The 111,270-nt window shown below is 66.3% G+C and carries 101 protein-coding genes; 50 read left to right on the plus strand and 51 right to left on the minus strand.

The window, feature by feature from the left end:
• Positions 1-123 precede the first annotated feature (123 nt).
• From speB to ACOHX0_RS08775, 4 genes are read right to left on the minus strand one after another with little or no spacing between them, the layout of a single operon-like run.
• A complete protein-coding gene (gene speB, locus ACOHX0_RS08760; protein WP_420676296.1) occupies positions 124-1,089 on the minus strand; it encodes an agmatinase in 966 nt (321 codons plus the stop codon).
• 18 nt (positions 1,090-1,107) lie between these two features.
• Complete coding sequence (locus ACOHX0_RS08765; RefSeq protein WP_420676297.1) at positions 1,108-2,388, minus strand: TRAP transporter large permease; 1,281 nt, start codon at positions 2,386-2,388, stop codon at positions 1,108-1,110.
• On the minus strand, positions 2,385-2,993 hold the full coding sequence (locus ACOHX0_RS08770; RefSeq protein WP_420676298.1) for a TRAP transporter small permease: 609 nt from the start codon (positions 2,991-2,993) through the stop codon (positions 2,385-2,387). Before ACOHX0_RS08770 ends, ACOHX0_RS08765 begins: the two co-directional genes overlap by 4 nt.
• Positions 2,994-3,046: 53 nt before the next feature.
• Positions 3,047-4,063 (minus strand): TRAP transporter substrate-binding protein, encoded by a 1,017-nt coding sequence (locus ACOHX0_RS08775; protein WP_420676299.1) that lies wholly within the window; start codon positions 4,061-4,063, stop codon positions 3,047-3,049.
• Between the two features lie 147 nt (positions 4,064-4,210).
• On the opposite strand from ACOHX0_RS08775, the gene ACOHX0_RS08780 reads away from it, so the two are divergent.
• The 4 genes from ACOHX0_RS08780 (at position 4,211) to ACOHX0_RS08795 (ending at position 10,137) form a co-directional block, all read left to right on the plus strand.
• Entirely contained in the window at positions 4,211-5,116 is a 906-nt protein-coding gene (locus tag ACOHX0_RS08780) for a LysR family transcriptional regulator (protein ID WP_420676300.1), read from the plus strand.
• Between the two features lie 1,725 nt (positions 5,117-6,841).
• Complete coding sequence (rimK, locus tag ACOHX0_RS08785; protein ID WP_420676301.1) at positions 6,842-7,747, plus strand: 30S ribosomal protein S6--L-glutamate ligase; 906 nt, start codon at positions 6,842-6,844, stop codon at positions 7,745-7,747.
• Positions 7,747-8,790 (plus strand): succinylglutamate desuccinylase/aspartoacylase family protein, encoded by a 1,044-nt coding sequence (locus ACOHX0_RS08790; protein WP_420676302.1) that lies wholly within the window; start codon positions 7,747-7,749, stop codon positions 8,788-8,790. The genes rimK and ACOHX0_RS08790 overlap by 1 nt, the downstream gene beginning before the upstream one ends.
• Before the next feature lie 522 nt (positions 8,791-9,312).
• On the plus strand, positions 9,313-10,137 hold the full coding sequence (locus ACOHX0_RS08795; RefSeq protein ID WP_420676303.1) for a DUF481 domain-containing protein: 825 nt from the start codon (positions 9,313-9,315) through the stop codon (positions 10,135-10,137).
• Positions 10,138-10,221: 84 nt separating this feature from the next.
• On the opposite strand, the gene ACOHX0_RS08800 is transcribed toward ACOHX0_RS08795, so the two are convergent.
• From ACOHX0_RS08800 to ACOHX0_RS08835, 8 genes are all read right to left on the minus strand, one after another.
• Positions 10,222-10,815, minus strand: coding sequence for a TetR/AcrR family transcriptional regulator (locus ACOHX0_RS08800; RefSeq protein ID WP_420676304.1), 594 nt, complete (start codon positions 10,813-10,815; stop codon positions 10,222-10,224).
• Between the two features lie 68 nt (positions 10,816-10,883).
• Positions 10,884-11,447 (minus strand): carboxymuconolactone decarboxylase family protein, encoded by a 564-nt coding sequence (locus tag ACOHX0_RS08805; protein WP_420676305.1) that lies wholly within the window; start codon positions 11,445-11,447, stop codon positions 10,884-10,886.
• A 224-nt stretch (positions 11,448-11,671) separates the two neighbouring features.
• Positions 11,672-12,871: an aromatic ring-hydroxylating oxygenase subunit alpha gene (locus ACOHX0_RS08810; RefSeq protein ID WP_420676306.1), complete on the minus strand. Its 1,200-nt coding sequence runs from the start codon at positions 12,869-12,871 to the stop codon at positions 11,672-11,674.
• Between the two features lie 8 nt (positions 12,872-12,879).
• Positions 12,880-14,946 (minus strand): oxidoreductase, encoded by a 2,067-nt coding sequence (locus tag ACOHX0_RS08815; RefSeq protein WP_420676307.1) that lies wholly within the window; start codon positions 14,944-14,946, stop codon positions 12,880-12,882.
• A 78-nt stretch (positions 14,947-15,024) separates the two neighbouring features.
• Positions 15,025-16,083 (minus strand): extracellular solute-binding protein, encoded by a 1,059-nt coding sequence (locus ACOHX0_RS08820; RefSeq protein ID WP_420676308.1) that lies wholly within the window; start codon positions 16,081-16,083, stop codon positions 15,025-15,027.
• A gap of 47 nt (positions 16,084-16,130) precedes the next feature.
• Positions 16,131-17,258 carry an ABC transporter ATP-binding protein gene (locus ACOHX0_RS08825; protein WP_420676309.1) on the minus strand — a complete coding sequence of 376 codons (1,128 nt, stop codon included), beginning with the start codon at positions 17,256-17,258 and terminating at the stop codon, positions 16,131-16,133.
• An 11-nt stretch (positions 17,259-17,269) separates the two neighbouring features.
• Positions 17,270-18,055 (minus strand): ABC transporter permease, encoded by a 786-nt coding sequence (locus ACOHX0_RS08830; protein WP_420676462.1) that lies wholly within the window; start codon positions 18,053-18,055, stop codon positions 17,270-17,272.
• A gap of 2 nt (positions 18,056-18,057) precedes the next feature.
• The gene (locus ACOHX0_RS08835; RefSeq protein ID WP_420676310.1) at positions 18,058-18,921 is read right to left on the minus strand and encodes an ABC transporter permease; all 864 of its coding nucleotides are present in this window, start codon (positions 18,919-18,921) and stop codon (positions 18,058-18,060) included.
• A gap of 272 nt (positions 18,922-19,193) precedes the next feature.
• On the opposite strand from ACOHX0_RS08835, the gene ACOHX0_RS08840 reads away from it, so the two are divergent.
• Complete coding sequence (locus ACOHX0_RS08840; RefSeq protein WP_420676311.1) at positions 19,194-19,829, plus strand: TetR family transcriptional regulator C-terminal domain-containing protein; 636 nt, start codon at positions 19,194-19,196, stop codon at positions 19,827-19,829.
• Between the two features lie 10 nt (positions 19,830-19,839).
• On the opposite strand, the gene otsB is transcribed toward ACOHX0_RS08840, so the two are convergent.
• Together otsB and ACOHX0_RS08850 are read right to left on the minus strand one after the other, a co-directional pair.
• On the minus strand, positions 19,840-20,574 hold the full coding sequence (gene otsB, locus ACOHX0_RS08845; RefSeq protein WP_420676312.1) for a trehalose-phosphatase: 735 nt from the start codon (positions 20,572-20,574) through the stop codon (positions 19,840-19,842).
• The gene (locus tag ACOHX0_RS08850; RefSeq protein ID WP_420676313.1) at positions 20,571-21,995 is read right to left on the minus strand and encodes an alpha,alpha-trehalose-phosphate synthase (UDP-forming); all 1,425 of its coding nucleotides are present in this window, start codon (positions 21,993-21,995) and stop codon (positions 20,571-20,573) included. Before ACOHX0_RS08850 ends, otsB begins: the two co-directional genes overlap by 4 nt.
• Before the next feature lie 197 nt (positions 21,996-22,192).
• On the opposite strand from ACOHX0_RS08850, the gene ACOHX0_RS08855 reads away from it, so the two are divergent.
• Complete coding sequence (locus ACOHX0_RS08855) at positions 22,193-23,971, plus strand: glycoside hydrolase family 15 protein (RefSeq protein WP_420676314.1); 1,779 nt, start codon at positions 22,193-22,195, stop codon at positions 23,969-23,971.
• A 75-nt stretch (positions 23,972-24,046) separates the two neighbouring features.
• On the opposite strand, the gene ACOHX0_RS08860 is transcribed toward ACOHX0_RS08855, so the two are convergent.
• A complete protein-coding gene (locus ACOHX0_RS08860; RefSeq protein WP_420676315.1) occupies positions 24,047-24,523 on the minus strand; it encodes a MarR family winged helix-turn-helix transcriptional regulator in 477 nt (158 codons plus the stop codon).
• A gap of 244 nt (positions 24,524-24,767) precedes the next feature.
• Here ACOHX0_RS08860 and ectA point away from each other — a divergent pair, with 244 nt between their 5' ends.
• From ectA to ACOHX0_RS08885, 5 genes are all read left to right on the plus strand, one after another.
• The gene (gene ectA / locus ACOHX0_RS08865) at positions 24,768-25,298 is read left to right on the plus strand and encodes a diaminobutyrate acetyltransferase (RefSeq protein ID WP_420676316.1); all 531 of its coding nucleotides are present in this window, start codon (positions 24,768-24,770) and stop codon (positions 25,296-25,298) included.
• Positions 25,299-25,387: 89 nt separating this feature from the next.
• Positions 25,388-26,683: a diaminobutyrate--2-oxoglutarate transaminase gene (gene ectB, locus ACOHX0_RS08870; RefSeq protein ID WP_420676317.1), complete on the plus strand. Its 1,296-nt coding sequence runs from the start codon at positions 25,388-25,390 to the stop codon at positions 26,681-26,683.
• Between the two features lie 5 nt (positions 26,684-26,688).
• Complete coding sequence (locus ACOHX0_RS08875) at positions 26,689-27,081, plus strand: ectoine synthase (RefSeq protein WP_420676318.1); 393 nt, start codon at positions 26,689-26,691, stop codon at positions 27,079-27,081.
• Between the two features lie 36 nt (positions 27,082-27,117).
• On the plus strand, positions 27,118-28,563 hold the full coding sequence (locus tag ACOHX0_RS08880; protein WP_420676319.1) for an aspartate kinase: 1,446 nt from the start codon (positions 27,118-27,120) through the stop codon (positions 28,561-28,563).
• A gap of 180 nt (positions 28,564-28,743) precedes the next feature.
• Positions 28,744-30,381 (plus strand): FAD/NAD(P)-binding protein, encoded by a 1,638-nt coding sequence (locus ACOHX0_RS08885; protein ID WP_420676320.1) that lies wholly within the window; start codon positions 28,744-28,746, stop codon positions 30,379-30,381.
• Positions 30,382-30,385: 4 nt separating this feature from the next.
• Here the strand turns inward: ACOHX0_RS08885 and ACOHX0_RS08890 are convergent, their stop codons facing one another.
• From ACOHX0_RS08890 to ACOHX0_RS08915, 6 genes are all read right to left on the minus strand, one after another.
• Positions 30,386-31,528, minus strand: a complete 1,143-nt coding sequence (locus ACOHX0_RS08890) for an AI-2E family transporter (RefSeq protein ID WP_420676321.1) — start codon at positions 31,526-31,528, stop codon at positions 30,386-30,388.
• A gap of 112 nt (positions 31,529-31,640) precedes the next feature.
• A complete protein-coding gene (locus tag ACOHX0_RS08895; RefSeq protein ID WP_420676322.1) occupies positions 31,641-32,588 on the minus strand; it encodes a YihY/virulence factor BrkB family protein in 948 nt (315 codons plus the stop codon).
• A 67-nt stretch (positions 32,589-32,655) separates the two neighbouring features.
• On the minus strand, positions 32,656-33,852 hold the full coding sequence (locus ACOHX0_RS08900; protein WP_420676323.1) for a DUF3618 domain-containing protein: 1,197 nt from the start codon (positions 33,850-33,852) through the stop codon (positions 32,656-32,658).
• Entirely contained in the window at positions 33,842-34,249 is a 408-nt protein-coding gene (locus ACOHX0_RS08905; RefSeq protein WP_420676324.1) for a phage holin family protein, read from the minus strand. Before ACOHX0_RS08905 ends, ACOHX0_RS08900 begins: the two co-directional genes overlap by 11 nt.
• Positions 34,249-34,785 carry a hypothetical protein gene (locus ACOHX0_RS08910; RefSeq protein WP_420676325.1) on the minus strand — a complete coding sequence of 179 codons (537 nt, stop codon included), beginning with the start codon at positions 34,783-34,785 and terminating at the stop codon, positions 34,249-34,251. The genes ACOHX0_RS08905 and ACOHX0_RS08910 overlap by 1 nt, the downstream gene beginning before the upstream one ends.
• A 336-nt stretch (positions 34,786-35,121) precedes the next feature.
• A complete protein-coding gene (locus tag ACOHX0_RS08915) occupies positions 35,122-36,108 on the minus strand; it encodes a sensor histidine kinase (protein WP_420676326.1) in 987 nt (328 codons plus the stop codon).
• Between the two features lie 301 nt (positions 36,109-36,409).
• Here ACOHX0_RS08915 and ACOHX0_RS08920 point away from each other — a divergent pair, with 301 nt between their 5' ends.
• From ACOHX0_RS08920 to ACOHX0_RS08945, 6 genes are all read left to right on the plus strand, one after another.
• Entirely contained in the window at positions 36,410-37,141 is a 732-nt protein-coding gene (locus ACOHX0_RS08920; protein ID WP_420676327.1) for a response regulator, read from the plus strand.
• A gap of 105 nt (positions 37,142-37,246) precedes the next feature.
• Positions 37,247-38,338, plus strand: coding sequence for a sensor histidine kinase (locus ACOHX0_RS08925; protein ID WP_420676328.1), 1,092 nt, complete (start codon positions 37,247-37,249; stop codon positions 38,336-38,338).
• Between the two features lie 227 nt (positions 38,339-38,565).
• A complete protein-coding gene (locus ACOHX0_RS08930) occupies positions 38,566-39,795 on the plus strand; it encodes a YcaO-like family protein (protein WP_420676329.1) in 1,230 nt (409 codons plus the stop codon).
• Complete coding sequence (locus ACOHX0_RS08935; RefSeq protein ID WP_420676330.1) at positions 39,792-41,126, plus strand: TfuA-like protein; 1,335 nt, start codon at positions 39,792-39,794, stop codon at positions 41,124-41,126. Before ACOHX0_RS08930 ends, ACOHX0_RS08935 begins: the two co-directional genes overlap by 4 nt.
• Positions 41,127-41,152: 26 nt before the next feature.
• Positions 41,153-42,442 (plus strand): gluzincin family metallopeptidase, encoded by a 1,290-nt coding sequence (locus tag ACOHX0_RS08940; protein WP_420676331.1) that lies wholly within the window; start codon positions 41,153-41,155, stop codon positions 42,440-42,442.
• 198 nt (positions 42,443-42,640) lie between these two features.
• Positions 42,641-43,420 (plus strand): hypothetical protein, encoded by a 780-nt coding sequence (locus ACOHX0_RS08945; protein ID WP_420676332.1) that lies wholly within the window; start codon positions 42,641-42,643, stop codon positions 43,418-43,420.
• An 89-nt stretch (positions 43,421-43,509) separates the two neighbouring features.
• Here the strand turns inward: ACOHX0_RS08945 and ACOHX0_RS08950 are convergent, their stop codons facing one another.
• From ACOHX0_RS08950 to ACOHX0_RS08985, 8 genes are all read right to left on the minus strand, one after another.
• The gene (locus ACOHX0_RS08950) at positions 43,510-45,273 is read right to left on the minus strand and encodes a tetratricopeptide repeat protein (RefSeq protein ID WP_420676333.1); all 1,764 of its coding nucleotides are present in this window, start codon (positions 45,271-45,273) and stop codon (positions 43,510-43,512) included.
• A 120-nt stretch (positions 45,274-45,393) separates the two neighbouring features.
• Positions 45,394-46,044, minus strand: a complete 651-nt coding sequence (locus ACOHX0_RS08955) for a GNAT family N-acetyltransferase (RefSeq protein WP_420676334.1) — start codon at positions 46,042-46,044, stop codon at positions 45,394-45,396.
• 165 nt (positions 46,045-46,209) lie between these two features.
• Complete coding sequence (locus ACOHX0_RS08960) at positions 46,210-47,475, minus strand: ABC transporter permease (RefSeq protein ID WP_420676335.1); 1,266 nt, start codon at positions 47,473-47,475, stop codon at positions 46,210-46,212.
• A complete protein-coding gene (locus ACOHX0_RS08965; RefSeq protein ID WP_420676336.1) occupies positions 47,472-48,278 on the minus strand; it encodes a taurine ABC transporter ATP-binding protein in 807 nt (268 codons plus the stop codon). The genes ACOHX0_RS08960 and ACOHX0_RS08965 overlap by 4 nt, the downstream gene beginning before the upstream one ends.
• A gap of 75 nt (positions 48,279-48,353) precedes the next feature.
• On the minus strand, positions 48,354-49,352 hold the full coding sequence (locus ACOHX0_RS08970; RefSeq protein WP_420676337.1) for a taurine ABC transporter substrate-binding protein: 999 nt from the start codon (positions 49,350-49,352) through the stop codon (positions 48,354-48,356).
• A gap of 494 nt (positions 49,353-49,846) precedes the next feature.
• Positions 49,847-51,130 (minus strand): histidinol dehydrogenase, encoded by a 1,284-nt coding sequence (gene hisD / locus ACOHX0_RS08975; RefSeq protein WP_420676338.1) that lies wholly within the window; start codon positions 51,128-51,130, stop codon positions 49,847-49,849.
• Positions 51,131-51,160: 30 nt separating this feature from the next.
• Positions 51,161-53,596 carry a GcvT family protein gene (locus tag ACOHX0_RS08980; RefSeq protein ID WP_420676463.1) on the minus strand — a complete coding sequence of 812 codons (2,436 nt, stop codon included), beginning with the start codon at positions 53,594-53,596 and terminating at the stop codon, positions 51,161-51,163.
• Between the two features lie 144 nt (positions 53,597-53,740).
• A complete protein-coding gene (locus ACOHX0_RS08985) occupies positions 53,741-54,703 on the minus strand; it encodes a LysR family transcriptional regulator (RefSeq protein ID WP_420676339.1) in 963 nt (320 codons plus the stop codon).
• A gap of 360 nt (positions 54,704-55,063) precedes the next feature.
• Between ACOHX0_RS08985 and ACOHX0_RS08990 the strand changes: the two genes are divergently transcribed.
• The 6 genes from ACOHX0_RS08990 (at position 55,064) to ACOHX0_RS09015 (ending at position 60,516) form a co-directional block, all read left to right on the plus strand.
• Positions 55,064-55,897, plus strand: a complete 834-nt coding sequence (locus ACOHX0_RS08990; protein WP_420676340.1) for a cytochrome c oxidase subunit II — start codon at positions 55,064-55,066, stop codon at positions 55,895-55,897.
• Positions 55,898-56,032: 135 nt separating this feature from the next.
• A complete protein-coding gene (locus ACOHX0_RS08995; RefSeq protein WP_420676341.1) occupies positions 56,033-57,808 on the plus strand; it encodes a cbb3-type cytochrome c oxidase subunit I in 1,776 nt (591 codons plus the stop codon).
• Positions 57,805-58,497, plus strand: a complete 693-nt coding sequence (locus tag ACOHX0_RS09000; RefSeq protein ID WP_420676342.1) for a cytochrome c oxidase subunit 3 — start codon at positions 57,805-57,807, stop codon at positions 58,495-58,497. Before ACOHX0_RS08995 ends, ACOHX0_RS09000 begins: the two co-directional genes overlap by 4 nt.
• 26 nt (positions 58,498-58,523) lie before the next feature.
• Positions 58,524-59,240, plus strand: a complete 717-nt coding sequence (locus tag ACOHX0_RS09005) for a heme-copper oxidase subunit III family protein (protein WP_420676343.1) — start codon at positions 58,524-58,526, stop codon at positions 59,238-59,240.
• A gap of 9 nt (positions 59,241-59,249) precedes the next feature.
• Positions 59,250-59,627, plus strand: a complete 378-nt coding sequence (locus ACOHX0_RS09010; protein WP_420676344.1) for a cytochrome C oxidase subunit IV family protein — start codon at positions 59,250-59,252, stop codon at positions 59,625-59,627.
• Between the two features lie 133 nt (positions 59,628-59,760).
• Positions 59,761-60,516: a sulfite exporter TauE/SafE family protein gene (locus ACOHX0_RS09015; protein WP_420676345.1), complete on the plus strand. Its 756-nt coding sequence runs from the start codon at positions 59,761-59,763 to the stop codon at positions 60,514-60,516.
• Between the two features lie 83 nt (positions 60,517-60,599).
• Here ACOHX0_RS09015 and katG read toward each other — a convergent pair whose 3' ends face one another.
• Positions 60,600-62,813, minus strand: a complete 2,214-nt coding sequence (gene katG / locus ACOHX0_RS09020; protein ID WP_420676346.1) for a catalase/peroxidase HPI — start codon at positions 62,811-62,813, stop codon at positions 60,600-60,602.
• Positions 62,814-62,998: 185 nt separating this feature from the next.
• Here katG and ACOHX0_RS09025 point away from each other — a divergent pair, with 185 nt between their 5' ends.
• The 3 genes from ACOHX0_RS09025 (at position 62,999) to ACOHX0_RS09035 (ending at position 65,604) form a co-directional block, all read left to right on the plus strand.
• Positions 62,999-63,916 carry a LysR substrate-binding domain-containing protein gene (locus ACOHX0_RS09025; RefSeq protein ID WP_420676347.1) on the plus strand — a complete coding sequence of 306 codons (918 nt, stop codon included), beginning with the start codon at positions 62,999-63,001 and terminating at the stop codon, positions 63,914-63,916.
• Between the two features lie 294 nt (positions 63,917-64,210).
• A complete protein-coding gene (gene rpsD / locus ACOHX0_RS09030; RefSeq protein ID WP_420676348.1) occupies positions 64,211-64,831 on the plus strand; it encodes a 30S ribosomal protein S4 in 621 nt (206 codons plus the stop codon).
• A 191-nt stretch (positions 64,832-65,022) separates the two neighbouring features.
• The gene (locus ACOHX0_RS09035; RefSeq protein WP_420676349.1) at positions 65,023-65,604 is read left to right on the plus strand and encodes a PA14 domain-containing protein; all 582 of its coding nucleotides are present in this window, start codon (positions 65,023-65,025) and stop codon (positions 65,602-65,604) included.
• Between the two features lie 108 nt (positions 65,605-65,712).
• Here the strand turns inward: ACOHX0_RS09035 and ACOHX0_RS09040 are convergent, their stop codons facing one another.
• Complete coding sequence (locus tag ACOHX0_RS09040) at positions 65,713-66,174, minus strand: Lrp/AsnC family transcriptional regulator (RefSeq protein ID WP_420676350.1); 462 nt, start codon at positions 66,172-66,174, stop codon at positions 65,713-65,715.
• Positions 66,175-66,299: 125 nt separating this feature from the next.
• On the opposite strand from ACOHX0_RS09040, the gene ACOHX0_RS09045 reads away from it, so the two are divergent.
• The 4 genes from ACOHX0_RS09045 to ACOHX0_RS09060 all read left to right on the plus strand — a co-directional run bounded on the left by ACOHX0_RS09045 (position 66,300) and on the right by ACOHX0_RS09060 (position 70,602).
• On the plus strand, positions 66,300-67,724 hold the full coding sequence (locus ACOHX0_RS09045; protein WP_420676351.1) for an aminotransferase class V-fold PLP-dependent enzyme: 1,425 nt from the start codon (positions 66,300-66,302) through the stop codon (positions 67,722-67,724).
• 99 nt (positions 67,725-67,823) lie between these two features.
• Positions 67,824-68,930, plus strand: coding sequence for a histidinol-phosphate transaminase (hisC, locus tag ACOHX0_RS09050; RefSeq protein WP_420676352.1), 1,107 nt, complete (start codon positions 67,824-67,826; stop codon positions 68,928-68,930).
• Positions 68,927-69,847, plus strand: coding sequence for a prephenate/arogenate dehydrogenase family protein (locus ACOHX0_RS09055; protein WP_420676353.1), 921 nt, complete (start codon positions 68,927-68,929; stop codon positions 69,845-69,847). The genes hisC and ACOHX0_RS09055 overlap by 4 nt, the downstream gene beginning before the upstream one ends.
• Before the next feature lie 2 nt (positions 69,848-69,849).
• Positions 69,850-70,602, plus strand: a complete 753-nt coding sequence (locus tag ACOHX0_RS09060) for an extensin-like domain-containing protein (protein WP_420676464.1) — start codon at positions 69,850-69,852, stop codon at positions 70,600-70,602.
• Between the two features lie 118 nt (positions 70,603-70,720).
• Here ACOHX0_RS09060 and ACOHX0_RS09065 read toward each other — a convergent pair whose 3' ends face one another.
• Positions 70,721-71,719: a DUF2125 domain-containing protein gene (locus ACOHX0_RS09065; protein ID WP_420676354.1), complete on the minus strand. Its 999-nt coding sequence runs from the start codon at positions 71,717-71,719 to the stop codon at positions 70,721-70,723.
• 70 nt (positions 71,720-71,789) lie between these two features.
• On the opposite strand from ACOHX0_RS09065, the gene ACOHX0_RS09070 reads away from it, so the two are divergent.
• The 3 genes from ACOHX0_RS09070 to ACOHX0_RS09080 all read left to right on the plus strand — a co-directional run bounded on the left by ACOHX0_RS09070 (position 71,790) and on the right by ACOHX0_RS09080 (position 75,461).
• Complete coding sequence (locus tag ACOHX0_RS09070) at positions 71,790-72,320, plus strand: gamma-glutamylcyclotransferase (protein WP_420676355.1); 531 nt, start codon at positions 71,790-71,792, stop codon at positions 72,318-72,320.
• Between the two features lie 75 nt (positions 72,321-72,395).
• The gene (locus ACOHX0_RS09075) at positions 72,396-73,604 is read left to right on the plus strand and encodes a biopolymer transporter ExbB (RefSeq protein WP_420676356.1); all 1,209 of its coding nucleotides are present in this window, start codon (positions 72,396-72,398) and stop codon (positions 73,602-73,604) included.
• 3 nt (positions 73,605-73,607) lie between these two features.
• Positions 73,608-75,461 (plus strand): peptidoglycan -binding protein, encoded by a 1,854-nt coding sequence (locus tag ACOHX0_RS09080; RefSeq protein WP_420676357.1) that lies wholly within the window; start codon positions 73,608-73,610, stop codon positions 75,459-75,461.
• Positions 75,462-75,658: 197 nt separating this feature from the next.
• Here the strand turns inward: ACOHX0_RS09080 and ACOHX0_RS09085 are convergent, their stop codons facing one another.
• From ACOHX0_RS09085 to gloB, 3 genes are all read right to left on the minus strand, one after another.
• The gene (locus tag ACOHX0_RS09085; protein ID WP_420676465.1) at positions 75,659-76,636 is read right to left on the minus strand and encodes a M23 family metallopeptidase; all 978 of its coding nucleotides are present in this window, start codon (positions 76,634-76,636) and stop codon (positions 75,659-75,661) included.
• The gene (gene clpA, locus ACOHX0_RS09090; protein ID WP_420676358.1) at positions 76,636-78,963 is read right to left on the minus strand and encodes an ATP-dependent Clp protease ATP-binding subunit ClpA; all 2,328 of its coding nucleotides are present in this window, start codon (positions 78,961-78,963) and stop codon (positions 76,636-76,638) included. Before clpA ends, ACOHX0_RS09085 begins: the two co-directional genes overlap by 1 nt.
• Positions 78,964-79,151: 188 nt before the next feature.
• Positions 79,152-79,925 carry a hydroxyacylglutathione hydrolase gene (gene gloB, locus ACOHX0_RS09095; protein WP_420676359.1) on the minus strand — a complete coding sequence of 258 codons (774 nt, stop codon included), beginning with the start codon at positions 79,923-79,925 and terminating at the stop codon, positions 79,152-79,154.
• Between the two features lie 55 nt (positions 79,926-79,980).
• On the opposite strand from gloB, the gene ACOHX0_RS09100 reads away from it, so the two are divergent.
• Complete coding sequence (locus ACOHX0_RS09100; protein WP_420676360.1) at positions 79,981-80,727, plus strand: class I SAM-dependent methyltransferase; 747 nt, start codon at positions 79,981-79,983, stop codon at positions 80,725-80,727.
• Between the two features lie 373 nt (positions 80,728-81,100).
• Here ACOHX0_RS09100 and ACOHX0_RS09105 read toward each other — a convergent pair whose 3' ends face one another.
• Complete coding sequence (locus ACOHX0_RS09105; protein ID WP_420676361.1) at positions 81,101-81,481, minus strand: hypothetical protein; 381 nt, start codon at positions 81,479-81,481, stop codon at positions 81,101-81,103.
• Between the two features lie 504 nt (positions 81,482-81,985).
• Between ACOHX0_RS09105 and ACOHX0_RS09110 the strand changes: the two genes are divergently transcribed.
• The 6 genes from ACOHX0_RS09110 to ACOHX0_RS09135 all read left to right on the plus strand — a co-directional run bounded on the left by ACOHX0_RS09110 (position 81,986) and on the right by ACOHX0_RS09135 (position 87,414).
• Entirely contained in the window at positions 81,986-82,546 is a 561-nt protein-coding gene (locus tag ACOHX0_RS09110; RefSeq protein WP_420676362.1) for a F0F1 ATP synthase subunit delta, read from the plus strand.
• Positions 82,547-84,085: a F0F1 ATP synthase subunit alpha gene (gene atpA, locus ACOHX0_RS09115; RefSeq protein ID WP_420676363.1), complete on the plus strand. Its 1,539-nt coding sequence runs from the start codon at positions 82,547-82,549 to the stop codon at positions 84,083-84,085.
• A 15-nt stretch (positions 84,086-84,100) separates the two neighbouring features.
• Positions 84,101-84,976 (plus strand): F0F1 ATP synthase subunit gamma, encoded by an 876-nt coding sequence (locus ACOHX0_RS09120; protein WP_420676364.1) that lies wholly within the window; start codon positions 84,101-84,103, stop codon positions 84,974-84,976.
• A 21-nt stretch (positions 84,977-84,997) separates the two neighbouring features.
• The gene (atpD, locus tag ACOHX0_RS09125; RefSeq protein WP_420676365.1) at positions 84,998-86,422 is read left to right on the plus strand and encodes a F0F1 ATP synthase subunit beta; all 1,425 of its coding nucleotides are present in this window, start codon (positions 84,998-85,000) and stop codon (positions 86,420-86,422) included.
• 57 nt (positions 86,423-86,479) lie between these two features.
• Positions 86,480-86,893, plus strand: coding sequence for a F0F1 ATP synthase subunit epsilon (locus ACOHX0_RS09130; RefSeq protein WP_420676366.1), 414 nt, complete (start codon positions 86,480-86,482; stop codon positions 86,891-86,893).
• Between the two features lie 170 nt (positions 86,894-87,063).
• Positions 87,064-87,414, plus strand: a complete 351-nt coding sequence (locus ACOHX0_RS09135; protein ID WP_420676367.1) for an H-type lectin domain-containing protein — start codon at positions 87,064-87,066, stop codon at positions 87,412-87,414.
• Between the two features lie 8 nt (positions 87,415-87,422).
• Here ACOHX0_RS09135 and ACOHX0_RS09140 read toward each other — a convergent pair whose 3' ends face one another.
• Entirely contained in the window at positions 87,423-88,517 is a 1,095-nt protein-coding gene (locus ACOHX0_RS09140) for a sensor histidine kinase (protein WP_420676368.1), read from the minus strand.
• A gap of 232 nt (positions 88,518-88,749) precedes the next feature.
• Positions 88,750-89,772, minus strand: coding sequence for a ribose-phosphate pyrophosphokinase (locus ACOHX0_RS09145; RefSeq protein WP_420666040.1), 1,023 nt, complete (start codon positions 89,770-89,772; stop codon positions 88,750-88,752).
• Positions 89,773-89,879: 107 nt separating this feature from the next.
• On the opposite strand from ACOHX0_RS09145, the gene ACOHX0_RS09150 reads away from it, so the two are divergent.
• From ACOHX0_RS09150 to ACOHX0_RS09160, 3 genes are all read left to right on the plus strand, one after another.
• Positions 89,880-90,482 carry a 2-hydroxychromene-2-carboxylate isomerase gene (locus ACOHX0_RS09150; RefSeq protein ID WP_420676369.1) on the plus strand — a complete coding sequence of 201 codons (603 nt, stop codon included), beginning with the start codon at positions 89,880-89,882 and terminating at the stop codon, positions 90,480-90,482.
• Entirely contained in the window at positions 90,479-91,273 is a 795-nt protein-coding gene (locus ACOHX0_RS09155; protein ID WP_420676370.1) for an alpha/beta fold hydrolase, read from the plus strand. The genes ACOHX0_RS09150 and ACOHX0_RS09155 overlap by 4 nt, the downstream gene beginning before the upstream one ends.
• Before the next feature lie 633 nt (positions 91,274-91,906).
• Positions 91,907-92,257, plus strand: a complete 351-nt coding sequence (locus ACOHX0_RS09160) for a hypothetical protein (RefSeq protein ID WP_420676371.1) — start codon at positions 91,907-91,909, stop codon at positions 92,255-92,257.
• A 135-nt stretch (positions 92,258-92,392) separates the two neighbouring features.
• Here the strand turns inward: ACOHX0_RS09160 and ACOHX0_RS09165 are convergent, their stop codons facing one another.
• The 5 genes from ACOHX0_RS09165 to ACOHX0_RS09185 all read right to left on the minus strand — a co-directional run bounded on the left by ACOHX0_RS09165 (position 92,393) and on the right by ACOHX0_RS09185 (position 96,521).
• On the minus strand, positions 92,393-93,427 hold the full coding sequence (locus tag ACOHX0_RS09165; RefSeq protein WP_420676372.1) for a threonine aldolase family protein: 1,035 nt from the start codon (positions 93,425-93,427) through the stop codon (positions 92,393-92,395).
• Positions 93,427-93,942 carry a YcgN family cysteine cluster protein gene (locus ACOHX0_RS09170; protein ID WP_420676373.1) on the minus strand — a complete coding sequence of 172 codons (516 nt, stop codon included), beginning with the start codon at positions 93,940-93,942 and terminating at the stop codon, positions 93,427-93,429. Before ACOHX0_RS09170 ends, ACOHX0_RS09165 begins: the two co-directional genes overlap by 1 nt.
• Positions 93,939-94,871 (minus strand): bifunctional riboflavin kinase/FAD synthetase, encoded by a 933-nt coding sequence (locus tag ACOHX0_RS09175; protein ID WP_420676374.1) that lies wholly within the window; start codon positions 94,869-94,871, stop codon positions 93,939-93,941. Before ACOHX0_RS09175 ends, ACOHX0_RS09170 begins: the two co-directional genes overlap by 4 nt.
• A 153-nt stretch (positions 94,872-95,024) precedes the next feature.
• Positions 95,025-95,468: a MaoC family dehydratase gene (locus ACOHX0_RS09180; RefSeq protein ID WP_420676375.1), complete on the minus strand. Its 444-nt coding sequence runs from the start codon at positions 95,466-95,468 to the stop codon at positions 95,025-95,027.
• 177 nt (positions 95,469-95,645) lie between these two features.
• A complete protein-coding gene (locus ACOHX0_RS09185) occupies positions 95,646-96,521 on the minus strand; it encodes a TIGR01459 family HAD-type hydrolase (protein WP_420676376.1) in 876 nt (291 codons plus the stop codon).
• Between the two features lie 252 nt (positions 96,522-96,773).
• On the opposite strand from ACOHX0_RS09185, the gene ACOHX0_RS09190 reads away from it, so the two are divergent.
• Entirely contained in the window at positions 96,774-98,585 is a 1,812-nt protein-coding gene (locus ACOHX0_RS09190; protein ID WP_420676377.1) for a methyl-accepting chemotaxis protein, read from the plus strand.
• 297 nt (positions 98,586-98,882) lie between these two features.
• Here ACOHX0_RS09190 and ACOHX0_RS09195 read toward each other — a convergent pair whose 3' ends face one another.
• The 3 genes from ACOHX0_RS09195 to ACOHX0_RS09205 all read right to left on the minus strand — a co-directional run bounded on the left by ACOHX0_RS09195 (position 98,883) and on the right by ACOHX0_RS09205 (position 101,924).
• Positions 98,883-99,803 carry a manganese-dependent inorganic pyrophosphatase gene (locus ACOHX0_RS09195; RefSeq protein ID WP_420676378.1) on the minus strand — a complete coding sequence of 307 codons (921 nt, stop codon included), beginning with the start codon at positions 99,801-99,803 and terminating at the stop codon, positions 98,883-98,885.
• A 117-nt stretch (positions 99,804-99,920) separates the two neighbouring features.
• On the minus strand, positions 99,921-100,904 hold the full coding sequence (locus ACOHX0_RS09200) for a TraB/GumN family protein (RefSeq protein WP_420676379.1): 984 nt from the start codon (positions 100,902-100,904) through the stop codon (positions 99,921-99,923).
• Between the two features lie 24 nt (positions 100,905-100,928).
• Positions 100,929-101,924 (minus strand): TraB/GumN family protein, encoded by a 996-nt coding sequence (locus ACOHX0_RS09205; RefSeq protein WP_420676380.1) that lies wholly within the window; start codon positions 101,922-101,924, stop codon positions 100,929-100,931.
• A 146-nt stretch (positions 101,925-102,070) separates the two neighbouring features.
• Between ACOHX0_RS09205 and ACOHX0_RS09210 the strand changes: the two genes are divergently transcribed.
• From ACOHX0_RS09210 to ACOHX0_RS09235, 6 genes are all read left to right on the plus strand, one after another.
• On the plus strand, positions 102,071-102,742 hold the full coding sequence (locus tag ACOHX0_RS09210) for a DUF2161 domain-containing phosphodiesterase (protein WP_420676381.1): 672 nt from the start codon (positions 102,071-102,073) through the stop codon (positions 102,740-102,742).
• Positions 102,743-102,954: 212 nt separating this feature from the next.
• Positions 102,955-103,242: a co-chaperone GroES gene (locus ACOHX0_RS09215; RefSeq protein ID WP_420676382.1), complete on the plus strand. Its 288-nt coding sequence runs from the start codon at positions 102,955-102,957 to the stop codon at positions 103,240-103,242.
• A gap of 60 nt (positions 103,243-103,302) precedes the next feature.
• Positions 103,303-104,955: a chaperonin GroEL gene (gene groL, locus ACOHX0_RS09220; protein WP_420676383.1), complete on the plus strand. Its 1,653-nt coding sequence runs from the start codon at positions 103,303-103,305 to the stop codon at positions 104,953-104,955.
• 214 nt (positions 104,956-105,169) lie between these two features.
• Entirely contained in the window at positions 105,170-106,042 is an 873-nt protein-coding gene (locus tag ACOHX0_RS09225) for a DMT family transporter (protein WP_420676384.1), read from the plus strand.
• A gap of 41 nt (positions 106,043-106,083) precedes the next feature.
• A complete protein-coding gene (locus tag ACOHX0_RS09230) occupies positions 106,084-106,872 on the plus strand; it encodes an esterase/lipase family protein (RefSeq protein WP_420676385.1) in 789 nt (262 codons plus the stop codon).
• Positions 106,869-108,017, plus strand: coding sequence for an alpha-D-ribose 1-methylphosphonate 5-triphosphate diphosphatase (locus ACOHX0_RS09235; protein ID WP_420676386.1), 1,149 nt, complete (start codon positions 106,869-106,871; stop codon positions 108,015-108,017). The genes ACOHX0_RS09230 and ACOHX0_RS09235 overlap by 4 nt, the downstream gene beginning before the upstream one ends.
• Positions 108,018-108,191: 174 nt before the next feature.
• Here the strand turns inward: ACOHX0_RS09235 and ACOHX0_RS09240 are convergent, their stop codons facing one another.
• From ACOHX0_RS09240 to ACOHX0_RS09260, 5 genes are all read right to left on the minus strand, one after another.
• On the minus strand, positions 108,192-109,268 hold the full coding sequence (locus ACOHX0_RS09240) for a 5-(carboxyamino)imidazole ribonucleotide synthase (RefSeq protein ID WP_420676387.1): 1,077 nt from the start codon (positions 109,266-109,268) through the stop codon (positions 108,192-108,194).
• Entirely contained in the window at positions 109,261-109,749 is a 489-nt protein-coding gene (gene purE / locus ACOHX0_RS09245) for a 5-(carboxyamino)imidazole ribonucleotide mutase (RefSeq protein WP_420676388.1), read from the minus strand. The genes ACOHX0_RS09240 and purE overlap by 8 nt, the downstream gene beginning before the upstream one ends.
• Before the next feature lie 297 nt (positions 109,750-110,046).
• A complete protein-coding gene (locus ACOHX0_RS09250; RefSeq protein ID WP_420676389.1) occupies positions 110,047-110,226 on the minus strand; it encodes a hypothetical protein in 180 nt (59 codons plus the stop codon).
• Positions 110,223-110,372, minus strand: coding sequence for a hypothetical protein (locus ACOHX0_RS09255; RefSeq protein WP_420676390.1), 150 nt, complete (start codon positions 110,370-110,372; stop codon positions 110,223-110,225). Before ACOHX0_RS09255 ends, ACOHX0_RS09250 begins: the two co-directional genes overlap by 4 nt.
• A gap of 451 nt (positions 110,373-110,823) precedes the next feature.
• The gene (locus ACOHX0_RS09260) at positions 110,824-111,048 is read right to left on the minus strand and encodes a YdcH family protein (protein WP_420676391.1); all 225 of its coding nucleotides are present in this window, start codon (positions 111,046-111,048) and stop codon (positions 110,824-110,826) included.
• Positions 111,049-111,270: the final 222 nt, after the last annotated feature.

Here is a 111,270-nt window from a genome sequence, read left to right on the forward strand (position 1 = left end):
TGGGGAGGAAAGGCTCAAGGCGCGCCATCTGCGCGTCAGTTAGCCAGAAAAGATCAGACATGGTCACCGCTCGTTTTCGAGCCGTGAATCATACCGATAGCCGAAAATCAATGGGTCCTGACCCTAGGACTTGTTGTGGAAAATGAAGCCGATGAAGTTCAGCAACAGCTGCGCGGCCAGGATCTGGGTGCTTTCGGAGGGATCGTAGGCCGGGGCGACCTCCACCAGGTCGATCCCCACAACATCGCCGCGCTTGGCGAGGCCCTGCAGGATCTCCAGCACGTCGTAATACTGGAAGCCGCCATGGCTGGGGGTGCCGGTGCCGGGGGCAATCGAGGGGCAGAAGGCGTCGATGTCGATGGTCACGTAATACCGCGCGCCCTCGGGGATGCGCTCCAGCACCGCGTCCGTGCCCAGCTTGCGCACCTGGCGCACCGACAGGATGTCGGAGCCGCGCGCGCGCGCGTCGGTATAGCCTTCGCGGGCGGTGGAGGAGACGTTGCGGATGCCCAGCTGGGTCATGCCGGCGACATAGTCCTTTTCGATCGCGCGGCGCATCGGGTTGCCGTGGCCGTCGGTGACGCCGTGGCGTTCATCGACAAAGTCCAGATGAGCGTCGATCTGCACCACATGGATCGGGCCTTTCTTCGCGCAATCCTCGGCATAGGCGTTGATGCAGGGGATATTAATGGAGTGGTCGCCGCCGATGGTCACTGGAATGGCGCCCGCATCGAGGATCTTCTTCACGCCGTATTCGATGTTAGCGTGGCTTTCCTCGGTCTTGGTGTGGATGATGTCGGCGTCGCCCAGATCGACAATCCGAACGTCCGCGCCCAGATAGGTGGCGTCATCCTCGTGGTCATAGGCGCCGGCATGGCCGAAGCTGAACAGTGTCGAGGCCTCGCGCACCGCCCGCGGGCCAAATCGCGCGCCGGAGCGGAACTGGCAGCCGAAATCAAACGGCGCGCCCAGGATCGCAACGTCGGCGTCGATGGTGTCCCAATCCTCGACATAGGGTTTCTTGCCGAAGGTGGCGATGCCGACAAAAGGCAGGTTCAGGCGGCCGGATTCGTAACCGTGTGCAGACATATGGATTCTCCGTTTTTCTTAACGATAGGCCAGTTCCGGCAGGAACAGGGCGATTTGCGGGAAGGCGACCAAGAGACCGGTCACGATCAGCAGGATGATGAGGAAGGGCGGCACGCCCCGGACGACCTCCACGAACGGGCGGCGGAACACCGCGATGGCGGTGAACAGGTTGCAGCCGAACGGCGGGGTTGCGGCACCGATGGCGACCTGCAGGGTGATCAGCACGCCGACCAGCACGGGGTCCAGACCTGCGGCTTTGATCATCGGGGCAAAGATCGGCACCAGGATCAGGATCACCACAATCGAGTCGACAAACATGCAGCCGGCAAAGAAGGCGAGGTTCACCGCCAGCAGCACCATCAGCGGCCCGGCCTCTTCCAGCCCCAATGACGCGATGATCTGCTGCGGCACCTGTGCAAAGCTCAGCGTCCAGCTGAAGGCGGCACCCGCCGCGATCAGGATGAACACCACCGAGGTGATCGCTCCGGTCGACAGCGCAATGTCCCAGAGGTCGCGCAAGCGGACCGAGCGGAAGATCAGCACCTCCAGCACCGCCGCATAAAGCACGCAGATTGCCGCGGCCTCGGTGGGCGAAAACACCCCGCCGTAAATGCCGCCGACGATGATCGCCGGGAAGCCCATCGGCCACAGCGCCCGGCGCAGGGCGGTGAACCGCTGGCCCCACCCCTCGCGCGGCAGTACCGGGATGTAGTGGCGGTAGGCGTAGACCATGCAATAGGCCGAGAACAGCACCACGATCAGCAGCCCCGGCACGATGCCCGCAATGAACAGCTGCGAGATCGAGGTGCCCGAGACGACGCCATAGATGATCATGCCGATCGACGGCGGGATCAGATAGGCCAGGTCAGCGGCATTCACGATCAGCCCGATGGCAAAGCTGTCCTTGTAGCCGGATTTCAGCATCCGCGGCCGCATTGCGCCGCCAACCGCCACCACGGTCGCTTGGGTCGAGCCGCAGACCGCGCCGAACAGCGCGCAGGCAGAGGTCACGGAGATCGCCAGCCCGCCCTTGATATGGCCCATGAAGCTCATGACGACATCAATCAGCCGGTTGGCGGAATGGCCGCGGGTGATGATATCGGCGGCCAGGATGAACATCGGCACCGCAATCAGCGCCGCGGGCTTCACGCCGCCGATCATCTGCTGGATCAGGATCTGCAGGCTCATGTCCGGGAAGTAGACGAGGAAGCCCAGAACCGCGGCCGAGATCAGCGGCATCTTCATCGGGAAGCCTGCCAGCAGCAGCAGGATCATCACGGCAAGCATCAGTTCGGTCATGATTTCTCCTCCCCGCCAGCCTCTGCATGGCGCTGGATGGCCGCAGCGGTTTCCGGGTCTTCATAGCTGTCCGTCTCCAGGTAGGAGACATAGATTTCCGCTTCGGCTAAGTTCAGGTTGCGCAGCGCGGTCAGCAGATACTGCAGCGCGGTCAGCGCCAGCCCGAGCACCACCCAGACGTAGGTGAGGTACAGCGGCAGCTGCAGCGCCGGGGTGATGCGGCCGCGGCTGGCGACCTTCTGAACATATTCCAGCGCGTACCAGGCCAGCAGTCCCATCATCACCGCGGTGGTGGCAGCAATCACCACCATCAGGCCCTTGCGCATCTTCACCGGCAGCGCGTCATAGACCGCGGACATGCGGATATGGATGCCTTTGCGGGTGGCATAGCCCAGCCCCATGAAGGTGACGATGACAATCAGGAACTCGTTCAGCTCCTCGGAGAAATAGATCGACTGGCTGAACACGTAGCGGCCAAAGACATTGGCGATGGTGTTGCCGGCCATCAGGATGATCCCCCAGCCCAGGATCCAGACTTCGGCACGCCCGACGGCGCCATCAATCTTGCCCAGAAGGCCGAAGGGAGCGGGTTTGGCATGTAGCATGATATCCTCCCTTGGATTGGCCCCGCGCAAAGCGCGCAGGGCCGGAAGCGGGCTCAGCTGCCCGCCAGCTCCGCCTGCAGCGCATCCAGCAGCTCCTGGCCGCGGGCGCCGGCGGTCTCCACATAGGCCGCCGCGGTATCGTCCGAGCGGGCGCGGAAGGCGTCGCGCTCTTCCTCGGTCAGCACCACCAGCCCGATGTCCGGCTTGGCGTCCTTGATCACGTCCAGCCGCTGCTGGTTGAAGCCGGAGACCACGCCGCCGATGAAGCCGGCCATATCCGCCATGGTGCCGCGCAACAGCTGCTGGCGGTCGGGTGACAGGGTGGCAAACCAGTCAGAACCGGCGACAACGGTGGTCACCAGTTCCTGCTCGCCGGCCCAGATCAGGTGGCTGGTGACCTCGTAGAACTTCATTTCCTCGATGGTCGGGATCGGGTTCACCTGGCCGTCGACCGCGCCCAGCTGCAGCGCGCCGAACACCTCGCCAAACGGCAGCGGGGTCGGGCTGGCGCCCATGTTCTTGTAGGTCTCCAGCAGGATCGGTGACACCATCACCCGCATCTTGAAGTTCTCGAAGTCTTCCGGCGTGCGGATCTCGCGGTTGGTGGTCCAGACCTGCGGGCCTTCGGAATACATCGACATCACTTCCAGGCCGCGTTTCTGGAAATCCGCGTTCAGCGCGCCATAGATGGTGTCCGAGCTGCTGAGGATTTTTGAGACCGCCGCCGGATCGGAGGGCAGCAGATAAGGCAGCAGGAACACCTGGCTTTCCGGCACGATGGTGCCGAGGTTGCCGATCGACACGTTAGTCAGCTGGATGACGCCATCGGCGGCCTGCTCAACCGTTTCGGTCGGGGTGCCGAGCGTGCCCATCGGATAGATGGTCACGGTCACATCGCCCTCGGTCGCCGTCTCGATGCGCTTTTTGAACTCCTGCGCATAGGCGTCCATGATCGAGCCCGGAATTTCCTCAATCGCGAACTTCCAGTCCTCGGCAAAGACGGCGGCCGGCGCCAGGCTCAGCAGCGCAGCGGCGGCGGTGGTTTTCAGGCTTTTCAGGGTTAAAGCCATGCGAATCTCCTCCCAGTTGGCATGGTTGATCGGGGTCGGAGGGCAGTTGAACATGGGGCGTTGCATGAAGAAATATGGCACTGGACATGTTCACATTAAGAATTTTCATGTAATAACCGGCACAGGACATGGACCGGGAGAAACCACTTGAAACTGCTGCGCAACACCCTGCTGGAGACCTTTGTGACAGTTGTGGAGTGCGGCGGGTTTTCCGATGCGCAATACGCTTTGGGGATCACCCAGTCTGCCATCAGTGTCCGCATCCGCGACCTGGAGACCTCGCTAGGCTACCGGGTCTGCGAGCGCGGCCGCGGCGGTTTCTGGCTGACCGAGCGCGGCGAGATTGCCTATCGGAAGGCCCGGGAAATTCTGCGCAGCGCCCGCGACTTCGACGCCGAGTTGCTGGAGTTGCGGGATATGATCGTTGGGGACCTCCGCATCGGGGTCGTGGATGCGATCAACAGCCTGGCGGAACTTGGGCTGGTGCAAGCGCTGCAGCGCTTCCTGGCACGCCCGAACGAGGTCCGGCTGGAAATTGTTGTCGCCTCACCCACGGAACTGACGCAGCAGCTGATGAGGGGTGATCTGAACGCCGCAATTGCGCCATTCCGCAACCACGTGCCGGAACTGGACTATGTGGAACTGTGCAGTGAGGAGCACAGACTCTACTGCGCTCAGGGGCATCCACTGTTTGACGTTCCGGAAAGTGAAATCAGCCTTGAAGCCATTGAGCAGTATCAGCTGTGCCAGCGGTCCTACGACATGCTGGTCTTGCCCGACCTCGGACCACCTGAACCCAAGGCCGTCGTGGCCAACATGGAAGCCATGGCGATGCTCATCGAAACGGGCCATTTTCTGGGGCCATTGCCAGCACATTTTGCCCGCAGACGGTTAGCAGAAGGCAAGCTCCGGGAAATCAGGATCAGCCAAACACGATGGAACTCGACCTTCTATCTCGCAACCCGCCGTGCTCCTATACCCAGACACGCCGTGGAGCTTTTTGCCCAAGATCTGCAACACGCCTGCCGCAACGCAAGTCAGCCAATAGTATGAAGCGCGCGTCCGGACAGGCAGGCTGGATTTCTAAGTGGCGGCTCCGCAGCGCCCTCCTGAAGCTGGACAGCGACTTCGAGGAAGCACTTGTGGCGAAGGTCAGCTTCCGGGCGGGGCATCGTAACGGGAAATCTGGCTTCTTCGGCTCCGGTGCGGGCCGGGCGGATGACTGTGCAGCGGCAGCTTCCTGCAGCGGTGCCGGCGTCGGTGCAGCCTCAGTAGATACGTGGCTGCCTTGTTGAGCGTTCGCTTTCGGAAAGTCAGCCGTGGATTTCGCGCCTGCTTCACCTCGGCTGGTTCCGCCCGGTCCGCTGCAAATCAGTTTCGGCACAGGAGGCCCGCGCCGTTTTTGGTGCCCGGAAAGCTGTTCAACAGGGCATAGTCGCATTGGAAATGTCGCAGCGGGGACTGCAGCGGGCCTTTGTCTTCAAGGCCGGATTGACGCCTTCACGCATCCAATCCGGCGGCATAACCAAGGCAGGTGAGGCCAACCCTGGGCGGGCGCTGCGGCAGGCCTTTGAGGCCCCGCAGGACGCGGTTCCAAGTATGCCTCTCTCATGGTTTGCTTCATAAACCACGGCCGGGCAGCGGTTGTCTGGACTGTCGCTGACGTCCGTCAAGCACGCCAATGAGAGGGGCGCACCGGAAGCGCATCGAACCAGCATCATGCTGGCAGCCAGCGCGCTGACAACGGACCGAAGCATATACCCGAAGGACCTCAGCCGAAAACCGCGGCAGCAAGCAGAGCGGGTCAAAATCGGACCGGCGGAACCGTCTTGGCGGACCAATTAGTCCGCGCAAAACCGCTTGGCCGAGGCGGCCCCGCTTCCGAATCCCTTGGCTCAAGCGCGAGTTCGGAGTGAAAATGAGCGTTGAGCCCGGATCAGCCTTTGCCGCTTCGCAGGGATGTGCGGGCGCAGTCGGCAGCGCACAGCCCGGCGCGGCCGCAGGCGGGGGCAATCCCCACCGAAAGCAAGGGGGGATGCGGGAGTGGATTTTCGCGGCAGGCTGCCAGTGAACCTCTCGATGAAAGCATTTTGCCGCGCTTCTCCCGGATCGATGCCGTGCCAGGCATCCGGGAGAAGCGGGTCCGGCTGGATTAGGGCCTGCCTGCGGTCGTGGTCGGCCCGGTTTTGGCTGTGCCCGTGCATTGCCCAGTGCGCGTCTTTGCCCGATCCATGAGTGTGGCCGTGCCCGGCGGCCATTTGCAGTGGTCCTGCAACGCGCTGGACTGCTGGGGCACGTGCGATGCGGCCGGCACCAGGGTCCAGACGATCGGAGCCGGGCCGCAGAGGGCGGCCATCAGCCGCCGGACCGGCGCGCTACCGATTACCCCCCCACGCCTTACCCCCCGTTCTTTCCCTGCGCAAATCCCTGTCTCACTCCATCTGCCACTGTGCAACCGGGCTGCCTGCGCCGTTCTCCGGGCGCTTTTCCCCTATTCCCCGAGGAGGATACGTCATCGTTACGTAAGCACCGTTCCGCATCAAAGACCCCGCGCGCCGCCGGCCTGCCGAACCCCGCGATGGGACTGCGGGCGGCAGTCAACTGCCAGTCCTGCAAGGAAAATGACGAAAAGACATCTTCCAGTTGCCGCGGACACGGTGCACGATAGACAGGCCTGCGGGACCAGCCGCGGAATCCCAACAGGCGCATGCCGGCCGGACCCTTCGGGCGTGTCCGGCCGGCATGCGTTCAACCCCGCCCGGACAGGAGAACGGCATCATGAAAATCGCAATGCTTGCCCGCAATGCCCAGCTCTATTCGCACAGGCGGCTGAAGGAGGCTGCTGAGGCACGGGGCCACGAGCTCGACATGATCGACACGCTGCGCTGCTACATGAACATCGCGACCCGGCGGCCGGAGGTCTACTACAACGGCCAGAAGCTGACGGGTTATGACGCGGTGATCCCGCGCATCGGCGCCTCGGTCACCTTCTATGGCATGGCGGTGCTGCGCCAGTTCGAGATGATGGGAGTGTTCCCTCTGAACGAGAGCGTCGCCATCGGCCGCTCGCGCGACAAGCTGCGCTCGATGCAGCTGATGGCGCGGGACGGGATCGGGCTGCCGGTCACCACCTTCGCGCACGACCCCAAGCAAACCGGGGAGGTGCTGAAACTGGCAGGCGGCGCGCCCATTGTGATCAAGCTTCTGGAGGGCACTCAGGGTATTGGGGTGGTTTTGGCCGATACCGACCGCTCGGCGAAATCCGTGGTCGAGGCCTTCCGTGGCGCCGGCGTCAACATCCTGATGCAGGAGTTCATAAAGGAGGCCGGCGGCACCGACATCCGCGCCATCGTTGTGGGCGGCAAGGTGGTCGCGGCAATGAAGCGCACCGGCGCGGAGGGCGAGTTCCGATCCAACCTGCACCGCGGCGGCTCGGCCGAGTTGGTGCGGCTTACGCCCGAAGAGCGCTCCATTGCGGTGCGCGCGGCCAAGACCATGGGGCTCAACGTCTGCGGCGTCGACATGCTGCGTGCCAACCACGGGCCGGTGATCATGGAGGTGAACTCGTCGCCCGGGCTGGAGGGCGTGGAGGTGGCAACCGGCAAGGACATCGCTGGCATGGTTATCGAATACCTCGAAAAACACGCCAAGGAGGGCAAGACAAAGACGAAGGGCAAGGGCTGATGGCGCCGCGCGAGGACTTTGCTATTGGCGGCGTGCGGATCGCGCCCGGCGGGCGGCAGACCGTGGACTTGCCGATCAGCGTGCTTTCGGATCACACGCCGGTCACCATGTCGGTGCATGTGCGCCACGGCCGCCGGTCCGGCCCGGTGGTGTTCCTGAGTGCGGGCATCCACGGCGACGAGGTGATCGGTGTGGAGATCATAAGGCGGGTGCTGAGCACGCCGGGGCTGGCCTCGCTCAAGGGCACGCTGCTGGCTGTGCCGATCGTCAACACTTTTGGCTTTCTCAACCATTCCCGCTACTTGCCGGACCGGCGTGACCTGAACCGGGTGTTCCCGGGCAGCGCCGGCGGGTCGCTGGCTTCGCGGCTGGCCAATCAGTTCCTGACCCGGATCGTCGCCCGCTCCGACCTCGGCATCGACCTGCATTCGGCGGCGATCCACCGCACCAATTATCCGCAAGTGCGGATCTCTCCCGGCGATGCGCGGATGGAGGAGCTGGCCAAAGTCTTCGGCGCGCCTATCGTGATGCGCTCGGCGCTGCGTGAGGGCTCGCTGCGGCAGGCGGCCAAGGACATGGGCAAGGACGTGCTGCTGTTTGAGGCGGGCGAGGGGCTGCGCTTTGACGAGCTGTCCGTCAGGGCAGGGGTTGCGGGCATTCTGCGGGTGCTGCGGCATCTCGGCATGCTGCCGGCCAAGGGTATCTCCAAGCCCAAGGCGGCGCCGCAGTTCTGCCCCTCCAGCAAATGGCTGCGCGCGCCGATGGGCGGGTTGTTGCGCATCTACAAGGCGGACGGTGAACTGGTGCGGCGCGGTGAGGTCCTCGCCACGGTGTCGGACCCGTTCGGGGAACAGGAACAGCATATCGAGGCGCCTTTCGGCGGCATCATTGTCGGCCGTTCAGTGATGCCCGTGGTGAACGAAGGCGATGCGGTCTTCCACCTTGGCCGCGTTGGGTCGGTCGCCCATGCGGAGGATGCGGTGGAGGACCTGAACGCGCAGCTGACGGATGATCCGATGTTCTACGAGGATGAGATCATCTAGCCTTCGACCCTTGCTCCCCTTGGCAGCGGCATCCCTGGTTCCCTCTGCCTGTCCTCCTCTGTAAGCACTTCGGACATGTATTGCCGGCATGCGGATTTTGCGGCCTGTAGGTCCCGCCTCCCGCGCGCCGCCGCGCAGCCCTGCGTGTGAAACAGGCAGTGTCGGTGCAGCCTCCCGCCGCCGGTCGCCCGCGGTTCCGGCCGCAGAGGCCAACGGTGCCGAAGGTCTGGGAGGGGTTCGCGGTGTCCTCACCGTGTCCGATCTGGGCCGCCACCGCCGCAACTGTAGCAATAATACAACAATTGGGCGGGGCTTTCGGCGCCGCCGTTTCGGCAGAGGCGCCATGGCGGCCAGCTGAGCCGGGAAGTTCCTGAAAAGGCTAGCCTCAGTTTCAGGTGAGAAATTCTCGCTTTATCTATGAATAATTTAATTTGTACGCATTCATCCCGTTCTCCTATCCATTTTTCTGGCAGCATGCTCCCTCCGGGAAAGAGGGACCCTCTGGTGGGAAAGGACTTCCCCGTGCACAAACTCAACATTTTGGCCGCTTCGTTTGCAGCGCTTATGTTGGCCCACCCCGTTTTTGCGCAGGGCACGATTCTCGGGATCGAGGATCTCGATGAACGTATCGAAGACATTCAGGAAGATGTCGCGGAAGAACTGGAAGAGGGCGAGGACCGGGAGCGGTACGGCACCAACCAGTACGCGCAAGGGTGGACCGGCGGTCTCTCGTTCGGCTTCTCCGGCACCACTGGCAACACCGACACGGCTGACTTGGATCTCGCAGGGCGGCTGCGCTACGGCAACGGGCTCTGGAACCATACCTTTGGTTTCGCAGGAGAGTTCTCCGAAGACAACGACGTGCGCAACAAGGAAGAGGTCTACGCCACCTATGACGTCAACCGCTACATCACAGAGCATTTCTACCTGTTCGGACTGGGCTCGGTGCGCTACGACGACTTCGACTCCAACCGTCTGGACGCCTTCGTGGGTGTTGGACCCGGCTACCGCATAATTAACCGGCAGAACCAGACCTGGCGGGTGCAGGCAGGCCCCGGCGTGCGCTACATCGAGGACCAGCTGCGCGTGGACAATACCGAAGCCGCAGGTATCGCCGGTTCACGCTACTACTTCGCTTTCAGCGAAGGCGTGAACCTGACAATGGACACCGATGTGCCGTTCTCTGACGAGGACACAGTGGTCACCAATGACCTCGGCGTGAACTTCAAGGTGACCGGCCGGTGGGCGACCCGCGTTTCCTGCCGCACGGACTGGGACAGCGATCCGCTGCCGGGTCTGAAAAGCACCGATAACAAGTTGGGTGTGTCCCTGATCTACGGGTTCTGATCCTGCAAATTCCTCGGAAAAATTGGGGCGGAGCGATCCGCCCCCTTTTTGTGCCGGCGGGCGGCGCGGACCGGTGCAGGGGTCTCAATGCCGCAAGGCTTGGGTCTCCCGGGCCATGTCCTCGGCCAGGTCGCGCAGGACACCGGGGTCCGCGCCCCCACGCAGCTCCAGCCGCAGCGCGGTGAGATTGGCCTGGTAGCGGCGCGCAAGGCGGGCGGGATCGGCCGCCGCGGGCAGCTCGCCCTGGTCTTGGGCGGCGGTGAAGGCGGCGGTGATCTCGTCCAGCATCGCGTCGAGGCAGGCCTGCGCGCGGGCCGCGATGGCGGGCACCGTGCCGCGGGTATCAAGCGCGGTGCAGACCAGCATGCAGGCCTGGCGCAAGCGGTCCTCCGCGGGCAGTTCCGCAAAGCCCCGCAGGTTGTCCGCCAGCCCTTGCAGCGGCGAAGGTGCGGCAGCGATGCGGGCGCGGAACTGGCTGCGGGCGGTCTCGAAATAGCGCTCAAGCGCCAGCAGGCAGATGTTTTCCTTGCTCTGGAAGGCGGCGTAGATGCTGCCCGGTTTCAGGCGCAGTGCCGCTTCGAGGTCCTTCAGCGAGGTCGCGTGAAACCCCTTGCGCCAGAACAGCAGCATGGCGGCCTCCAGCGCCGTATCGCGGTCATAGGGGGCGGCGCGGGGCATCGGGCGTCTCCTTGGTTCGCGGCGTGCGGCCCCGTGCGGGGCAGCAGCCATTGTCTCAGCGTCTGCTGTCAGGCCGCCTTGTCTTCCTTCGACCAGGCGAACTTCTCGAATACCTTGTCGACCGGGGTGTCGGCCAGGTGGTTAGTATAATTCGACATGATCTTCTGGCTGTAACCCAGGATCACTTCAAGGATGTTGCGCTTGCTGAAGCCTGCGTCCAGGAAGGCCTGCACGTCGTCTTCGGAGAGGTTGCCGCGGTTGCGGATCACCTTCAGGGTGAAGCCGCGCAGCGCTTCCAGCTTGGGATCGGCGAGCGGCTTGCCCTCGCGCAGCGCGTCGATGATCGCGTCATCCACGCCCATGCTCTTGGCGATGCCGGTATGGGCAGGCACGCAGTAGTGGCATTCGTTTTCGACGTTGATGGTCTGCCAGACCACGGTCAGCTCGTCCTTGTCGAGGCTGGAGTTCTGAAACAGCTCGTGCACGCGCTGGTAAGCTTCCAGCAGCTCCGGCGACTCCGCCATCACGGCATGCAGTCCGGGCACAAAGCCGACGGCGGCCTTGCTCTTGGCCAGCAGCGGCTTGGCATCGTCGGGTGCGGTGTCTTCGGTGTGCAGGGTGAAGTCCGTCATGTCTCTCTCCTTCGGTGCAAGGTTGCACCCGGCCAGGCAGGAGCCTTGGGCCGGGTGGTGGAATTCTCGCGTGCAGGCCGGGCGGGTTGGCTGCACTCACCGGGAGATAGGCAGACACCGGCGCCGCACAAGGGATGAATTTGAGCGATCACTCAAACGTGAGGCGGCGGCGCGGGAGCGACCCGGCGCAGTGGAAAGGCGCGCGCCGGGCCGCAGGGGAGGGGTCAGATCATCTGGAAGTAATTGCGGTAGAAACCGGCGATGCCCCATTCCATGCTGGCCAGAGGCCCGGGCACAAAGCGGTGCGAATTTACCCCTTCCTGGTTGTGGCGGATAATCTTTTCGTCGTCTTTCGAGGTGACATGCCACAGCCAGGTGAGCGCTTCCTTGTCATAGTCGCGGCCTTCTTCGGCGTCGCCGCGCACATACCAGGCGATCTGAATGTCGGTCTCCTGCAGGGAGCGGGGCACGAAGCGGTAGCCGACCAGGTGGTCGGCGTAGATCAGGAAATAGTTCAGCAGACCCACGGTGAGGTCGGTGGCACCGCCGTCATGGCCCGAGAGCCTGCCCAGGGGCGGGGCCAGCGGGGCGCCGTCGCGGCTGCCGGTATTGTAGCCGGGGAACAGCGGGTAGCGGCGCCAGTAGACATCGGCGCCGGGGGCAGGGGCTTCCGCGCCGGTCAGGTCCACTTCACCTGAGGGCAGGCCGATGTTTTCGGAGCGCGTCTGCAGCGCGGCGGCGTATTTCTCCACATCGGCCGGGTCCTTCAGCGAATGGCTGCGCGAATACTCCTGATGCGAGGGCGCGCAGTGGTAGCACTCCAGGTAGTTCTCCACCGCCAGCTTCCAGTTCGCAGGCACCGGGTAGGTGGCTTCATGCGCGAGCCTGAGGTTCTCTAGCTGCATCGGCGCGGCCAGCGGCGCGATACGGGCAAGACCTGCGTCCAGATCGGGGGCGGTTTCATCGGCGCAAATGAAGATCAGCCCTTCGAAAATCTTCACCTGAGCCGGGAACAGCCCGTATTCGCCCGGGTCGAATTCCGGCCCCATGGCCCGGCCGCCGCGCAGCTGCCCGTCCAGCCCGAAGGTCCAGGCGTGGTAGGGGCAGGAGAACACCCGCGCCGTGCCCTGCTTTTCCAAGCACACGCGGGAGCCGCGGTGGCGGCAGACGTTCATATGCGCCCGCACCTCGCCTGCGCGGTCGCGCACCACGATGATGGATTCCGGCCCGTAGTCGAACAAGAAATAATCGCCCGGCTCCGGGATCTGGCTGACATGGCCGGCCCAGATCCAGTTTCGGTTCCAGAACGCTTTGATATCGTTGTCATAAACCGCCTGCGAGCTGTAGAAATGCCGCTCCAGGGCAAAGCCCTCGCGGTGGCTTTCGATCAGCTCGCGCATCACTTGCAGGTCATCTTTGGGCATCTCGCACCTCACGTGTCAGTCAGAGAGATCATTTCGCGGCGGAACCATTCGGCCTCTGCCGCCGCGGGGTCGCGTTGGAAGTTGCGGGCGGCCATGTGACCCGCATAGACGGCATCGGCTATCAGCCCCGGTGCGGCGGCGTCGCCGATCAGCTCGAGCGTGGTGAAGCGGCGGGGGTATTCGGCCCGCAAGGCGTCGAACAGCGCGGTGTCGCGGCCGCGCGCGGTTACCGTCAGAAGGCTGGCGCAGCCCATCTGCCGCGTCCGTCCGGTATAGGCGCAGGCCAGAGTGACGCCGGAGGCATCGGCCGAGTGCAGCAGATGCAGGGGGATGATCTCGACCCCCGCCTCGATCAGGCCGCGCTGCACCCTTGACTGCTCCAGCGTGTAATCGGTGAAGGCCGAGACCACGGCGCCCGGCGTTGCCAGCATTACCTGGTGCCCCGCAGCGGAAAGATGATCGGCCAGCACGCCGCCCATGTAACCCTGATCGTCGTCATAGATTAGCACCGGGCCATCCTTGGGCGGCAGGGTGCCCGCCATGATGTCATCCGGGCTCAGCACCGGCAGGCCGTCGAGCGGCAAGGGAGCCTTGGAGGAGCGGCCGCGGCCGTCGCGCCGCCAGTGGCTGCCGGTGCCAATGAAGACATTCGAAACCGCCAGATCCGCGACCTCGGCGGCCGTCAGGGGGCTTGCCGTGAACATCTGCACATTGGCGCGCTGCTGCAGGTCCCACAGCCGGTTGTCCGCGACGCGCTGCCAGGCGGCCAGGCCCTTGAGGCGGCTCTCCTTTCGCACCCGGCCGCCGAATTCGTCTGCCGCCTCGGCCAGGGTCACCTCGTAGCCGCGCTTCGCCAGCTGCATCGCGCATTCCAGCCCCGCCGGGCCGGACCCCACCACCAGCGCCTGCGCGTCCTGCCGCTTGGGGGCGATCACCTCGGGGTGCCAGCCGCGGCGCCATTCCTCGCCCATTGTGGGGTTCTGGGTGCAGCGGATCGGCACCCCGAGCGTATCGGCGGAAACGCAGATGTTGCAGCCGATGCACTCGCGGATTTCCTCGATCCGGCCGTCCTCGATCTTCTTCGGCAGAAACGGATCGGCAATCGAAGGCCGCGCCGCGCCGATCAGGTCCAGCACGCCCTTGCCGACCAGCGAGGCCATGAGGTCGGGCGAAGTGAAGCGGCCCACGCCCACCACCGGCTTGCTGGTCACCTGCTTCACGAACTCCATGTAAGGCACCTGGAAGCCATCCTGCGGCTGGAAGCGGGTGGTTTGGCTGTCGTTGCTCCAGTCGGAGACATTCACGTCCCACAGGTCCGGCAGCTCCGCCAGCAGTTCCACCACCGCGCGGCCTTCCTCCGCCGCCTGCATGCCGTCTGCGCCCATCATCTGGTCGACGGCAAAGCGGAAGGCGACGGCGCAGCGGCCGTCCAGCTCCTCGCGGGTTTCCTCCAGCAGCTCGCGGGTCAGCCGCAGCCGGTTCTCCAGCGAGCCGCCGTATTCATCGTTGCGGGAATTGTACTGCGGCAGCAGGAAGTGCTGCGGCAGGGTCATCTGGTGGCCCGCGTAGACGTAGACGATGTCGAACCCCGCTTCGCGCGCGCGGCGGGCGGCGGCGCGGTGCCAGCGGCGCAGGTTGCGGATGTCCTCCTTGTCCATGGCGCGGGCCTGTTTCGGGTAGACCTGGTCGATCGGCATGTCCGACGGCGCCAGCGCCGGGGCGCGGGTCAGGTGGTTCATCGCGTGATGGCCGTTGTGCGCCAGCTGGATCGCCGCCAGCGCGCCGTGCCGGTGCACCTGTTCCGTCATCAGCCGCAGCGCCGGGATGTCGCGCGCGTCCCAAAGCCGGTTTTCCGCATAAGGCCCAAGGTCCGAGGTCGGGTGGATCTCCGTCTCCTGGGTGGAGACCACGGCCCAGCCGCCTTCGGCCTTCATCGCCCGCATCGCCGCCTCGGCCTGCGGGCGCACATGGCCGAGACCGTTGCAATGCGGCACCTGGTAAAAGCGGTTCCGCGCGGTGACGGGACCGATTTGCACCGGCTCGAAGAGAAGCGAATAGCCGTGAGCGCCTGACATGTCCGCGCATCCTTTGCGTGAGTTGGGGGGCTGGGGAGGGCAGGGCGCGGCGGGAAGGAGCCCCCGCCGCAGCCCGGGTCAGAAACCGGCCTTGATGCGTTCGAATTCCTTCAGCATCCGCCCCTCAAGCTCGGGGTTCACGGCGTCGAAGAACAGGCTGCCCTCGAAGAAGCTGTCGACGTCGGCAAAGCCGTAGGTTTCGATCAGCGCCTGATCGGCGGCCTCGAAGGCCTCGGCGTTGGAGTGGCCGTAGCCCCAGTTTTCGAGGATGTATTTGCCGCTGGCCTCGGCCGTTAGCGCGTTCAGCATGTCATAAACCTGTTCGTCGCTCTGCGTCGCGGATTTCAGATGCACATAGCCGCAGACCCAGGTGGCGATGCCTCTGTCCACGTCGCGCATCATCTTTGCTGGCGTCTCGTTCCAGATCAGGTTCAGCTCGGACTGGTTCCAGCCCCAGCCCATGAGCACCTCGCCCGACGCAAGCGCCTGGTCCAGCTGGCCGGCATCGGACCAGTAAAAGCGCACGTTGGGGTGCACCTGGCGCAGGAAGTCCGAGGCCTTCTGGAATTCCGCGCCGGACATGTCCGTGTAGCTGGAGGCGCCGGTGGCCAGCGCTGCCATCGCATAGGCTGAAGAGGCCGCATCCGGAATGGCAATCTTGCCCTGATACTGCGGATCCGCCAGCATCTGCAGCGAGATATCCCCGCCCGCGATCTCGTCGGTGCGGTAGATCAGCCCGGTGTTGCCCCACTCGAACGGCACCATGTAGGTCTCGCCATCGATGGTGATGCCGTCGACCTGCCGGATCTGCGGCAAGAGCTTGTCCCAGTGGTCCAGCCGCGCGGTGTCGATCGGTTTCAGCAGATCCGCCGCTACCCATTTACGCACCGCATCCGAGCAGGGGTGGGCGAGGTCGGCCTCGAATCCCGATTGCAGCTTGGTGAACGCCTCGTCCTGGCTGCCGAAATAGGTGTAGCTGGGCGCACCGCCGTATTTTTCCGCATAGGCGCCGAAGAAGCCCTGATCCTCGTAGCCCGACCAGTCGAAGACCGACAGGCTGGCGGCATCGGCGCGCAGCTCGCCTGTGCCGGCAGCAAGCGCGGCGGCGGCTGCGAGGCTCGCGGCAAAATGTTTCATGTGTGTTCCTCCCTGTTATCCTTGGCACCGGCCCTGCCGGAGTCCGCTCACTCGGCGTCCGCCGGCGCGCCCAGATCAATGAGGGAAGCGTTCTGCACCCCTAGCCAGACCCGGTCGCCCTGCTTGTGATCCACCGTGTGGAAGTAGTTCGGCACCGCCACCGCAATCGGCCCCTCCAGCCCGTGCGCGCGGACGTGGTAGTGCACGCTCTCGCCGTAGAAGGCGGCGTTGGTCACGGTGCCTTCCAGATAGCCGTCGTAGCCGTCCGGTTTGGCCGCGGCGATTTCCAGCTGCTCGGGGCGGATGCCCACCAGCAGATCCCGGCCCAAGGCCGCGCGGCGCACATTGGGATTGCGGGTGACGCCGAGCGGGCCGAACCCCTGCACCCGGGCGCGGATCAGGCCGCCGGACTCGCCGGTGATCTCGGCGCCAAGAAAGTTCATGCCGCCGATGAAAGCCGCCACCTCGCGGCTGGCCGGGCGGGCATAGAGCACTTCGGGGCGGTCTACCTGCTTCAGCTTGCCCTGGAACATCACGCCGATGCGGTCGGACATGGTCATCGCCTCATACTGGTCATGGGTGACCATCACGAAGGTGATGCCCAGCTTCTGCTGCAACTGGCGCATCTCGAACTGCATGGTCTCGCGCAGGTTCTTGTCAAGCGCCGACAGCGGCTCGTCCAGCAGCAGCACCTTGGGCCGCATCACCAGGGCGCGGGCCAGCGCGACCCGCTGGCGCTGGCCGCCCGACAGCTCATCCGCCTTGCGCGTCTGCATGCCGCCGAGTTCGACCATCTCCAGAGCTTCGGCCACGCGCGCGTTAATCTCCGCCTTCCTGAGGTTCAGCTTGCGCAGGCCAAAGGCCACGTTGTCGCCCACGTTCAGATGCGGGAAGATCGCGTAGGACTGGAACACCATGTTGGTGGGACGTTTGTTGGCCGGAATGCCCGCCACATCCTGGCCCGCAATGCGGATGCTGCCTGCGTCATGGTCCTGAAAGCCCGCAATCATCCGGAGCGCCGTGGTCTTGCCGCAGCCCGAAGGCCCAAGCAGCGAGAAGAACTCGCCTTCGCGCAGGGAGAGGGTCAGGTCGCGCACTGCCACGAAGGTGCCAAAGCGCTTCTCCACCCCGGAGAGGTCTATGATGGTCCCGCTGGTTGTTCCTTGGTCTCTCATCTGGTTCCTCGTCAGGCGGATTTGGTGGAGCGGCGGCGGAAGTATTCGGCGGTGAGCAGCAACAGCACCGAGGCGAGCAAGAGCAAGGAGCCAAGTGCCAGCGTGTTCGGAAGTTTTGCCGGAAAGCGGATCTGGCTCCAGATGTAGACCGGCAGCGTCGGCTGGTTGCCCGAAAGGAAGAAGGCCAGCACGAACTCGTCAAAGGAGACGGTGAAAGTGACCAGCAGGCTCGCCACGATCCCCGGCGCCACAATCGGCAGGGTCACCCGCCGGAAAGTGCCGATGACGCTTTCGCCAAGATCGAAGGCCGCTTCCTCCAGCGACTGGTCGAAGTCGTCGAAGGCCGATTTCAGGATCGAGACCGCGAACGGCAGCGCCACAAAGACATGGCCGAGGATCACGGTGGTGAGCGATGGTTTCAGGCCCAGCGAGATGAACAGCACCAGCATCGAGGAGGCGACAATGATGCCCGGAATGACCAAAGGCAGCATCACCAGCCCCTCGGAGACCTCGCGCCCCGTGAAGCGGTAGCGCACATAGGCACGGGCCGCGAACAGCCCCAGCGAAGTGGCGACCAGGGCGGTGACGGCGCCGACGATCAGCGAATTCACCATCGCCTGCAGCAGCGTCTCCTGCCCGCCAAGCTGGGCATACCATTTCAGGGTGAATCCCTTCATCGGGAAGGCAACGATGGTGCCGTCGTTGAAGGAGAACAGCGGCAGCAGAAGCACCGGCAGGTAGAGGAACGCGAGGTAGGCCACCGCATAGATCAGGAGCCAGGGCGCGCGGGTGAGCAGCTTCAACGGATTCTCCTCCCCAAAGCGGTGGCCGAGATCACGAAAAGGATCGCGGCGGCACCGACAGAGGCCATGGCCACCAGTGACAGCGTTGCGCCCAGGGGCCAGTTGTTGGCGGGGCCGAACTGCACCTGGATCAGGTTTGCCACCATCTTCCCCTGCGAGCCGCCGACCAGCGAGGGCGTCACGTAATCCCCCACGGTGGGGATGAAGATGATCAGGCTCGCGGCGATGATGCCGGGCACGGTCAGCGGCAGCGTCACCCGCAGGAAACGTTCCAGCCGGGAGCAGCCGAGATCGGTCGCCGCCTCCAGCAGCGAGCGGTCGATCTTCTGCAGCGAGACATAGATCGGCAGGATCGCAAACGGCGCCCAGGCATGGGCCAGCGTCAGCACCACGGCAAACTCATTGTAGAGCAGGAAGGTCAGCGGCTCGCTGATCGCGCCGAGCGACAGAAGCGCCGAGTTCATCACCCCGTTGAAGCCAAGGATCAGCTTCCAGCTGAAGACGCGCAGCAGGTAGCTCGACCAGAACGGGATGGTGATCAGCAGAAGCCACAGCGTCTTCTTGCGGGTGCGGAAGGCGATGAAATAGGCAATCGGGTAGGCCAGTGCCACCGTCGCCAGGGTGACCGCGCCGGCGATCGCCAGCGACCGCAGCATCAGGTGGCGCACCAGCGGATCGGTCGCGGCCTCCAGATAGTTGGCCCAGGTCAGGGTCTTGTCGATGCTGACATAGGTCTGGGTCCAGAAACTGTAGGCCACCAGGATGCCCAGGGGCGCTGCCACCAGCAGCCCGACATAGAGCGACGCGGGCGCGCTGAGCGCCAGGCCCTTGCCTTCCTCGGTTCTCAGAAATCCGGCCATCGGTCTCCGTCGCGGACTAAGTTTCAGCGGGCTGGGCGTTTGCCATCTGGTAAAATGGACAATCGTCCATTGAAATCTGGATCCCGTCCGGGCTTTCTGTCAACTGCTTTTCTCGGCTCAATGGACAATCGTCCATTTTTGCTGGATATTCTTTTTGCGCTATGCCAGCTTTTCCCCACTGGCGGGCCCTTCGCGGCTGGTGCCGGCGCCTTGGCGCGGCACCGACTCGCACGAGATCCGCCGGTCTGGCTTCATTTGCGTGACGGGACAGAATGCAGGGAAAACGCGAACAGAACCGCGAGCAGAACCGCCTCGCTCTGATCGAAGCGGTGCTGGATTCCGTCGCCGCCAAGGGCATCTCGGAGACCTCGGTCAGCGAGATCACCCGCCGCGCGGGCCTGTCGCGCGGCATGATCCACCTGCATTTCGGCGGCAAGGACAACCTGGTTCACGCCGCGGCGCGGCACTCCTCGGAGGAGTATTACGACGGGCTGGAGGCGCTGCTGCGGCAAGCGGGCGCCAGTCCGCAGGCGCGGATCGAGACCATCGTGCGCGGCGATCTCAGCACGCCGGTGCTGAACCGGCGCAATGTCAGCATCTGGTATGCCTTCCGCGGCGAGGCGCGCAACCGCACCGCCATTGCCGAATATTCGGATACCCGCGACGGGCGGCTGCGGGGCATGATCCACGGTGCCTTCACCCGGATCGTGCGGGAGGCCGGGACGCCGGACCCCTCCGGGGCCGCCCGCGATGCCACCCACGGCACGCTGGCCCTCCTGGAGGGCATGTGGACCGACTTCCTGCTGCATCCGGACCGGTTCGACAGGGAGGAGGCCGCGCGCATCATCTTCCGCTTTCTTGCAGCGCTGTTCCCCGCGCATTTCTCGCTCGACGGGGCAAGGGCTTAGGCGGGCAGGGTCAACTCAGGCGTTCTGCCTGCGCCCGGAGCCAGGCGCGCAGGGCGGTCGGATCGGGCGCGCGCAGCGTGGCCGCGGTCGGGCCGGGGCCGATCTTGACGGCAATGCCGCCAAGCGCCTGCGCGGCGGCAAAAGCGTCCTCATCGGTGCGGTCGTCGCCGATCATCACCACCCGCCGCCCGGCAAAGGGCGCCTCAGACGCCATCCGGCGCAGGGCAACCCCCTTGTTGGCGCCCTCGGGCTTTACCTCGACGATCATCTTGCCTGGCTGCACCACATAGCCCGGCACCGCCGCGGCGGCCTCCTCGGCGGCGGCGAGGCCCCTCGCTTCGGCCTCTGGCGCACTGCGGTAGTGGAAGGCGGCGGCGGGGCCCTTGACCTCAAGCCAGGTGCCCTCGAATGCCTGTTCCACGGGGCGGAACGGCGCCAGCAGCGCCGCGGGCGCGTCAGGCAGCGGCGGCGGCAGCGGCGCGCCGGGGGCGGCCTGCTCCAGCCCGTGGGTGCCCGCGCGCCACAGCCTGTCCGGAGTGCGCTTGGCCAGATCGCGCAGGCTGCGCCCGGTGATCACCGCCACCGCGCCGCCGAGCCGGTCCAAGAGTGCCAGAAGCGCAGCCTCTGCCTCTGGCGGAAGGCACACGCTGCCGGGATCCGGGCGGATCTCGGCCAGCGTGCCGTCGAAGTCGACGAACAGGGCATCCGCGCGCGTCAGCGCAAACCCCTCCAGCGCATCGCTCATTCCGCCGTCTCCCCGCTGCCGTCCGAAGTGGCGATGGTCCGATGCTTCACGGCGCTTGCCTCTTCCAATGCGGTCAGGAAGCTGCGCCGCCACCAGATCACATCCTGCGCGGTGACGCCGCTGGCCAGTGCCGACCAGCGCTGCTTGCGTTCCTCCAGCGGCATGGACAGCGCGCGGCTGATGGTTTCGGCCAGGCCTTCGACATCATGCGGGTTGACCAGCAGCGCTTCCGGCATCGCCTCGGCGGCGCCTGCAAATTCCGACAGGATCAGCACCCCCGGATCCTCCGGATCCTGGGCCGCGACAAATTCCTTGGCGACCAGGTTCATGCCGTCATGCAGCGGCGTCACCAGTGCGACGCGCGCCAGCCGGTAGAGCCCTGCCAGAACCTCGCGCGGGTAGTTGCGCGCGATATAGCGGATCGGGGTCCAGTCGAGATCGGCGTAGTCGCTGTTGATCCGCCCGGCGATGCGGTCGAGTTCCTCGCGCAGGTCCTGATAGGCATCGACATCCTCCCGCGAGGGCGGCGCGATCTGCAAGAGCGCGACATTGCCGCGCAGCTCGGCATATTCATCGAGCAGCCGCCCAAAGGCCTGCAGCCGCTGCGGCAGCCCCTTGGAATAGTCGATCCGGTCGGCGCCAATCACCAGCGCGCGGCTGTCCATGACCCGGCCCAGCCGCTCGGCGCTGGAACGCGCCTCCTCCGTTTCCAGAAAGCGTTCGATCTCCTGCGGGTCGATGCCGATCGGGAAGGCGGCGGCGCGGATGGTGCGGCCGAAGACCCGCATCCAGCCGTCGCCCAACAGCTCGGCGTCGTGGAATTCTGCCATGTAGCGGGCGAAATTTTCGGTATCGCGGGCCGTCTGGAAGCCGATCATGTCGTATTCGGCCAGGCCATGCGCCAGCTGCGCGTGATGCGGCAGCGCGGTAAAGACCTCGGGGGCGGGGAAGGGGATGTGCAAGAAGAAGCCGATCGGCCCGCGCACGTCATTGTAACGCAGCTCCCGCGCCAGCAGCAGAAACTGGTAGTCATGCACCCATATGGTGTCTTCCGGCCGCGCGGTCTGGGCCAGCAGCCGGCCGAAGCGGCTGTTCACGGCCTGATAGGCGTGAAAGGTTTCCTCCTCGAACTCCGCCAGATCGACCCGGTAGTGAAACACCGGCCACAGCGTGCGGTTGGCATAGCCGAGGTAGTAATTCTCGTATTCCTCATGCGTCAGGTCGGTCAGGGCGAAGTCGACGTTTTCCTCGGCAAACAGCCGGATTCCGCGGGTTTCACGTTCGGTGGTGTCGCCGGACCAGCCGAACCACACCCCGCCGCCCCTTTCGCTCAGCGCGTCCCACAGTGCCACAACGAGCCCCCCCGCGCGCGGCGCTCCCGGGGTTGCGGTGCGGTTGGAAGCGATGATCAGCCGTCCCATTGCCCAAGCCTCATCTTCAAAAGCCCTCCAAACCAATTACCTGTGCTTAAATAGGGGCGGGAAGCGCTTGCGTCACCCCCCTGTGTTGCGCATGGCAGCGCTTAGGAACACCGGCGCCGGTACGCCATGCTCGCCAGCGGGGTCCGGATTGGGCTAACATCCTGCCAGACGTGCGGCAGACAATCTGATGGTGAGACATGAAGAACCTTGGACTGATCGGCAATTGCAGCATCGCGGGACTGGTGGACGACAGGGGGGAGCTGGTTTGGCTCTGCCTGCCGCGGTTCGACGGGGTGCCCGTGTTCCATTCGCTTCTGGGCCAGGGCACTGGGGAGCCAGGCGGCGGCGGCTTTGCGATTGAGCTGGAGGGGTTCAAGTCCTCCCGCCAGAGCTATGACCGCAACACCGCGGTGCTGCGCACGGTGCTGAGCGGCGAGTCGGGCGAGGTGGAGATCGTCGATTTCACCCCGCGTTTTGACAATTGCGGACGCATGTTCCGGCCACAGACCGTGGTGCGGCGGATCCGGGCGCTATCGGGTTGGCCGCGTGTCAAGGTGCGGCTGCGGCCGCGGTTCGACTGGGGCGCGACCGAGCCCGAGATCACCCGCGGCTCCAACCATGTGCGCTATGTCGGCAACGGCCATACCATGCGGCTGACCACCGATGCGCCCATCGACCTCGTGCTGGACGAGCATGTCTTCAACCTCGACCGGCCGCTGCATTTCGTGCTGGGCCCCGACGAAAGCCTGAGCGCGCACCCGGCCGAGCTGACCGAGAGCTTCCTTCGCGACACGGTGCAATACTGGCGCGACTGGGTGCGGCGGCTTGCGGTGCCCTTCGAGTGGCAGGATGCGGTGATCCGCGCCGCCATCACGCTGAAGCTGTGCAGCTACGAGCCGACCGGCGCCATCGTCGCCGCGGTGACCACCTCGCTGCCCGAGGCGCCCGACAGCGGCCGCAATTGGGATTACCGCTTCTGCTGGGTGCGCGATGCCTATTTCACCGTGCGTGCGCTCAACAGCCTGGCCGCGACCCGGACGCTTGAGCATTATTTCCAATGGCTGATGAACGCGGTGGCGGACGCCGGCGGCGGCCACATCCAGCCGGTGCTGGGCATCGGGCTGGAGCGCCAGCTGAGCGAGAGCATCGCGCCCGGTCTTCAGGGCTACCGCGGCATGGGTCCGGTGCGTATCGGCAACCAGGCGCATGAGCATTTCCAGCACGACACCTACGGCGCCATCATCGTCGGAGCCGCGCCCGCTTTCTTCGACTGCCGCCTGCACATGCACGCGGGCGCCGATGCCTTCCGGATGCTGGAGGACCTGGGCGAGCAGGCCTGGAAGCTGCACGACCAGCCCGACGCGGGCATCTGGGAGCTGCGCACGCGGGCGCGGGTGCATACCTCCTCCTCGGTGATGTGCTGGGCCGCCTGCGACCGCCTGGCCAAGATCGCGGGCCACCTGGGGCTTGCCAGCCGCCAGGCTTTCTGGCGCAAGCGCGCCGATGCGATCCGCGACAAGATCCTGGAGCAGGCGTGGTCCGACAAGCGCCAGGCCTTCGTTGAAAGCTTCGGCGGCGAGACGCTGGACGCCAGCGTGCTCCTGATGGGAGAGGTCGGGATGCTGCCGCCCTCGGAGCCGCGCTTTGCGGCCACCGTGGACCGGCTGTCGTCGGCGCTGGGGCGCGGCGCCTTCATGCTGCGTTACGAGGAGGCGGATGATTTCGGCGAGCCCGAGGTCGGCTTCAACGTCTGTGCCTTCTGGCGGCTGGACGCGCTGGCGCGGATCGGCCGCACCGGCGAGGCGCGGGAGTATTTCTGCGACCTGCTGGATGCGCGCGGGCATCTGGGCATGATGTCGGAGGATACCGATTTCCGTACCGGCGAGGCCTGGGGCAATTTCCCGCAGACCTATTCGATGGTCGGCATCATCAACGGCGCGATGCGGCTGTCGCGGCCGTGGGAAACCGAGCTCTGACGCTGCCGCCAAGCCCGCCGCGCCCGCCCTGCCCTGGCGCCGCCCGGCGGCGGGGCAGGGCGGGCGCGGCGGGCTTCAGCCCATCTGGCGGAAGTCGCCTGAGTCCAGCACCGGCGCCACGTCCAGCTCCTCGGCGTCGAGCATCGCCGCCACGCGCTCCAGCGCGGCCACCAGCATCGCCTGCTCCCAGTCCTCCAGCGCCTTGAACTTGTTCACGTAGCGCTGCTGCAGCGGATCCGGCGCGCCCTCGATCGTGCTGCGGCCCAGATCCGTCACCACGATATTGGTCTGGCGCCGGTCGGCCTGGGATTTCTCGCGCACCACCATGCCGCGGGCGACCAGCTTGTCGACCAGCGCTGTCACCGTCGCCTGCGACACCCGCATCCGGGTGGAGATCTCCTTGGCCGTGGTCTGCCCGCTTTCGGCAACCACTTGCAGCACCCGGAACTGCACCGCGGTAAGGCCCGCGGACTTGGCCAGCTTGCGGCCGAACAATTCGGTTGCGCGCAGGATCTGGCGCAGGGCGATGAGGCTGCTGTCGGTGCGGTCCATTTGCTCTCCTGGGGTCTCCTGACTGCGGGGCTGAGCGATTTTGCCAGAGCGCGGCTGCGCATTCAATCGCCGTTACAAAATATTATTATTTCACTTTGTCGAAGCATTTGTGGTGTTGAGGGGGTCGTTTGTGTCATAAAAATCAACCGTTCCTAGCCTGTCTGCGACATTTTGCTTAGCCTATTGAAGAACTGACGGGCGGGTGTTATTTAGCTTCTCGAACGAAATTGGAGGACGATGACAGATGCGGAACGCCCTAGAAGTGTTCGAGAAGCCTTTTCCTGAACTGCGCAAGCCCGCTGCGGCCGATGGCGCGGAGATTTGGGAGCTGGTTCGCAACTGTCCGCCGCTCGATCAGAACTCGATGTATTGCAACCTCGTGCAGTGCGACCACTTCCGCGATACCTGCGTGGTGGGCGAGCTGGACGGCAAGATCGCAGGCTGGGTCTCCGGCTACGTGATCCCGCATGATCCCGAGACCGTGTTTGTCTGGCAGGTGGCCGTCTCCGAGGCAGCCCGCGGCACCGGCCTCGCGTCGCTGATGCTGCGCGAGCTGGTGCAGCGCGACGCCTGCAAGGGCGTGCGCCGGATGCAGACCACCATCACCGGCGGCAACGAAGCCTCCTGGTCGCTGTTCCGCCGCTTTGCCGACTGGCAGCGGACCAAGCTGGATATCCAGCCCTACTACACCCAGAGCCTGCACTTCCGCGGGCGCCACGAAACCGAGAATCTGGTTTCCATCAAACTGCTCGAAGAGGCCAAGCGCGCCGCGTGAACTCTGCAAAATCCTTGTGATCCAGCGTGTTTCCCGTGTGGCACCCGCCTGTCCTCAGCAGTCTCCTCCCCCAAATCAAAGGTAATTTCATGACCACCCCGATGTCTGACACCGGCAATATTGCCATTTTCAAACGCCGTGAATCCGAGGCCCGCAGCTATTGCCGGAGCTTCAACACCGTCTTTACCAGCGCCAAAGGGTCCGAGCTGACCGATGCCAAGGGCGACACCTACATCGACTTTCTTGCAGGCTGCGCCTCGCTCAACTACGGCCACAACGACCCCGACATGAAGGCGGCGCTGATCGATCACATCAGCAGCGATGGCCTGGCGCACGGGCTCGATTTGCACACCGACACCAAGGCGGGTTTCCTCACCGCATTTGAAACCCACATCCTGAAGCCGCGCGGCATGGATCACAAGATCATGTTCACCGGCCCGACCGGCGCCAACGCGGTCGAGGCGGCGTTGAAGCTTGCTCGCAAGGTGACTGGCCGCCAGAACGTGATCGCCTTCACCAATGGCTTCCATGGCGTGAGCTTGGGGGCACTGGCTGCCAGCGGTAACGGCTACCACCGCGGCGCCGCCGGGGTGACGCTGAGCGGGGTGACCCGGATGCCGTTTGACCGCTACTTCGGCGAGGACGTGGACACCGCCGATTACCTGGACAAAATGCTGTCCGACAAATCCGGCGGCGTCGATGCCCCGGCCGCGATCCTGCTGGAGACGGTGCAGGGCGAGGGCGGTCTCAACGCCGCGCGCCCCGAATGGGTGCGCCGCGTCGCCGACATCGCCAAAGCGCATGGCGCGCTGCTGATCATCGACGATGTGCAGGCCGGCTGCGGCCGCTGCGGCGGCTTCTTCTCCTTCGAGGAAATGGGCGTGATGCCCGACATCGTCACCATGGCGAAATCGGTCTCCGGCCTTGGTCTGCCGATGGCGCTGATGCTGGTACGCGAGCAGCACGACATCTTCGGCCCGGCCGAGCACAACGGCACCTTCCGGGGCAACACCCATGCCTTCGTGACCGGCCGCGTCGCGATCGAGAAGTTCTGGGCCGACGGCACCTTCCGCGACGAGCTGGCAGTGAAGGCCGACGTGTTGTCGGCGGCGCTGGCCGATGCCGCCGCGATGATCCCCGGCGCGCGCCTCAAGGGCCGCGGGCTGATGCAGGGTATCGACGTGGGCTCGAGCGAGCTTGCCAGCGATATCTGCGGCCGGGCCTTCGGAATGGGCCTGATCATCGAGACCTCCGGCCCGGAGGACGAGGTGGTCAAGGTGCTGGCCCCCATCACCACCCCCGAAGACGTATTCACCAAAGGCCTGTCGATCCTCGCCGACTCTGTGCGCGGCGCCATGACAGCCACCAAACAGGCGGCGGAGTAACCAAAATGATTGTACGCGATTTCAACAAGATCATCGAAACCGAGCGCGAGCGCGTGGTGTCGGATCAGAAGTGGACTTCGGTCCGGATGCTGCTTGCCGACGACAACATGGGCTTTTCGTTCCACATCACCTTCCTGGAGGCGGGATCGGAGCATCAGTTCGAGTACAAGAACCACTTCGAAAGCGTCTATTGCGTCCAGGGCTCCGGCTCGATCACCGATCTCGCCACCGGCGAGACCCATGTGATCACCCCCGGCGTGATGTACGCGCTCGACAAGCACGACCGCCACGTCCTGCGCGCCGAGGAGGAGCTGGTGATGGCCTGCTGCTTCAACCCGCCGGTGACCGGCAAGGAAGTGCACCAGGCAGACGGTTCCTACGCCCTGGAAGACAGCTGAACAGGAGGCCCCGGCAAGGTTCGGGGGATACAATCCGTGACAACTGAGACCCATACCGTCGAGAAAATCGGGGGTACCTCGATGAGCCGCGTGCGCGAACTGCGCGAGACGCTGTTCCTGGGCGGCGGCAAGGCTGCCGATCCCTATCATCGCATCTTCGTGGTGTCGGCTTTTGCCGGCATCACCAACCTGCTGCTAGAGCACAAGAAATCCGGCGCGCCCGGGGTCTATGCGCTGTTTGCGAGCAGCGAGGACGACCACGGCTGGCTGGATGCGCTGAGCCGCGTGGCCGAGGCCATGGGCAAGGCGCATGGCGAGGTGCTGGACCATGCCGGCGACCTGGCTATGGCGGATGAATTCGTGCGCGAGCGCATCGAGGGTGCGCGCAGCTGCCTGTTCGATCTGCAGCGGCTGTGCTCCTACGGGCACTTCCGCCTGTCGAGCCACATGATGGTGATCCGCGAGCTGCTCTCCGGTCTCGGCGAGGCGCATTCCGCCTTTGTCACCGCGCTGCTGTTGCAACGGGCCGGGGTGGATGCCCGTTTCGTCGACCTCAGCGGCTGGCGGGACGAGTCCGAGCACAGCCTCAAAGAGCGCATCACCGCCGGGCTGGAAGGCATCGACTTCAGCCGCGAACTGCCCATCGTCACCGGCTATGCGCAGTGCACCGAAGGGCTGATGCGCGAGTTCGACCGCGGCTATTCCGAGGTGACCTTTGCCAATATTGCCGCCTGCACCGGCGCGCGGGAGGCGATCATCCACAAGGAATTCCACCTCTCCTCGGCTGATCCGAACCTGGTCGGCAGCGGTGCTGTCTGCAAGCTGGGCCACAGCAATTATGACGTGGCCGACCAGCTGTCGAACATGGGGATGGAGGCAATTCACCCGAAGGCGGCCAAGACCCTGCGCCAGGCCGATGTGCCCCTGCGGGTGACCAATGCCTTTGATCCCGAAGATCCCGGCACATTGATCGACGACAGCCCCGCCGAGCGGCCCGCGGTTGAGATCGTGACCGGCCTGCCGGTCACCGCACTGGAGCTGTTCGAGCAGGATATGGTTGGGGTAAAGGGCTACGACGCCGCGATCCTCGATGCGCTGCAGCGCCACAAGGTGCGGATCGTCTCAAAAACCTCGAACGCGAACACGATCACCCATTACGTCGACGCGCCGCTGAAGACCGTGCGCCGGGTCGAGCAGGACCTGCTCACACGCTATCCCGCAGCTCACGTGCCGGTGCGCTCGGCCGCCATCGTCTCGGCGATCGGACGCGATCTGACCGGCCTTGGCGTGCTTGGCCGCGGCCTGATGGCGCTGGAAGCGGCGGGCATCGAGGTGATTGCTGCGCATCAGACCCCGCGCAACGTGGACGTGCAATTTGTGATCCCGCGCGACAGCCTGAACACCGCCATCAAGGCGCTGCACGAGGCCTTGGTGAACGCCGGCGAAGGCACCACTGCACAGCCGCGGGCCAAAGCGGCCTGAGGCCCCCGTAAACAGAACACGCCCGAAACGGGTGTTCGTCCGCCCCGGCCTGTATCCTCGGCCGGGGCGGACGCGTCTTTGGCGCCGCGATGGACCTGAGACCTGCAATCCGCTACCACTTGGCGTGCCCCCGGCACGGCCGCGCGGCACAACAATGGCTGAAGCAGGCAGGAGACGGCGTTGTCCTACAGAATTGCCATCGCCGGGTTCGGCCCGCGCGGTCTGGGCGCCCTTGAGGCGCTGTTGAAGCAGCTGCGGGGGCAGGCGGCGGATCTTGCCATCGACATCTTCGAGCCCGGGCCCGCCCCCGGCGCCGGGCCGAATTACGACCCGGATCAAAGCCCGCTCTGCCCCCTGAACCTGCCTTTGCGCGGTCTCTGGCTGCCCGAGGCGGAGCACGGCGGCGTTACCTTTCCCGACTTCGCCGAAAGCCTGTCCGAGACCGAACGCGACCCGGACGCCTTCCTGCCGCGCGCCCGCATCGGTGCTTATCTGGCGGCGCGGTTCGAGCATCTTTGCGCGCATCTGCCCGAGGGCGTGCGGCTCAGCCTCCATGCGCATCGCGTGTCCGGGCTGACTCCGCCGGATGCAACGGTCGGCGGCTGGATGGCCGCGGCCGATGGTGCCGCTTTCGGACCCTATGACGAGGTGCTGCTGACCCTGGGTCAGCCCGAGACTGGGGCCGATGGCCAGCTCGCGCGCTGGCAGGCGCATGCCCGCGAAACCGGCGCGCCGCTCTTGCCCGCCTATCCGGCCGCCCGCCTGCTCGCCGCGGCAGACGGCTGGCAGGGCAAAGTGGTTGCGGTGCGGGGGCTGGGGCTCTCTGCCTTCGACGTGCTGCGGCTGCTGACGCAAGGCTTGGGCGGGCGGTTCACCGCGGAGGGCTATGTGCCCTCGGGGCGCGAGCCGGCCCGCATCTGCCCCTTTTCGCTCGACGGCCAGCCGCCGGCGCCCAAGCCTGCGACTGCGGCGGTGGACGGGTTCTTCGCCCCCTCGCCGGAGGAGACCCGCGCCTTTGAACAGAGGCTGGCCGAAGCCCTGACACTGGCGCCGGACGCGGCGCTTGACCTGATGTGCGAGGCGCTGCAGGGCCCGCTCGAGCGCATCCTTGCCGGTCACTGCACCGCGGCGGACATCCGCAACTGGCTGCGCGAGGGGCAGGACACGCCCGCGGGCCGCAATCGGGCCCCGGTGGCGGACTTCCTCGAAGACACCATCGCGATGGCGCGCGGCACGCTGCCGCCGTCGCCCGGCTATGCCGCGGCGCAACTCTGGCAGAACTGGCTGGAGAGTTTCCGCGCGGTCTTTGCCGCCAGCCGCCCGGAGCAGGAGACCGCCAAGGCGGTTGCGGGGTTCGACGGCCGGCTGATGCCCTACGCCTATGGTCCGCCGGTCAGCGCCGCCGAGGAGCTCCTGGCGCTGATCCGCGCCGGACTGGCCGACCTGCGCGCGGTGGAGGATCCGGACGTGCGCCTGGTGCCGCAGGGCTGGCAGCTGGCCGGTGGCACAGATGAGATCCCGGCGGAGGTGATGGTTGATGCGGTGCTGGCCCCGCCCGCGCTGGCCCGCACCCGGGAGCCGTTGCTGCAAGGTCTCCTTGCGGCTGGGCTGCTGCATCCGCTGGACGACGGGCTGGGCGCCGCGACCGGCGATGGCGGTCAGGCCCTCAGCCAGGCGGGGGCGCCGGTGGCGGGGCTATATGTTCTGGGCCGGATGGCCAAGGGGAGCGCGGTGGCGGTGGATTCGCTGCACGACTGCTTTGGCGCCACCGCCGTGAACTGGGCTGAAGGCGCGGCCCGGCGCGCCGTCGCGGGCTGACCTTCTAGCTGCCGGCTTCCTTTTCCTGTTCCGGCGGCGGGTCCGCCTCCTGTTCATCGCCGAGGAACAGCGCCACCGTCTGCAGTCCTTCGATCTCGTCACAGGCGATCTTGATGACGGTCAGGACCGGCAGTGCCACCACCATGCCCATCACTGACCAGATCCAGGCAAAGAAGGCCACGCTGAGAAACACCACGGTGGTATTGAGATGCATCCGCCGCGAGATCAGCATCGGGGTCACCAGCTGGCCCTCGATCGAGGTCAGCGCCATATAGGTGAGCCAGACCCCGGCCGCAGGCCAGACCCCGTCGATCGCCACGAAGGCCAGCGTGCCGGCAATGGTGGCGCCAAGGAGCGCGCCGATATAGGGCACGAAGTTGAACAGGAAGGCCATGGTGCCGATCATCAGCGGATTGGGCATGCCCCAGACCGTCATCGCCGCCGCCACGCAGATGCCGAGCCCGGCGTTGATCGCGCAGATGCCGCCCAGGTAGCGGCCCAGCCGGTCCTCTATGTGATGCACGATCTCAACCGCCCTGCGCTTGTCGCGGAAATGCCCGATGCTCTGCACTGTCTTGCGCAGGAACATGTCGCCCGAGGAAACCAGGAAGAACAGCAACAGGATGGCAAAGGCGATCTTCCCCAGCAGAGCAGGCGCCAGCCCGGCGATCAGCGTGGCGACGCTGTTGCCGGAGACCACCTCGACCTCCACTGTGCCTTCGGAGTCTTCGCTCTTGGGGTCGAGGATTTCCGCGGTGGCCTTGGCAGCCTTGTCCACCGCCTCCAGCGGCCCGCCGCGGGTGGACAGCTTGGCGTCGATCTGCTCGACCAGCCCAGGCAGGTCCGAGATGAAACGCGACACAGGCTCACTGAAGCGCAGGAGGGCAAACCCGACCGTGGCCACCAGCAAGAGCGCAAACAGCGCAGCCACCAGCATTGGCGGCACGCCGAAACGGTCCAGCCAGCGCCGCGGGCGGTTCAGCACGAAATAGCCAAGGAAAGCGGCGGTGACCGGTACCAGGAAGTCGCTGGCCCAGACCAGGGTGCGGATCAGCAGCAGGACGAAGATGCCAAGCGCGGCGAAACGCAACCCCTTGAGAACCAGCGCCGCGCTGCCGTCATCGGAGGCCGGGCGCAGGCGGCTCATCACGCGCCGCCCCGTTCAAGGGGGAGGGTTAAATTGTCCCGGTGCGGGGGGAGAGGGGAACACATCGCCATTCTCAAGATCCTTCTGCAGTCTGGTCGGCGGGGCGCCAAGGTCAGGCGCCCTTGCGTTCGCCCAGCTTGTCGGCCTTGACCGCGCCGCGTTCTCCCATCGGCTCATCCGGGCCGACGGTGGTGTCCTTCACGGTCTGCGCCTCCATTTCCGAGTTCAGCTCGGCCCCGAGCAGGATGATGAAGGCCGAGATCCAGAACCACATCAGCAGAACCACGGCGCCTGCCAGCGTGCCGAAGCTTTCGTTGTAGGAGCCGAAGTTCGCCACGTAGAAGGCAAAACCCGCGGAGCCGATGATCCACAGCACGCAGGCCGCAATGGCCCCGGCAGAGACCCATTGGAACTCCGGCTTGTCGCGCGACGGTCCATAGCGGTAGAGCACCGCCAGCCCGGCCATCGTCATCAGCACCAGCACCGCCCAGACCGCCAGTGTGCCCAGGATCTCCACCACCGGGCCTGCATTCAGCAGCGCCACCGCCGAAGGCACGGCAATTGTCGCCACCATGCCGAACAACAGACCGATGATCAGGAATACCGTAAGCGCCAGCGTCACAAATGTCTTCATGAAGTATCCGCGCTTCTCGTCTTCGTCATAGGCGACGTTCATGCCCTCGATCAGGCTGTTCATCCCCTTAGAGGCGGAATAGATGGCAATCAGGATGCCTGCGACCGCCGTCAGCCCCAGCCCGCCCTCGCGCGAGCCCGCAACCGCGGTGGCCTGGCCGGTGATGATGTCCATCACCTCCTGCGGCACCACGCCGGAAAGCTGCGAGATCTGGTCGATGATCTGCTTCGGCTCGATCAGCAGCCCGCCGATGGCCAGAAGCGCGGTGATGGCGGGGAACAACGCCAGCAGCCCGTAAAAGGCGACGCCGGCGGCAATCAGGCTTATGTGGTCGCTGGCGAGCTCATCCTTGACCCGCAGCGCGATGTCCTTCCAGCCCTTTGGCGGGATCTGCTGCGGTGCGTCTGCGTGGCGGCCGCGGGCCATGTCCCTTCCCCCCTTGTTTCTTGCGAAGGGGCTGGCGGTGCACCCGCCAGCCCCCTGTGCTTCTGCGTCAGGACGACAGTTTGCCGAGGTTCTTTTCTTCGGCTTTCTTGCCGGCTGCATCGGCCACCCGCTTGCCTGCCGCCTTGGCCTCATCGGCCACGGCCTCGCCCGCGGTCTTGCCGCCCGGCGCGCCGCCGTCCAGCTCCTCGCGCTTCTCTTTGGCGATTTCGAGGGCCTCCTCTTTCGCAGCTTCGGCCACCGCGAGGGCCTTTTCCTTTTCCTCGCGCAGGATGGATTCGGCGCGGGCGATCAGATCGTCGCTGTGAGCGCCCATCCATTCGTCCTCCTTGCGGCTGCGCGGCAGCGCGCCGCCAATGGCAGCCCCAACGGCGAGTGCCAGTGCGCCGGCGGCCAGCGGCTGCCGTTCGAAGAAGTCGCTTGCGCGTTCTGAGTGTGCCGACATTGCCGCGGCAGCGTTGCGGCGGGCGTCGATGGCGGCTTCACGGGCCGCGATCACCCGTTCGCGCGCGCTCTCCGAGAGGTTCTCGGTGCCCTCGGCCAGGCGGGCGCGCAGGCGGGCGGCGCTTTCGCGTGCCGATTGCGCAACACCCGAGGCGGCATCCGCGGCGGCGGCGGCGCGGCCTTTCACGGCGGCCCCGGCCTCTGCGGCCTTGCCCTTGGCGGCAGCGCTGGCGTCCGACGCCTTGCCGGCCATGGTGGACCCGGCCGCTGCGGTTTTGTCCCGTGCCGCACCGACGGCGCCGGTCACGCTGTCACGGGCCGCGGCCGCATTGGCGGCGGCACGGTCGGCGAGGCTGCCGTCATCGTCCTCTTCGGCGAGGGCCCAGGCGGGCACTCCCACGCTGCCGCCCTTGAAACGCGGGTCGGGGCGGGGGATCGGACGGCTGCCGCGGTAGGTCTGGCGGGTGTGAGCCTCTTCCTCCTCAAGGTGGCTGCTGCCCGGCCGGCCGGCGGACGCGCGGCTGCGGAAGTCGTCGCCGCGGCGCGGTTGGGACCCGCTGCCAAAGATCATCCAGGCCAGACCGATCCCGGTCAGCGCCACAGCGGCCGGATTTTCCTTGACCGTGCGGGTGATCGCCTGGCCCAGCTCGCCGCCATGCTCGCGCAGCTGGTCGCTGACCTGACGCATGACACCATCCACCGAAAAGCGATCCTGCAGATGCTCAAGATTGCTGCTCAACTGCGCACGGTCCCGTTCGATCTCGCGTTCAATTTCATATGGGGAACGGTTGTCACTTGTCATTGTAAGTCTCCTTGAGGGTTTGGGCGTCGCGCTTCACATTTTCAGCAGTGCGCGTCGGCGCGAGACTGGAGAGTTTCAGATCGCTGGTGCCCTTGGCGGCCATGGCAAAAGCGATGGCGCCAAAGACCAAGCCGACGATCAGGGCAGACCAGCCGGCATCGATACCGGCTTCGGTGAGGCCTGCCACAAGCGCGGCCGCCAGAACGTTCAACGCCACCAGGGCAATCACCACCGCACCGACAATCATGCCAAGCGCAATCGCGGCGCGGTTCACGTTCTGACTCACCTCGGCGCGGGCCAGGGCCAGTTCATTACGGATCAGCGAGCTGATGTTGCTCAGCGCTTCACTGACGATATGGGCGGGGCTGGTGCCGCCGGTGCCTTCGGGACCTTGCATCAGACTTCTCCCCTGTTGATGGCCGGAGCCGGAGTGCCGGGCTGCCGGGGCGCCGCCGGCGCAGTGCCCTGAGGCACCGCCGGCGCGGTGCTGTGAGCGGCCGGGCTCGGGCCCGGGCTGTAGCTGCCCGCTTGCGGGCTGGCTTGGGTGTTCTCCGATGCCTTGGCAAAACGCGCCGCCGCAAAGCCCAGAAGTGCTGCGCTGCTAAGGAACATTACCGGGTTGCGGCGGGCGAAAGACGACACCGAGGTCACCATTTCGCCAAGGTCCTGGTCGCGGATCGAGTCGGACACATCCGCCAGCGTTCCGGCGATCTGGCCGATAGCGCGCTCCTGCGGTGTGCCGGAGCGCATCTCCTCGGAGGCCTCGCGCAGGGCAGAGGCCACGGACTTCACGTCCTTGGCCACGCTTTCCTTGGCGGCATCGGCGCGCGAATGCGCCTCGTGCCGAGCGGTCTCCACAGCGTCCTGCGCCATCGCCTTGGCAGTTTCAGCTGCTTCATTGGCTGCGGATTTGATCTTGTCCTGTTCGGGCATTGTTCAGTCTCCTGTTTTCACGCAATGAAGTTGAGCAGGGCGAGGACCACCACGACCACGCCAATGATGTAGAAGATGCTATGCATGCCTTTTTCCTCGCTGCTGAACCTGATTTCCTGGCTATGAAACCCCCTGACAGGCGCAGAAGTTCCCGGGTCACGCAGTTTTTCTCGGCTGCGCGAGCTGACTCCGGCACTTCGCGGGCACGCGGGCGCAGTCTGGTCCGGCGCGGGAAAAGCGCGGCTGGATCAGAGCGATGCCAAAGCCGGTATGCCGCAGAGCGCGCGGCGGAACAGAAATGCGGGGGGATCTGTAGTGGCGGCGCCGCGCGCGGGCTCAGGCGGTCAGCTCGGCCACCGGCCACAGGCACTGAAAGCGGATGCCGTTTGTCAGCCACTCCAGCTTGGGCTCGCCCTCCGCAGTGGCTGCGGCCATTTTCAGCAGCACCTGCATGCCGAACCCGTTGCCGACCGCCGGCGGCACCACTTGGCGCGGCAGTGTTTCCTTCCAGTCGAGCAGCAGCATGCTGCCATCGCCGGGGCAGGAAATCTCCAGCCTGACTGTGCCGTTTTCATGCACCGCTAGCGCCCCGTGCTTCATCGCATTGGTCATCAGCTCGTTCAGCACCAGCGCAATCGTCTGCGCAGACTGGGCGTTGAGCGCCATCGCGCAGATGTCGCGCCGCAGGCGGGTGTCAAAGGCGATCGGCGCCAGCACCGCTTCGGCAATCTCGCCGATCAGCGGCTTGCGGTCCTTGGCTGCGAAGACAACGTTGTTGAGCGCCGCGATTGCATTGATCCGGCTCAGGAAAGACTCGCTGAGTTCCGGGATGCCGGGGGCGGTGCGGGCCAGCATCCGGTAGATGCTGCTGACCAGCGTCAGGATGTTCTTCACCCGGTGCGACATCTCCCCGGCCAGGAGCTCGTTGTGCAGGACCGCACTCTTCAAGTCGGTGACGTCGAAATTGACCCCGATCAGGATGCCCTTGCGACCCTCGCGCGGCAGGAAAGCGCCCTTGCCCGCCAGCCACAGCACGCTGCCGCCGGGCGTCAGGAAACGAAATTCCACGCTGTAGGGGGCGCCAGTGGTGGTGGCGTCGGCCACGGCCTTTTCCACCGCAGGCCGGTCTTCCGCATGCACATGCTTGAGGAACTCGCCCGCGTCAGCGCGTTTCGGCAGGCCGGTCAGGCCGGTCAGCCGCCGCAGCGTGTCATCCAGTTCGCAGAGATCCGATTCCAGATCCCAGACCCAGCGCCCCGTGCGCGAGACCGTGGTCGCGATCTGCTGCCATTCCCCCTCCGATACGTAGTCCTCACTGAACATATGAACCTCCGGGGGATACGGTACTTCTTGCTGGCCTCAACCGCGGCGCGTGTCAATATGCCTTCACGCTGCCGCTGCGGCAGCTTGGACCCGGGGCCGGGCGCAAGCGGCCCGTCAAAAGTCGCAGCGGCCCGCTTCTTCAGCGTTAAAATACCCCTCACTGCCAGCCGTGCTCAGATTTCGTTAACGCTGATCACCCGAAACTTCGGTATCTGTGCGGCGGCTGCGTCCTGTGGCCCCGGACTGCCGCGCCTCTGTGCAAGCGCGAGCAAAGATATAGTAAAGTTTACGGGGTGAAGTAATGTCGAATATGCAAATGCCCGGGTATCCGGCCGCCGCCCAGCAGCGTCCGCTGCTGCTGAATGTTCTGTCGGTGGACGACGATGAAATCGACCGGATGCGCCTGCGCAAGATCTGCCGCAGCGCCGGCCTACAGATCGACTTCCACGAGGCGGCGAACCTGCAGGAAATGCGCCAGAAGCTGGAGGATGAGTTCTACGACCTGGTGTTTCTCGACCATAATCTCGGGATGGACACCGGGCTCGATGCGCTGAAGATTTTGGTCACCCATGAGGATCAGGTGCAGGCGGTGCCGATCATGCTGACCAGCGCCACCAGCTACCAGATCGCGGTGGAGGCGATGCGCAAGGGATGCGCCGACTACATTGTGAAGGAGCAGCTGACAGTGGATGCGCTGATCAAATCGGTGACCTCCGCGATCGAGCGGCGCGCGCTCTATGGCCAGCTCTCCAGCAGCCGCGCCTCGGAAAAGGAACTGAAGCGCATCTTCGAGCGCTTCATGCTGGGCTGCGGGCCGGAGATCCGGGTGCTGCTGAGCCGGACCCTGGCGGGCCTCAGGGTGATCAAGTCGCAGGCCCGCACTGGGGAAGGCGCGGATCCGGTGCACCTGTCGGATTTCTCTGCGCTGGAGCGCAGCTGCAAGGACATGGTGATGTTCATGGATGACGTGGAAACCGTGGTGCACGACTGCCGCCTCGCGATTGGCGCCGGAGGGGAACGACAGTTGCAATGATGCCGCCGCGGGCGCGCCTGAATACCGGCGCGGCCGCGCCGCCGGGCGGGGGTTTTCCGGATTTGCAGTGCCAGAAGGATGCAAACATGCCAGAAGGATGCAGTAATGACAGCACAGAACATTCTGATTGTCGATGATGATGCCGGTGACCGTAAACTGCTGCGCCGGCATCTCAGGAAGCTCTACCCCGATGCCAGCCTCTATGAGGCCGAAAACGGCCGCCAGGCGCTGGGCTTCACGGAAACCCCCGTGGATGTGGCCTTTGTCGATTACCTGCTGCCCGGCGGCACGGGGATCGAGCTGATCGCGCATCTGAAGGCGGCCTGGCCGCGGCTGGTGCTTTTCGTGATCACCGGGCAGGGCGACGAGGAGGTCGCCAAGAGCGCCATTCTGGAAGGTGCGGACGACTACATCCCGAAATCGGCGATCACCGCCCGCGCGCTGGAACGGATGGTCGAAAATGCCCTGCAGGTGGCCGACATGCGCTGGCGCATCGAGGAGCACCGGAACGAGCTGCAACTGTTCTCCGACGTGCTGGTGCATGACTTGCGTGCGCCAATCCGGGCCCTGCAATTCCTCAGCAGCCAGATTCAGGAGGATTACGCCGCCGGAGAGATGGAGGATGTCGCCCGCGGTTTCAAGCTGATCAAGAAATCCGTGGCCAAGATGTCCGACCTGATCGAACGCTTGGCCTGCCATATCAACCCGCACAGCGAAGGCGCGGCGGAAGTGGTGACGGTGGACAGCCTGGTCGAAAGCCTGCGGGTGACCATGGTGCAGGATATCGCGGAATCCGGCGCCCGGATTGAATGCATCTCAAACGGACTGTCTGTGCTTTGCTTCCCGCCTGAAATCACCCAGCTCTTGCAGAATCTGGCGGGCAATTCCATCAAGTACAGCGGCGGCAGAACACCCCACATCCGGATCGCCGCGGTGCAGGAAGAGGGCGGCTTGCGTATTACGGTGGCCGACAACGGCATCGGTGTGCCGCCGGAATACCGCAACCGGATCTTCGAGCCCTTCAAGCGGCTGCAGCGCACCAGCGACCTGCCCGGCACCGGCCTGGGCCTCGCCACTTGCTCCAAGATCGCCAAGCGCCACAACGGGGACATCTGGTGCGACCCGGAAGTCAGCGAGGGCACGGCCATTCACTTCACCCTGCGGCTGAAACAGAAAGAGGAGACGGAAACAGCGTGACGCCGCAGGCTTCTGCGGTGCATTCTTGACCGGCAGAGGCGGATCGATCATCCTTGGCGGGCAGGACCGCACCCCGCTGGCATCTTGATGGCCGGCGGAAGGGCGGTATCTGGCAGGCGGCAGCCGGGCGTTGGCCCGCGGCAAATGCCGCCGGGAGGTGTGCCGGGATTGTCCCGGCAGACAAGACGGCCCGAAGGACCGAAGACCGGACGCACAGACATCCGGAAATGACGCAGATCGAAGGTGAGGCCCGCCGCATGTGCGCCGCATCGCGGAAGAAATTCCTGCACGGCACCCACCGGCTGCGCGGCCCGGCGCAGACGCTGGAGCAGGTCAGGCCGCATCTGGACCGCATGGGCATCACCCGGATCGCCAACTTGACCGGGCTGGACCGGATCGGCCTGCCCGTGGTGATGGCAGCGCGCCCCAACTCCCGCTCGGTTGCCGTGTCGCTCGGCAAGGGGCTGACGCTGGCGGCGGCGCAGGCCTCTGCCGTGATGGAAGCGGCGGAAAGCTGGCACGCCGAACGGATCCGCCTGCCGCAGCGCAGCGCCCGTGCCGCCGATCTGGCGGAGGAAGGTATGGTTGCCGATACCGCCCGCCTGCCGCGGGTGGGGGGCGGCAGCTTTGATCCGGACCGGGCGATGCTCTGGACGCGGGCGCAGGAGCTGAACAGCGGCGCGCCCTGCTGGGTGCCCTCGGAAATGCTGGATACCGACTATACCGGCCCGCCCGCGGGCGGGCAGGGCGCGTTTCCGCGCAGCACCAATGGGCTTGCTTCCGGGAACGGCTATCTCGAGGCCGCTTGCCACGCCATCTGCGAGCTTGTCGAGCGCGACGCCGCAACGCTCTGGCATCAGGCGCCGCCCGGGCCCCGTCTCGATCCGGCAACGGTGTCGGATGAGGCTTGCGCCGGGGTGCTGGCCCGGCTCGCCGCCGCCGGAGTGGAGACCGGGATCTGGGACATGACCACCGATACCGGCATCGCCTGCTTTCACTGCGCGCTCTGCGAGGCCGGGGGGCAGCCGGGCCACATCGGCATCGGGGACGGCTGCCACCCGGACCGCGGCATCGCGCTCTTGCGCGCGCTGAGCGAGGCGGCGCAGACCCGGCTGACCTATGTCTCAGGCGCGCGCGATGATCTGGATCCGGCCGATTTCACCGGGGCGGAGATGGCCCGGAGGGCCGCTTACGTGCGGGGCCTGATCCGCGGCACCCAAGCCACGGCGCCCTTCCAGGACGTGCCCACCTTGCACAGTGCAGCCTTCGAGGAAGACATGGACTGGCTGCTCGCCCGGCTGCAAGCGGCGGGGTTCGGCCAGGTGATGGCGGCGGATCTGTCACGGCCGGAGATCGGCATTGCCGTGGTGCGCGCGGTGGTCCCGGGCCTGGAGGCGCCGCATGACGACCCGGATTTCCTGCCCGGTGCGCGCGCCGCCCGGGCCGGGGCGGCATGAGCGCGGTAGTCTTCTGCGGTCCCACGCTGGCGGCGGCGCGGGTGCGCGGCCTGCTGGCGGCGGAGGTGCGGCCGCCTGCGCGCCAGGGCGACATCTACCGCGCCGCCAGCGCAGGGCCGGCCGCAATAGGCCTGATCGACGGGTACTTCGACGGCGTGCCCTCGGTATGGCACAAGGAGATACTCTGGGCTCTGGAGCAGGGCATCGCCGTCTTTGGCAGCGCCAGTATGGGCGCGCTCAGGGCGGCGGAGCTGGATCGCTTTGGAATGATCGGCGTGGGGACGATCTACGAGGCCTACGCAAGCGGTTCGCTTTGCGATGACGACGAAGTCGCGCTGCAACACGGGCCCGAAGCGCTGGGCTTCCCACCCTTGAGCGAGCCGATGGTGTCAGTACGCGCCACTCTGGACGCGGCCTGCGGTGCCGGGGTTCTGGCCCGCGGCACCGCGGAAGCGCTGCGCAGCGCGGCCAAAGCGCTGTTCTACAAGCACCGAAGCTGGGACCGGATCCTGGCTGAAGCGGGCGTTGGGGCGGAGACCCGGCAGTTTTCTGACTGGCTGCCGGGCGGGCGTGTCGATGCCAAGGCCCGCGACGCCTGCGAAATGCTCCGGCGCATGGCGGCGCATCTGGAGCAGCACCCGGCACCCGCCCCACCGCGGCCGCAGCGAATGGAGCGCACGCTGGCGTGGCAGGGGCTGACCCGGCGGATGGCGGCTCAGGAGCCGGAGGCCGCCGAGCGGGCAGTGCTGGACGAATTGCGCCTCGACCCGCCGCGCTATGCCGCGCTGCACCCGCGCGCCTGCCTGCGTCTGTTTATGCGGACAGGCCGTGTTCCGCGCGGCACTGCGCCCGGCCGCGCGGCGTTGCTGGAGGAGATGGCGCGCCACCGGTCCAGTGCCGGGCTGCCGCGGCGCCGCGACCTGCAGCGCTGGCTGGCAGAGAACGGGCTGGACACGGCCGGCTATGAAGACTTGCTGCGCGGCTCGGTGCAGGCGGGGCAAGCGGGAGCGCTGGCAGGCGCGGACCTCGGTCCGCATCTGCTGGCGGAGTTGCGGCTGTCGGGCGGCTATGCGGCGCTGGCGGCGCGGGCCGAAGCTAAGCGGCGGGCGGCTCAGGCCACCGGGGCTGATCCACCGCTCGACCCGGCCGGGCAGCAAGCCCTGCTGATCTGGTTCTTCGAGGAGCTCTGGGACCTGGATCTGCCGCCGGACCTGGAGGCCTATGCCGCCGGATTGGGCCTTGCGGACAGGCCAGCGCTATGCCGGCTGATCGCAGAGGAATACCGGTTCCGCCACGCCGAAGGCGGCGCGGTGGCCCGCGGCAGCGGCTGAGGCGCGAAACAAGGAAGGGGAGATACATGAGCGACGAAAGCGGCGGCGAGGCGCCCGGCACACGCTTCCTCCTGTTCCCGCAGTCGCCCTTCCGGTCGGAAGAGCCAGTGCTGGAGCTGATCGAAATCTCCGCCCCTCCGGGCACGATCGGGCCAGGGCCATCGGGGCCGCGCATGTATGCGGTCGATCCCCTGGGCAAGACCGTGCCTTACGGCGCGCTTCTTCCCGGGCAGGGCGGGCCAGAAATGTATCTGCCGCCCTGGGACGGCGCGCTGGGCCCGGCACCCGCACCGGATGCGCAGGGACACTTCCTGCATGTAACCCCCGCCGATCCGGGCTTCGAGGCCGCGCATCTCTTTGCCGCCGCGCATTTTACGCTGGACGTCTGGGAGGGTTATTTCGGTCATGAAATTCCCTGGCATTTCGCCCGTGATTTCGACCGGCTGGAACTGTCGCTGCTGCCGGGGCTGGACAACGCCCATATCGGCTGGGGCTTTTTGGAGACCGGCGGCAGCGAGGAGCATGGCGGCGAGTACCGGCCCTATAGCCTCAATTTCGACGTAGTCGCGCATGAGATGGGCCATGCGGTCATCTACAGCGTTGTAGGCATGCCAAGCGAGGATACGGCGCCGGGCGAATATTACGGCTTCCACGAATCCGCCGCCGACATGGTCTCGCTGCTGGCCGCGCTGCATTTCGGCTCGGTGATCGAGACGCTTCTGGAGCAGACACGCGGCAATCTCTATACCTTCAACCAGCTGAACCGCTTTGCCGAATTGTCGGAAAACGCGCAGATCCGCATGGCAGCGAATACCCGGGTGCTGTCCGACTTCGCGGGCGGCTGGAGCAGCGAGCACGCGCTGTCGGAACCGCTGACCGGAGCGCTGTTCGACATTCTGGTCGACATCTTTCACGAACGCCTGCTGGTACACGGGCTGATCACGCCCGGGATGGAGGATCTCTCCGACCACCTGGAAGACAGCCCCGACTATGGCGCGGTGATGCAGACGCTGTTCGATGCGCGCTATGCACTTGATCCCGATGGCTTTCGCCGCGCCCTGATCGAGGCGCGCGATTTCATGGGCTCTTATCTGGCGGAGGCCTGGCGGCTTCTGGATGCGGACAGTCTCAGCTATGCCGCGGTGGAAGAGGCGTTGCTTCACGTGGATCGCGAGATCACCGGCGGCGCCTTCGAAAGCATCATCGAAGGCAATTTCCGGATGCGCGAAATCGGCCTGGTGCAGCCCGGCCCCAGGCTGGCAGAGGCGGGCAAGGACAGCCACGCGGCCTCGGTGCGCACCCGCGTGCCGGAATAAACATTCGCAATTCCTTTGTTTTATGCCCCTTTTTGTGGCATTTTTGCGGGATAGGTTTTTCCCGCCCGCGGCAATTGCAGCCCGGGGAGCGGCGCGGGAAAAGCTGGAAAGTGTGTTTATGTACCTTTAGCCACGGGAGTGAGTATGGTGGCCGAATCCTTACTCAGTTTTTCTGAAGTGCTTCTATTTGGGCGTGTTGTGGAAGATCTCGAAATTGCCGGCGGGGAGGCGGACCTTCCGGTCGCCCTGGTGGGCAGCACCGGCAATATCGCCAGCCTGCAGGGGCTGCAGGTCAGCGATCAGGCGGTGAGGCCTGGCGACAACATCCTGCTGATGGAGCAGGATGACGAAACCGGGAACGGGCTTTACACGGTCGACGATAGCGCCGGGAACCCCTGGGTGGACCAGCAGAAATATCCCAAGAAAACCGTCCTCCGGGTTGAGCGCGGCGCGCGCAAGGGAACCTGGCGGCAGACCAAACGGCTTTCCGGCGGGAAACAGGCCTTCAAGCTGGTGCGCAGGCGCCGGGCGCTGGGCAGGAACCGGCTCCTGGAGGATCAGATCGGCGGCAACGCGGTGCTGGCGCGGATCTACGGTTTTTCTTACGAGGGCAGCTATTACGAACTGCCGGAGCCCACCGTTTTTATGGTGCACGGCAAGGGTGAAAAAGCTTTTGCCGCCAGCGGGCCCAATGCACGCTCGCCGCTCAACCCGTCGGAATCGGGCGTGGCCTCGGCGGAGTACCAGGTTGCGGACGGCATCCGGGTCTGGGACTACGACAAGGCCGATTACACCATCCGCATGGACGTGATGACCGGCATGCTGGAGCAGGTGCTGCTGGATGTCTATTTCGGCGGCCCCGGCCCAGCCATCAGCGGCGCCAAGGTGAGCGGCGCCAAGGTCAGCGGGGCGAAGGTGAGCGGTGCCAAGGTGAGCGGCGCGAAGGTCAGCGGCGCCAAGGCCCGGGGCAGCGACTGAACCCGCCGCCGCTGCCGCGCGAAACGGGCCGGGCGGCCCGGGCGGCAGTCAGGCCGAGACCATGCAAGCAAGCAGGCAGCGCTGCGCGCTCAGAAACCCGCCTTCTTCAGCCCCTCGACAAAGCGTTCGGTATCCTCCGGCAGCTTGTCGGGCTGCACCTGCGCCCAGCGGTCCAGTGAAAAATTCGGATGCGCCGCATGATGTTTGCGCGCCATTTCCCGGGCCTTGTCCATCTGGCCCAGCTGGGCATAGCTGGCGGCGAGCATGCGCTGGCCCTCGGTCGGATTGTTCATCCGGTTCAGCGTGGCAATCACGGCGTCATATTGGGCCAGGTTGTAATAGGCGCCGCCCAGGTGCCACAGGTACTGGTCCGGGAAATAGGGGTTGAGCCGCATCGCCTGCTGCAAGTGGCTGATCGCGGCTTCGTTGTCGCCGGAATGGGCCAGCGCGTCGGCATAGTCGGAGCGCAGGTCGGCGTCGTTCGGGTTCAGCGCCAGCGCCCGCTGGTAGGCGCTGAGCGCGGCATCGTGGTCCTTGCGGTAAAGATGCACGAAGCCCAGCTCGCCAAAGCCGCGCGCATCGGTCGGGTCGATATCGACGGCGCGCTGGGCAAACTCCAGTGCCGTGTCCAGAGCCCGGCCTGCGTCGGGAGCCCAGGAATAGCGCCAGTCGATGTTAAGCGTGCGCGACAGCGCGGCGGAGGCGCGGGCATATTGCCCGTCCCGCTTCAGCGCCTTCTGATAAAGCGATTGCGCCGCATGGTTGTCCTGCCGGGTATAGCGGAAGATATACTGCTGGCCGCGCAGCACAAAGCCATAGGCCGCAAGGTCGGCGGGCACGGCCTGTGCCATGCGCTGACGCTCCTGCGCCTCTATCAGCACCGCGGCGGAGGCGACGATGGCCTCGGTCAGCTCGTCCTGGATCGCGAAGATGTCGCTGATGTCGCGGTCATAGCGCTCGCCCCAGATCGAGCGGCCCGCCTCGGCGTCGATCAGCTCGGCGGTGATGCGCAGCCGGCTGCCTTGCCGGCGCACGCTGCCGCGCGCCACGTAGCGCACGCCCAGCTTGCGCGCGGCCTCCTGCGGCGGCAGCGACTGCGCCTTGAAGAAGAAGGCCGAGTTGCGCGCGATCACGAAGAGGTTCTTGAACTTCGACAGGTTGAGGATGATGTCATCGGTCAGCCCGTCCGCAAACCAGCTGCCCGCGGCGCCTTCGCCGGGGCTTTCGAAGGGCAGCACCGCCACCGAGGGCACCTCGGGCGGCGGCGGCGCGGCGAGCTGCGCGCCGGGCCGCACCGTGGCTGCCATTGCCGCGCCCTCCACCTCGCTGCGCACGCAGTAGGTGGCAACAGGGCGGGCGATGTTTTTCAGCGCCTGCGCCCCGAGGAACTCGTAGCCGAAGCGCAGCTGGTCGCGGATCTGCTCGTAGACCGCCGCGCTGACGAATACGCGGCCGGGTTCGGCGATCTCTTGCAGCCGCGCCGCGATATTGACGTTGTCGCCATGGATGCCGCGGTCATCCATCAGGATCTCGCCCAGGTGCACGCCGGCGCGGAAGCGGATGTGCTGGGCCGGCGGGCGGCTCTGGTTGCTGCGCCCGGCGATGCGGTGCAGCTCAACGCCGAAACGCACCGCATCCGCGGCATGGCCGAACAGCGCCAGCACCCCGTCGCCGCGGATCGCGACCACGCGGCCGTCGTGCTCCTCGCAGGCGGTCTCCAGTTCCACCAGCAGCGATTTCAGGGTGGAGTAAGTATCGATCTCGTTATAACTCATCAGCCGGGCGTAGCCGACGACGTCGGCGAATAGCACGGCGCCCAGCCCGCGCCGGATCGATAGGTCTGCGCTGCACATCTTGCCGCTCCCCGTTCCAGCCCGTCCCGGCGGACTGCGCCCGCGGGGTGTCGGTGCAGGCCGCCCATTCAAGCTGAACGTGTCCCGGTCCAGCCATCCTGGCCGGGCGGGCCCTCGCTGTCAGTCCTGAGATAGCGCCGGAGCGCCGGGCGGCCAGCACCAATCGCCGCCGTTAGCGCCATCAAAAGCAACCATGGTTGCAGCCGGCAGCCGGCCTGCAAGTGCGCTGCGCCGGGTCTCCCATTCCTGGGCCAGCAGCCCGACCACCAGCATGTCGTGATGGCGGCCCTCGGCAAACCAGGCGGCGCGCATGCGGCCTTCGGTGACAAATCCGGCCTCAGCGGTGAGGCGGGCACTGCCCTGGTTGCCCTCCCGGTAGTAGGAGGTCATCCGGTGCAACCCCAGCTGGCGGAAGCCGAAATCCAGCATCAGCCCCAGGCAGCGCAGGCCCAGTCCCTTGCGGCGCGCAGGTTTGTCGAGAAATAGTGCAACCACCGCGTCGCGGTTGACGGGCGAAATCTCCTCCAGCCCGGTTATGCCCGCAGGCGCGCCATCGCCCGCAACTATAGTGAACCAGCATCTGCCGCTTTGGGCGGCGCCTGCCGCGTCCAGGTCCCAGGCCTTTGCCGCTGCCGCCGCATTCAGCGGGATGCGGGCGTTGCGGTCGAAACTGGCGAGGTCGCGGATATCGCGGAACCAGCGCGCAACCGCGGGCAGGTCGTCCTGCTCCAGCGGTCTGAGCGTGTAGAGCTCCGCGGGCCATTCTGCCATGGGCGCTGATCCTTCCGGGCTGTGCGCGTGGCGGGAGCCTAGCATGGACATGGGGCTGCAGGCAGGCCCTTACGGGGACTTTGCGCCACTTCTTGCGGGGACTTTGCGTCAGTTTAGGGTATTGCTGTCCGCGGCGCCAACAGCGCGCCGCGGACAGGGGGCACCTCAGCTATGGCCCTTCCAGGGCACCAGCCAAGCCTCGGCCTTGCGCATAAGAATGTCGATGCCGTAGCCAATGATGCCGATCAGCACGATACCCATGATGACGATATCGGTGAGCTGAAACTTGGAAGCCGCGATGATCATCATGCCCGCGCCCTTCTGCGCCGCCACCAGTTCCGCCGCCACGACAGTGCCCCAGCAGACCCCCATCGCCACCCGCGCGCCGGTGAAGATCTCGGGCAGGGAGTTGGGAATGATGACATGGCGCATGATCTGCCATTTCGAGGCGCCCAGCGAATAGGCGGCGTGGATCTTGGTGATGTTCACACCAGAGACGCCGGCCCGTGCCGCAATGGTCATGATCCAGAGCGCGGCGAGGAACAGCAGGATGATCTTGCCGGTCTCCCAGATGCCGAACCAGATAATCACCAGCGGGATCAGCGCGAGCGGCGGCACCGGGCGCATGAACTCCACGATCGGGTCGAACCAGCCGCGGAACCAGCCCGACAGCCCCATTGCATAGCCGAGCGGAATGCCCACCAGCGCCCCGGTCACGAAACCGGCGATCACCCGCAGGAGCGACCAGCCCAGATGCTGCCAGAGCGAAAAGTTCTGATAGCCGTCAGAGGCGATCTCGAAGAAGCGCGCAACCACGGTCTCCGGCGCGGGCAGCCAGATCGGGTTCATCTGCATGCCGTCCGAGGGCGTGAAGCTGATTGCTCCCTTGCCCGTCAGGGTGACGGTGCCGGCGCCGGTCTCCACCGCTGCGCCCGGCCCGATCGGCTCGCCGTCGATGGCGACGATCTTGGCGCCTTCCCTGCGCTTGGCCTCGTCGTTGCGGTCGAAGATCAGTGTCGAGGAGCGCGAGGCGGCGGCGGCCAGTGCATCGTCCTTGGCAAAGCCGTTGCCCGGGGGCACCTCGAAGCGGGGGTTTTCCTCTCCGAAGCCTGCCACCCGCACGTGCACGGTGGCGTCGTCGCGGTCGCCATCGGCGTTCTCCAGCGTGTAGGTGAACTGCGTCTCGCCGCTGAACGGCCCCGGCACATGCAGGGGAAACAGCGAAGAACCGGTGAAGGCGGCCCAGATCACGAAGATCACCAGAACCGAGATCACCGACGCCGCCCGGTCAGGCCGCACGGCGCTTTCGTCTCCGAAGGTCACGGTCTTGAGGCTGGTGAAGTCATGCCGCGCCTCCATGCCGCGGCGGATCAGCCGGACTAGGAAGAAGGCGCCTGCAAACAGCGCCACGTAGAACAGAAGGACGTTCATGCCACTTGCTCCGTCCGGCCCATGATTTCCTCTTCCATCTCCCAGATCATCGACAGGATCTCGTCCCTTGTCTCGGCAAAGCCTTCCGATTTCTTCACCTCGCGCAGGTCGGCGTTCACGCCGCGCTCGGCAAAGGGGAGGGTGTATTCGCGGTGGATGCGGCCGGGCCGCGGCGCCATCACCAGGAGCCGTTCGCCCAGCAGCAGCGCTTCCTCCACCGAATGGGTGATGAGGATGATGGTCTTGCCGGTCTCCTTCCAGAGCTTCAGCACCAGGCCTTGCATCTTCTCCCGCGTCAGCGCGTCGAGCGCGCCCAAGGGCTCGTCCATCAGGATCACGTCCGGTTCATTGGCCAGACAGCGCGCCAGGGCCACCCGCTGCTGCATGCCGCCCGACAGCTCGTAAACCGCCTTGTCCTTGAAGCCGCCAAGCCCGACGATCTCCAGCAGGTGGTCCGAGATCCGGTCCCGCTCGGCCTTTGGCATGCCCTTCATGCGGGGGCCGAACTCGACGTTTTCGCGCACGTTCATCCATTCGAACAGGGCGCCGCGCTGAAATACCATGCCGCGCTCGGCGTTGGGTCCGGTCACCACATGGCCGTTCAGTTCAACCGTGCCCCCTGTGGGGGCGAGGAACCCGGCAACGATGTTGAGCAGGGTGGTCTTGCCGCATCCCGACGGCCCCAGCACCGACAGAAGCTCGCCCTCCTCAAGTCTCAGTGATACATCCTTCAGCGCCTGCACCGAGCTGCCGTTGGGCAGGTCGAAACGCATGGACAGGTTTTTGATGTCCAGTCCTGACATGATCTTCCCTTCAAGATTGAAGCTGCGCGGAGGCGGCCCGGCAAGCGGGCCGCCCCGTTCCGGCGCCTGCTGGAGTCAGCTTCCGTGCGCGGCGGCCAGCGGTGCGGTGTTGACGGCGTTATCATAGGAGCCGAGCGCGCTTTCGATGCTGCCCGACTGGACAAAGACCTCGGCAACGCCCTTCATGAACTCCTGGGCGCCGCCGCCCAGCCACTTGTCCGACAGCTGCTCTTCGACCGAGGGGAAGGTGAAAGTGGCGATGGTGGCCTCGGCATCGGTAATGTCCATGCCCGCGTCTTTGGCGATCACCGGCAGCATCTCGTCCTTCTGATCGCCTGCGTTCCATTTCGCGTTGGCCTCGGCGGTGACCTTCAGGAATTTGGAGAGCAGCTCGCCTTCCTCGGCGATGAAGCCGGAGGGCGCGCTGGTCACGTCAAAGACCAGGATGCCCAGCTCTTCCTTTTCCGCGCCTGTGAGCAGCACATTGCCGTATTCCTTCATCCGGCGCAGCGCGCCGCCCCAGCCGCAGACCATGTCGAGGTTGCCTTGGGCAAAGGCGGCGGCGCCATCGGCCGGTGCCATATCGACAATTTCCATCGAGCCCGCATCGACGCCGAAATGCGCCATCTGTGACAGGAAGCCGTAATGCGCGGCGGTGCCGATCGGCACGCCGACCTTCTTGCCCGCCAGCTCGCCCGCGTTCTCCTTGCCGATTTCCAGCTCTTCCGCCACCACGCAGTTGTCGTTGTCGGAATAGCTCACCGCCACATCGACGATCTGCAGGTCCTGCCCGGCCGAGGTGGTCACCACGAAGGGCGGCACCCCCTGGCTGACCGCGATCTGGACATCGCCCGAGGCCATCGCCGCCGACATCGCGGTGCCGGTGTCAAACGAGACCCAGTTGACCTTGACGCCCATGGCCTCCTCGTAGTGGCCCTGGGCCTTCGCGTATTGGAAGGGCATCGGCCATTCCAGAAAATAGGCGACGGTGATTTCCTCGGCGGCAAAGGCGGCCGGAGCGGCGGCGAGCACGGCGGCTGCCGATACCGCGGCTTTGAGCGTGGTCTTGAACATCAGGTATCTCCCTAGCTGGTTTACGATCCGGTAATGGCTCCGGTCTTGTTCCCGCGCGGGGTTGCCAGCGCAGGCTTGCGGCGCGAGGCGCCGGGGCAGGGCGCGGCCTATAGCCCGGTAGCGGGTGTCAGGGCCCGGGCTGCGCGTCCTTGTGTCCAGAGTGCCGGCGGCAGCGGGTCAGGCTGTAGTGCCACTTGCAGGAACTCATAGTTCCAACTGGCCTGATGCGGCCGCAGAAAGTTGTCGTCTTTGATATCTTTATAGCGCGACCTTGGCGTCTTCGCAGCAATGGCGTGCAGGCGGGACGCGCCCCGGCGGGCGCTGCAAAACAGTGCTGGCCAGCGGCGGCACCCCTTGCGGCCCGCCAGCCGCGGGCGGGCTTCCGGGATGTGCCGATTGCGACAGCGCGGGGCCGGCGCGGGAAATTGCGGGTGCCGGGAGGCTCTGCCGGAAAATTGTGCAGGCGCTGGCCGAAACGCGACCTCTCCGGCTCTTCAGCCCGCCTCCGGTCCAGGGTGCAGCCGCCGCTCGGCCGAGCGCGCGTGGCCCTCCATGCCCTCCACCCGGCTGATGCTGGCGGTGCGCCGGGCCAGCTCCTGCGCGGCCCCGGGGCTGCTGCGCTGCCAGGTGACGGTCTTGATGAACTTGTGCACCGACAGCCCGCCGGTATAGCGCGCCGCGCCGCTGGTGGGCAGCACGTGGTTGGGGCCCGCCGCCTTGTCGCCGAAAGGCACGGTTGTTTCCGCCCCCAGGAACAGCGAGCCATAGCTGCTGAGCCGCTCCAGCCACCAGTCCAGATCCGATGCCTGCACGTGCAGATGCTCGGGCGCGTAAGAATCGGCGACCTGCGCCGCCTCTTCGCGGGTTTCGCACAGCACCACCTCGCCGCGCTCGGCCCAGGCCTGGCTGGCGGCGGTGGCGTTGGGTTCGGGCAGGGTGGCGGCCAGCCGCGGCACCAGCGCCATCACCTCCTGCGCCAGCGCCGCATCGGTGGCGACCAGCCAGACCGGGCTGTCAGCGCCGTGTTCGGCCTGGCCCGCAAGATCCCAGGCCACTGTTTCAGGATTGGCCGCCCCGTCCGCGATCACCAGAGAGTCGGTGGGGCCTGCAAACATGTCGATGCCGACGCGGCCGAACAGCATCCGCTTGGCCTCGGCCACATAGGCATTGCCGGGGCCTGCGAGGATATCGGCAGGCCGCGCGCCGAAAAAGCCATGCGCCATCGCCGCGATGCCCTGCACGCCGCCAAGGTTCAGGATCATGTCGGCCCCCGCCAGATCCATCGCATAGAGGATCGCGTCGGGAATGCCCGCACCGGGGCGGGGCGGCGAGACCGCGGTGATATGCGGCACACCCGCCACCTTGGCGGTGGTGATCGTCATCAGTGCGCTGGCCACATGGCTGTAACGGCCGCCCGGCACGTAGCAGCCGGCACTGGATACCGGGATCTGTCTCTGCCCCGCCACATGGCCGGGAAACAGCTCCACCTCGCAGTCGCGGATGGTCGCCCGCTGCGCCTCGGCAAAGCGGCGGATGTTGGCATGGGCAAAGCGGATGTCCTCTTTCAGCGCTTCCGGCACCCGGGCGCAGGCGGCCTCCCGTTCGGCGGGGGTGACCGCGATGCGCCCGGTCCACTTGTCGAGCCGCTCGGCATAGCGGCGCACCTCCGCCTCGCCGCCCTGGGCGATCCGGGCCAGCATGATGGCCACCGTGTCGCGGATATCCGCGTTCTCGGCTGCGGGGCGCGGGCCTGCCTTCTTCAGATAGGTGATCGTCATCTCGTCTCCTTTCGTGCGGCGCGCGGCGGCTCAGGCGCGCAGGCGGCTGTGGGTGGGGTCATAGGGGCAGGGCGGGATCACCCGCGCGGGCACCAGATCGCCGCAAAGGTCCAGCTGCATCGCGCTGCCGGGCGCCGAGAGTTCCGGCCGCACATAGGCCAGCGCAAGATTCTTGCCGGTTCGGTGGCCCCATGCGCCGGACGTCACCGTGCCCGCCACCTTGCCGCCCAGCATCAACGAGGCCCCCGAGGGGGCGGGCGCATGGCTGCAGCCGATCTCCAGCGTCACCAGCTTGCGCCGCGGGCCGTCCTGATGGCGCTGCGCCAACGCCGCGCGGCCGTTGAAATCCTGGTTGTCCATCGCGACAAAACGGTCCAGCCCGGCCTCGAACGGGTCGAACTCGGTCAGCAGATCGGCCTTCCAGTGCAGGAAACTCTTCTCCAGCCGCATCGCCTCCGCCGCGCGGGCGCCGAACAGGGTGAGCCCGTGCGCCGCGCCTGCCTGCCGCAGCGCCAGATAGGCCGCATGGAGCGAAGCATTGGGCACGTGGATTTCATAGGCCGGCTCGCCCGAGTAGCTGACGCTCATCACCGTGGCAGGGGCGATGCCCACGACACATTCCCGCAGGCTCAGCCAGGGGAAGACCTGCGCTGACCAATCGCCGCGGGCGCAGGCGCTGAGGATTTCGCGCGCCTTCGGGCCTGCCAGCACCAGCACGGTCTGCGCCTCGGTGAGGCTGCGGATCCGCACGTCCTCGCCCGGGCGGATGTGCTGGTTCAGCCAGTCGAGGTCGTGATCTTCGCTGGCAGCGGCGGAGCCGTACCAGATGCGCGCGGGCCCGCGGCCGGAGGCCGGCAGCCGCGCCAGCGTTGCCTCGCTCTTCACCATGCCCTGATGGTTCAGCATATATCCCAGCCGCACCCGTCCGTCGCGCCCGGGGAGCGGGGTGCAGAACATCCGGCCCAGGAACGCCTCCCGGTCGGTGCCGGTGATCTCCAGCCGGTTGAAGCCGTTCACTTCGCTCAGCCCCGCGGCATTCTGCACCTGGCGCACCTCGGCTGCGACCGCATCGAATTCGGCACCGAAGGCGAAGCCGGGCGCGGCCTCGAACGCCGGGGAGGGCTTGAAGTAATCCGCCCGCTCCCAGCCGTTCACCACCGCGAACTCCGCGCCTGCAGCCTCCAGCACCGGGGTCAGCGGCGTGGTGCGGGCGGGCCGGCCCGCCGGGCGGTGCTCATGCGGGAAATGGAAGCGGAACTCGTTCTGGTAGTCCTCCACCGCCTTCAGCGCGGTCAGCTCGGCATTGGCATGGCGCCCGAAGCGGCGCGGGTCCAGGCACCAGGTGTCGACGCAGGCCTCGCCATGCACGATCTGCTGCGCCAGCAGCCAGCCGTGTCCGCCGCCCTCGCCCAGCCCGGCGCGCAACCCGATGATGCAATAGGCATTGCGCTTGCCCGGCACCGGACCGACCAGCGGCGCGCCGTCGATGGTATAGGTGATCGGCCCGTTCACCACGCTGCGGATGCCGGTCTCCCGCAGCGCGGGCATCCGGGCAAAGGCGCCGTCCAGAACCGTCATCACCCGCTCCAGGTCATCGGGGCAGAGCGCATTGGTGAACTCCGGATCGATCCCGTCCATCCCCCAGGTCTTGCAGCCCTGCTCGTAAAAGCCGATCAGCAGGCCGTTCTTCTCCTGGCGGCAGTAGAAATCGGAGACCGGGCAGCGGATCAGCGGCATCCGGGCCGGGGACTGCGCGATTCCGGGGATGTCTTCGGTCAGGAAATACTGGTGCTCCATCGACGCGACGGGGTGATGCACGCCCATCATCGCGCCAATCTCGTTCACCCGGTAGCCGCCGGCATTCACCACCACGTCGCAATCCACATCGCCGCGCGGCGTGTGCACGGTCCAGGTGCCGTCTCGGCGCTGCCTGAGACCGGTGACCGGCGTGTGGCGGTGCACCTCGGCGCCTGCCTTGCGGGCGCGGCGCGCCAGCGCCTGGCACAGCTGCGCCGGGTCGATGTCGCCGTCCGAGGGATCCCACAGCCCGCCTGCCAGGCCGTCCGGCGACAGCAGCGGATGGCGGCGGGCGCACTCAGCGGCGTCGATCACTTCGAACGCAACCCCCACGCCCCGCGCCATCGACGCGAAATGCCGGTAGCCCGTCATATGCGCCTCGGTCCCCGCCAGCCGGATGCCGCCGTCGCCGTGGTGGTAGCCGACCGGGTAGTCCGGGTCTTCGGAGAGTTCCTTGTAGAGCGCGATGGAATGGGACTTCAGCGCCACCATGGTCTGATTGGTGCCGAAATTCGTCACCTGCGCGGCGGAGTGCCAGGTGGTGCCGCTGGTCAGCTCGTCGCGCTCCAGCAGCATGACGTCGTGCCAGCCCTCCTGCGTGAGGTGGTAGAGGGTCGAACATCCGGCGATGCCGCCGCCGATCACGACGGCCCTGGTGCGGGACTTCATGGTGCGGGATTTCATGGTCCGGGCTCCCTTGTCTGCTGTTGCCGCAAGGACAGCACAGATCGCGTGCAAGCCAAGATAATTCCGCTCGCTTCGAAATCATGCGAGGCTTGCTGGCAGAACGTCGAAGCAAGCACAGGCGGCAACCTAGTCCTCGAGGTGGAAACTGTCCCGCAGCCAGGGGAAATCCGCCAGCAGCGGCTGGATCGCATGGGCGGAGATCAATTCGCGCAGCTTCTGGTCCACCAGCGCCAGCACCGGCGGCGCGCATTCGGGGCTTGCCACCAGCACAATCGAGCGGGCAAAGCTGCGGCCCGGGAAACGCACCACCTGCAGGCGCGGCCGGAAGCGGCGGGCGCGGGCGTATTGCAAGGGCGTGGTGATGGTCCAGCCGGCGCCGCTTGCCACCATTGCCATCAGGGTCTGGTTGTTGGCGCATTCAAAGCGGTTCGGCAGGCTGACTCCGGTCCTTTGCAGCTGCGCCTCGATCTGGCGGGCGATCATAAGCCGGGCGGAGAACCGCAGGAAAGGCAGCGGTGTGCGCCCGTGCAGGATGTCCGAAGGATCGTGGCCAATACCTGCGGGCAGCACCATCACAAAAGGGTCGCGCAACATGGGCCGCGCCTCCAGGCCGTGGAAACGCTCCTGCGGGTCGCTGGCCAGCCCGGCGTCCAGCTCGCGGGTCTGCAGCAGGCCAAGCACGCCATGGCTGCTGTCGGTGTGGTAGCGGAAATCGCATTTCGGCAAGGCCCCAGCCAGGTAGACCGCCAGTTCCGGTGCGATGTCGCTGTCGAAATCGTCGATCAGCCCCAGCCGCAGCAGCCGGGTTTCGGCGAGGTTGCCACCCGAGGCCTCGGTTTTGGCCTTGCGGATGGCCAGAAGCGCTTCGTCGATATTGCGCAGGAAGCGCGCCCCGGCGGGCGTCAGCACCATCGGGCGGCGGGCATGGTCGAACAGCGCCACACCGAGATGATCTTCGAGATTGCGCAAGTGATGCGACACGGTGCTGACTGAAAGGCCGGTCTCGGCCGCCACCGCCTGCAAAGTGCCCTTGCGGGCGCAGATCTGGAACATCTCAAGCCATTGCAGGCTCAGCTCTTTGCGCTTCATCGGCTGCCGGTCCCCTCTTCCGCCTGGCGCCGATGCTGCCAGACTTCCGCCGCGCCCGCCACGGATTTGCAAGCAAGGCCGGGCGCTGGATCAGCGGTTTCCGCAAATGGCGCCTGCGGCGCCATGCCTCCGGCGGGGGTATTGGGGGTCAGAAAGCAGCGGGCGGCCCTGGGCTGCTTTCTGGCCGGAAATACCCTGGGGTGAATGCGCCGTCAGGCGCAGAGGGGCAAAGCCCCTCGTGGCGGAGCGCGCAGGGTTTGCTGGAAAAATCCGCGGAACCGGCTATACTTCCTCTCTATGCCAGATAACCCCGCCAGCCGGGCCGCTCCGGTCCGCGGGCTGCGGGGAAAGGGGGGCAGGATGCTGATTGCGGCCGTGCTGGTCCTGATTGTTGCGGGATCCGTCGCGTTCCATCTTCTCAGTCCGTGGTGGTGGACGCCGATCGCGTCGAACTGGGATTACATCGACAATACGCTGGTCATCACCTTCTGGATAACCGGCGCCGTCTTTGCGGCGGTTGTGCTCTTCATGGCCTATTGCGTCTGGAAGTTCCGCCACCGCCCTGGCCACAAGGCCGCATTCGATCCCGAGAACAGGCGGCTGGAATGGGTGCTGACGGGGTTCACCGCGGCGGGGGTGGCGGCGATGCTGGTGCCGGGGCTGTTTGTCTGGAACCAGTTCGTCACCGTGCCGGAAGACGCGGCCGAGGCCGAGGTCTTTGGCCAGCAGTGGAGCTGGGCCTACCGGCTGCCGGGTGCGGACGGCCGGCTGGGCATGGCGGATGCGGAGTGGGTCAGCGCCGAAAACCCGCTTGGCGTCAGCCCGCATGACCGGTTCGGGCGGGACGATGTCATCGTCGAGGGCGGCGGGATCTACCTGCCTGTCGATCAGCCGGTCAAGCTGCTGCTGCGCTCGGTCGACGTGCTGCACAATTTCTACGTGCCGGAGTTCCGCGCCAAGATGGACATGGTGCCGGGCATGGTGACCTACATCTGGTTCACCCCGACCCGCACCGGTGAATTCGAGGTGCTCTGCGCCGAGTACTGCGGCACCGCGCATGCCTTCATGCGCGGGTCGGTGACCGTGGTTGAGGCGGAGGAATATGAGGAGTGGCTGCAAGAGCAGCTGACATTTGAGGACTACGCCAATGCGGGCTCTGAAACCGGGGCCGGAACCAGGCTCGCAAGGCACTAAGGACAGCCCCCGGGTCTTGGCGGGCGTGGCGCGCCCTTCCCGTTTGCCAGAGCCAAACCTGCGCTTTGACGGGGAGGCCGGGCGCCGCCGAGCCTATCGGCCGGGCGATACCTCGGAATTGGATGGAGTTCTGCAATGACCGACTACTTGCCTGAGCCAGACCGCAGCTTGCCGCCGCGCGAAGTGCCGGACGTGATGCCGCCGCATGCGCATGGCTGGATCGGCAGGTATGTCTTTTCGCAGGATGCCAAATACATCGCCATCCAGTATTCCGGCACCGCGGTGGCGATCGGGCTGGTGGCCCTGGTGCTGTCCTGGCTGATGCGGCTGCAGCTGGGCTTTCCGGACCTATTCGACTTCATCACGCCCGAGGCGTACTACCAGTTCGTCACCATGCATGGGATGATCATGGTGATCTACCTGCTCACCGCGATCTTTCTGGGCGGTTTTGGCAACTACCTGATCCCGCTGATGGTCGGGGCGCGGGACATGGTGTTTCCCTTCGTCAATATGCTCAGCTACTGGATCTACCTGCTGGCTGTCCTGGTGCTGGCGGCCAGCTTCTTTGTCCCCGGCGGTCCGACCGGGGCGGGCTGGACGCTCTATCCGCCGCAGGCGGTGCTGTCGGGCACGCCAGGCGGCCAGCAGGCGGGTATCGTCCTGATGCTGGTCTCGCTGATCCTGTTCATCATCGGCTTTACCATGGGCGGGCTGAACTATGCCGTGACCGTGCTCCAGGCCCGCACCCGCGGCATGACGATGATGCGTCTGCCGCTCACGGTCTGGGGCATCTTCACCGCGACGGTGATGGCGCTGCTGGCCTTTCCGGCGCTGTTCGTGGCCTGCGTGATGATGCTGTTTGACCGGCTGCTGGGAACGTCGTTCTTCATGCCTACGCTGGTAGAGCTGGGGGAAAAGCTCAGCTACGGCGGCGGCAGCCCGATTGCCTTCCAGCACCTGTTCTGGTTCTTCGGCCATCCGGAGGTCTATATCGTCGCGCTGCCCGCCTTCGGCATCGTTTCCGACCTGATTGCGGTGCATGCGCGCAAGAACGTCTTTGGCTACCGGATGATGGTCTGGGCCATCGTCATCATCGGCGCGCTCAGCTTCATCGTCTGGGCCCATCATATGTATGTCTCGGGCATGCACCCGTGGTTCGGCTTCTTCTTTGCCACCACAACGCTGATCATCGCCATCCCGACGGCGCTCAAGGTCTACAACTGGGTGCTGACATTGTGGAAGGGCGACATCCACCTGACTATCCCGATGCTGTTTGCGCTGGGCTTCATCGTGACCTTCGTGAACGGCGGTCTCACGGGGCTGTTCCTAGGCAATGTGGTGGTCGACGTGCCGCTTTCCGACACGATGTTCGTGGTGGCGCATTTCCACATGGTGATGGGGGTGGCGCCGATCATGGTGATCTTCGGTGCGGTCTATCACTGGTATCCCAAGATGACCGGCCGGATGCTGAACGAGATGATGGGCCGCATCCATTTCTGGGTCACCTTCCTGGGCGCCTATGCGGTGTTCTTCCCGATGCATTACGTCGGGCTGGTGGGGGTGCCGCGGCGCTATTTCGAGATCGGCGAGCCCGCCTTCCTCACCGCGCCGGTGGATGGGCTGAATGCCTTCATCTCGGCCGCGGCGCTGATCGTGGGGGCGGTGCAGGTATTGTTCCTCTTCAACCTGTTCTGGAGCCTGCGGCACGGGCAGGCGGCGGGGCCCAATCCCTGGCGCGCGGCCTCGCTGGAGTGGCAGACGCCCGAAACTCCGCCCGAGCACGGCAACTGGGGGGACGAGCTGCCCAATGTCTACCGCTGGGCCTATGACTACAGCGTGCCGGGAGCGCCCGCGGATTATGTGGCGCAGAACGATCCCTGGGTGCCCGAGGGCGCGGGGCGGCGGCTGTGAGCGTGATCATCGCCTTCCTGGCGCTGGTAGCGCTGGCGGCCGGGCTGTGGCTGTCGCGCCAGCAGCTGGCGTCGCGGCCCTGGCTGGAGACCGGGCTTGCCCCTATCGCGGGCCACGGGCCAGGCCGGGCGCCGGGTGTTGTCTTTGTAGGAGTGCTGGTGGCGGTGATCGGCGCGCTGTTTGCGATGCTGGGCAGCGCCTTTGTGATGCAGATCGAGGCGACGCCCTGGGAACTGGTGCCGTTGCCGGGGCGGGTGTGGCTGAACACCGTGTTGCTGCTGTTGGCCAGCGCCTGTTTGCAATTTGCCGTCGCTCTTGCGAGGGCGGGCCGGGAGCGCTGGCTGCGCGCGGTGGTGGCAGCTGCGGTTCTGGCCACGCTGGCTTTCCTGGCGGGCCAGCTGCAGGTCTGGGCCGCGCTCACGGCCGGGGGATACCGGCTGGACGGGGCGCCGGCGGCGAGCTTCTTCTATCTGATTACCGGGCTGCACGGGCTGCACATGGCGGGCGGCATCCTCGCGCTGGCGCTGCTTTGGACCCGGCCCGCGGCCAGTGCGGTCAAGCTGCTGCCAGGGGTGCGGCTCTGTGCGATCTACTGGCATGCGCTGCTGGCGTTCTGGCTGATGCTCTTTGCCCTGCTTCAGGGCTGGGGCAACGCTTTTCTGGCGTTGTGCCGGGCGGCCGTGACCTGAACGGGAACAGTGGAGGAGGAGACCCGATGGACCATCCGTTGCAAGGTGAGGAGCAGACTCTGGCGCGCGAGGGCCACAGCGGCTTTGCCGCAGACTGGAGCTCGGACCAGCGGGTGTTCAAGCGGGTCTCCTGGGGCAAGGCGATGATGTGGATCCTCCTGGTGAGCGACACCTTCATCTTTGCCTGTTTCCTGGTCGCCTATCTGACCGCACGCAGTTCCACCACCGCCGAGTGGCCCAATGCCAGCGAGGTCTTTGCCCTGCATATCGGCGGAAGGAACCTGCCGCTGCTTCTGATCGCGATCATGACCTTTGTGCTGATTTCCTCCTCCGGCACCATGGCGATGGCGGTGAATTGCGCCTACCGCAAGGCGCGCAAGGCCACCGCCCTCCTAATGCTCGCCACCGCTGCGCTGGGCGCGGCTTTTGTCGGGATGCAGGCATTTGAGTGGTCCAAGCTGATCTCCGAAGGGGTGCGCCCCTGGGGCAACCCCTGGGGGGCGGAGCAGTTCGGCGCCAGTTTCTTCATGATCACCGGCTTCCACGGCACCCATGTCACCATCGGTGTGATTTTCCTGCTGATCGTCGCCCGCCGGGTCTGGCGCGGCGACTTCGACCGCAACCAGCGCAGCTGGATGTCGCAGGGCAACGGCGATTACGAGGCGGTGGAGATCATGGGGCTCTACTGGCACTTCGTCGACCTGGTCTGGGTCTTCATCTTTGCATTCTTCTATCTGTGGTAGGGGGCTTCCATGACGCATTCACCGCAAACCGCCGATACTGGCCAGGCTGCCCACGACGACGGCCAGCAGCATCCGATCCGGCTTTACCTCCTGGTCTGGGGGCTTCTGTTCCTGCTCAGCGCGGCCTCCTACTATGTCGATTACGCAGGGTTCGAGGGGCTCTTGCGCTGGAGCCTGATCCTGATCTTCATGACGCTGAAAGCGGGGCTGATCATTGCCGTCTTCATGCATCTGGCCTGGGAGCGGCTGGCCCTCGGTTACGCCATCCTGCTGCCGCCCCTGGCGATGATCGGGCTGCTCGCGATCATGGTGATCGAATCCGGTTACACCGCCGGCACGCGGGTGGAGCGGCTGGGGCAGGGGGCGCAGGCGCAGCAGCCGGAGTAGCCAGGCAGGCCCTGGCCGCCGCGGACGCTGGTAGTGCCGCCGCAATGCATTTTGCTTTCCGTCAGGGTCTTGCAATCCGGCGGCCAGGTCCGGCAGGTTGCCGCTGGACGGATCGAGGCCAGAGGACCCTGCCATGCAACTCACGGAAATTGCGCTGCTTGTTGCCGCCGGAGCGGGCGCGGGCGTGCTCAATGCGGTGGCGGGGGGCGGCACATTCCTGACTTTCCCGGCGCTCATATGGCTGGGCCTTCCACCTGTGGCCGCCAACGCCACCGCGACGCTGTCGGCGCTGCCGGGCTATGCGGGCAGCGCCTGGGGCTTCCGCCGTGACCTCAAGGCCGAGGGCGCGCTGAGCTTGCGCGCCACCGCCCTGATCGCGGCGCTGGGCGGGCTGGCCGGGGCTGGCTTGCTGATCGTCACCCCGGGCGAAGTCTTCATTGGCGTGGTGCCCTGGCTGCTGCTCGCGGCGACCTCGCTGTTTGCCGCCGGCCCTGCGCTGCTGCGCCGGGCGCGCCGCTACGGCAGCGCGGCGGCGGGACCGGTGACCTCCGCGGCGGCGATCTTTGCGGTGTCGGTCTATGGCGGCTATTTCAACGGTGGGCTGGGGATTGTGCTGCTCGCGGCCTTTGGTCTGTTGGGCTATGTCAGCCTGCACGGGATGAACGGTCTGAAGACCCTGCTGTCGGCGGTGCTGTCGCTGATTCCGGCCGCCACCTTCGCCGTGGCCGGGCTGATTGCCTGGGAACAGGCGATGGTGCTGGCGCTGGCAACGGGGGCGGGGGGCTTTGGCGGCGCCTGGATCAGCCGCCGTATCCAGCGCACCCAGCTGCTGCGCGGCTTTGTCACCCTCACCGGCGCGGCGCTGACGCTGGCGTTCTTCATGAACTGAGCCACCGGCACAAAAAGGGCGCGGCCTCCGCCAGATGGCAGGAGGCCGCGCCCATTTTTTGTCACTGGCCGCAAGCGGCGGGATCAGTTCAGGTCGAACCGGCCCGCGTTCATCACCTTCACCCAGGCCGCAATGAACTCCTGCACGAAAGTTTCGCGTGAATCCTCCTGGGCATAGACCTCGGCCAGCGCCCGCAGCTGCGAGTTGGAGCCGAACACCAGGTCCGCCCGCGTCGCGGTCCAGCGCAGCTCGCCGCTGGTGACGTCGCGGCCCTCGTAGGTGCCGTCATCGCTGCCCGGTTTCCACTTCGTGCTCATGTCGAGCAGGTTGGTGAAGAAGTCCGTACTCAGCGTGCCGGGCTTGTCCGTGAAGACCCCGTGGCGGCTGCCGCCATGGGTCGCGCCCAGCACCCGCAGGCCGCCCACCAGCACGGTCATCTCCGGCGCGCTGAGGCCAAGGAGCTGCGCGCGGTCCACCAGGAGCGCCTCTGCCGGGGCGTCCAGCGGCTGCTTCTGGTAGTTGCGGAAACCATCGGCGCGCGGCTCCATCACCGCAAAGGACTCCGCATCGGTCCATTCCGCGCTGGCATCGGTGCGGCCCGGGGTGAAGGGCACCTCGGCCGGATGGCCCGCCGCTTTGGCAGCTTCTTCGATGGCGGCAGCGCCCCCCAGCACGATGAGATCTGCCAGCGAGACCTTTTTGCGGCCGCTCTGGGCGCTGTTGAAGCTGTCCTGCACCCGCTCCAGCGCGCTCAGCACCCGGGAGAGCTGCTCCGGCTCGTTCGCTTCCCAGTCCTTCTGCGGCGCCAGGCGGATGCGGGCGCCATTGGCACCGCCGCGCATGTCCGAGCCGCGGTAGGTGGAGGCCGAGGCCCAAGCGGTCTTGACCAGCTCACCCACGGTCAGACCTGTGGCGAGGATCTGCTTTTTCAGCCCGGCCACGTCCGAGGCCTCGACCAGCGGATGGTCTACCGGCGGCAACGGGTCCTGCCAGATCAGGTCTTCCTGCGGCACTTCGGGCCCGAGGTAGCGCGATTTCGGCCCCATATCCCGGTGGGTCAGCTTGAACCAGGCCCGCGCGAAGGCATCGGCGAATTTCTCCGGGTTGGCGTGGTAGCCGCGCGAGATCTTCTCATAGACCGGGTCCATCCGCATCGACATATCGGCCGTGGTCATCATCGGCGGATGCTTCTTGCCGGGATGGTGGGCATCCACCACCATGTGCTCGGGGCGGACGTCCTGCGCCTGCCACTGATGCGCGCCTGCCGGGCTTTTGACCAGCTTCCACTCATAGCCGAACAGCACGTCGAAATAGCCCATGTCCCAGGTCGTCGGATTGGGCTTCCAGGCGCCTTCGATGCCGCTGGTGGTGGTGTCGGCGCCATTGCCCGCGCCATGGGTGTTCAGCCAGCCCAGCCCCATGTGCTCGATCTCGGAGCCCTCCGGTTCCACCCCGACCAGGTCCGGGCTGCCCGCGCCATGCGCCTTTCCGAACGTGTGCCCGCCCGCGACCAGCGCCACGGTCTCCTCGTCGTTCATCGCCATGCGGGCGAAAGTCTCCCGCACATCCTTGCCCGAAGCGACCGGATCCGGATTGCCGTCCGGGCCTTCCGGGTTCACGTAAATCAGACCCATCTGCACGGCGGCCAAGGGGTTCGCCAGATCACGCTCGCCCGAATAGCGGCTGTTGGGCTGGTCGCTGGTGGCGAGCCATTCGGTCTCCGACCCCCAATAGACGTCCTCCTCCGGCTCCCAGACATCGGCGCGCCCGCCGGCAAAGCCAAAGGTCTTGCCGCCCATAGACTCGATAGCGCAGTTCCCGGCGAGGATCATCAGGTCCGCCCACGAGAGCTTGTTGCCGTATTTCTGCTTAACCGGCCACAACAGGCGCCGGGCCTTGTCGAGGTTGCCGTTGTCCGGCCAGGAGTTCAGCGGCGCAAAACGCTGGCTGCCCGAGCCGCCGCCGCCGCGCCCGTCGGCCACCCGGTAGGTGCCGGCACTGTGCCAGGCCATGCGGATGAACAGCGGCCCGTAATGGCCATAGTCCGCCGGCCACCAGTCCTGGCTGTCGGTCATCAGCGCGTAGAGGTCCTGCTTCACCGCCTCCAGATCCAGCGACTTGAAGGCCTCGGCGTAGTCGAAATCCGCGCCCAGCGGGTTCGATGCGGGCGCATGCTGGTGCAGGACCTTGAGGTTGAGGAGGTTCGGCCACCAGTCCTTGTTAGTGGTGCCTCCGATGGCCGATGCGCCGTGGATCACCGGGCATTGGCCTGCGTTTGCGGCGTCGTTTCCGTCCATGTCTGTCTCCGATCTTGGCTGTCGTGCTGAGTGCGGTGCGGCCGCTCCTCTCCGGCCGCTGAGTTTTGCCCGGCACCCGGCATTCGGGGGGAGGCGCCGGGACCGTCCTGCTGTCGAATCGAGCCTAGCAAAGGAATTCCATTGGACTAAGTTGCATTTACTGATCGGACTGATAATCAAAGCCTATGATCAATCTGACCCTCCGCCAGCTCCGCTATTTTGAATCGCTGGCCCGGCACCGGCACTTTGGCCGCGCCGCCGAGGCTTCCGCGGTGTCGCAGCCAGCGCTGTCGGTGCAGATCAAGGAACTGGAGGAAACCCTTGGCGTGCAACTGGTCGAACGCGGCGCCCGGCAGGTGCGGCTGACCCGGCTGGGCGAGGAACTGGCGGAGCGGGCCCGCGCCATCCTGCGCTCGGTTGACGAGCTGGGGGAGCTGGCGCGTGCCTCCCGCGATGGGCTGGCGGGGCGGCTGCGGCTGGGGGTGATCCCGACCGTTGCTCCCTACCTGCTGCCTGCCATCGCCAGCCAGCTGACCCGGCTGCACACCGGGCTGGATTTGCAGGTGCGCGAAACGGTGACGCCCCGGCTGCTGCAGGAGCTGGCGGAGGGGCGGCTGGATACGGCCGTGGTGGCGCTGCCGGTGTCGGAGCCCGCCTTCGAAGAGGTGGCGCTGTTTTCCGAAAGCTTCGTGCTGGTACGCCCGGAGGCGGACGCGGGCAAACCGGTGCCGGACGGCGAAGACTTGCGGCGGATGCGGCTCCTCCTGCTGGAGGAGGGCCACTGCTTCCGCGACCAGGCGCTGTCGTTCTGCAACATGCAGTCCGCCGCCCCGCGCGAGCTGATGGACGGAAGCTCGCTGTCGACGCTGGTGCAGATGGTGGGCGCGGGCATCGGGGTGACGCTGATCCCGGAGATGGCGGTGCCGGTAGAGACCCGCTCGGCCCGCGTCTCGGTCGCCCGATTTGCCGACCCGCAGCCCGCCCGCACCATCGGCATGATCTGGCGCCGCTCCAACCCGCTGGCGCGGCAGCTGATGCAGGTGGCCGATGTGGTGCGCGACTCGGCCGGGGTCTTGCGGCAGGCGCGTGCGCGGCTGCCGTAACCGGGCGGGCAAGGGGCGGGGGCGCAATTTTCCGGCCCGGCCCGCGCAGCCGCTGTTGACTCCGCCCCGAACCCCGATATAAGCGCGGCTTCATTGGTGTTGGTGGCCCCCGCAAGGGGATGCCTGTCATGCCCGGATCCTGGATGCGGAGCAAGAGGACAACGCCCTTAATAGTCGCGGCCAGCCCGGGACGGTTCAAACTGGCCGGTTGCAGCCGCGAGATGCGTTCGCAGCCCGAAAAGTGGGAACCGGCTTTCGGAGAAAGCTGCGAAGCCAAAATTAAGGAGATCAGCCGTGACCAAACGCACGTCTGCCAAGTACAAGATCGACCGCCGCATGGGCGAAAACATCTGGGGCCGCCCGAAGTCCCCGGTCAACCGCCGCGACTACGGTCCGGGCCAGCACGGCCAGCGCCGCAAGGGCAAGCTCAGCGACTTCGGCATCCAGCTGCGCGCCAAGCAGAAGCTCAAGGGCTACTACGGCGACCTGACCGAAAAGCAGTTCCGCCGCATCTACGGCGAAGCCGAGCGTGTGAAGGGCGACACCGGTGAAAACCTGATCGGCCTGCTGGAGCGCCGCCTGGACGCCGTCGTCTACCGCGCCAAATTCGTGCCGACCGTCTTTGCCGCCCGCCAGTTCGTCAACCACGGCCACGTGCTGGTCAACGGCAAGCGCGTCAACATCCCCTCCTACCGCGTGAAAGAGGGCGACCTGATCGAGGTCCGCGACAAGTCCAAGCAGATGGTTGCCGTTCTGGAAGCCACCCAGCTGGCCGAGCGCGACGTGCCCGACTACATCGAAGCCGATCACTCCAAGCTGAAGGCAACCTTCGTGCGCACCCCGTCCCTGGGCGACGTGCCCTACCCGGTGATCATGGAGCCGAACCTGGTCGTCGAATTCTACGCCAAGAACTAAGCCGCGCGCCTCAGGGCGTCTGTCGGGAAGGGCTGCCTCCGGGCAGCCCTTTTTTCGTGCCCGCTCCCCGGGGCGCGCATGTCCGGCTGCCCGGTGCCGTTTCTCGCCCCTTGCCAAGCGGGGCAGGGGCCACCTATCCTGACTGCGGCCCGGAGGCATCCGCCCCGGCAGGCAACAGCGGAGATGTGGCGATGAGAAGTTGGATCTTTGGAATGGCGGCCGCCGCGGCAATGGGGATGGCGATGCTGGCGGCGCCGGCGGCGGTCGCGCAGGCAACCTTGCAGCCTGCTAATCCGCAGCCGGGAAGCGTGAAGCCGGGTCTTGCGGTGCGCTATGCCTACCCGGCCGACGTCAAGAATCTGGCCCAGGCCCGCACCGCGCTCAAGTACCGCAGTGAGCGCGGCCGCCCGATCGCCGGGCTCGACAACCGCGACACCAACGAAGGCGACATCACGCTAACCTCGAAACGGGCGCAGCGGGTGGTGGCGCATATCACTGGCTATGTGCGCATCGACAGGCCCGGCACTTACAACATCGACTTCCTGACCAACGATGGTCTTCTTGCCCGCATCGGCGGCCAGCTTGTGGGCCATTTCGATGGCCGCCAGGCCTGCGACAGCACGCCCCTGACCCAGGTCCGGGTGCCGCAGGCTGGCTGGTATCCGGTCGACATTCTTTATTTTCAGCGCCTTGGCACGTCCTGCCTGCATATGCGCATGGGCCCCGAAGGCAAGCGGCCGCCCTTCATGAAAAACGCATCCTTCGGCCATTAGCGCCACCCGCACTCCCCCCCCCGCGCCACTTTCTGACCAGAAATACCCGGGGGAAGCCCGCAGGGCTGGGGGCAGAGCCCCCCTCTTCCCCGGTGTGGGGCGCGCGCCCTACAGCGGCAGCGGCCGTTCCTCCGCAATCGCCTCCATCGCGAAATAAGAGGTGACGCTGTCCAGCTCCACGCCGGAGATCAGCCGCTGGTAAACCCGGTCATAGCTCGCCATGTCCTGGGTCACTACTTTCAGCTGGTAGTCGTAGTCGCCGCCGATGCGGTGGAAGTCCACCACCTCGGGGATGGTCAGCACGTGGCGGCGGAATTTCTGCAGCCACCCGGCCGAGTGGTGCCGGGTGCGCAACAGCACAAACACCACCAGATCCAGGCCCAGCTGGCTGCGGTCGATCCGCGCCTTTGACCCGCGCAGGAGGCCGCATTCGTTGAGCGCCTTGAGCCGCCGCCAGCAGGCGTTCTGGGACAGGCCCACGGTCTCGGCCAGCTCGCGCTGCGACAGGGAAGCGTCCTGTTGCAGGGCACGCAGGATGGCGCGGTCTATTTGATCTGCATTATGTGCCATGGGGCGATCATATGACACAAAAATGGCAGAATCCATTCAAAGATTGATAACGATTCCGCTTGGATCTCCGTTCATACTGACCGCCAGGAAAACCAAGGCGCAGCAAGGCGCAGAGGGAGACGCAGATGAGCCTGTCCGCATTCAAGCACACTATCGCCGAGGCCGCCGCGGCTGGCGCTCTTGCTCAAAGCATCATCGGCGAGGGGGTGATGATCCCGGGCCTGTTTGGCGAAGTGCCGCTGGTCTATGCCGATTACGTCGCCTCGGGCCGCGCGCTCCGGCAGGTCGAGGATTTCATCGCCGCCGAGGTGCTGCCCTTCTACGCCAACTCGCACACCGAGGCGTCTTATTGCGGCGCCCGTATGACCCGCCTGCGCCGCGCGGCACGGGCGGAAATCGCCCGGCTTACCGGCGCCTTGGCACAGGACGCGGTGATCTTTGCAGGCTCCGGCGCCACCGCCGGGCTGAACCGGCTGGTGAGCCTCTTCGGCATCAACGAAGCCCAGGCCCCGGTGGTTTTCACCGGCCCTTACGAGCATCACTCCAACATCCTGCCCTGGCGCGAAAGCCGCGCGCAGGTGGTGGAAATCCCCGAAGCGGCGGAGGGCGGCATCGACCTTGCCGCGCTGGAGCGGGCGCTGCTGGAGCATGCGGACAGCGATCTGAAGATCGGCAGCTTCTCTGCGGCTTCCAACGTGACCGGCATCCTCACCGATCCCGATCCGGTCAGTCGGCTGCTGCACGCCCATGGCGCGCTGGCGGTCTGGGACTATGCCGGCGGCGGCCCGTATCTGCCGGTGGACATGGGCGCGAGGGGGGCCGCGCGCAAAGATGCGGTAGTGGTCTCGCCGCATAAATTCCCCGGCGGTCCCGGCGCTTCGGGCTTGCTCATCGTCAATCAGGACGCGGTGCGCCGCCGCCGCCCCTCCTGGCCCGGCGGCGGCACGGTCAGCTTCGTCTCGCCCTGGCAGCATGACTACAGCGCTGACCTTTCCGCGCGCGAAGAAGCAGGCACGCCAAATGTGATCGGCGACATCCGCGCGGCACTTGCCTTGCTGGTGAAGGAAGCCGTGGGGCAAGAGCGGATCGAAGCCCGCGAGGCCCGCTTTGCGCAGATGGCCTGGGAGGGCTGGGGCAATGACCCGCATCTGACGCTTCTGGGCCACCGCGAGGCGCCCCGATTGCCGATCTTCTCCTTCCTCGTCCGCGACAGCGAAGGCAATCCAGTGCATCAGCAGCTCTTCACCCGCATGCTGAGCGATGTCCACGGCATCCAGGCCCGCGGCGGCTGCGCCTGCGCCGGGCCTTATGCGCACCGGCTGCTGGGGATCGGCGAGGCGGAGTCCGAAGCCCTTTTTTCGGACCTGAAGGCGGGGCAGGAGATGCGCAAGCCCGGCTGGGTGCGGCTCAACTTCTCCTACCTGATGACGGAGGAAACCGTGGCCCATGTGATCCGAAGCGTCAGCGATCTGGCCCGCCGGGCGGGCAAGCTGGCCGCGCATTACGAGGCCGACCCCGCCACCGCCCGGTTCCGCTCCCGCGCGGCCTGATGCGGCGGGCCGGCAGCGCAATGGGGGAGCGCCATCTTGCCGCTTCCCCATGGGCGCTTGGGCCGTTATGACGGGCAGGACGCGAAGGAGCCCGTAATCATGACCCACATCACACCGCAGCCCGGTATCATGGACATCGCCCTTTACCAGGGCGGGGCTGCCCATGTGAAAGGGGTGAGCAACGCCATCAAGCTTTCCTCGAACGAGAACCCCTATGGCCCCAGCCCGCGCGCCGTGGCAGCGATGCAGGAGGCGGCGGTCAACATGCACCGCTATCCCAGCGCCGACCACGCAAGCCTGCGCCAGGCCATCGGCGAGGTGCACGGGCTGGAGCCGGAGCGGATCATCTGCGGCGCGGGCAGCGACGAGATCATCGCCTTCCTTTGCCAAGCCTATGCCGGCCCCGGGGACGAGGTGCTTTACACCGAGCACGGTTTTGCCATGTACCGGATCAGCGCGCTGGCTGCGGGCGCTACCCCGGTGGAAGTGAAGGAGCACGAGCGCGTCACCGATGTGGACGCGCTGCTGGAGGGCTGCACCGAACGCACCAGACTGGTCTTCATCGCCAACCCGAATAACCCCACCGGCACCATGATCGGCGCGGCCGAGGTGGCGCGGCTGGCCGATGGGCTGCCCGCGGGGGCGCTGCTGGTGCTGGATGGCGCCTATGCCGAATATGTCGAAGGCTTTGACGCCGGCGCCGCGCTGGTGCGGTCGCGCAATAATGTGGTGATGACCCGCACCTTCTCCAAGATCTACGGGCTGGGCGGCGCGCGCATCGGCTGGGGCTATGGCCCGGCCGGGATCATCGGCGTGCTGAACCGGGTGCGCGGGCCGTTCAACGTCTCCTCCACCGCGCTGGCGGGGGCGGAGGCCTCGGTGCGCGATACCGAATACGTCGAACATTGCCGGGCTGAGAACGCCAGGTGGCGCGGCTGGCTGAGCGATGCGCTGGCCTCGCTGGGGGTGCCGTCGGACACTTCTTGCACCAACTTCATCCTGGCGCGTTTTGCCAGCCAAGCGGAGGCCGAGGCCTGCGATGTCTACCTGCAGTCGCAGGGGCTGATCGTGCGCCGGGTGGCGGGATACAATCTGCCCAACGCGCTGCGCATCACCATCGGGGACGAGACCGCCTGCCGCCGGGTGGCGGCGGCGGTGAAGGCGTTCAAATCCGGACAGGACGACGCAGGGAAGGCCAAGGCATGAGCGCTCCGGTCTACAACCGCGTCGCGCTGATTGGCCTGGGGCTGATTGCGTCTTCGATGTTCTGGGCGATGAAGCGCGCAGGGCTCGCGGGAGAGGTCACGGGCTATGCCCGCAGCTTTGAGACCCGCGGCACTGCCCGCCGCATCGGGCTCTGCGACCGCGTCTGCGAGAGCGCGGCCGAGGCCGCGGAGGGCGCCGATCTGGTGGTGCTCTGCGTGCCGGTGGGTGCGATGGGCGCGGTGATGGAGGAGATCGCGCCGGTGCTGAAGCCGGGTGCGACAGTGTCCGACGTCGGTTCGGTCAAGCGGCATGTGATCGACGCGGTGATGCCGCATATCCCGGAAGGCGTGCATTTCGTTCCGGCCCACCCGTTGGCGGGCACCGAGCATTCCGGCCCCGAAGCGGGGTTCGCCGAGCTGTTCGACAACCGCTGGAGCCTGCTGGTCCCGGTCGAGGGCAGCGACCCGGACGCCGTGGCCAAGCTGCGCGCGCTCTGGGAAGGCATGGGCGCGCATGTGGACGAAATGGACGCCGACCACCACGATCTGGTGCTGGCGGTGACCAGCCACGCGCCGCACCTCATTGCCTATACGATGGTGGGCGTGGCCGACGACATGCGGCGGGTGACCGATCAGGAGGTGATCAAGTATTCCGCTGCGGGCTTTCGCGACTTTACCCGGATTGCCGCCTCGGACCCGACGATGTGGCGCGATGTGTTCCTCACCAACAAAGACGCGACACTGGAGATCCTCGGCCGCTTTACCGAGGAGCTGTTTGCCCTGCAGCGCGCCATCCGCACCGGCGACGGCGAGCACCTGCACGATTATTTCACCCGCACCCGCGCGATCCGCCGCGGCATCATCGAAGCGGGCCAGGACACCGCCGCGCCGGACTTCGGCCGGGGCAGCAAGAAGTGAGGCTGCGGGGCGCATGGGGGTTGCTGCTGGCCGCGCTGATCACCGGCCCGGCAGCGGCCCGCGCCCCGGAAACGTCCCTGCTGCCTGAAGCGCGGCCTGCCGCCGCCTGGCCTGCCGGGCCGAAGCCGCGGACCCTGGCGGCGGCTGCCGCCGCGCCTGCCGTGTCGCTGCAGCCGCCTCCGCGGCCGGAGGGGCTGGCCCGGCAGGCCCTGTTCAAGCGGCTGAAGCGGCGCAAGGGGGCGGTCTGCGGCGATACCGCGATCCAGGGCAAACCGGCGGGCGACATTGCCGGCAGCCGGACGGGCTGCGGCATCAAGGATGCAGTGCGGGTGCGCGAGGTGGCGGGGGTGCGGCTGAACCGTGAGGCGCTGATGACCTGCGGCGCGGCCAAGGCGCTGAAAACCTGGGTCAAACGCGAAGTGGCCACCGCCTTTGGCCGCCGCAACAGGGTGGTCTCGATGCGGGTGGCAGCGCATTACGCCTGCCGCACCCGCAACAACCAGCCAGGCGCGAAGATCTCGGAGCACGGGCGCGGGCGGGCCATCGATATCTCCGCCTTCACGCTGGAGGACGGCCAGACCGTCACCGTGCTGGAGGGCTGGCAGAAGCGGCGGACGCGCAAGCGGCTGAAAAAGATCTGGAAAGCGGCCTGCGGCCCGTTCGGCACCGTGCTGGGGCCGGAAGCCGACCGCTATCACCGCGACCATTTTCACCTGGACGTAGCCCCCCGCAGACGGCGGCCCTATTGCCGCTAGGCGAGGACTCCCGCCCCTGAAGGGGCCCTTGCGGCCCCATTGCAGCGTTGGGCCAGGCAGCGCGCTGGCGCGCGCTGCGGGGGGCGGCGGGTGCCGTCGGCGGAGCGCGCGAGCGGCGTCAGCGCAGAACGAGACGCGGCGCCGGGCCCAGCGGCAGCGGCCCCAGCATCGCCATCCCGTCCGAGAAATTGAGGGTGATGTCCAGGGTCTCCCGAGTGCCGCCCGTGCCTGCAAACAGGCTCAGCACCCGCTCCAGAGGCGCGCGTATCGCGGGCGGCAGGCTGCCTGCGCGCTCGGCCATGGCAAGCAACCCGCGCCACTCCTCCGCCTGGAGCGCAAGGCTGCCCTGGGGCAGGCCGGTCTCGTCAATCGTCAAGGTGCCGGTGGCCTTGAGCCGCAGATCGCCCCAGCGCGCATCGGCCAGTTTCAGCGCGATCCGGCGCGGCTGCGGGCGGCGCTGCTCCAGTGCGGCGCGGTCCCAGGCGGCATCGAAGAAGACCTCCATGTCGAGTGCAAGGGTGTCAAACGCCGGGGGCAGGTCCGAGGCCGCGGCCAGCCTGCGCCGCCAGGCCGCGCGGGGGGCAAAATCCTTGGCCTCCGCCGTGATCCGGTAAGTCTCCGGCGCTTCTCCTTGCACCATCTGCGCCTGCAGCGCGCTGCCGCCCAGCACCACGGTGCCGTCCTGGCGGATCTCCCAGCCCGCAGCCTCCAGCGCCATTTCTTCCAGCGTGAGCGCGGTGCCCGGCGCCAGGCGCAGCACGGCGGTGAGACCTTCGGCCGCGATCTCCACGGTCTGATCGAAATAGGACAGCCGCTGCGGCGCGGGCGGAAAGCGCAGGCGCTGGTAGCCGGGCCAGATTGCGGGGCTTTCCAGCTCCAGCCACTCCGCCCGCCAGGCGGCGCCGGTGCCGGGATCGGCGAGGGCCGGGTTCAGCAGCCGGAGTTCATGGCGCAAAGGGTAGCCCGCGGTTTCCATCCCCGTGAGCTCCGCCTGCCAGCCGTGACGCACCCGCTCGGCAAACCAGCCGGTGATACCCTGACGCAGCCCCCAGGCAGCCGCCGCCCAGAAGAAGCTCCACAGAAGAAGGGCGGCAAGCAGCCATTTTGCCAGGCGCATTTCGACACAGCCTCTTTTTTCCGGCGCTGATTTGCTGTTTACAGAGCCGCAAAAGAAAGGGCCAGACAGCATGACCATGTGGGTATTCGGATACGGATCCTTGTTGTGGAACCCGGGCTTTCGGGTGGCGCGCCGCGAGACAGCGGTGCTGCACGGCTATGCGCGCTCCTTCTGCATGAGTTCGATCCATCACCGCGGCACCGCGGAACAGCCCGGCCTGGTGCTGGCGCTGGACGAGACCGAAGGCGCGCATTGCAAGGGATTGGCGCTGGCGGTGGAGCCGGGCCACGAGGAGCAGACGCTGGCAGAATTGCGCGAGCGCGAGCTGATCTCCTCCGCCTATCTGGAGCGCAACCTGGAAGTGGAACTGGCGGATGGCCGCTTTGTTAACGCCGTCACCTATGTGATCGACCCGCACCACGTGCAGTATTGCGGCGGCATGAGCCTGGAGGACCAGGCCCGTATCATCGCCCATGCGGCGGGCGGGCGCGGGCCCAACACCGAATACCTCTATAACACCGCCCAGCACCTGGCCGAGATCGGCCTGCATGACCGCGATCTGGACTGGCTGGCCGCGCGGGTGCGCCAGATCGCCGGATAATGCCTTGGCGCATTTGACACTTTGCCTATAGGCTGCCTTCCTAAAAGAGCAGTCATCCGTCAGGAGCCCGAGAATATGGCGCAGCCAGTCCGCAAGGTGCGGCCGCAGTTTTCCCAGCCGGTGCGGCAGATCATCATGATGCTGATTGCATTGGGCCTGTCGGGCTTTGGTGCCTTTGTCGCGCTGCCGCGGGTGCTGCCGGTGTTCGAGGCGAACCCCTGGCTCAACGGTTTCATCGTCTTTGTCTTCGTGATCGGGGTGCTGGCCTGTTTCTGGCAGGTGGTGCAGCTGATCGGCTCGGTGCGCTGGATCGAGCGCTTTGCCGCGGGCGAGGGGATGGAGGACCGCCGCGTCCCCTCGATGCTGGCGCCGCTCGCGTCGCTGCTTGGGTCGCGCGGGGCGCGGATGCAGCTGGGCTCCGCCTCCACCCGCTCGATCCTGGATTCGGTAGCCAGCCGCATCGACGAAGACCGCGAGATCACCCGCTATATCGTCAACCTGCTGATCTTTCTGGGGCTTCTGGGCACCTTCTATGGCCTGGCGACCACGGTGCCGGCGGTGGTCGACACCATCCGCAGCCTGGCGCCGCAGGAGGGTGAGGAGGGGCTCTCGGTCTTCAACCGCTTGATGACCGGCCTTGAGGCGCAGCTGGGCGGCATGGGCGTGGCCTTTGCGTCCTCGCTGCTGGGGCTTGCGGGTTCGCTGATCGTCGGCCTCCTGGAGCTGTTTGCGGGCCACGGCCAGAACCGCTTCTACCGTGAGCTGGAGGAATGGCTCTCCTCGATCACCCGCGTCAGCTTCTCTTCGGGCGAGGATGGCGCCAGCGACAGCGGTGTGGTTTCGCAGGTGCTCGACACGATGGCCGAGCAGATGGACGCGCTGCAGGCGATGTTTGCCGAAACCTCCGAGGGCCGCGCCGCGGTGGACCGCCGGCTGACCGAACTGGTGGAGACCATCGGCGAGATGAACCGCCGCCAGGAGCAGACCGGCACGATTACCGCGGCGCTGGACCGGGTGGCGGTTGGGCAGGAGGCGCTGACCGAGCTGATGCGGGCGCATGGCGAGCAGGGCGGCATCGACGCCGAAAGCCGGATGCGGCTGCGCTCGATCGACGTGCAGATGCTGCGCATCCTGGAAGAAATCTCTGCCGGACGGCAGGAAAGCCTGGCCGAGCTGCGCAAGGATATCGACCTTTTGGTCAAAGCCTTTGCCCATCCGCGCGGGCTGGGGCGCACAGGCGCGCGCGATGCGGGCTCCCGCCGCGGCATGGACGCGGGGGAATAAGCCATGGCCCTGTCGCGGCGCACCGGTCAGCGGTTCCAGGCCTCGATCTGGCCGGGCTTCGTGGACGCGATGACCGGGCTGCTTCTGGTGCTGATGTTCGTGCTGACCATCTTCATGGTAGTGCAATTCGTGCTGCGCGAGACGATCACGGGCCAGGAAAGCGAGCTCGACACCCTCTCGGCCGAAGTCAGCGCCCTAGCCCGTGCGCTAGGGTTGGAAGAGAGGGAAAACAGCCAGCTGCAGGCCCGGCTGGGCGCGCTGAGCGCGACGCTGAACACCGCGCAGTCGGACCTCGAGCAGGCCCGCAGCCGGATCGCCGGGCTCACCGCCGAGCGCGACGCGCAAGCGGCGGAGCGGGAGGCCGCGGAAAGCCAAATCACCCGTTTCGAGGCCGAGGTCGCGGCGCTGATCGCCAGCCGCGATGCGGCGCGGGAGCAGATCGCGGGGCTCACGGCTGAGCGCGAGACGCTTGAGGCCGCGCAGGCCGAATTGATGAGTGAACAGGAAGCGCTGAACCTTGCTCTCGCCCAGGCCCGCAGCGAGGTTGACGCCCAGGCCGAGGCCGCCCGCCTCGCCGCCGCCCGCCGCGAGGCGCTAGAGGCGCTGGTGGCGGATCTGGAAGCCGAAGGCGACGCGCGCGCAGGCGAGATCGCGAGCCTCGAAGAGCAGCTTAGCGCCGAGGAAACCGCCCGCCTCGCCGAGGCCGCCGCGGCGGAGGCCCTGCGCGAGAAGCTTGAGAACGCCGATGCTGAATTGACCGCGATGACACTGGCGCTGGAAGCGCAGCGGCAGGAGGCCGAGGATACGCTGACATTGCTTGCCGCAGCAGAGGCTGCAAAAAAGCAGCTGGATGCGCGCTTAAACGAATTGGAAGCCGCGCGTGCGGGCTCCGACGCTAAGGCGGATGAGCTGACCGCAGAGCTGGCCCAGACCCGCGCGGAACTCGCCGCCGCGGAGGCCGCGGCCGAAGCGGGTGCGGGTGAACTGGACGTGCTGCGCCAGCGCCTGTCCGCGGCGCTGGGGGCTCAGGAAGATGCCGAGGCCGCCGCCGCTCAGCAGCACAGCCGGGCCGAGGAGCGCGCCGCGCTCCTGGCCAGGGCGCGCGAGACGCTGGCGCAGGAAAAGGCCCTGTCGGAGGGCGCCCGGCGCGAGACCGCGCTGCTCAATCAGCAGGTGGCGGCGCTCCGGGATCAGCTGGGCGGTCTGCAGGCCATTCTGGACGATTTTGAGGAACGCGACTCCGCCCAGCAGGTGCAATTGCAAAACCTGGGGCAGGATCTGAACGCGGCGCTGGCCCGGGCGGCCTCGGAAGAGCGCAAGCGGCGCCTTCTGGAGGAACAAGAGCGCAAGCGGCTGGAGGCGGAAGCCGAGCGGCTGGCGGGCCGGGCGCAGGATCTGGAACGCTACCGCTCGGAATTCTTCGGGCGCCTGCGCGATCTGCTAGGCAACCAGGAAGGCGTGCGCATCCAGGGCGACCGGTTTGTCTTTGCCTCCGAGGTACTGTTTGCGCCGGGCAGCGCCACGCTTTCTGCAGCGGGTCGGCAGGAGATCGCCAAGGTGGCGCGCATCCTGCAAAGCGTGACCGCGGCGATCCCGCCGGAGATCGACTGGGTGATCCGGGTCGACGGCCATACCGACGACCGGCCTCTGGTCGCGCATCTCAAGTTCGCCGACAATTGGGAGCTGAGCCAGGGCCGGGCCCTGTCAGTGGTGCGCTATATGGTGGAGGAGCTTGGCGTGCCGCCGGGGCGGCTCTCGGCCAATGGCTTTGGTGAGTTCCAGCCAGTGAACCCGGCCGACACGCCGGAAGCGCGCGCGCAGAACCGGCGGATCGAGCTGAAATTTACCGAAAAATAGCCTGCCAAGGCGGGCCGGGCCGGTACGTTCGCCACCGATCGAGCGGCCCGACAGCGGCCGGAGCCCTCCCGTCCGGCGCCGGACTGCCTTCGCGGGTATTCGCGCCCGTTGGGTCGCGGCGCCGCCGGGGCGACGCCTCCGCCGGCTGCGGCACCATGATCCGGCCAGGGTACTGTTACCAGGCTGCCGCGCGGGCGCTATTGCGTGGCGTCCGGCAGCGTCATGACCTGCGAGTACCGGTCGACTTCGCGGCCCGCCCGCAGCAAGACCGCGGTGCCGGTATAGCTGCCGGCAGTGAGGCCGCTGCCGCGCAACCGGCGGCCAGCGGCGCGGAAGAACTGCGCCTGCGCCCTGCCGAGGGTTGCGCGCTGCTCCACCAGCGCGCCATCGGGGCCTGTGACGGTGATTTCCAGCACATCGCCGGCCTGGCCGCCGAATGCATAGGCCCAGAACACCAGGGCTGGCACATCGGGGGGCAGAGGGGCCTCATCGGCCTGGCCCGCCTTTATGGCATCGTACTCTGGAATGCCGGTGGCAAAGCCCGCGCCAAGAAGCCCGCCGGGCTGGTAGGCGGGCGGCGCGGCCCAGAGGGTTGCACCCGCTGCCGCGCCGCAGCTGTCCAGCGTGTCCGGCGCGAAGGGATCGACCACCGCGCCGTCCTTGCGCACCGAGAGATGCAGATGCGGAAACTGCGTCTTGCCGGAGAGTCCCACTTCGCCCAGCACGGTGCCGGCCTTCACACGCGTGCCTTTCCCCACCCTGATCGAGCCGCGCTTCATGTGACAGTATTGTGTCTCCCAGCCGCCTTGGTGGCGCAGTACCACGCCATTGCCGCATTCGCGGCCCTCGTAGCTCTCCGCGTTAGCCTTGGTGGCGTAGCGGTCCGGCATTGCGTCGCGGGTGCCCGCGACCACGCCATCGGCGGCGGCACGCACCGCGGCGCCCGCCTGCATGTCCGTGAGGTAGGGAAGGGCGATATCGGTGCCCTTGTGGCCGTCGTAGCTGAGGCTGCCGCAGCGGAAGTCCCGCGCGCCCGGGCCCGGGTCGTGATCGACGAACTGCTGGATGTGGCAACTGTCGCCCAGGGAGCAGTCAAGCGGAAACTGGAGACGAAAATCGCCCGCCGCGGCGGGCGCGGCGAGCGTTAATAGCGCGAGGAGCGCGGCGGGGCGCATCAATCGGCGGTCAGCAGCGGCGGCTTGTTGCCCGAGATCTGCGGGCTGCCCGGCCCTTCGAGCCGCAACTCCAGCTTGCCGTCCTTGATGCCGACCTTGACGAGACCGCCCTTGGTGAGCTTGCCGAAGAGAAGCTCCTCCGCCAGCGGTTTCTTGATGTGCTCCTGGATGACCCGGCCCAGGGGACGCGCACCCATCTTGTCGTCGTAGCCCTTGTCGGCCAGCCATTCGGCGGCCTTGCGGGTGAGCTCGATCGAGACGTTGCGGTCCATCAGCTGCGCTTCGAGCTGCAGGACGAACTTCTCAACCACCTGCAGGATCACCTCTTTCGGCAGCGGCGCGAAGGAGATAACCGCGTCCAGCCGGTTGCGGAACTCGGGCGTGAAAGTGCGCTCGATCGCGGCAGTGTCCTCGCCCTCGCGGCGGTCGCGGCCGAAGCCGATGGCGGCCTTCGCCATGTCGGAGGCACCCGCGTTGGACGTCATGATCAGGATCACGTTGCGGAAGTTGACGGTGCGGCCGTTGTGATCGGTCAGCTGGCCGTTGTCCATCACCTGCAGAAGGATGTTGTAGACATCGGGGTGCGCCTTCTCGATCTCATCGAGCAGCAGCACGCAGTGCGGATGCTGGTCGACGCCATCGGTCAGGAGGCCGCCCTGGTCAAAGCCGACATAACCCGGCGGTGCGCCGATCAGGCGGGACACCGCGTGTTTCTCCATGTACTCCGACATGTCGAAGCGCAGGAGCTCCACCCCAAGCTGGTCGGCCAGTTGCTTCGCGACCTCGGTCTTGCCGACGCCGGTGGGACCCGCAAAGAGGTAGTTGCCAATCGGCTTTTCCGGCTCGCGCAGCCCGGCACGGGCCAGTTTGATTGCGCTCGACAGGGCGGTGATGGCATCGTCCTGGCCGAAGACTACGCGTTTCAGCGATTTTTCCAGATCCTTCAGCACCTCGGCATCGTCCTTGGAGACGCTTTTCGGCGGGATACGGGCGATCTTCGCCACAACGGCCTCGATCTCCTTGACGCCGATGGTTTTGCGGCGTTTGCTTTCGATGATCAGGTGCTGGGCGGCGCCGGCCTCGTCGATCACGTCGATGGCCTTGTCCGGCAGCTTGCGGTCGTTGATGTAACGCGCCGACAGCTCCACCGCGGTCTTGATCGCATCGCCGGTGAACTTGATGCCGTGGTGCTCCTCGAAATAGGGCTTGAGGCCCTTCAGGATCTCGATGGAATCCTCCACCGAAGGCTCGTTGACGTCGATCTTCTGGAACCGGCGGGAGAGGGCACGGTCCTTCTCGAAGTGCTGGCGGAATTCCTTGTAGGTCGTGGAGCCCATGGTGCGAAGCTTGCCGCCCTGCAGCGCAGGCTTCAGCAGGTTGGAGGCATCCATCGCGCCGCCCGAGGTGGCGCCGGCGCCGATCACGGTATGGATCTCATCGATGAAAAGAACCGCGTCGGGGTGGTCCTCCAGTTCGGAGACGACGGCCTTCAGGCGCTCCTCGAAGTCGCCGCGGTAACGGGTGCCTGCCAGCAGCGCGCCCATGTCGAGCGAGTAGATCGTGGTCTCGGAAAGCACTGCCGGCACCTCGCCCTGGACGATCTTGCGGGCCAGGCCCTCGGCGATGGCGGTCTTGCCGACGCCGGGGTCGCCCACCAGGAGCGGGTTGTTCTTGCGGCGGCGGCACAGCACCTGGATGCAGCGCTCCACCTCAGGCTCGCGGCCGATCAGCGGGTCGATTTCGCCTTCGCGGGACTTGGCGTTGAGATCGACGCAGTATTTTGCCAGCGCGCTTTCCTTCTTGTCGCCCTCCGTGGTGGCGGCTGAGACGGTCTCCTCCTCCGTCTCCTGGGCGCCGGACACCGGCCGCGCCTCGCCAAAGGCCGGGTCCTTGGCGACGCCATGGGCGATGAAGTTCACCGCATCATAGCGCGTCATCTCCTGGTCCTGCAGGAAATAGGCGGCGTCGCTTTCGCGCTCGGCAAAGATCGCGACCAGCACGTTGGCGCCCGTCACCTCGGTTCGGCCGGAGCTTTGCACATGGATCGCGGCGCGCTGGATCACCCGCTGGAAAGCGGCGGTCGGCACGGCTTCGGAGCCGTCGATGTCGGTCACCAGGTTGGAGAGATCCTCATCAACGAATTCCACCAGGGACGCGCGCAGTTCGGACAGGTCGACGCTGCAGGCACGCATTACGCGGGCGGCGTCGGGCTCCTCGATCAGGGCCAGGAGCAGGTGCTCAAGGGTTGCGAATTCGTGACGGCGTTCATTCGCCAGCGCCAGCGCTGCGTGAATGGCCTGTTCCAGGGTGCTCGAGAATGAAGGCACGGGCGTGCTCCTCTGATCTTGGGTTGGCCGGGCGCGGAGGGGTCAACCAACCCCGCTCTTCAACCATCTGTCTATATGGTTAGAGTTTGGTTGATAGCGCGCCGGCTTCAAGGGCTTTTCTTCATTTTCAGGTCACAATTATTTTTGGCGCTGCGGGCGCGCCGGCTGCGGCCGCGCCCGCAGCCGGGTCAGAAATTGTCCTTTCGCTTGCGGATCTCGGCAAAAACCGCCCCGTCCTCAGCGCCTTCCATCCGCAACTGCGCCTTGAGCGCGCGGTCCCCGGCGCGCAGGAAGGGGTTGGTGTCGAGCTCCACTTGCAGCTTGGAGGGCACGGTCGGGCGGCCTTCTGCGCGAGCCGCGTCAATGTCTTCGGCGCGTGCTTTCAGGGCCGCATTGCCGGGGTCGACGGTGAGGGCAAAGCGGGCGTTGGATTGGGTGTATTCATGGCCCGAGCAGACGATGGTTTCAGCCGGCAGCGCGGCCAGCCGCGACAGGCTCCGCCACATCTGTTCCGGCGTGCCCTCGAACAGCCGCCCGCAGCCGAGCGCCATTAGGCTGTCGGCGGTGAAGACCGCGCCCGCGCCGGGGATGTAGAAGGCGATATGGCCGACGGTGTGGCCGGAGACATCCATCACCCGCACCTCCTCGCCGAACAGATCGAAGCTTTCTCCATCGCTGAGCTGCTTGTCGAGGGGCGGCAGCCGGGCGGCGTCAGCGGCGGCGCCTGCGACCTTGGCGCCATAGCTCTCTGCCAGTTCGGCGGTGCCGTCGACGTGGTCCCAGTGGTGGTGGGTGAGCAAAATCCAGTCAAGCCCCCAGCCGCGGCGCTGAAGCTCGGCCTTGATGGCGGCAGCCTCGGGCGCGTCGACCAGCGCGGTGCGGCCGCCCTCCGCATCGTGGATCAGGTAGGCGTAATTGTCGGACAGGCAGGGCAGGGTGACGATCTCAAGGGGCATGGTCATTCGCCTTATCATTGCTAAACTGCCGCCAGATTGGCCGAAGCAGCAGGCGCCCGCAATGCATCTGGACGTTCAGGATTTGAGGAACTTCTATTACCGCAGCACGCTGGGCCGGGCCGCGCAGGCGTCGATCCGCGGCCGCCTGCAAGAGCTCTGGCCCGCGGCCGAGGGGCAGACGGTGGCGGGGTTCGGTTTTGCTGCGCCCCTGCTCAGGCCCTATCTGGCCGATGCGCGCCGGGTGCTGGCGCTGATGCCGGGGCCGCAGGGGGTGATGCAATGGCCCGCGGGGATGCCCAACGTCTCGGTGCTCTGCGAGGAGACCGACTGGCCGCTGGATACCGGCCGGGTCGACCGGCTGGTGCTGCTGCACGGGCTGGAGACCTCCGAGCGGCCCTCGCGCCTGCTGGAGGAATGCTGGCGGGTGCTGGGGCCTGGCGGGCGCGCCATCTTCATCGTGCCGAACCGGGCGGGCTTCTGGGCGCGCTCGGACCTCACGCCTTTCGGCTACGGCCGCCCCTACACCCTGCGTCAGCTGGAGGGCCAGCTGCGCCAGCACCAGTTCGCGATCGAGCAGCACACCGCCGCACTCTACCGACTGCCCAGCCACCGCCGCTTCTGGCTGAAGTCCGGCCCTCTGTTCGAGCGCATGGGCCGCAAGCTGCCCGCGATGCTGGCAGGCGGCGTGTTCATGGTCGAGGTGAGCAAGCAGACCTACCCGCAGCGCGGACACATGACGCGGCGCAAGACACCGGCCCGGATCCGCGTGCTGGAGGGGCTCTCCAACCCGCTGCCGGAACCCGCTTGACCGGGCCGGCTTGCGCAAGCCGGAACCAAGGGCCGGAACCCGGGATTGCACGCTGGCCGACGGCTTCGCGTCGCAGACCGGGTGCCCGGGGGCGCCGGTCCGGGCGACGGGCGGCCGGGCCTCAGGTGAGGTCGATCGTGATCTGCGGTGCGAGCGTCAGATTGGCAGCCAGCACCGGCAGATTGGTCACATTATCCCATTCCGAAACACCGCCCCATCACGCGTCAGATATACCCAGCCGCGATGCCCCGGGTACACGTCCGCAAGCGGCACGATGCCACGGTCCCGCCAATCGGATTTGGAGTTCTGCAGCGGATCCTGCTCCTAATACTCCACCCCCACCGGCACGCAGACAAGCGTCAGCTCATGGTTTTCACCGCCGGAACAGCATCCGTCGCCGGGGCTGGCACGGGTGTATCCAGTAGACAGGCTGTACCGCGCCTTCGGTCCCTTCCGGGAAGTCCAGCAGCAGCCCGTCGTCTTCATCCATGGTGAACGTGCCGCGAACGGTTCCGAATTCAAGCAGTTCGTCAGCGGCACCGGGTGTATACACAAGCCGTACCGTATCGGGGTTGTCCCGCTTCCCGCGGTGCTTTCCTTCGTCGTTGTCGTCATTGCCGCCGACTACGGCCGCCGCAACGGCGACCCCGCGGCTTCTATCACTAGGGCGGCCAACATGAAAAATCTCCTTGAGTGAAAATGATGCCAGAACAATCGTCGTAATTGCGGGCAGAACCTGGCGTTTCCAGCGCACTTTCCGTCCAGCCCTTGCCGTGCTGCAGGCTGCAGGCGCGGAGGCAGGGCAAGGGCAGGGCTGGATCCGGGTGCTGGAGGGGCTCTCCGGCCCGCTGCCGGAACCGGCCTGAAGCGGGTCGGCCCGGAGTCACCCGGATGCGTGCTTGGGCGTCTATATCGTATATATAAGGAGTGGCCCGCTGCCCGCGGCAGGCCGCCGGCGGCGCAAATGTGACAGGTTCGGCGGCCAAAGCGGCATTCTGGAATCGCCAAATCGCCGCCTTGCCGCCGGGTTTTTAATTTTCCGACTATGGCCAAACAGCCGCACTTTGCTTAACGCCCTGAAATCGTTCGGAACAAGCTTTCTCCCGGAACCGTTATAGACAGTTGATAGGTCGGATTTGCTCTGCTAGACCCACGCTGATTTCAACGCCCCGCCAAATCGGGGGCTGTCACACGCCCCCGGACGCTGCCTGTCACCAGGTGTGCGCACCGGGGCCATAATAATATCGGAAGGGTGGACGTGTCCGAACCAGCTTCGATTTCTGCAGGCATTGCTGCGCGCTATGCCACTGCGGTGTACGGCATCGCGGAAGAGAACAAGGCGCTCGACAGCCTTGAAACCAGCATCAATGACCTGGCAGCCGCGCTGGCTGACAGCGAAGACCTCCGCAGCCTGATCGCCTCGCCCCTCGTGTCGCGAGAGGAGCAGCGTGCCGCGATCACCGCCGTGGCTGAGAAGATGGGCCTGGATTCCGTGCTGCGCAACACCCTGGCGCTGATGGCGGACAAACGCCGCCTGTTCGTGCTGCCCGCACTGATCGAGGCGCTGCGCGCCCGCCTGGCCGAGGCCCGCGGCGAAGTCACCGCCGAGGTGACCTCTGCCAAGGCGCTGACCAAGACCCAGAGCGAGAAGCTGGCCAAGACCCTGGCCGAACGCGTGGGCAAGAAGGTCACCATCAATGCAACCGTCGATGAAAGCATCATTGGCGGTCTCGTCGTTAAAGTGGGCTCGAAGATGATCGACAGCTCGATCCGCTCCAAGCTCAACTCCCTACAGAACGCAATGAAAGAGGTCGGATAAATGGGTATCCAAGCAGCAGAGATTTCTGCGATCCTGAAAGACCAGATCAAGAACTTTGGTCAAGAAGCCGAGGTGGCAGAAATCGGCCGCGTGCTGTCCGTTGGGGACGGCATTGCCCGCGTCTATGGCCTCGACAATGTGCAGGCCGGCGAGATGGTCGAATTCCCGGGCGGCATCATGGGCATGGCGCTGAACCTGGAAAACGACAACGTTGGTGTGGTTATCTTCGGCTCCGACCGCGACATTAAAGAAGGCGACATCGTCAAGCGCACCAACTCGATCGTGGACGTGCCCGCAGGCCCCGAGCTGCTGGGCCGCGTGGTCGATGGCCTCGGCAACCCGCTGGATGGCAAGGGCCCGATCAACGCTTCCCAGCGTCTGGTCGCCGACGTCAAGGCGCCCGGCATCATCCCGCGTAAATCGGTGCATGAGCCGATGGCAACCGGCCTGAAGTCGGTCGATGCGATGATCCCGATCGGCCGCGGCCAGCGCGAGCTGATCATTGGCGACCGCCAGACCGGCAAGACCGCCGTGGCGCTCGACACCATTCTGAACCAGAAGTCCTACAACGACGCCGCTGGCGACGACGAGTCCAAGAAGCTGTACTGCGTCTACGTCGCGATCGGCCAGAAGCGCTCCACCGTGGCGCAGCTGGTGAAGAAGCTGGAAGAAACCGGCGCGATGGAATACTCCATCGTGGTTGCGGCCACCGCTTCCGACCCGGCCCCGCTGCAGTTCCTGGCGCCCTACGCCGCAACCGCGATGGCCGAATACTTCCGCGACAGCGGCAAGCACGCGCTGATTGTCTATGATGACCTCTCCAAGCAGGCCGTGGCCTACCGCCAGATGTCGCTGCTGCTGCGCCGTCCGCCGGGGCGTGAAGCATACCCGGGCGACGTGTTCTACCTGCACTCCCGCCTGCTGGAGCGTTCGGCCAAGCTGAACGAGGAGTTCGGCGCCGGCTCGCTGACCGCGCTGCCGGTGATCGAAACCCAGGGCGGCGACGTGTCGGCGTTTATCCCGACCAACGTGATCTCGATCACCGACGGCCAGATCTTCCTGGAAACCGAACTGTTCTACCAGGGCATCCGCCCGGCCGTGAACACCGGCCTGTCGGTGTCGCGCGTCGGCTCCTCGGCCCAGACCAACGCGATGAAGACCGTTGCCGGTCCTGTGAAACTGTCGCTGGCCCAGTACCGCGAAATGGCGGCCTTTGCCCAGTTCGGCTCCGACCTCGACGCCGCCACCCAGCAGCTGCTGAACCGCGGTGCGCGCCTGACCGAGCTGATGAAGCAGCCGCAGTACTCGCCGCTGACCAACGCCGAAATCGTTTGCGTCATCTTTGCGGGCACCAACGGCTACCTCGACAAGATCGACATGAAGGACGTCGGCCGCTGGGAAGCGGGCCTGCTGACGCATCTGCGCGGCAAGGGCAAGGAAACCTTGGACTGGATCACCAACGAAGATCCCAAGATCAAGGGCGACGCCGCTGCAAAACTCAAGGCTGCGATCGACGAATACGCCGCCACCTTCGCATAAGGAGAGAGTCGGGACATGCCTTCTCTCAAGGACCTTAAAAACCGGATCGAGTCGGTCAAATCGACCCGCAAGATCACCAAAGCCATGCAAATGGTGGCCGCGGCGAAACTTCGCCGCGCCCAGGAAGCTGCCGAGGATTCCCGGCCCTATGCCAAGCGGTTCAACGCCGTGATGGCGGGGCTGGCGGCCTCGGTCGGCGGCAGCGACACCGCGCCGAAGCTGCTCCGCGGCACCGGCAGCGACCAGGTTCACCTCCTGGTCGTGATGACCGCCGAGCGCGGCCTCTGCGGCGGCTTCAACTCGAACATCGCCAAGCTGGCGCGCCAGAAGGCGCAAGAGCTGAAGGCCGCGGGCAAGACGGTGAAGATCCTCACCGTCGGCAAGAAGGGCCGCGACGCCCTGAAGCGCGACCTGGGCGGTGATTTCGCCGGCCATGTGGACCTGAGCGAAGTGAAGCGGATCGGCTATGTCGACGCGCAGAAGATCGCCAGAGACGTGCTGACCCGGTTCGACGCGGGCGAGTTCGACGTTGCCACGATCTTCTTCTCGGAGTTCGTCAACGTGGTGACACAGATCCCGACCGCACAGCAGATCATTCCGGCCTCCTACGACGCGGGCGAGGTGGAAGCCGCTTCCGCGGTCTACGAGTACGAGCCGAGCGAAGAGCGCATCCTCGCGGACCTCTTGCCGCGCGGCGTGTCGACCCAGATCTTCGCTGCCCTGCTGGAAAACGGCGCCTCCGAACAAGGCGCACGGATGAGCGCGATGGACAACGCCACCCGCAACGCGGGCGAGATGATCGACAAGCTGACCATCCAGTACAACCGCTCCCGCCAGGCCGTGATCACCAACGAGCTGATTGAAATCATTTCGGGCGCCGAGGCGCTCTAAGAGAAACCCGGAGACCAACTAATGGCACAAGCAAAAGGCAAGGTGACCCAGATCATCGGCGCCGTTGTGGACGTCCAGTTCGACGACCACCTGCCCGCAATTCTGAACGCGCTGAACACCGACAACCACGGCAAAACGCTGGTTCTGGAAGTGTCCCAGCACCTCGGCGAAAACACCGTCCGCTGCATCGCAATGGACGCAACCGAAGGCCTGGTGCGCGGTCAGCAAGTGACCGACACCGGCGCGCCGATCTCGATCCCGGTCGGCAACGCCACCCTGGGCCGCATCCTGAACGTCGTGGGCGAGCCCGTCGACGAGCAGGGCCCGGTCAACGCCGACGAAACCCGCCCGATCCACGCATCCGCGCCCGAGTTCGCGGAGCAGTCGACCGAGTCGGAAATCCTGGTGACCGGCATCAAGGTGATTGACCTGCTGGCGCCTTACTCCAAAGGCGGCAAGATCGGCCTGTTCGGCGGCGCCGGCGTCGGCAAGACCGTTCTGATCATGGAACTGATCAACAACATCGCAAAGGTGCACTCGGGCTTCTCCGTGTTTGCCGGTGTGGGCGAGCGGACCCGTGAAGGGAACGACCTCTACCACGAGATGATCGAATCCAACGTGATCAAGCCGGACAACCTGCCGGAGTCGCAGGTGGCGCTGGTCTACGGCCAGATGAACGAGCCTCCGGGCGCGCGTGCCCGCGTGGCGCTGACCGGCCTGACCCTGGCGGAACAGTTCCGCGACCAGTCCGGCACCGATGTTCTGTTCTTCGTGGACAACATCTTCCGCTTCACTCAGGCGGGTTCGGAAGTGTCGGCTCTGCTCGGCCGTATCCCCTCCGCTGTGGGCTACCAGCCGACCCTGGCGACCGACATGGGTGCGATGCAGGAGCGCATTACCTCCACCAAGAACGGCTCGATCACCTCGATCCAGGCGGTCTACGTTCCCGCGGACGACCTTACCGACCCGGCACCGGCAACCACCTTTGCCCACCTGGACGCGACCACCGTTCTCAACCGTGCGATCTCCGAGCTGGGCATCTACCCGGCCGTGGACCCGCTCGACTCCACCTCGCGGCTGATGGACCCGGCGATCGTGGGCGAGGAGCACTACAAGGTGGCCTCCGACGTCCAGCAGATCCTCCAGCGCTACAAGTCGCTGCAGGACATCATCGCCATCCTTGGCATGGACGAACTGTCGGAAGAGGACAAGCTGACCGTGGCGCGCGCCCGTAAGATCCAGCGCTTCCTGTCCCAGCCGTTCGACGTGGCGAAAGTGTTCACTGGCTCCGACGGTGTGCAGGTGCCGCTGGAAGACACCATCTCTTCCTTCAAGGCGGTTGTGGCCGGCGAATACGACCACCTCCCCGAAGGCGCCTTCTACATGGTCGGCGGCATCGACGAGGTGAAAGCCAAAGCCGAGAAGATGGCAGCGGAAGCCGCCTAAGCACGGATTTTCCTCCGCGCCGCTTGCGGTGCGGGGGATCCCCGAAAGGAGGCCCCAATGGCACAAACGATGCAATTCGACCTCGTGAGCCCTGAGCGGAGCCTTGCTTCGCAGCAGGTAACCGCGGTCCTGATCCCCGGCTCCGAGGGTGACATGACGGCGATGCCCATGCACGCGCCGACCATCACCACCCTGCGCCCCGGCGTCCTGAAGGTCGAAAGCCCCGAAGGCACTGCGGAGTATCTGGTCACCGGCGGCTTTGCCGAAATCGCAGGCGACAGCCTCTCCGTCCTGGCCGAGCGCGCGATTCCGATGAGCGAAATGACCCGCGATCAGATGGATGCGCTGATCGAGGAAGCCCGCGAGATGTACAAGACCGCGAAAGAGGAAGACCAGCCGCACGGCCTGGTCGAGGACGCGGCCAAGCTGCTCGCCGATATGGAAGCCCTGGGCACCCACATGGCGATCTGATCCGGTCCCTGGATCCGCGAAATGGAAGCCGGCGCCCTTGGTTGGGGGCCGGTTTTTTTGTGGCCCGGCGGCATCGTCTTGCGGTTGCTTGTGCGGCGCCGCGCCCTGCCTCTGGTGTTCCGCCCGGCTTCGGCTAGCTTGGGGCAAACGGGCAGGCCAAGGGAAAGACGATGAAGCGGCTGCGCAATCCCCGCACCGGCATTGATCAGGGCGACACGGAAGTGTTCTCGGAATTCGAACAGGGCGGCAGCATGTGGACTGGCCAGGGCCCGCGCGAGCGGCGCAAGGACGTGCGGTTCTCCCAAACCTTCGCCAGCCCGCCCGCAGTGCACTTGTCGCCGTCGCTTTGGGACATGGACTCCTCTGCGCCGATCCGGGGCGAACTGGTCGCCGCCAATATCACGTGCGAGGGCTTTGAAGTTGTCTTTCGCACCTGGTCGGACAGCCGCGCCGCCCGCTTGCGCGCGAGCTGGCTGGCCATCGGCGATCTGCCGTTCGCCGACGACTGGCAGGTGGACTGAGGCGGCGGTCAGCCTGCGGGAAAGCGCAGCTGCAAGCAGCAGCCTTCTGGCGTCAGCCGGGTGCTGATTTCACCGCGGAGTTGAGCCGCCGCAGCTTCCATCAGGCTGCTGCCCAGGCTGGTCGCCGCTCCGGAAACATCCGCGCAAGCTGCGCCGCCGCCGATGCCGTCGTCGCGGCATTCCAGCACCACGGACCGGTCTTCGAGCCCGACCGTCACCGTGACCTGGCCCGGGCGGCCGTCCGGGAAAGCATGTTTGACGGAATTGGCCGCGAATTCGCTCACGATCATCGCCAGAGCCGTGGCGCTGTGGGACGAGACCAGTATCTCGTCCGCGTTGCATTTGAGGCGGACATGCGGCGGCAGGGTGTCGCGCAGCACTTCGGTGATCCGCTCCAGGTAGGAACGGGTGCAGATCTTGCCGCCCAGCGGCGCGTCCTGCAATTCCCGGTGCAGCGCGCTGATCGAGCCGAGCCGGCGGCTGACCGCGTCCAGTGCCTCGCGCGCGGTTTCCTCCTTCAGGTTGCGGCTGTGCAGCCGCACCATCGAGGCCAGGGTCTGCAGCGAGTTTTTGACCCGGTGATCGGCTTCGGCGCGCAGCACTTCGACGTTTTTCAGCGCCATGCGCAATTCCAGCTGATGCATGACCTGGCGCGCCAGGACCTGGATCGTGCTGCGCTGCAGGGCCGTCAGCTTGCGCGGCTTGTAGTCGAGCACGCAGAGCGTGCCCAGCGGCAACCCGTCCGCCGCCAGAAGCCGCGCCCCGGCGTAGAACCGCAGCCCGGGATCGCCAAGGCACAGCGGGTTGTCGGCCATCCTCGGGTCCTGCAGGGTATCCTCGATTTCGGTGAAATCCTGGCCGAGGATCACATGCGCGCAGATCGAAGTGTCGATCGGGGTGCTGCGGGCGTTCAGTCCGACTTCGGCCTTGAACCACTGCCGGTCCTGGTCGATCAGGTTGATCACCGAGATCGGCGCATCGCAAATCTGTGCAGTCAGTTCCACAATTTCGTCGAAGCTGCGTTCGCGCGGTGTATCGAGGATGTCGTAGCTGTAAAGCGTCTGCAGCCGGTCGGCTTGGGCGGGATGGTGTTCAGCGCGCATGGGGGGTCCTTCAACTTTCTGCCCGCGCGCCTTGCCGGAGGAGCTGCGAAGCATCAGCGTACTATGGGGGGCAGGCGCCGCGTGGTCCAGCCGAAACCGCAGGACAAGGGACATTACCCCGGGTTCCGCCGCAAGGGCGAGCGTGTCGCGGGCGCGGATGGGGTGCGCAAGAAAATGCCCTGCGCAGGCAACACCGTATGCGGGGCTTCGGGTGTTCCGGCGGGGCGGATGCTCAGCCGCCGTTGGAATAGAGGCTTTCATAGATAGGGATCAGCGTTTTGTCCTCGAACAGCGAGGACACCGAGGTGCCGTGCCAGATGTTCAGGATCGCCTGGGTGAACAGCGGTGCGGTCGGCAGGATGCGGATGTTGGGGGCGCCCTTCACCGCTTCGGTCGGCTGGATCGAGTCGGTCAGAACCAGCGATTTCATCACCGAGTTGGTGACCCGCTCCACTGCCGGGCCGCTCATCACGCCGTGGGTGATATAGGCGTGCACCTCGCGCGCGCCGTTGTCGAGCAGCACCTGGGCGGCCTTGCACAGCGTGCCGGCGGTGTCGCACATGTCGTCGATGATCAGGCAGATCTTGTCCTTCACGTCGCCGATCACGGTCATTTCAGCCACTTCACCGGCTTTCTCGCGGCGCTTGTCGACGATCGAAAGCGGCGCGTTGATGCGCTTGGCCAGCTCGCGCGCGCGGGCAACGCCGCCGACGTCCGGAGAGACCACCATCAGGTCGCCCATGCTGTCCTTGAACTGGTTGCGCACATCCAGCGCGAAGATCGGCGAGGCATAGAGGTTGTCGACGGGAATGTCGAAGAAGCCCTGGATCTGGGCGGCGTGCAGGTCCATCGTCAGCACCCGCTCGATGCCGGCGCCGGTCAGCATGTTAGCCACCAGCTTGGCGGAAATCGGAGTGCGCGCCTTGGTGCGGCGGTCCTGGCGGGCATAGCCGAAATAGGGGATCACCGCAGTGATCCGCTGGGCCGAAGACCGGCGCAGCGCGTCGGAGATGATCAAGAGCTCCATCAGGTTGTCATTGGCCGGGTTCGAGGTCGGCTGAATCACGAACATGTCCTCGCCGCGGACGTTCTCGTAGACCTCGACAAAGATCTCGCCGTCGTTGAAGCGCTCGACGCGTGCGTCCACCAGCCCCTGGTCGACGCCGCGGTGCATGCTCATGCGGCGTGCGATGGATTGGGCAAGCGGAAGGTTTGCGTTCCCAGCAATAAGCTTGGGTTCGTTCAAGGTCGGCATTGGCTGATATCCCCAGGCAGCAATGGCTATGTGACAGATTCGTGATATTGAACCCCGCTTAACACGCACATAACTTCGCGCAAAGTTCAAAGCGGGAGATACAACTTATGGCAGGCGTTGACTATTATTTCTCAACCCTTTCACCCTTTACCTACCTGGCCGGGACCCGGCTGGAGGAGATCGCCGCAAGCCGGGGCGCAACGGTCACCTACAAGCCGCTCGACATCATGGCGCTGTTTGCCCGCACCGGCGGCACCGCTCCGAAGGACCGGCACCCTGCGCGCCAGGAATACCGGCTGATCGAGATGGAGCGCCAGGCGGCCAAGCAGGGCCTGCCGATGAATCTCAAGCCCGCGCATTGGCCCGCAAATCCGGCGCCTGCGTCTTATGCGGTGATCGCGGCGCAGAACGCGGGCGGCGGGGACATGGGAACGCTGGTTCATGGCCTGCTGCGGGCCTGCTGGGCGGAGGAGAAGAACATCGCAGAGGACAGTGTGATCCGGAAGTGCCTGCAAAGCGCCGGTTTCGACCCCGCGCTGGCTGACAGCGGCCTCCTGACCGGCGCGGAGACCTATGCGCAAAACCTCGAGGACGCGGTGGCGGCCGGGGTGTTCGGGGCACCCTTCTACATCACGTCCGACGGGGCGAAGTTCTGGGGCCAGGACCGGCTGGCGGATCTCGACGCGCATCTGGCTGGGCAGGCGGCGTGAGCGGCGCGGAGGTCTATCACCGCAGCTTTGGCACCGGGCCGCGGCAGGTGCTCGCGGTGCACTGCTCGCTTGCCCATTCCGGCGCCTGGCGCGGGCTGGCGGCGGAGATGGACGCGGAGATCACCCTCACCGGTTTCGACCTGTTGAGCCACGGCCGCAGCCCGGACTGGGACGGCGGGGGAAATTACCAGTCCCTGAATGTCGCGGCCGGGCTGGAGCTCCTGCGCGAGCCGGTGGACCTGCTTGGTCATTCCTTTGGCGCGACTGTGGCGCTGAGGATGGCGGCGGCGCGGCCGGAGCTGGTGAAGAGCCTCACCCTGATCGAGCCTGTGCTCTTTGCCGTGGCCCGCGTCGACCAGCCCGAAATGCTGGCGGCGATGGAGGAGGAAAGCGGCCCTATCGATGCGGCCTGGGAAGCGGGTGACGTGGAGCTGGCGACGCGGCTGTTCAATCGCATGTGGGGCCCGGGCGAGCCGCGATGGCCGTATCTGCCGGAGCAGCTGCGCGCCGCGATGATGCGGGCGATGCCGGTGATCCCGGCGAGCTACCGCACGCTTTATCATGACGACACGGGCACATTGGAACCGGAAACGCTGGCGCGGGTCACGATGCCTGCGCTGGTGGTGGCGGGTGATGTCTCCCCGAAGGTGATGCCGGAAATCGCGCGGGGGCTTGCCCGGCGTCTGCCCGAGGCGCGGGCCGAAATCGTCGCGGGCGCGGGGCATATGCTGCCGGTGACGCATCCGGGGGAAGGGGCCAGGCTGCTGCGGGAGCTCTGGGGGCAGGGCTGAGCGGGCCGCCGTGATTTGCCGGTCCGCGGGGGAGCGACGGCGATGTGCGCCGGTCTGCGGCCTTCCTCTGCGCTGGGAAGCAGCCGGAAAGGGGCCGCCAAACCAGCTTTTGGCGCGGCACGGTCTCCGGGAAGAACGAACCGCCCCGGCTTGCCCGGAGAGCAAAATTCTCAAAGGATAGCTTTCCCCGGACAAGAAGAAGCACACGGCGATCCCGTACCCGGCGGACTTCCGCGAGCGGGCGGTGGCGATGGTGATAGGCCATCTTGATGGCTGCCGCAGCTTGACGGCGGCGGGGCGCGGCATCGCCGGCAAGCTCGGCTGCCCGCCGGACAGTTTGCGGGTCTGGTCCACGCAAGCGCGGCGCGGCGCGGGCAAGGAAGCGGGGCCGGCGAGCGCAGAGAGGGCCCGCATCAAGGCGCCCGAACGCGAGAGCCGGGAGCTGCGGAGGGCGACAAGGTCCACCGCGCCTTCCGTGCCGGCCGGTCAACCCAGCTCCAGGCGTCCGATTTCACCTCTGTGCCGGCCTGGCCGGGCACCGTCTGCGTGGCCGCTTGCCGCCGGGCTTGAATCAATGCCGCCTTCAACGGCTCGCTCCCTGGCGTCTTCGCGTGAAGGACCGTGGACTGGCGCGTGTCCAGCCTGATGACGGCCCGGTTCCGGCCCGATGCTCCCGAGCAAGCTCTGTGGCAAAGAAAGTCTCCTGGAAACAAAAGCCTGATCCATCATTCGGGCCGCGGGCCGCAATCGTTGCCCACCAGGCACACGGAGCGTTTGGCCGAGGCAGACCCATCAGCCGGGACGGCCGAAGTCATCAAGCAGCCCGGGCCATGGAAAACGATGCAGGACGCCGAATGGGAAACCATGAACCGGGCCGATTGGGACACTCAGGACCGGCTGCTGGGCTCAATCGGCGACATGCCGCCAGCCGAGGCCGAAAGGCGATACCTTGAACAGATCGAAGCAATGGACAAGGCTGCGTAACGCGTGGAACGAAATGCTCTCCGGGCAAGCCGCGGCGGTTCAGAAAGGCTCCTGCAGGACACGCGGGCGCTCCAACAAAAAAGACCGGCGCCCGGCGCCGGTCTTTCTCCATTGGGGGGCGCTCGGACGCTGTCCTCAAAGCAGCGCGATGAATTCGCTGATCTGCGCGCGGGATATCGACCAGTCGCAGACAAAGCGCGCGGTCACCAACTCATCGCCGGGGCCGTCCAGGCCGCCGTCCCAGAGGTGATAGACGGCGCCGGCCTCGAAGAGCCGCCTGTGGGTGCTGCGGGGCAGGGCGGCAAAGATCATGTTGGCCTGGGGCGCGTGGCTGAACTCGGCCCCGGCCTGGCGCAGCCCCTCGGCCAGTGCGGCGCAATTGGCGTTGGCGGTACGGGCATTGTCCAGCCAGAGATCATCGCTCAGATAGGCCAGCATCTGCGCCGACAGGTAGCGGTGCTTGGAGAACAGATGCGCGCCGCGCTTGCGGCGGTATTCGAACTCCTGCGCGCGGGCGGGGTCAAAGAAGATCACCGCCTCCACGCCGAGGCAGCCGTTCTTGGTGCCGCCGAAGGAGACCGCGCTGACACCGGCTTTCCAGGTCATCTCCGCGGGCGTGCAGCCAAGCGCCACCAGCGCATTGGCAAAGCGGGCGCCATCCAGATGCACCGGCAGATCGTGCTCAGCCGCCAACGCGCAGAGGCCTTGAAGCTCATCCAGGGAATAGACGGTGCCAAACTCGGTCACCTGGGTGATCGACACTGGCCCGCGCTGTGGCCCGTGCACGCCGCGGGTCTCCTCGCCCTCGATGGCGCGGCGCAGATCAGCGGGGGTCATCTTGTCGGCGGTGGTGGCGAGGGTCAGCTTGGCGCCGCCGGTGTAGAATTCGGGCGCGTTGCATTCGTCCATGTTGATATGCGCTGGCCCGGTGCAGAAGATCGTCTGCCAGGGCTGCGCCAGCGTCGACAGCGCCAGCACGTTGGCGGCGGTGCCGGTGGCGACCAGGTAGACCGCGGCCTCCGGCGCCTCGAAGATCTCGCGGATTTTGGCCGTGACTTCCGCCATCTCCGGATCGGCGCCATAGCCCATGGCATAGCCCTGATTGGCGCGGGCCAGCGCGTCCAGGATCGGCTGCGGCACCGGGCCGGAATTGTCAGAGGCGAAATGCATCAGGTTGGCTCCTCGATTATGTGATCTTCCCATTCCTCTTCGGAAATCTCGAATTCGGAGACGGTCCAGCCGCGCACAGACACGCCGGCTTCATGCACGCTCTCCGGCGTGCCGGTCAGCAGCGGGTGCCACTTGGGCAGCGGCTTGCCCTCCCAGAGGAGCCGGTAGGCGCAGGTCTCCGGCATCCAGTAGGCGTGGGTGTCGAGGTTCTCCGGCTTCAGCACGATGCATTCCGGCACGAACTGGTGGCGGATCGGGTATTGCGCGCAGCGGCAGGTGGCGTCGTCCAGCAGGCGGCAGGCCACCCGGGTGAGCGCGACCTCGCCGGTGTCCTCGTCCTCCAGCTTGTTGAGGCAGCATTTGCCGCAGCCGTCGCACAGCGCTTCCCATTCGCGCTGGTTGAGCTTGGCAAGCGGCTTCTTCTCCCAGAAGCGGGGAGTGAGGCCGGTGCGGTCGATCACGTCTTCGCTCCGGGGCTCAGACTGGCGATGGGGCTTGGGCTTGCGGCAAGTCATAGCGCTGCCAGGATTTCGCGGGCTTCGGCGCAGTCGGCCTCCATGCGGGCGATCAATGCTTCCAACCCGTCAAAGGTCAGCTCCGGGCGCAGGAAGTCGACCAGCCCAACAGACAGCGTCGCGCCGTAGAGGTCGCCGGAGAAGTCGAAGAGGTAGGTTTCGATATTGGGCACCTCGCCGCCGAACATCGGCCGCACTCCGATGGAGGCGGCGCCGTGGTAGCTGCCCGCATGCGGTCCGTCGAGCACATCGACCAGCACTGCATAGACCCCAAAGCGCGGCTGATGCAGGCCTTCGATCGACATGTTGGCGGTGGGAAAGCCCAGCTCGCGGCCGCGCTGCTCGCCGCCGATCACCACGCCTTCGATCCGGTGCCAATGCCCCAGCATCTCCTTGGCGTCGCGGGGGCGGCCCTCACTCAGCGCGGTGCGGATCGCAGTGGAAGAGACAGCGTGTTCAGAGTATTCCATCAGCGGCGCGATGGTGACGCCAAAACCGTATTTCTTGCCAAAGCGTTCCAGGTCTGCGGTATCGCCCGCGCGGCCCTTGCCGAAACAGAAATCGGCGCCCACCACGACATGCGCAAGGCCGAGGCCTACGGCGATCACGTCGCGGGCGAACTCCTCGGGGGTGAGGCTCGACAATGCGGTGTTGAAGTTCAGCTCATAAAGCCTCTCAACCCCAAGCTTCTCCAGCCGGTGGGCGCGGGTCTCGGCGCGCATCAGCCGGAACGGGGCGGTGCCCGGCGCGAAGAACTCGCGCGGGTGCGGCTCGAAGGTCATCACCCCCAAGGGCGCGCCGGGCACCGCCTTGCGGGCGAGTTCGATCACCGACTGGTGGCCGCGGTGAACGCCATCGAAATTGCCGATGGCAACGGTGGCGCCGCGGTCCTGCGGTTCGACGTATTGGTGGTCTCTGACGATACGCATGGCGCATCCGTAGCGCCAAGGCGGCGGCGGTTCAAGCGGGCAGGCGTATTCCGTTGCGGGTGACTGAAGCGCGCGTTGATAGCGGGCTGGCAGGTGGCGGTCCCGGCGGGGCCAGGGGCCGCTGAAGGAGGAGGCTCGGATAAACGGGCCGCCTCAGTCGAACTTGCGCGAGGGTGCCATCACCATGGCCTCACCCACCAGGACCTTCTTGCCGTCCACCATGCAGCGGCAGTCCAGCTTGACCCGGCGCTTGCCGACCTCGATGCCGGTCACCTCAACCTCGGCCAGCACCATGTCGCCAGGGCGCACGGGGGCGAGGAATTTCAGCGACTGGCTCATGTAGATGGTGCCATGCCCGGGCAGCTGCTCGCCGATCACTGCCGAGATCAGCCCCGCGGTCAGCATGCCATGCGCGATCCGGCCCTCGAAGATCGTGTCGCGGGCATAGTCGTCGTCCAGATGCACCGGGTTGCGGTCGGTGGAGACAGTGGCGAACATCTGGATGTCCTCATCGGTGATGGTTTTGCGCAGGTAGCGCACCATGCCCATCTCGATGTCTTCGATACAGATGGTTCCGCGCGGCATGTTGTCCAGCATTTGCCCCTCCCGCCGGGTGTGTAATTTTCCAGCGCGATTGGCGCTGGCTACGCAACTTTATTACTTTGCAGTTGCAGAAAATCAAGCCCTTTCTGCATGAAAAAGCCCCGCCGAAGGGGCGGGGCCAGAGCAGGCTAGGTGAGGGGCAGGCGGCGCGCACCGCCGGGCAAGCGGGTTTTACCGCAAAAAACCAATGGCATAGGTGGGCGCGGACTGCTCCTTCTTTAGGTAGGCCGCCAGCGCGGCCGGGTCCGGCTGCTTGGAAGTTCTGGTTTCCGCAGCTGCCAGCCCGCCGGTGATGAAGAGGGAATCGATCCCCTCCCCCATGGCGCCCGCGATGTCGGTATGCGGCCCATCGCCGACCGCCAGGATCTCGCCATCGGAGGTCTCGGCGCCAATCTCGGCCAGGCGGCGGCGGGCCAGGTCATAGACCGGCGGATGCGGCTTGCCGAAATAGAGGCTCTCGCCGCCCATCTCGGTATAAAGCCGTGCCAGCGCGCCCGCGCACCACTCCCGCGTCTCCCCCCGGTCCACCACGATATCGGGGTTGGCGCACAAGAGCTTCAGCCCCATCTGCTTGGCATAAAGGAAATCGGGCCGGTTCACATCCGGGTCGGCCTGCGGGTCGAAGGGGCCGCAGCAGACGATGCCCTCGGCCTCCTTCAGCGGCACGCGGGTGATCTCCGCCGGGTTCTCGATAATATGCATCGGCTCGAAGAAGCCGGCATCGCGCTGCCATTCGCCCATGAAATAGACCTTGTTGCCGACCGCGCCGGTAAACATCGCGGCGCGCGCGGAGTCGCCGGAGGTGGCGATGGTGTCATAGGCATCCTGCGGCACGCCGAACTGGCTGAGCTGCTCTGCCACGCCCGCCCGCGGCTTCGGCGAGTTGGTCAGCAGCACAACGATGCCGCCCGCCGCGCGGTAACGCTGCAAGGCGGCAACCGCCTCCGGGTAGGCGGTGATGCCGTTGTGGACGCAGCCCCATAGATCCACGAACAGCGCCTTGTAGCGGCCGGAGACGTCGGACAGGGACTCGATGATCTGTGCCATGGCGGGGTCTTTCGCGAAAGCTTCAACTCGCCCAGCTATGGCAGAGCGCGCAGGTCTTGACCAGCCGCACGCGGGCCGCCGCGGCCCGTGCGAGGACTCCAGAGGGGCCCGATTGCACAACTTTTGAGCGAATATTGGTCGAAATAAAGCATGGCTTACACCAGTTTTTCAGACTTCATGCGTCTCAATGGTTGTGAGTATCTGTCCCTTTAACAATCATGTGGCGTTTTTGCGATGTTCCGAACCATACCCATGAAAACCCGGCTGATCGTCTCAGGCGTGGTTTCTATCTTGGCCACCGTGATCCTCGCGGCTTTGTCGGTATACAGCCTCTGGCAGAGCGAGCTGGAGCTTGAGAGGCAAATCAACGTGACCGAGGCCGTCCGGCACGAGTTGACCGCAGACATGATGCATGACGCCATCGAGGCGGAAGTGGTCTATGGCATCCTGATCGGACCCGATGGTTCTGCCGCCAAGCAGAAGACGATCAAGGCCAAGCTGGAAGTAGACACGGCAACCTTCCGCCGCTCGGTGGAAGAGCTGCAGAAGATGGATCTGGAGCCCGATATCCGCCAGATGGTGGTGGCCCTGGCCCCGATCATGGAGGCCTTCATCACCGAGGGGGAGAAGGTCGCCAAGCTTGCCTTCAGCGACACCCAGGCGGCGCTGGCCGCGCTGCCCGCTTTCCAGCAGCAGTATGACGCGCTCGAGGTCGCGCTGGAACCGCTTGGCAAGAAGATAAAATCCTCTGCCAAGGAAACCGCGGAGGCAGCACGCGCGCATGACATGCAGCTGCTGTACACGCTGCTCGGGTTCTCCGCGGCAGCCGTGGCGCTGATGATGTACAATGCGCACAAGGTGACCCAGACCATCACCAAGCCGATCGGCCGCCTGCGCGAGGCGCTGCATGACGTGGCCGAGGGCGACTTCAAGATCCGGATCGCCGACCGCATGCGCGCCGATGACTTCGGGGAGATCGCCAGGGACATCGATGCCGTGTCGGGCCGGGTGATCAAGGCGCTGGAGGAGCAGAACGCGCTGCGCGCCGAAGGCGAGCAGGTGATCGACCGGCTGCGCCGCGGTTTGCAGCAGCTGTCCGCGGGCGATTTCAGCGCCCGGATCGAGACGGCCTTCACCGGCGGCTACGAAGCGCTGAGGGAAAACTACAATGAAACCGTCGACAAGCTGAACGAGCTGCTGTCGCAGGTGGTGCAGGCCAGCCAGGGCATCCAGGTCCAGTCCGGTGAAATCCAGTCCGCCTCCGACGATCTGTCGGCGCGGACCGAAAGCCAGGCCGCCACGCTGGAGCAGACCGCCGCGGCGCTGGAGCAGATGACGGTCAGCGTCAACAGCTCCGCCACCAACGCCCGGCAGGTGGAGGAAGCCGTAGAAACCGCCCGCAACGATGTGGAGCACAGCGGCCGCGTGGTCGAAGGCGCAATCGCGGCGATGAACGAGATTGAGAAATCCTCCGATCAGATCTCCCAGATCATCGGCGTGATCGACGATATTGCCTTCCAGACCAACCTCCTGGCGCTCAACGCCGGGGTCGAGGCCGCCCGGGCGGGCGAGGTCGGCCGCGGTTTTGCGGTGGTGGCCTCCGAAGTACGGGCGCTGGCGCAGCGCTCCTCGGATGCGGCCGGGGAGATCAAGACCTTGATCGGCGCCAGCTCCAAGAACGTCGAAGAGGGCGTGGAGAAAGTGGACGGTGCGGGCAAGGCGCTTTCCGCGGTGGTCACCCAGGTCGCCAGCATCGCGGAACTGGTTTCCGGCATCTCCTCCGAATCGGCGGAGCAGGCGCAGGGGCTGAACGAGATCAACATTGGCGTCTCGCAGCTCGACTCGGTGACGCAGCAGAACGCTGCGATGGTCGAGCAGGCCGGCGCGGCGATCCGGCTGATGAACTCGGAAACCACGACGCTTAGCTCGCTGGTCGGCCAGTTCACCTTGAGAAGTTCCGCTGCCCAGGGGCAGCACAAGGGTCAGAACCGGAGCCGGCCGCCGGCCCTCGCGCATCCCGGGGACGGCACCTTTGATGGCCGGCCCCTGGCGCAATCCGCCTGAGGACGCGCCTGGGGGGCGGCGCGGTGGCCCCTTTGCCCTCTCCGCGCCGCCGGGAATCCCGTGGCGCGGGGAGGGCGCCGCCGGCTGACCGCGGACTGACCGCTGTCTGAGCGGCAAGAAAGGGTCCCCATCGGAGTGCGCCTAGCGGCTGCGGCCGGCGCAAAAGGCCGGAAATCAGCGAGACCGGGCAAGTAAAAGAAACGCCAGCCAAAAGAAAAGGCGCCCCGGAAGGGGGCGCCTGACTGTCGCGGATGGCAGAGCACTGAGATGACGGGCGCTGCTGCCCGGGCTGCGCAGTTACAGCTTGAGGTTGGGGATAATCTGCTTTTTGCGCGACATGATGCCGGGCAGCACCACGGTGTCTCCCTGCGCCTCGGCACCGAAGGAGTTCTGCGCCACTGCCTTCACCAGATCGTTCGGCACCAGCAGGGTGGCTTCTTCCTTCAGGATGTCGACCACGAAGAGCAGCACCTGGTCGACGCCGTCTTCCTGCGCCACGGTGCCCATCGCCTCCATCAGCGAGGCCTTGCGGTCCAGCACCACGCCCGGCGCGGTGGTTTCCAGCACCGAGACGCGGAACTTGGTGCCCTCGACGGCATATTCCTTGGAATCCATGCGGATCAGCTCGGCGTCCGAGAAGGAGGAGACATCCGACTTCGCGGCAAACATCTCGGCCGCATAAACGGCGATGGAGATGCCCAGATCGGCGGCCAGCTGTTCGGCCACCGCCTTGTCGTGCGGGGTGGTGGTCGGCGAGCGGAATTCCAGCGTGTCGGAGAGGATGCAGGTCAGCGCCGCGCCCTTGATGGCCTGGGGCATGCGGGCGGCATCTTCGCCCATCAGGTCATGCATGATGGTGGCAGTGCAGGCCAGCGGGCGGATGGTGATGTCGATCGGGCCCTTGGTTTCCAGGCCGCCGACCAGCTTGTGGTGGTCGATGATCGCCTGCACGTCGGCGCCGTTGATGTTCGCGGGCAGCTCGGCGGGGTTGTTGGTGTCCACGATAACCACCGGCGCGCCGTCAGCCACGTCTTCGATGATGGCGGGCTTCTCAAAGCCCCAGCGCTCCAGCATGAAGGCGGCTTCGGTGTTGGGTTCGCCCAGCAGCACGGCTTCGGCCTTCTGGCCCTGCACCTCGTTCAGGTACCAGGCCCAGATGATCGGGGAGCCGGTGGAGTCTGTGTCGGGCGATTTGTGGCCGAAAACTTGAATGGTCATGGCGGGTCCTGTCCGTGAAATGAGTCGCGATAGGGGAGGTTTGGGCGCCTTATAGGCGCGGGCGGAAGGCTTGTCACCCCGCCGGTGCTGCACGGGCGGCCTTGGGCCGCGGCGGGTTCAGAAGGGCGCGCGCTTCAGGCTGTAGCCCGCCTGCGCCAGCAGGTTCAACAGGCCGTTTTCCCCGGGCAGATGCAGCGCGCCGGCCGCCACCACGATGCGCTTGCCCCGGGTGGCCTCGATCACCGGAAGCCAGGCGCGGTTGCGCCGGCCGGTCAGTCCGGTCAGCGTCTTCTGCCACATCGCCTCCAGTTCAGGCCGGGGCAGGGTTCCCTGTGCTAGGAAATCGCGCCGGTTCAGCTCCAGGAAAAATGCGGCCTGCTCGTCAAAGTAGCTTTCGGTCATCGTGCGGAAGGCATCGCCATCGGTGCCCAGCAGCGCCAGCATCGCGCGCAGCTCGCGCACCTGCTGGTCCAGCGGATCGGAGGCCATGAGAGCCAGGAGCGTGAGCGGGTCTTCCAGTGCCGCGACCGGAACTGCGGCGGCGCGGGCCCGGGCTTCCAGCCGCTTGTCGAGTCCAGGTTCAGGCGCCGAGCCGGGGGCGCGCAGGCAGGGCGGCACCGCCATGCTGACGGACAAGAACCAGGGCTGCATCTTGGCGGCCATCCAAGGCGGGATGCCGTGGCGGCGGGCTTTTGCCGCCAGCGCCTGCCAGTCTGCCGCGGGCAGCCGGTCGATCAGCGAGGGGCCTTCGGTGATAAGCGTCAGCGACGGGTCGCGCGCCAGCGTTTCGAGAAACGCGGCCTCGGCGTCAGCATCGGCCTCGATCAGCAGCGCATCGGCGCCTTCGATCACCGGGGCGAGCCGGGCGGTGAGCGGCTCCATGCGCGGGTCGTTCAGGTGAAGTGTGCCGATCACATGCACGCGGCGCTCCCCGCGCCGGGCGATCCAGTGGTTGCCTTCGCCGTAGGGGAGGGCGGCAACGCGGGCGCTGATGCCGGCGCGTTCCGCGGGGCTGAGGTTCATACGCAGGTCAGTGCCGGAACAGGCCGCCCAGAGGACTGCGGGCAGAAGGAAGAAGATCAGGCTCAGAAGGATTCGCATCGGGGCACCCCTTGATCGGACATGTCAGCGGCCGGGCTGCCAGGGGGCGCGGGTGAGGCGGAAGCCGTGGTTCTGCAAAAGGTTCAGGATGCCATGGCGCCCGGGCAGATGCGCAGCCCCCACTGCAACCACGATGGTTTCGTGCCGGGCGGCGAGGATCGGCTTCAGCCAGCGCTTGTTGCGCTGCTCCAGCAGGTGGCGGTTGTTCAGCCGCCACAGACGCGCGACCTCAGCCGCGGGCATGCCGGTGAACTGCGCGTTGACCCAGGGAGCGAGGATGAAGGCGCTCCAGACGCTTTCGTCGAAATAGGCCTCCACCGGGGTGGCGTCCTCGGGCTTGTCGGAGTGCAGGAGCTGCAGCTCGAGGTCCAGCATCTTTGCCTGCTCGCGCAGCGGCAGCTCCGACAGCGCCTTCAGCCCGTCGCCGACGGTTTCCAGCGCGCCCAGCGGGATGCGCTTGCGCCGGGCGTGACCGGCGATGCGGTCGTCCAGCCCGCGCCTTGTGCCAAAGCCGTAGGGGCGGCAGCCGCTCTGGATCAGGAACATCGACACCGCCCAGGGCTGCATCCGGTTCAACAGCTCCAGGTCGGTGCCGCTGATGCGGGCGAAGATCACGAAGCGCTCCCAGCTGAGCGGCGAGACCAGCCGCCGCAGTTCCTGGCCGCGCGGCAGGAGGAAGCGGCCGGCAAAGCGGGTGGGGTTGGCGTTGTAGCGCTCAAGCTCGGCGCGCGAGGTTTCCAGGTAAATGGCGCCGGCCTTGTTCAGCACAGGGCGCAGGGTGCGCATCACCCGCCCCATGCGGGCGTCGCCGCCGTGCATGGTGCCGATCACGTGGATCGAGCGCGCGCCATTGCGGGCGACCCAATGGTTGCCCACGGCAAAGGGAGTGGCGGCCATCTCGCTGGCCAGCCGTTCCTGCGCCGCCGGAGTGAGCTGGTCGCGGAAGTCGGCGCCGCGGCAGGCGGCATATCCGGCGCTGGCCTGCAGTAAAAGCGCAAGCAGCAGCAGAATCCGTGTCATGTCGGCCCCTTCGCGTGGTCCGGGACCACTTCAGGTGGTCCGGGAATACCAGCTTTAGGCCCTGCGCCGCCCCCGGGCAACGGGAAACGCCGCAGCAGCAGCCGCGCCGGTTGTCTTTGCCGCGGCTTCCTGCCAGTGATGGCGGCATGCAGCGGGAAGATCAGCTTTATGCGCCGGTGAAGGCGCTGCTTGAGGCGCAGGGCTACACTGTCAAGGGCGAGGTCGGCGCCGCCGATGTGGTGGCCTGCCGCGGCGCCGAGCCGCCGGTAATCGTGGAACTGAAGCTGAAGTTCTCGCTGTCGCTGTTCCATCAGGCAATTGCCCGGCTTCCGGTCACCGATCACGTCTATATCGCGGTGCCGCGGCCCGGCGGGCGGCAGGCGCGGCGGATGCTGAAGGACAATCTGGCGCTCTGCCGGAGGCTGGGCCTGGGGCTGATCACCGTGCTCGCGGACGGGCGGGCGGAGGTGCATTGCGATCCCGGGCCTTATGCGCCGCGCAAGTCGAAGAAGAAGCAGGCCCGGCTCTTGCGCGAGTTTGCAAGCCTGCGCGGCGATCCCAACGCGGGCGGCGCCACAAGGCACGGGCTGGTCACCGCCTACCGCCAGGACGCGCTTATCTGTGCGGCGCATCTGGCCGCTGAAGGTGCCTGCAAGGGCGCGGAAGTCGCCCGCGCCACTGGCGTCGCCCGCGCCACCCAGCTAATGGCCAAGAACCACTATGGCTGGTTCGAGCGGGTGGAGAAGGGCATCTATCAGCTCACCGGCGAAGGCCGTGCGGGGCTTGCGCATTGGGCCGGCAGCTGGGAAGAGGCCTGAGGCCGCGCAGGCCCGGCCGGGCACGGTTTGCCGCGGCATCGGACAGCAGCGGCGGACTTGCGGTTTTTCTGCTGATTCCGTGTTGACAAGCCGCGGTCCCATTCCTAGCTTCCCGGTCGTTAGCACTCACCCCTCGTGAGTGATAACGCGGCCCGGCCAGCGTGCCGGGCCCGCAGGGACAACAACCTTTGAGCCTTTAAGGAGCTGCAAAGATGGCATTGAAACCGCTTCATGACCGCGTGCTGGTTCGCCGCACCGAAAGCGAAGAAAAAACCGCTGGCGGCCTGATCATCCCCGACAGCGCGAAAGAAAAGCCGAGTGAAGGCCTTGTCGTCGCCACCGGCGAAGGCGCGCGCAAGGACAGCGGCGAGCTGATCGCGATGGCCGTGAAAGAGGGTGACCGCATCCTGTTCGGCAAATGGTCCGGCACCGAAGTCACCGTCGACGGCGAAGAGCTGCTGATGATGAAAGAAAGCGACATCATGGGTGTGATCGTCTGAGCGATCCGCTCCGGCACATCCTCCATCGCACAAACACAGTATTCTCAAGGAGACTGATCTATGGCTGCTAAGGACGTCAAATTCGACACCGATGCCCGCAACCGCATGCTCAAGGGCGTGAACATCCTCGCCGACGCGGTGAAGGTGACCCTGGGCCCCAAAGGCCGCAACGTTGTTCTGGACAAGTCCTTCGGCGCACCGCGCATCACCAAGGACGGTGTCTCGGTTGCCAAGGAAATCGAACTCGAGGACAAGTTCGAGAACATGGGCGCCCAAATGGTCAAGGAAGTGGCCCAGCGCACCAACGACGAAGCCGGTGACGGCACCACCACCGCGACCGTTCTGGCCCAGGCGATCGTCAAGGAAGGCCTGAAGCAGGTTGCAGCCGGCCTGAACCCGATGGACCTGAAGCGCGGCATCGACCTCGCCACCACCAAGGTCGTCGCAGGCATCAAGGAAATGGCGCGCCCGGTGAACGACTCCGCGGAAGTTGCGCAGGTCGGCACCATCTCCGCCAACGGCGAAGCTGAAATCGGCCGCCAGATCGCGGACGCGATGCAGAAAGTCGGCAACGAAGGCGTCATCACCGTCGAAGAGAACAAGGGCATGGAAACCGAGACCGACGTGGTCGAGGGCATGCAGTTCGACCGCGGCTACCTGTCGCCCTACTTCGTGACCAACGCCGACAAGATGACTGCAGAACTCGAAGACTGCATGATCCTGCTGCACGAAAAGAAACTCTCCTCCCTGCAGCCGATGGTTCCGCTGCTGGAGCAGGTGATCCAGTCGCAGAAGCCGCTGCTGATCATCGCCGAGGACGTCGAAGGCGAAGCGCTGGCGACCCTGGTGGTCAACAAGCTGCGCGGCGGCCTGAAAATCGCAGCCGTGAAGGCACCGGGCTTCGGCGACCGCCGCAAGGCCATGCTGCAGGACATCGCGATCCTGACCGGCGGCCAGGTGATCTCCGAAGATCTGGGCATGAAGCTCGAGTCCGTGACCATGGACATGCTGGGCACCGCCAAGAAGATTCAGATCACCAAGGACGACACCACCATCGTCGACGGTGCTGGCGAGAAGGCGGAGATCGAAGCGCGCGTCGCCCAGATCCGCACCCAGATCGAGGAAACCACCTCGGACTACGACCGTGAGAAGCTGCAGGAACGCGTTGCCAAACTGGCAGGCGGCGTTGCCGTGATCCGCGTCGGCGGCATGACCGAAGTGGAAGTGAAAGAGCGCAAGGACCGTGTGGACGACGCTCTGAACGCAACCCGCGCAGCTGTGCAGGAAGGCGTGATCGTCGGCGGCGGTGTCGCACTGGTTCAGGCCGGCAAGGCTCTGGAAGGCCTGGAAGGTGAAAACGCCGATCAGAACGCCGGTATCAACATCGTGCGCAAGGCCATTGAGGCGCCGCTGCGCCAGATCGCCGAGAACGCAGGTGTTGACGGTGCCGTGGTTGCCGGCAAGGTGCGCGAATCCTCCGACAACAACTTCGGCTACAACGCGCAGACCGACGAATATGGCGACATGTTCTCCTTCGGCGTGATCGACCCGGCGAAAGTGACCCGCACCGCTCTGGAAGACGCGGCCTCGGTTGCCGGCCTGCTGATCACCACCGAAGCCATGATCGCAGACCGTCCCGCCAAGGAAGGCGCAGGCGCAGGCGGCGGCATGCCCGACATGGGCGGCATGGGCGGCATGGGCGGCATGATGTAATCACCGCCATCCTGCTGGATGATCTGGGGGCTGCCTTCGGGCGGCCCCCATTTTTTTGACCCGAAGAGGCCCGCTGGCGCGGGCCTGCCTCCGGCGGGGGTATTTCGGGTCAGAAAGTGGCGGCGGGCGGTGCGAGGGCGGTACGGAGGGGTGGGGGATGCGGACCAGGGAGAAATCGCTGGCGCTGGCCTCGGCGCCGCGGTAGCCCGGTGGCATGCGGCTTTTTCTTCTCGTCTCCCTCACCATGTGCGCCTTTGCCGCCAACTCGATTCTCGCGCGGATGGCGATTGGCAGCGGCCATATGGATGCGACCGGCTTTGGCCTCTTGCGGCTGCTTTCCGGGGCGGGGATGCTGGTGGTGCTGTGCCGGGTGCGCGCGGTGCCGCTGCGCCAGCCCTTGCGGACGAGCCTCGGGGGCGGGGCGGCGCTGACGCTGTACATCGCGGGGTTTTCCATCGCGTATGAGGCATTGGACGCAGGCCTGGGCGCGCTGATCCTGTTTGGCGTGGTGCAGATTACCATGTTCCTCTGGGGTATGCTGCGCGGCGCGCCGACAAGTGCGGCACAGCTGCTGGGTGCGCTGCTGGCATTCCTGGGGCTGGCCTATGTGGTCTGGCCCGCGGGCGGCAGCGCGGTTACGCCCGGGGCGGCCCTGATGATGGCGGCGGCGGGCTTGGGCTGGGGGATCTACAGCCTCCTCGGCCGCGGTTCGCGCGAGCCGCTGGCGGCCACTTCGGTGAACTTTGTGTTTGCCTCGGCATTGATGCTGCCCGTCGTGTGGCTTGCGGGCGGCGGGACGGTGTGGAGCCTATGGGGCGCGGGGCTGGCGGTGGTCTCTGGCGCCGTGACTTCCGGGCTGGGCTACGCGCTGTGGTACCGGGTTCTGCCGCAGCTGCAGCCGGCGGTCGCTGCGACGGTGCAGCTGTGCGTGCCGGTGATCGCGATCCTCGCAGGTGCCGCGCTTCTGGGCGAGATGATCGGGCTGCGGCTGGTCTTTGGCACCGCGGCAGTGCTGGGCGGCATCGCGCTGGTGGTCCTGCGGGCGCCGCAGCCGGACCCGCGCACCGGCCGCCGCCGCGCGGGCTGAGAGGCCTTCCACCGGCGCCGGATTGCGCTTATCTGGAGCTCATGATCGCACGTCTTTCTCCCCTGTTTCTGCTTGCCGCCCTGCTGCTGCCGCGCCCTGCCGCGGCCGATTGCGTGATTCTGCTGCATGGGCTCGCGCGCAGCGAGGCCTCCTTTGCTGTGATGGGTGAGGTGCTGGCGGCGCGCGGTTACCGGGTGGTGCGGCCTGGTTATGCCTCGACCGAGGCGCCGGTGGAGGTGCTGGCACAGACGGTGCTGCCCCGGGCCTTTGAGGCCTGCGGCCGCGCGCGCACCCATGTGGTGACGCACTCCATGGGCGGCATCCTGCTGCGCCATTGGCTGCGCCGGGAGGGGCCACGCAACCTGGGCCGTGTGGTGATGCTGGCGCCGCCCAACCAGGGCAGCGAGCTGGTGGACGAGATGGGCGACTGGGCGCTGTTTGGCATGCTGCACGGGCCGGCGGGCGGGCAGCTCGGCACCGGGGCGGACAGTCTGCCGCGCCGCCTGCCGCCCGTGCGGTTCGAGCTGGGGGTGATTGCCGGGAACGAGACCCTTAACCCGGTGTTCTCGCACCTGATCCCGGGTCCGGATGACGGCAAGGTCTCTGTTGCAAGCACCAAGGTCGCAGGGATGCGGGCGCATCTGACCCTCCCCGTGACCCATACCTACATGATGAACAATCCGCGGGTGATTGCGCAGACCCTGCATTTCCTGGAGGAGGGCCACTTTGCGCCCTCGCAAGGCTGGCTGGCCGCGGTGGACGAGATCATCCGCGAGGCCTGCCTGCTGAGAGGCGGCTGCGGCGAGGGCGGCGAAGGAGAGCCGGAATGACATTGGAGCTGACCTTGCAGGGCGGCGACGTGCTGCGTCCCGAGGGGCTGGAGCGCGGCGGCGAGATTGCCATCGGCGGCGGGCTGGTGGCCGGGGCGCCTGCCGGGCGGCGGGTGGATCTCTCCGGTTATCTGGTGCTGCCCGGCATCGTCGATCTGCACGGCGACGGTTTCGAGCGCCACCTGGCGCCGCGCCGCGGGGCGATGAAACAGATGGAGGAGGGCGTTGCCGCTGCAGAGGCCGAGCTGGCCGCCAATGGCATCACCACGGCGGTGCTGGCGCAGTTCTATTCCTGGGAGGGTGGGCTGCGCGGGCCGGAGTTTGCCGCTCAAGTATTTTCTGCAATCAGGGACGTGCGGGGCAGCTTGGTCACCGACTTGCTGCCGCAGCTTCGGCTGGAGGTCCACATGCTGGAGCATTATGCGGCGCTGCCGGACAATCTGGCGGCGTGGCAGGTGCCCTACCTGGTGTTCAACGATCACCTGCCGCACGAGCGGCTGGCCGAGGGGAAAAAGCCGCCGCGGCTGACCGGCCAGGCGCTGAAGGCGGGCCGCAACCCGGATGTCCACTGGCAGATGATGAAGGACATGCACGCCCGGCGGGACGAGCTGCCCGCAGCGCTCGAGACCCTGTGCACGTCGCTCAGCGATCAGGAAGTGCGGCTGGGCAGCCATGACGACCGTACCGCGGACGACCGGGCGCTGTGGCGGACCAGAGGCGCGCGCATTGCGGAGTTTCCCGAAACCGCGGAGGCGGCGGAAGCCGCGCACACCGCGGGGGATGCGGTGATCCTCGGATCCCCCAATGTGGTGCGCGGCGGCTCGCACAAGGGCAACGCCTCGGCTCTGGAGCTGATAGCGATGGGGCTCTGCGACGCGCTCGCTTCGGACTACCACTACCCGAGCCCGCGCCGTGCGGCGCTGCTGCTGGAGCGCTCGGGCCTTCTGGACCTGACAGGGGCCTGGCGGCTGGTCTCGGAAGGGCCCGCGCAGGTGCTGGGGCTGGCAGACCGCGGCCGCCTGGCGCCGGGCCTCAGGGCCGATATCGCGGTGCTGGAAAAGGAAAGCCTGCGCGTCGCCGCCACCCTGTCCGGAGGGCGAGTGAGCTATATGTCCGGGGATGTGGCGGCGCGGTTCCTGGCCTAGCAGCCAAGGGGGCAGCCCCGCTCATCTGGCCGGATGGCCCTCTTCGCGGCGCGTGAAACCGGCGGGGCCGCTTTCACTTTCGCCACCTGCCAGCAACCGGGCGCGCTGCTTTCTGGCCCGAAATACCCCGGGGGAGCCGTGGCGCAGCCGCGGCGGGGGCAGCGCCCCCTCGTCTCAGTCCTGCGGCCGGACGATGCGGTTCACATGGCCCATCTTGCGCCCCGGCTTGGCCTCCGCCTTGCCGTAGAGGTGCAGGGCGCAGTCCCGTTCCCGGGCCAGCTCCGGCACGCGTTCCATGTCGCTGCCGATCAGGTTTTCCATCACCACATCGCAATGGCGTTGCCCGTCGCCAAGCGGCCAGCCGGCCACCGCGCGGATGTGCTGCTCGAACTGATCCACGGTGCAGCCGTTCCCGGTCCAATGGCCGGAATTGTGCACCCGCGGCGCGATCTCGTTGACGATCAGCCCGCCGGGCGTGACAAAAAGCTCGACCCCAAGCACACCCGCATAATCGAGCGCATTCAGGATCTTGCCCGCCATCAGCACCGCGTCCATGCGCTGTGCCTTGCTGAGTCGCGCGGGCACCGTCGTGGTGTGCAGGATGCCGTCGCGGTGGACGTTCTCGCCGGGATCATAACAGGCGATCTCGCCGCTGGGGCTGCGCGCGGCGATGACCGAGATCTCGTGGCTGAACTCCACGAACCCTTCCAGCACCGCGGGCGCCCCGGCCATCGCGGCCAGCGCCTTGGGCGCGTCTTCCGGGGACATGATCCGCGCCTGTCCCTTGCCGTCATAGCCGAACCGCCGGGTCTTCAGGATCGCGGGCGTGCCGGTCTCCGCCAGCGCCGCGTCGAGGCTGGCCTGATCGGTGACGTCCGCAAACGGCGCGGTCTTGAGGCCGAGGTCCCGCAGGAAGGTCTTCTCGGTCAGCCGGTCCTGGCTGATGCGCAGCGCCTCGCGGCCCGGCCGGATCGGCTTCTGCGCTTCCAGCAGGTCAAGCGCCGAGGTGGGGATGTTCTCGAACTCGTAGGTGATCACGTCGACGGACGCGGCAAAAGCTGCCAATGCCTCGGCGTCCTCGTAGCCCGCAGTGGTGACCCGGGCCGCCACATCGCCTGCGGGCGGGTTCTTGCCCGGCTCGAAGATGTGGGTCCTGAAGCCGAGGCGGGAGGCCGCGGCCGAGAGCATCCGGCCCAGCTGGCCGCCGCCGAGGATGCCGATGGTGGCGCCGGGGGGGAGCATCTCAGTCATCGACCGGCTCCTCCGGGATCGAGGCGGAGAGGGCGGCGCGCCAGGTGTCCAGCCGCTCAGCCAGACCTTCGTCCTGCAATGCCAGGATACCCGCTGCCATCAGCCCCGCGTTGGCCGCACCTGCGGCACCGATGGCCATGGTGGCGACGGGGAAACCCTTGGGCATCTGCACGATGGAATAAAGCGAATCGACCCCCGAAAGCGCCCGGGTCTGCACCGGCACGCCCACCACCGGCACCCGGGTCTTGGAGGCCACCATGCCGGGCAGATGCGCGGCACCGCCGGCGCCCGCGATGATCACCTGCAGCCCGCGCGCGGCCGCGGTCTTGCCATAGTCCCACAACCGGTCCGGGGTGCGGTGGGCGGAGACGATCTTGGCCTCGTAGGCGACGCCCAGTTCATCCAAAATATTGGCGGCTTCCTTGAGGGTCGGCCAGTCCGACTGGCTGCCCATGATGATGCCCACGCGTGGTTCGGCCATAGGGTTCGGCTCCTGTCATGGCGCGCCGCAACGCGGGAGGCCGCGGCCCGCAGGGAAGTGGAGCGCGCACTATAGGGAAACTGGGTTGCTGCGCAATCCGCCGAATGGCGGTTTGCGGGCCTGTTGGCGGCGATTCCCGGGGTTGGACGCAGGCGGCGTTTGGCAGGGGAGGTGCCTGCAGCGGGCAGGATTTACGCCTGCAGCCGGCAGGGGGGCTCCCGCCCGTGCGGACAGCAGGAAACCTGCCGCGCCGCCCGGTTGGGCGTGGCGCCGCGCTGGCGCGCGGCGGACGCCGGCTCAGCGCGCCTTTGGCAGCACCTGGTTCAGGAGCAGGCCTGCGACGCCGGAGCGGCCAATGCCCGCAAGCGTGAAGCCCTCGCCGAATTCCGGCGTCAGACCGCGAAGGCCGATGATCGGCACGGTGGAGAGGATCACCCGGCTGCGCGCCTTCGTCGGCGCCTTGCCCAGTTTGGTCAAAACTGAAACCCCGCCACGGCCACCCTGCCGAAGAGCAGGTCCACGATGCCGCCGATCACCGGCATCGGGCTGGTGGCCAGCCCGTCGCCCGGCCTGTCGCCCGGCCCGTCACCCAGCGTGGTGTCCTGGATGCCACGGGTCTCCATTCCGGCGCGCCCGGACCCGCGGTGATCAGCGCCACGTTGGGGTCCAGCCCGGTGAGAAGCGGCGCCTGCGCCAGCGCGCCAAACGCCGCGAAGAGTATCTGCGCGCCAGCACGCGCCTGTTTCAGTTCAAACTTATCTCCGCATCCCGCGTGAGCGGCGGCGCGTCCCCTTGCCTGGTTGCCGTGACCTTGGGGCCCGTTCCTGTTTTTCGTCTGGCTGCGGCGGTGGCCGCCCCCGGCGCCCGGCGCAACCGCCCGGCGGTGCCTGGCCGCGCACGCCGGCCTTGACCAATCCGGGACAGGACCTGGGGCCGCATCGCGCGGACGGCGGTCGCGGAAATGCGGCGCTGCCCGGGCCGGCCGTGGTGTCAGACGGCAGCAGGGCGGGGGTCTGGCAGAACTGCCGCGGGGCCGGTGCGCGGCACCAGGCAGGCGGGCGCCGGGGATGATGCTCAGGCGATGATGTCCGGGGTCAGCCGGTCTTCGATCAGCGCGATCTTGTCCTTCAGCACAAGCTTTTGCTTTTTCAGGCGGCGGATGGTGAGCTGATCACCGGTGCCGCGCTCCTCCAGCGCCGAAATTGCCGCGTCCAGGTCACGGTGCTGACGGCGGAAAACTTCCAGCTCAACCTTCAATACCTCATCGGTCTTCATCGAAATATCGGTGGGGGCATTCATGGGCGACTCTGCAAGCTGATGAATGGGGTAAGCGGCAAGATACTTCCTTAACGGTTGTTCGGCTAGTCTTGGCGGACGTTATTCGGGGCTAAGCGGCACTTGGCACGCGATTTTCCCGGCCGGGGCCGCGTGGCGGGCTCCGCTGCGGCGGCGCGCCGGCCACCGCCGGTCAGCCCCGCGCAGCATCTGGGGAAATTTCGCGCCGCCGCCTGCGCAGATGCG

The organism is Cribrihabitans pelagius, from assembly GCF_048820915.1.
GTDB classification, from domain to species: domain Bacteria; phylum Pseudomonadota; class Alphaproteobacteria; order Rhodobacterales; family Rhodobacteraceae; genus Cribrihabitans_A; species Cribrihabitans_A pelagius.

What these genes read in the sequence shown, in the direction of transcription:
- ACOHX0_RS08850 (WP_420676313.1), bottom strand. Translation starts at nt 21,995, where the DNA reads ATGGGACGGCTGATCATCGCTTCCAACCGCACCGCAACCCCGGGAGCG.
- ACOHX0_RS08855 (WP_420676314.1), top strand. Translation starts at nt 22,193, where the DNA reads ATGAAGAACCTTGGACTGATCGGCAATTGCAGCATCGCGGGACTGGTG.
- ACOHX0_RS09180 (WP_420676375.1), bottom strand. Translation starts at nt 95,468, where the DNA reads ATGCTGGACAACATGCCGCGCGGAACCATCTGTATCGAAGACATCGAG.
- ACOHX0_RS08890 (WP_420676321.1), bottom strand. Translation starts at nt 31,528, where the DNA reads ATGAGCCGCCTGCGCCCGGCCTCCGATGACGGCAGCGCGGCGCTGGTT.
- ACOHX0_RS09210 (WP_420676381.1), top strand. Translation starts at nt 102,071, where the DNA reads ATGCAGCGGGAAGATCAGCTTTATGCGCCGGTGAAGGCGCTGCTTGAG.
- ACOHX0_RS08815 (WP_420676307.1), bottom strand. Translation starts at nt 14,946, where the DNA reads ATGTCAGGCGCTCACGGCTATTCGCTTCTCTTCGAGCCGGTGCAAATC.
- ACOHX0_RS09215 (WP_420676382.1), top strand. Translation starts at nt 102,955, where the DNA reads ATGGCATTGAAACCGCTTCATGACCGCGTGCTGGTTCGCCGCACCGAA.
- ACOHX0_RS08800 (WP_420676304.1), bottom strand. Translation starts at nt 10,815, where the DNA reads ATGCCCCGCGCCGCCCCCTATGACCGCGATACGGCGCTGGAGGCCGCC.
- ACOHX0_RS09075 (WP_420676356.1), top strand. Translation starts at nt 72,396, where the DNA reads ATGGCGCAGCCAGTCCGCAAGGTGCGGCCGCAGTTTTCCCAGCCGGTG.
- ACOHX0_RS09205 (WP_420676380.1), bottom strand. Translation starts at nt 101,924, where the DNA reads ATGACACGGATTCTGCTGCTGCTTGCGCTTTTACTGCAGGCCAGCGCC.
- ACOHX0_RS08920 (WP_420676327.1), top strand. Translation starts at nt 36,410, where the DNA reads ATGTCGAATATGCAAATGCCCGGGTATCCGGCCGCCGCCCAGCAGCGT.
- ACOHX0_RS09130 (WP_420676366.1), top strand. Translation starts at nt 86,480, where the DNA reads ATGGCACAAACGATGCAATTCGACCTCGTGAGCCCTGAGCGGAGCCTT.
- ACOHX0_RS09230 (WP_420676385.1), top strand. Translation starts at nt 106,084, where the DNA reads ATGATCGCACGTCTTTCTCCCCTGTTTCTGCTTGCCGCCCTGCTGCTG.
- ACOHX0_RS08860 (WP_420676315.1), bottom strand. Translation starts at nt 24,523, where the DNA reads ATGGACCGCACCGACAGCAGCCTCATCGCCCTGCGCCAGATCCTGCGC.
- ACOHX0_RS08960 (WP_420676335.1), bottom strand. Translation starts at nt 47,475, where the DNA reads ATGAACGTCCTTCTGTTCTACGTGGCGCTGTTTGCAGGCGCCTTCTTC.
- ACOHX0_RS09140 (WP_420676368.1), bottom strand. Translation starts at nt 88,517, where the DNA reads ATGCGCGCTGAACACCATCCCGCCCAAGCCGACCGGCTGCAGACGCTT.
- ACOHX0_RS09035 (WP_420676349.1), top strand. Translation starts at nt 65,023, where the DNA reads ATGAGAAGTTGGATCTTTGGAATGGCGGCCGCCGCGGCAATGGGGATG.
- ACOHX0_RS09085 (WP_420676465.1), bottom strand. Translation starts at nt 76,636, where the DNA reads ATGCGCCCCGCCGCGCTCCTCGCGCTATTAACGCTCGCCGCGCCCGCC.
- ACOHX0_RS08985 (WP_420676339.1), bottom strand. Translation starts at nt 54,703, where the DNA reads ATGAAGCGCAAAGAGCTGAGCCTGCAATGGCTTGAGATGTTCCAGATC.
- ACOHX0_RS08940 (WP_420676331.1), top strand. Translation starts at nt 41,153, where the DNA reads ATGAGCGACGAAAGCGGCGGCGAGGCGCCCGGCACACGCTTCCTCCTG.
- ACOHX0_RS09145 (WP_420666040.1), bottom strand. Translation starts at nt 89,772, where the DNA reads ATGCCGACCTTGAACGAACCCAAGCTTATTGCTGGGAACGCAAACCTT.
- ACOHX0_RS08775 (WP_420676299.1), bottom strand. Translation starts at nt 4,063, where the DNA reads ATGGCTTTAACCCTGAAAAGCCTGAAAACCACCGCCGCCGCTGCGCTG.
- ACOHX0_RS08995 (WP_420676341.1), top strand. Translation starts at nt 56,033, where the DNA reads ATGACCGACTACTTGCCTGAGCCAGACCGCAGCTTGCCGCCGCGCGAA.
- groL (WP_420676383.1), top strand. Translation starts at nt 103,303, where the DNA reads ATGGCTGCTAAGGACGTCAAATTCGACACCGATGCCCGCAACCGCATG.
- ACOHX0_RS09120 (WP_420676364.1), top strand. Translation starts at nt 84,101, where the DNA reads ATGCCTTCTCTCAAGGACCTTAAAAACCGGATCGAGTCGGTCAAATCG.
- ACOHX0_RS08925 (WP_420676328.1), top strand. Translation starts at nt 37,247, where the DNA reads ATGACAGCACAGAACATTCTGATTGTCGATGATGATGCCGGTGACCGT.
- ACOHX0_RS09200 (WP_420676379.1), bottom strand. Translation starts at nt 100,904, where the DNA reads ATGCGAATCCTTCTGAGCCTGATCTTCTTCCTTCTGCCCGCAGTCCTC.
- ACOHX0_RS08950 (WP_420676333.1), bottom strand. Translation starts at nt 45,273, where the DNA reads ATGTGCAGCGCAGACCTATCGATCCGGCGCGGGCTGGGCGCCGTGCTA.
- katG (WP_420676346.1), bottom strand. Translation starts at nt 62,813, where the DNA reads ATGGACGGAAACGACGCCGCAAACGCAGGCCAATGCCCGGTGATCCAC.
- ACOHX0_RS09150 (WP_420676369.1), top strand. Translation starts at nt 89,880, where the DNA reads ATGGCAGGCGTTGACTATTATTTCTCAACCCTTTCACCCTTTACCTAC.
- ACOHX0_RS08930 (WP_420676329.1), top strand. Translation starts at nt 38,566, where the DNA reads ATGACGCAGATCGAAGGTGAGGCCCGCCGCATGTGCGCCGCATCGCGG.
- ACOHX0_RS09065 (WP_420676354.1), bottom strand. Translation starts at nt 71,719, where the DNA reads ATGCGCCTGGCAAAATGGCTGCTTGCCGCCCTTCTTCTGTGGAGCTTC.
- ACOHX0_RS09055 (WP_420676353.1), top strand. Translation starts at nt 68,927, where the DNA reads ATGAGCGCTCCGGTCTACAACCGCGTCGCGCTGATTGGCCTGGGGCTG.
- otsB (WP_420676312.1), bottom strand. Translation starts at nt 20,574, where the DNA reads ATGAGCGATGCGCTGGAGGGGTTTGCGCTGACGCGCGCGGATGCCCTG.
- ACOHX0_RS08915 (WP_420676326.1), bottom strand. Translation starts at nt 36,108, where the DNA reads ATGTTCAGTGAGGACTACGTATCGGAGGGGGAATGGCAGCAGATCGCG.
- ACOHX0_RS09170 (WP_420676373.1), bottom strand. Translation starts at nt 93,942, where the DNA reads ATGACTTGCCGCAAGCCCAAGCCCCATCGCCAGTCTGAGCCCCGGAGC.
- ACOHX0_RS08910 (WP_420676325.1), bottom strand. Translation starts at nt 34,785, where the DNA reads ATGCCCGAACAGGACAAGATCAAATCCGCAGCCAATGAAGCAGCTGAA.
- ACOHX0_RS09255 (WP_420676390.1), bottom strand. Translation starts at nt 110,372, where the DNA reads ATGGAGACCCGTGGCATCCAGGACACCACGCTGGGTGACGGGCCGGGC.
- ACOHX0_RS08840 (WP_420676311.1), top strand. Translation starts at nt 19,194, where the DNA reads ATGCAGGGAAAACGCGAACAGAACCGCGAGCAGAACCGCCTCGCTCTG.
- gloB (WP_420676359.1), bottom strand. Translation starts at nt 79,925, where the DNA reads ATGACCATGCCCCTTGAGATCGTCACCCTGCCCTGCCTGTCCGACAAT.
- ACOHX0_RS08770 (WP_420676298.1), bottom strand. Translation starts at nt 2,993, where the DNA reads ATGCTACATGCCAAACCCGCTCCCTTCGGCCTTCTGGGCAAGATTGAT.
- ACOHX0_RS09015 (WP_420676345.1), top strand. Translation starts at nt 59,761, where the DNA reads ATGCAACTCACGGAAATTGCGCTGCTTGTTGCCGCCGGAGCGGGCGCG.
- ACOHX0_RS09040 (WP_420676350.1), bottom strand. Translation starts at nt 66,174, where the DNA reads ATGGCACATAATGCAGATCAAATAGACCGCGCCATCCTGCGTGCCCTG.
- ACOHX0_RS09195 (WP_420676378.1), bottom strand. Translation starts at nt 99,803, where the DNA reads ATGACCATTCAAGTTTTCGGCCACAAATCGCCCGACACAGACTCCACC.
- ACOHX0_RS09235 (WP_420676386.1), top strand. Translation starts at nt 106,869, where the DNA reads ATGACATTGGAGCTGACCTTGCAGGGCGGCGACGTGCTGCGTCCCGAG.
- ACOHX0_RS09025 (WP_420676347.1), top strand. Translation starts at nt 62,999, where the DNA reads ATGATCAATCTGACCCTCCGCCAGCTCCGCTATTTTGAATCGCTGGCC.
- ACOHX0_RS08990 (WP_420676340.1), top strand. Translation starts at nt 55,064, where the DNA reads ATGCTGATTGCGGCCGTGCTGGTCCTGATTGTTGCGGGATCCGTCGCG.
- ACOHX0_RS09175 (WP_420676374.1), bottom strand. Translation starts at nt 94,871, where the DNA reads ATGCGTATCGTCAGAGACCACCAATACGTCGAACCGCAGGACCGCGGC.
- ACOHX0_RS08900 (WP_420676323.1), bottom strand. Translation starts at nt 33,852, where the DNA reads ATGACAAGTGACAACCGTTCCCCATATGAAATTGAACGCGAGATCGAA.
- ACOHX0_RS08955 (WP_420676334.1), bottom strand. Translation starts at nt 46,044, where the DNA reads ATGGCAGAATGGCCCGCGGAGCTCTACACGCTCAGACCGCTGGAGCAG.
- ACOHX0_RS09080 (WP_420676357.1), top strand. Translation starts at nt 73,608, where the DNA reads ATGGCCCTGTCGCGGCGCACCGGTCAGCGGTTCCAGGCCTCGATCTGG.
- ACOHX0_RS08835 (WP_420676310.1), bottom strand. Translation starts at nt 18,921, where the DNA reads ATGGCCGGATTTCTGAGAACCGAGGAAGGCAAGGGCCTGGCGCTCAGC.
- ACOHX0_RS08810 (WP_420676306.1), bottom strand. Translation starts at nt 12,871, where the DNA reads ATGCCCAAAGATGACCTGCAAGTGATGCGCGAGCTGATCGAAAGCCAC.
- ACOHX0_RS09005 (WP_420676343.1), top strand. Translation starts at nt 58,524, where the DNA reads ATGGACCATCCGTTGCAAGGTGAGGAGCAGACTCTGGCGCGCGAGGGC.
- ACOHX0_RS08970 (WP_420676337.1), bottom strand. Translation starts at nt 49,352, where the DNA reads ATGTTCAAGACCACGCTCAAAGCCGCGGTATCGGCAGCCGCCGTGCTC.
- ACOHX0_RS08935 (WP_420676330.1), top strand. Translation starts at nt 39,792, where the DNA reads ATGAGCGCGGTAGTCTTCTGCGGTCCCACGCTGGCGGCGGCGCGGGTG.
- ACOHX0_RS08875 (WP_420676318.1), top strand. Translation starts at nt 26,689, where the DNA reads ATGATTGTACGCGATTTCAACAAGATCATCGAAACCGAGCGCGAGCGC.
- ACOHX0_RS09190 (WP_420676377.1), top strand. Translation starts at nt 96,774, where the DNA reads ATGAAAACCCGGCTGATCGTCTCAGGCGTGGTTTCTATCTTGGCCACC.
- ACOHX0_RS08895 (WP_420676322.1), bottom strand. Translation starts at nt 32,588, where the DNA reads ATGGCCCGCGGCCGCCACGCAGACGCACCGCAGCAGATCCCGCCAAAG.
- ACOHX0_RS08965 (WP_420676336.1), bottom strand. Translation starts at nt 48,278, where the DNA reads ATGTCAGGACTGGACATCAAAAACCTGTCCATGCGTTTCGACCTGCCC.
- ACOHX0_RS08825 (WP_420676309.1), bottom strand. Translation starts at nt 17,258, where the DNA reads ATGAGAGACCAAGGAACAACCAGCGGGACCATCATAGACCTCTCCGGG.
- ACOHX0_RS09185 (WP_420676376.1), bottom strand. Translation starts at nt 96,521, where the DNA reads ATGGCACAGATCATCGAGTCCCTGTCCGACGTCTCCGGCCGCTACAAG.
- ACOHX0_RS08905 (WP_420676324.1), bottom strand. Translation starts at nt 34,249, where the DNA reads ATGCAAGGTCCCGAAGGCACCGGCGGCACCAGCCCCGCCCATATCGTC.
- ACOHX0_RS08790 (WP_420676302.1), top strand. Translation starts at nt 7,747, where the DNA reads ATGGCGCCGCGCGAGGACTTTGCTATTGGCGGCGTGCGGATCGCGCCC.
- ACOHX0_RS09045 (WP_420676351.1), top strand. Translation starts at nt 66,300, where the DNA reads ATGAGCCTGTCCGCATTCAAGCACACTATCGCCGAGGCCGCCGCGGCT.
- hisD (WP_420676338.1), bottom strand. Translation starts at nt 51,130, where the DNA reads ATGACGATCACCTATCTGAAGAAGGCAGGCCCGCGCCCCGCAGCCGAG.
- ACOHX0_RS09225 (WP_420676384.1), top strand. Translation starts at nt 105,170, where the DNA reads ATGCGGCTTTTTCTTCTCGTCTCCCTCACCATGTGCGCCTTTGCCGCC.
- ACOHX0_RS09100 (WP_420676360.1), top strand. Translation starts at nt 79,981, where the DNA reads ATGCATCTGGACGTTCAGGATTTGAGGAACTTCTATTACCGCAGCACG.
- atpD (WP_420676365.1), top strand. Translation starts at nt 84,998, where the DNA reads ATGGCACAAGCAAAAGGCAAGGTGACCCAGATCATCGGCGCCGTTGTG.
- ACOHX0_RS09165 (WP_420676372.1), bottom strand. Translation starts at nt 93,427, where the DNA reads ATGCATTTCGCCTCTGACAATTCCGGCCCGGTGCCGCAGCCGATCCTG.
- atpA (WP_420676363.1), top strand. Translation starts at nt 82,547, where the DNA reads ATGGGTATCCAAGCAGCAGAGATTTCTGCGATCCTGAAAGACCAGATC.
- purE (WP_420676388.1), bottom strand. Translation starts at nt 109,749, where the DNA reads ATGGCCGAACCACGCGTGGGCATCATCATGGGCAGCCAGTCGGACTGG.
- ACOHX0_RS08765 (WP_420676297.1), bottom strand. Translation starts at nt 2,388, where the DNA reads ATGACCGAACTGATGCTTGCCGTGATGATCCTGCTGCTGCTGGCAGGC.
- ACOHX0_RS09240 (WP_420676387.1), bottom strand. Translation starts at nt 109,268, where the DNA reads ATGACTGAGATGCTCCCCCCCGGCGCCACCATCGGCATCCTCGGCGGC.
- ACOHX0_RS09070 (WP_420676355.1), top strand. Translation starts at nt 71,790, where the DNA reads ATGACCATGTGGGTATTCGGATACGGATCCTTGTTGTGGAACCCGGGC.
- ectB (WP_420676317.1), top strand. Translation starts at nt 25,388, where the DNA reads ATGACCACCCCGATGTCTGACACCGGCAATATTGCCATTTTCAAACGC.
- speB (WP_420676296.1), bottom strand. Translation starts at nt 1,089, where the DNA reads ATGTCTGCACACGGTTACGAATCCGGCCGCCTGAACCTGCCTTTTGTC.
- ACOHX0_RS09135 (WP_420676367.1), top strand. Translation starts at nt 87,064, where the DNA reads ATGAAGCGGCTGCGCAATCCCCGCACCGGCATTGATCAGGGCGACACG.
- rimK (WP_420676301.1), top strand. Translation starts at nt 6,842, where the DNA reads ATGAAAATCGCAATGCTTGCCCGCAATGCCCAGCTCTATTCGCACAGG.
- ACOHX0_RS08805 (WP_420676305.1), bottom strand. Translation starts at nt 11,447, where the DNA reads ATGACGGACTTCACCCTGCACACCGAAGACACCGCACCCGACGATGCC.
- ACOHX0_RS08820 (WP_420676308.1), bottom strand. Translation starts at nt 16,083, where the DNA reads ATGAAACATTTTGCCGCGAGCCTCGCAGCCGCCGCCGCGCTTGCTGCC.
- hisC (WP_420676352.1), top strand. Translation starts at nt 67,824, where the DNA reads ATGACCCACATCACACCGCAGCCCGGTATCATGGACATCGCCCTTTAC.
- ACOHX0_RS08980 (WP_420676463.1), bottom strand. Translation starts at nt 53,596, where the DNA reads ATGAAGTCCCGCACCAGGGCCGTCGTGATCGGCGGCGGCATCGCCGGA.
- ACOHX0_RS09010 (WP_420676344.1), top strand. Translation starts at nt 59,250, where the DNA reads ATGACGCATTCACCGCAAACCGCCGATACTGGCCAGGCTGCCCACGAC.
- ACOHX0_RS09260 (WP_420676391.1), bottom strand. Translation starts at nt 111,048, where the DNA reads ATGAATGCCCCCACCGATATTTCGATGAAGACCGATGAGGTATTGAAG.
- ectA (WP_420676316.1), top strand. Translation starts at nt 24,768, where the DNA reads ATGCGGAACGCCCTAGAAGTGTTCGAGAAGCCTTTTCCTGAACTGCGC.